Origin of the sequence: Acinetobacter sp. CIP 102529 (assembly GCF_000368325.1) — a bacterium.
GTDB lineage: Bacteria > Pseudomonadota > Gammaproteobacteria > Pseudomonadales > Moraxellaceae > Acinetobacter > Acinetobacter parvus.
Window position 1 is genome coordinate 602251 of record NZ_KB849355.1, and the last position, 115343, is coordinate 717593.

Consider the following 115343-nt stretch of genomic DNA (forward strand, 5'->3'; position numbering starts at 1 on the left):
GATCTTTGAAAATGTATATCGTTGGCAGAAGAAATTATTTAGACCAATGATCAAAAACTTCATTGATGACTTTATTCTCGATAAAAATCATCTGCTACCACAAAAAGTCTATAAATAACAGTGCCTAAGTCGTATATATACAATTGTCTTTAATTGATTAGCCAATTGTCTTACTTGTTTTGCTAAATTGATAAATTTAGACCTGATTAGATATGTACATATCCAAACCCAACATTTTTATTATTTAAACGTTTTATTATCATGATAAACAAGCTGTTTTTATTGATAACCGAATAAGAAATGCAGCATTTGAGCAAGCCAGACACTGCATTTTCCGATTAACTTATTGATCTACAACCTGTAAATCTAGCCCTGCCGCATTGGCAAGTTCGGTAAAGGTGGGGAAACTGGTTGCCACTGTTTCCGTACCGTGAATGATGATTTCGCCCGAAGTACGTAACCCTGCAATACTAAAACTCATGGCAATACGGTGATCGTGGTGCGATTCAATTTCTCCACCTGTGAAAATTGCCGACCAGTCACCAGACTTACCCTTACCCTCAATGATAATGCCGTCCTCAGTTGGTGTGCAGTCAATACCCATGACTTTCAAGCCATCGGCCATCACCTGAATACGGTCAGATTCTTTCACGCGAAGTTCCGCAGCACCAGTCAGAACAGTTTGACCTTCCGCACAGGCAGCCGCAATAAACAAGGCAGGAAATTCATCAATCGCCAAAGGTACCTGATCTTCAGGCATGTGAATACCTTTGAGTGTACGAGATCCCTTGATATGAATATCGGCAATCGGCTCACCGCCAGCGATGCGTTCATTTTCAACACTGATGTCCGAACCCATTTGCTTGAGGATTTCAATCACACCTGTACGGGTTGGGTTGATGCCCACTGCTTCAAGGATCACATCAGCACCCTCGGTAATCGCAGCACCGACCATAAAGAATGCAGCAGATGAAATGTCTGATGGGACCTGAATATCTGTACCAACCAGTTTACCACCACCAACCAGCGAGATTTTATTGCCCTCGGTTTTTACCTCATAACCAAAGGCACGCAACATACGCTCAGTATGGTCACGGGTCGGCTCTGGTTCAGTCACAGAAGTCTCACCCTCAGCCCATAAACCTGCCAGTAAAATCCCTGATTTCACCTGAGCCGAAGCCATTGGCAAATCGTATTGAATACCTTTTAAAGCTTGACTGCCTGTAATGCTGACTGGCGGCGTACCTTTCTCACCTGTGGTTTGAATTTGCGCACCCATTAAACGTAATGGTTTTGCAATACGCTCCATTGGACGTTTAGACAATGACGCATCACCTGTCATCACCGAATCAAACTTTTGTGCTGACAACATACCAGATAGCAGACGCATACTTGTGCCTGAGTTACCCATATATAAGGCACTGGCAGGTGCTTTTAAACCTTGCATGCCCACGCCATGAATGGTCACCTCACCATTTTTTGGGCCTTCGATACTGACCCCCATATCACGGAATGCCTGTAAAGTTGCTAACGCATCTTCACCCTCAAGGAAGCCAGTCACATGGGTTGTACCCTCAGCAATCGCCCCAAACATGATGGAGCGATGTGACACTGACTTATCACCTGGCACGGTGAATTTACCTGTAAATGTTTTCTTGCCTGGTAAAATGGTAAATTGCTGTGTCACCTTGTTTTTCTCCATCAAAGGTTTTTTGGCTAACATATGGTTAAAGTGTTGGCGTGCCGCTTGCGCATGTCCAAGCAGCCCCATCAACGCCTGAGAATCTTCATTTTCAATCAGTTGCTTTAAAACAGAAAGTTGCTGCTCAAAGCCAGCAACGGCATTGAGAATTGCGTTTTTATTGGCAAAGAAAATGTCATGCCACATCTGTGGATCACTAGCCGCAATCCGAGAGAAATCCCGAAAACCACCCGCTGCATAGCGGAAAATATCCAGATTATCTTCACGGTTGGCCAGTTGCTCAACCAAGTTGAACGCCATCAAATGCGGTAAATGACTGGTATGCGCCAACACTTCATCATGTTTCGACACATCCATACAAATCACTTCCGCTTTGGCGACTGACCAAAGCTGAATCAGTTTCTGCACCGCCCAATCTGCACTACTTGGCAAAGGCGTTAGAATCACTTTATGGTTAGCAAATAAATCGACTTTACCTGCATGTACACCTGTATGTTCCGCACCTGCAATTGGATGCCCAGGTACAAAACCAACAGGCAGATGTTCACCAAACACTGCCTTCGCTGCATCCACCACATTGCCTTTGGTACTACCCACATCGGTAATGATGACATTCTCTGCAAGATAAGGTTTGATCTGTTCCAACACTTTTTGTGTGGCACGAACAGGCAATGCCAAAACAATTAAATCCGCACCCTGAACCGCTTCCTCAGGATTTGTATAACCATGTTGAATTAGACCGAGTGCTTTGGCATCTTCCAATGTTTTTTTTGAGCGTGTTGAAGCCACAATTTCAGACGCAAGTTGTTCCGCCACAATCACACGCGCAAGACTTGACCCAATCAGCCCAAGTCCAATAAATGCAACTTTTTTAAACAATACTTTAGAAACAGATGCTTGAGACATAAAAGATGTTTGCCTAATGAGAAGACTTTGATATGGATAGATGATTCATCCACCTATCCATACGATAAAACAGTTTTATAAAACAGCGATTGGATAAGAACCCAGTACACGCAACTCTTTGACCATTGGACGGATTTCATCTAGTGCAGCCGCCACATTGTCCTGATCAATATGCCCCTCCAGATCAATGAAGAACACATAGGCCCATTTTTCTGGTAGAGCTGGACGAGTTTCAATACTGGTCAAGCTGATTTGATGCTTGGCAAATGGTGCAAGAATTTCCAGCAATGCCCCAGCACGATCATGTGCTGAGATCAACAATGAGGTCTTATCATTGCCACTTTGTGGAATTTTCTCACGACCAATCACCAGGAAGCGTGTGGTATTTTCAGGATTATCTTCGATATTGCTATATAAAATCTCAAGGTTGTACATGCTGGCTGCGATATCAGAGGCGATTGCAGCAGAATGCCATTCGTTACGAATACGGCGAGCCGCTTCCGCATTTGAGTTTAGTGCAACACGCTCTACCCCAGGATAATGCGCATCTAACCACTTACGGCATTGAGCCAAGGTTTGTTGATGTGCATAAATCTGCTTAATGCTGTCTTTACGGGTATTTTCAGAAACAAGGAATTGATGATGAATACGCAATTCAACTTCACCAATCACATTCAGGCTAGAAGCCTTAAAACAGTCCAGTGTATGGTTAACAATTCCTTCTGAGGAGTTTTCAACAGGAACCACGCCATAATGCGCACTACCCGCCTCCACTTCACGGAACACTTCATCAATGGTTGGCAATGGACGAACCACTGCATCATTACCAAAATGTTTCAGTACCGCGGAGTGGGTATAGGTTCCTTCTGGCCCTAAAAATGCGATACTTTGTGGGGCTTCAAGTGCCAGACATGCTGACATGATTTCACGGAACAAGCGTGCCATGGTCGCATCGGACAATGGCCCCTGATTGCGCTCCATCACTTTACGCAGCACCTGTGCCTCACGTTCAGGGCGATAAAACAGTGGGTTGTCTTCGGCTGCAAACTTCGCCTTGGCTACGGCTTCCGCCAATGTGGCACGGCGATTGAGTAATTCCTGGATTTGTTGATCAACACTATCAATATCGTTACGAATTTGTTCTAAATTAAGTGAAGTCGATGTGTTTTGTCCATCGTTTACCATTGAATGCAGCCTCAGCAAAATCATCTATAAGAATGGATTACAATTCATCTGTGAATTGGTTATCTGGGCTAGTATAACAAGACTTTAAGCTATTAAACACGCTGAGTTTTAACTCTTTTCATGACTCAACGTTATTGATAATGATTTTCATTATATATTTAATGCTAAATTTCAGTTCTCGTGGGCTTTGTTGCACAAATAGCTAACACTATGATTTTATTATATTTATTTTTATTAAAATTCTAGGAAAAACCTTGGAAATCAGTATTTTGCAAAATATTTATGCAACAAAGCCTATGCCAATAGAAAAATAGTATCTATCAAAAAACAGCCTGCTCGAAAGCAGGCTGTTTTATCAAGATTAATTAAGCTTTACCAATCAATCCACGTGCCACGATTTCTTTCATGATTTCATTGGTACCACCGTAAATACGCTGGATACGTGCATCAACAAAGAAGCGTGAAATTGGATATTCAGTCATATAACCATAGCCACCAAATAACTGAAGCAAGTTGTCAGCAACTTTCATTTGCATGTCAGTACTGAAGCTCTTGAGTGCAGCCGCAGTTTCAACATCCAGTTTGCCCTCATTATATAAGGCCACGTTTTGATTATAGAAAGCAGCAGTTGCCAATTCATCAATCTTCGCCTGAGCTAAGACAAAACGTGTGTTCTGGAAGTTAGCAATCGCCTGACCAAATGCCTGACGCTCTTTCACATATTGGGTCGCAAGATCAATTGAGCCACGAATTGCGCCCAAAGAGGTCGCTGCGATTGCAGTACGCTCACGAGGTAATTCCTGCATCAAATAAGCAAAACCTGAACCTGCGTTACCCAACAACTGGTCTTTAGGTACTTTGACATTATCAAAGAAAAGTTCAGAGGTATCCTGTGAATGCAGACCAATTTTGTCTAAGTTCGTGCCCTTTTTAAAGCCTTCCAAATGGGTATCAACCAATAATAAAGACACACCTTTGGCACGAGCTTGCGGATCAGTTTTCACTGCCAGAACCACAACATCAGCATGCTGACCATTTGAGATAAAGGTTTTAGAACCATTTAACACATAGTGATCACCTTGCAAAATTGCACTGGTACGCATGGCCTGCAAGTCTGAACCAGCACCAGGCTCAGTCATACCAATTGCACCCACCACTTCACCAGACACCATTTTTGGCAACCAATACTGTTTCTGTTCTTCTGACCCAATATGTTGGATATATGGTGCAGCAATTTCAGAGTGACACGAAATACCAGTTGATAAGGCACAATAACCAGCACGCGCAGATTCTTCAACCAACATCAATGAATAATGGGTTGGTACGCCATAACCACCATATTCTTCTGGCACGTCTACGCACAGGAAGCCATTTTCACCCAATAATGTCCAGACAGAACGCGGCATAATGCCCTCACGTTCCCATTTTTCATAATGAGGTGCAATGTGTTCACTCATAAAACGTTTAAAGTTGTCACGGAAGAGTTCCAAATCTGCATCATAAGCTAACATCTTTATTTCCTTTCGCTTTCATTTTTCTTGAAAATTTGCTTCGCAGCCATGCTAATGATTTTTAGGTAGGATGTCATGTCCCTTTTGCATCAAATCACCCGACTGATGCGGTCAATAATTTTGTTTGCAGGGGTTATTTTCGAGACCCAATTGCTTATTGAATAAACAGAAGCTCTGATTTTTTACGCTAAATGCATCACTTTTATGTCATATTAATTTTAATTCTTCACCATGACTGCAAATACGATCATGAATACCAAACGCAATATTTATAAAGATGCTGAACATCCTTTCGCCCAATACATACGAATCATTGGTAAGGGTAAGACGGGTGCGCGTTCACTGACTTATGATGAAGCCTATCAGGCTTTTAGCATGATCTTAAAAAATGAAGTGCTTGATGTTCAATTGGGTGCTTTTTTAATGTTGTTACGGGTTAAGGAAGAATCTGTTGATGAATTGGCTGGTTTTGTTCAGGCAACGCGTGATCAACTGAATTTTCAAGCATTGAATATTGATCTCGACTGGTCATCATACGCAGGCAAACGTAAACATTATCCGTGGTTCTTATTGGCAGCCTTAACACTGGCCCATCATGGCTATAGAATCGTGATGCATGGTGCATCGGGTCATACCATTAATCGTGTGTATACGGAACAGGTTTTACAATACTTAGGCTATTCGATTTGTCAAAATGAACAAGATGTCAAACAACAAATCGAAAAACATAACTTTGCTTTCCTGCCGCTGGAAGTGATCTCACCAATTTTAAGTGATTTGATTTCACTAAGAAATGTGATGGGCTTACGTTCGCCTATTCATACCCTTGCCCGCCTGATTAATCCCTTTAATGCCAAAGCCACTTTACAGGCCATTTTCCACCCTGCTTATCGAACCTCACATCAACACACCGCTTTCCGCTTAGGTTATCAAAATAGTGCGGTGATTAAGGGTGAAGGTGGTGAGTTTGAGCGTAACCCTGATGCCAAGACCCTTATTTGTGGGATTAAAAATGGTGAGTTATATGAGTATGAATTACCCAAACTGACACCTGAGCGTAGCCCTATTGAAGAAGAACTTGATCTTGAAGTATTTAAAGCGGTTTGGCTCGGTCAACAACATCATGAATATGGTGAAATGGCGGTCACTGAAACTATGGGAATCGCTTTATATACGATGGGTGTGGTCAGTAGTTTTGATGGGGCAATGACAAAGGCAAAAGAACTTTGGGACAATCGTTTTTAAGTATTATTCAAATCTTACTGTTTGACGTTCCACCGTATATAATCTTCACTCACCCTTTCATTTATACTAAATGTGTCCAACTTTCGGGGTGTAGATCAATAGCGGTGGCGTGAGTTATAGTATATTCCAACCACTAAAAACGCATATAAACCATGAATTTATCTAATTTTATTGAAGCCTCTGGGGTATCTGTTCTACTAATAATTTCTTTGTTAGTATCTTACGCAGCCATAAAATATGCTGTAAATACATACAAAGACTATGGGGCTTTATATCTATCCCTATTTGCTATAGTGAATTTTATGTTCATACTTGCTCCAATTCTTATATTCTCAATAGCTTTAAGTAAAGGTATAGTCTTTGCTATTAGTACAGCATGCATAACTTTAGCAATCACATTCTATTTAAAACTATTCATTAAATGATTATTCAGGGAATTTATTACGACAGGCATCATATGCAGCATTAGCGGCTATAACAGTTGGAGCTTTTGATACATATTTCAAAACACAATCATCAAAAGTTTTAGGCTCATTAGAGCAAGAAATTATAAACAATAGAGTAGGAATGAGTATAAATAATTTCATTAGGATAATGACCAACTTTTTATAAATAATATCATTTAACTATTACTTTGTGTCACCATCGCGTATCGAAATACTCGAATATTAAATTGATATAAAAATCACTTAACTACAGAATCAAATATAACTCTGAAAGCAAAAAAGCGATGACTTTATTAAAATCATCGCTACTGGTACTACTTAGGAATTCATCAAACAAACCGAATCGGTTTAAATTCAGGTTCATGTTTGTGATGATCATCATCACATTCCTCACCCTCTTCTTTTGTACCACGATCAATATAGCCACTACGCTGTTCTTCTGGTAAATGTTTCATTTCCCATGCATAAACAGCCTGCATACAGGTTTCACGTTGTTCTTTGGTCAATGCAATACCATTTGGCCATTTGCCAATTTCAACGGCTGTTTTTAAGCGCTCAACAATTTCAGGATTTAAAACAGCGAGCATTTGTTCAATATTCATGAGTCATCCTGTTGAAAAGATTCGAAATCTTGATTCCAGCCCAGTTTAGTACGGCAAGCCATATAAAAATCGTACCCAGGCGGATGTAATAAGCTTAGTTTAAATGGATGTTTGCGAATATGCACAGTGTCACCCACATTTAATGCAACACTATGTTGTCCATCGGCGCTGACCATGGGTAAAACCCGATTTTCACGAATGGTAATTTTAATCTCACTTTGTCCACCAACCACAATCGGACGAGAGGACAAGGTATGCGGATGCATGGGCACCAATGCAATCGCATCCATACTTGGATGCAAAATAGGCCCGCCGCCAGACAATGCGTATGCTGTCGAACCCGTTGGTGTGGAAACAATTAAACCATCGCTGTGCTGGCGATAGACATATTGCCCATCAATACTGAGTTCGAAATCAATCATATGGACTGATCGTCCAGAATGTAGCACTACATCATTTAATGCAATTGCATCATAAATGGTTTCACCATTGGATCGAATTTCCATTTCCAGCAGGAAACGGCGATCCAGTTGAAAATGTCCCTGCAACACCTGATCCAGCTTAAAGATTGCCTCAGCAGGTTTAATGTCGGTTAAAAAGCCCAGTCGCCCACGGTTAATCCCAATCACAGGGGTATTGTATCGCACCAGGGCACGTGCTGCATGGAGTAGTGAACCATCACCGCCCACCACAATCACTAAATCCACCACTTCGCCCAATAAATTACGGCTGACAGTCTGTCCATGGCTATAAGGTACGAGTTTCGCTGTTTCCTGATCAAAGACGGGATTCAAACCCAGAGTGATCAAATGATCATGAATCAAACATAAGGTTTCTACTACAGAATCTTTATCTGGTCGCCCAATCAAACCAATATTTCGAAAGGATTTATGTGAAATTTGCACGAATAATTCAGCTCCGCTGCGCTTCCTGACTATCATATCATTAACTATCAGGATTTCATTGACGATTGATTAAAAAGTATAAAAATGTCTATTCGTTGTTTTTTTACTCAGTTAATGTCAACACATTCTTAAAGTTTTTATTGCATGTTGCTATTTATTCACAGTTTTACGATTGCAAATTGCGCATAAGCTATCGCATCATTAACCCCATTGTTTTGATTTTAACGCAAATCTATGAAGTGTGAACGTGGTATCGGTTTTCTTGCGCTAATTTTTTCCATTTTAGTGATTGGTGTTTTTATTGCCTTTAGTATCTATCTGATCCGTCTGGATAATATTATTCGCAATAAGTTTGAAGGTCAGCGCTGGGATATTCCAGCCAAGGTATTTGCCCGTCCATTGGAAATCTATGCAAATGCGCCAATCACTCAGGAAAACTTCATTCAGGAACTGAAATTACTGGGTTATAAAAATACGGCAAACTATGAAAAATCAGGTAGCTATGTCACCCAAGGCAACCAGATGTATGTCCATACACGTGGTTTTGACTATGGTGACAGCAATGAACCTGAACAGGTGCTTGAAATTGGTTTCCTGAATGGGCAGGTCGGTGAAATCCGTTCCACCAAACCATCAAGCACAGGCATTGCACGGCTGGAACCTTTATTGATTGGTGGTATTTACCCTCAGCATAATGAAGACCGCGTACTCATTAAACTAGATAAAGTACCAAAAACACTGATTGAGGCTTTGATCTCAACTGAGGACCGCAACTTCTATCACCATCACGGTGTTTCAGTTCGTGGCACTGCACGTGCTCTAGTCAGCAATATTACGGGTGGTAAACGTCAAGGTGGATCAACACTCACACAACAGTTGGTGAAAAACTTTTATCTTTCCCCTGAAAAAACCCTGAAGCGTAAAGTCAATGAAGCGCTGATGGCGTTATTGATTGAACTGCATTACAGCAAGGATGAAATTCTTGAAACCTATCTGAATGAAGTGAATTTAGGTCAAAATGGCAGTTATTCCATCAATGGTTATGGTCTGGCTTCACAGTTCTATTTTGGTTTACCTTTACGTGAATTGAATATTTCCCAACAAGCCTATTTGGTTGGTTTAGTACAGGGTCCTTCTTTATATAATCCTTGGCGTAATCCTGAAGCGGCAAAAAAACGCCGTGATGTTGTACTGAACAACATGAAAGTTATGGGCTATCTCAGTGAGGCGGAATATCAGGATGAAATTGCACGTCCTTTAAATGTAGTGAGCAAACCGACTCTAGGACCTGCGAAATTCCCTGATTTCCTTGATATTGTCCGTCGTCAGCTACGCACCGAATATCAGGAAAGTGACATTACCAATCAGGGTTTAAGAATTTTTACCACACTAGATCCAATCACACAGATTCAGGTGCAAAATGCGTTTAAAAATTCAGTTGATCGTCTGGCGAATGCCAATCCTGCCCGTTTAAAGAACTTACAGGGTGCCATTGTTGTCGCTCATCCAGACAATGGTGAACTGGTTGCCGCTGTGGGATCGACTCAAGACTTTACAGGTTTTAACCGTACACTGGATGCTAAACGTCAAGTGGGTTCATTACTGAAACCTGTCATCTATTTAAGTGCACTTGAGTCAGGCCGTTATACATGGGCTAGCCCAATTGAAGATACAGCCATCAGTATTCCAATTGATGGTTATAAAAACTGGACACCCAAAAATTATAGTGGTGGTGAGCATGGTGTGGTTCCAATGCAGCAGGCTTTGGCAAATTCATACAACCTTTCTACTGTACGTTTGGCGAACGAGTTTGGCCTATCTACATTCACAAATAAGCTCAGACAGTTTGGGGTAAGTTCAGATATTCCAGCCTATCCATCCATTTATCTGGGGGCGGTGAATATGTCACCAATGGAAGTGCTGAGCGTTTATGGAAACTTTGCCACAGGTGGCTTTAAATACCCTACCCGTTCTATCCGCACTGTTGTGGATGCAAAAGGGCATTTATTGGAGCGTTATGGTTTGAATGTACAGCAAACCATTGACCCCGCCACCGCCTATATCCTGAATTATGGTTTACAGCAAGTCATGCGTTCAGGTACAGGCCGCTCTGCCTATGGGAGTTTGCCTGAATCACTGAATCTTGCAGGAAAATCAGGGACAACCAACGATACACGGGATTCATGGTTCGCGGGTTATTCAGGCAATCATCTCGCTGTGGTCTGGCTAGGGCTGGATGACAACAAGGTGACTGGTCTGACAGGTTCCTCTGGTGCATTGCCAGTCTGGACCAATGTCATGAAACAGCTTCGTCAGGAACCTGTAAATCTTCGTCAAACCGACAACGTTCAGTGGCAGTGGATTGATAGCGCCAGCGGTGATCTTTCTGCCGAGGGCTGTGATGGCGCATTGTATATTCCATTGCTTCGTCAAACTGTACCTCGCCGTGCAACGGTTTGCGGTCAATCTCATTATGAAGTTGAACCAACCTATATGCCTCAGGGCGGTACATCAGAAAATGATCATGATGATGGCATAAACAACTATATTCGGGAAAGCGAAAACCAGATGGACAATGATTTATCAAATCATACGCCAACACGCATCATTTCCAGTGGTAGCTACAGCGTTGAAAATTAATTTCTACTGGGATTTGGACATGATCAAGAAAATAACTTTCGCAATTGGTGTACTTGTACTGGCTGGCTGTACTGCCACTCCAGAAAAAGTCACGACCACTAAACCTGTTAATCCACCAGCAGGCACGAATACGCAGAAGAAAAAAGTGACTCCGCCTGCTTCTGGTGTAAAAGTCATTCCGTATGACCAAAAAGAGATTAAACGGCAAACCGTGACACCACAGGTGGTGGTACCTGAACAAAAGGTGAAGCAGAAGTTTAGTAATGATGGTGCTCAACTCCCCGCCTTTAGAACCCTGATGCAAAAAACCCAGACCGCTTATAAAAGTCAGCAACTCGCGGAAGCAGAACGTTATGCGCTTCAAGCCCAACGGATTGCACCACAGGCTTCTGAAACCTATTTATATCTGGGTCTAATCGCCAACCAGCGAAAAGAGTATGCCAATGCCGAGGCTTTAGCGCGCCGTGGTTTAAGCTATGCACAGAGCAATGCCATGAAAAAGCAGCTTTGGACAATTGTGCTTCGTGCCAGCGAAGCACGTAATCATCCAGTCAAGGCACAGGAAGCGAAAAAAGCAATTCAGTCACTTTAGAGCCTTGTTACTGGATTGATTCAAACTGGCGAATCCCCGCAAGCCCATAAGCATGATGTTTTTGGGCTTGTTCCAGATCAGTAGGCGCAACACCACCCAAAGCAAAAACAGGAATATCACTTTTTCCAGCGAGTTCAGCAAAACCGTCCCATCCCAACACTTTTGTTTCTGGATGAGTCTCAGTTATATTCACAGGACTTAAAAACACCGCATCACAGCCAATCTGATGTGCATGCTGCAATGAAACTGCATCATGGCACGCTGCAATAAAACGTTTCCCTACAATTAATTCTCCTTTCTTTAATCCCATCAGCTGTGATTGTTTTAGATGAACCGTGTTAATTTTTTCCTGACATGCTGAATCCAGCTGATTGCAGATTTCAAAATTCACAATGAGTTTTTGATATTGCTCATCAGTGAGTGTTTCTAACTGCTGCTCAATCGCATCAATATTTTCATCCTGTGTCCGCCAATAAAATAAACTTTCCTGCTGCGGGAGTTTGGCCAACTGTTCATTCACCTTAATCAGATGTGGCCACACCAAACGTTGCAGAATCACATCATTGGCTTTGGGAAAATTTAATTCCTTCAGTTGATCACGACTGTACCAAGCCCAAGGCTGGTGAATCAATTCCAGTAACGCATCTGGTACATAGGCATGAAAGATATGCAAGTTCACGATCACATCATCATATTCATGGCGAATCAGATCAAAACGATGCCAGTCCTTTAAACCAATGCCAACCTCTTCATAAATTTCCCTGCGGCAGGCCTGCTCAGGCGTTTCTCCCTGCTCAACCTTTCCCCCAGGAAATTCATGCTTATTGCCCTGATGTTGATTGGCCTGACGCCACCCCACCAATACCTTGGATTTATGCAATAAAATTGCAATCGCAACATCAATGACATTCTTTACTATCACAGTCCACACCCCTCATCTCTACACAGTAAATCCCTGTCATTCATCAATTTGCACATCGTTCTGAAAAAAACTTATAAATGATTTTGTAAATTATTCAAATTTACGTTGACAGGTATATTTGATAATGATTATCATTTAAAACGTTAGATAATACACCACGGAGCATAACAAATGAACGCACCATTTAACCTATTTACTCGTAGCACTGATGCAACTCAATCCTTACCAATGCTGCATTCAAACAACCTATTTGCCTTAGGCCGCGAAATTCGCATTATGCACGCTGGTGAAGAGTATCGCCTACGCCTCACCCGTAACAACCGTCTGATTTTAACCAAGTAAAATAATAGTAATCGGATAATAATAAACGTGGAAATAGCAGTATGTCAGCGCGTACTGCTTTTTAATTCATCTAGAAACCAAAATAAAGGCTTTAGACAAGCAATCTGATCACGACTTTTAATCCGCCATATGAAGATGGCAACAATTCCATTTGCCCATGATGTAATTCGATAATTTTCCTACAAATGTATAAGCCTAAGCCTGATCCCTGGGTTTTGGTTCCCAACGCACGATAAAAACGTTCTCCCAAATGCTGCAATACTTCTGGGTCGATACCTTGTCCCTCATTTTCAAGAATAAGCTGTAAATACTGTCCCTGCTTATCTAAAGTGATATAGACACAGCCTTTTTCTGGCGTATAGCGTACGGCATTGTCCAGCACATTACGAATACAGGTAAAAATCAGTTGTTGATTGGCAAAAATCATATCTTCGTGCTCTGCCACTACCATCCGCTGCTGAATCTGGATTGCCTTTTGCTTGATAAAGGGTGTTAGAGCCTGAATCGCCTCGTCAATCACCGTACGCAAGGCAAAATGTGTCTTGAGCAGGTTCTCAGCATGTTCAGGGTCTAAACGTGCCAGCAACAGCAAATTTTCCAGCGTTTGGATCCCTCGACTAATATCCTGTTGCATTGCATCAAAATCACTGGCGCGTTCTGGATATTTACGTTGTAAAAGCTGTAAACGCATTTGAATCGCGGATAAGGGCGAGCGCAATTCATGCGAGGCATCCGCAGTAAAACGCTGTTCGGCTTTTAGCGATTGATCCAGACGTTGCAACAAGTGATTTAACTGCCCCAGCATCGGCTGCAATTCTTTAAATTCAATGCTGGAGGACTGGATTGGCGTTAGATCATCTGCGTTTTTCTGCGAGATTTGATCGGATAATTGATGAATCGCCCTAAACTGCCGTTTGACCAGAAAATGCAGCATGAGCCATTGCATCAGCCACAACATCATCAGAATGACAGAATAGCCAGCAAAGCTATGCATCAATTCTTTAAAGCGATCACCCAAAGGTTGTAATAGCAATACCTGCATGTGGGATTGGTGATCTTCTGCCCGATAACTACGCCAAAGCTGCCGACCCTGCCAGATAAATCCATAATGCTCATCACCTGTGAACAACTTGTAATATTGTTGTTCAAGCTGAAAATCCTCGGACTGGGTCAGAATCTGTTGTTGGTAGCTCAGGCGATACTGGATATCAAACTGGTCACTCAGTTCATCAATCTGCTGCCCCGATGTTGAGGTCAGATCAGCAATCAGTAACATATCTGAGATTTCATCCATGATTTCATCTTGAACCTGCATGGTTTGATAGATTGAAATCACCACAAATAGAAGCAATGCCACAGAAGCCGCAATCACTGAACTAATCAGTGAGGTTTTAATCAGCCTGTTTTGTAGCGACACCACTTTCATAAACTTAATCCTGATGCATCCGATAGCCTAAACCACGAATAGTTTTGATATATTGCCCGCCAATTTTTTTGCGAATCTGGTAGATATACACCTCGATGGCATTACTCTCAATTTCCTCGCCCCAGGCATACAGTGATTCTTCCAGTTGCTCACGGGTCAGGATATGTTCTGGCTTTTGCATTAATTTATGCAAAATCTGAAATTCTTTTGCGGTCAGGTTGATGACTTGACCCGCTTGCGTCAGGGTTTTGGCTTGCGGATCAAGCTGTAGATTGCCAAAAGTCAAATATTGCCCTGCCTGAGTCTGGTGTTGACGTAACTGGGAACGCACCCGTGCTGACAGTTCTTCCAAATTAAATGGCTTAACCAGATAATCATTGGCTCCCAAATCCAGCCCCTCAATCCGATCATGAATGGCATCTTTGGCGGTAATAAAAATGACGGGCGTATTGGAATTTCGATGGCGAATAGTTTTTAGAATGTCATCACCCGAAGCTTTAGGCAAACCACGATCCAGCAGGATACAATCATATTGATGCTGCTCAACCGCCAGTATCGCATGATCACCCCGTTCTACCCAATCGACACTATAGCCATCCAGTTCCAGCCAATCCTTGATACTTTCCGCCTGAGAGGCATCATCCTCAGCCAGTAAAATTCGCATAAAGCCGCACCCTTGTCTGATCCATTAATATTCATCATGCCTTTTAAATAAGCAACAGGCAAAAAACCACATGCTAAACATGTGGTTTTTGATGATATTTCAATGATTAGAATTTAACCTGATCCACATCGACTTCTACACGTTTGGTCGGTTTATAATCAATGTCGATTTCACCAATAATGGTCACAGGAGTTTTGGCTGAAACAGGTTGCCCTTGCCATAAATCATCATCAATATCGACGGTGATGCTGCCTGTCTGGTCGCTAAACTGATATTTTTCATCACCTGTTGCTTTGACTACATAACCCTTAAGCTTAACAGGCGTATCATTTTTTAAGGTCAATGCCTGTTTCACCGTAGTAATTTGTGTAGGCGCCAATGCCTGCTGATTGACTGCTGTCGTATTCGCAACCGCAAATGTTGTCGCACCAACCAGACCTGCAATTACAGCAACTTTAGAAAATACGTTCATTTTAATTTCCTCATCTTTGTTGATCATCTCGATGTAGTCATTAAAACAAAACAAGATGAGGTGAATCTGAAGAACTAAAAACTGCTTAATTTAATGGCACAACCCGAAGCACTTCTTCCAGTGTGGTCATACCCTCAATCACCTTGCGTGCCCCTGCAATACGCAACGGTTCAATACCCTCTTTCTTGGCTTGCGCACGTAAATGATCCAGTGTGCCATTCGCACTAATGATGGACTTTAATTCCAGACTGACTGGCATAAACTCATAAATCCCGACACGTCCCTTATAACCCGTTTGGCGACACACTTCACAGCCCACAGCCTTATACATGGTGGTGGGCATATCCATCATATAGTCAAAAGTCAGGTGTTCCCATTCCTGCTCATTGATCGCTGTTTCCTGTTTGCAATGCGGGCAAAGGCGACGCACCAGACGCTGTGCCAATACACCCAAAATCGTGGCTGCGGTCAAAAATGGCTGCACCCCCAAATCATGCAAACGGGTCAAACTGGATGGCGCATCATTGGTATGCAGGGTTGAGAGTACCAAATGTCCTGTTAAAGCTGCCTGAATCGCCATATTGGCAGTATCATGGTCACGAATTTCCCCAACCATAATAATGTCAGGGTCTTGACGCATGAGGGCACGCACCCCATCGGCAAAGCCTAGCTCAATGTTTGGATTGACCTGCATCTGGTTAAAACTTGGTTCCAGCATTTCAATCGGATCTTCAATGGTACAGACATTGACCTGTTCCGTTGCCAGTTGTTTAAGCGATGAATAAAGTGTGGTGGTTTTACCCGAACCTGTTGGCCCTGTCACCAGAATAATCCCGTGGCTATGCTGCGTTAGTTGCTGCCAGCTTTGTAAGAGATGTCCCTCAAAACCCAACTGCTGAAAACTGCGTACCAATACTTCTGGATCAAAAATACGCATCACCAGCTTTTCACCAAAGGCAGTTGGTAATGTGGAGAGACGCAATTCGGTTTCCTGACCTTTTGGTGTTCGTGTCTTTAGACGTCCATCCTGTGGTTTACGCTTTTCTGCCACATTCATCCGACCCAGAATTTTAATACGGGAAATCACCGCAGTTAGTGTATTGGCAGGCATGTTATAAATGGTATGTAACACGCCATCAATACGGAAACGCACCTTACCCTTGTCTTTTCGGGGTTCAAGGTGAATATCGCTGGCCCCTTGTTCAAAGGCAAATTGCAGCACCCAGTCCACCAATTTGACAATATGCTGGTCATTGGCATCGGGATTCTGGGTATCGCCCAACTGTAACAAGGCCTCAACGCCTTTATTATCACGGTCAAAGGCACTGGTGTTTTGTGATGAACTGACCGCACGACTAACCTGATAATATTCCACCAGATAGCGCTGTAATTGCTCAGGATTGAGTAACACTCGTTCAATCTTTCTGGGCGCTAAACTACGCTCCAGATTATTCTGCCATTCCGTTAAAAACGGCTGATCTGTCCCAATCAAAATCCGATCTGAATGTACTTCAATGGCCAGAATATGATTCCGTACCGCAAATTCCTGTGACATAACGCTGGTTAATGCCGCCACATCAGCTTTTAGTGGATCAATCACAAATAAGGGAACTTCGGCTTTTTCAGCTAACCACTGACATAAACGATTCAGGGTTAAGGTTGTGGCAGGATTAAGTTGATCCTTTAAATTAAAATTGGCAACCCACTGTAAGGGATGCCATTTCAACTGGTCTTTTTGCCGATGTGTAGTTTGAATAAAAAGTTTATCCCGTTCAGTAATCCGTCCATCTTTTTGTAATTGTTCCAGACACCACGTCACATCAATTGAAAAAGAAAAACTTGCAAATTTTGCCTGCGCTTGCATAACCGTCAAATCCCCAAATTTATGATTTTATATTTTTAAGTTGCCTATTCCACAGCAATGACTGTGACATTGCTTGCATCGACTTTAAAACGAACATTCAAGTCTGCAAAACACATTCCATAAACTCGTTCAGCATCTTCCTGATAGGCAGGACGAGGGTCTAAAGATAACACCTGTTCCAGTTCATCGAATACCTTTTTATTTAAAATAGCCTGCTTTAGTAATTGCTGTTGTTGTGTTTGTGCAGTTTCTGTCCATATCACTGATTTACGTACAGGCTCATCCTGGGCATAACCACTACTTGCATCTGGCACTGCATCCGAATACTGGATATAGGGCTTAATATCCAGAATCGGTGTGCCATGTAGTAAATCACTACCCATTACATAAAGTCGCACGCTTTTCCCTTGCTTTTCTACTCGCAAAAAATGCACCACAGACAAACCAATTGCAGACGGACGATACATACTTCGGGTAGCAAACACCCCCATTTTCTGGTTTCCACCCAAGCGTGGTGGACGTACCTGCGCGCGAAATCCAGCTATTTGGTTTGGTGCATTATCATTTTGTTTATTCTCATGAAACTGCCACAACAGCCATAAATGGCTAAATGCCTCAATTCCCTCGAATGCCAAAATATCGTTATAAGGTGCCACCATCTCCATATAAGACTCGACCTGCACCAGATTTGGCTGCCTCGGAATACCAAACTTTTCACGGTAGGGAGAGTGCATGTAACCGATAATCGGCATCTCAACTGAATTGCTCATCACTTTTTCTTATAAACACAATTAAATATATTCAGTTTATCGAGAATGAATTTAGATTAGAATAGCAACCTGTTTCTTTTAACTGTGATCGAGACCTTGAATGGCTGCTTTTAACGTTGAACGCATTACTCATGTTCACCACTGGAATGACACACTTTTTAGTTTTAAAACAACACGTGACACCAGTCTACGTTTCAAAAATGGTCAATTCGTCATGATCGGTCTTGAAGTGAATGGCAAGCCCTTAATGCGTGCTTATTCGATTGCAAGCGCGAATTATGAAGAAGAACTGGAGTTCTTCTCAATTAAGGTACAAGACGGTCCATTGACTTCCATTTTACAAAAAGTACAGGTTGGTGATGAAATCCTGATTTCTAAAAAACCAACAGGAACGCTCGTACACGACGATTTATTACCAGGTAAAAATTTATACCTTTTATCTTCTGGTACAGGCCTTGCTCCTTTCCTTTCCCTGCTTCGTGATCCTGAGACTTACGAAAAGTTTGAGAAAGTGATCATGGTTCATGGTACTCGCTATGTTTCAGAGCTTGCCTATCAGGATTTAATCCTGAATGAATTGCCAAACAATGAATTTTTTGAAGAGCTTGGCATCAAGGATAAATTGGTTTATTACCCAACCGTAACCCGCGAGCCATTCCATACACAAGGTCGTGTCACCACTGCCATTGAAACTGGTGAACTGTTTGAAAAAATCGGTTTACCACGTTTTAACCGTGAGACAGACCGTGCCATGCTCTGTGGTAGCCCAGCATTCCTGAAAGATGTGGCTGCCCTGCTTGATCAACATGGCCTGGTTGAATCACCACGTATGGGTGTTATGGGTGATTATGTGATTGAACGTGCTTTTGTAGAAAAATAACTTTTTCATGATGAACAAAAGAACCGAGGTAATACCTCGGTTTTTTATTTTAACTTTTATTTGAAATAGGCTTTGTTGCACAAAGATTTGAAAGGTAATCCCCCAAAAAAATAATTGAGTTTAAAAGTAGAAAATCGAATAAAGCTGAATAGACTGGATCCGTATGCCTATCTCAGTGATGTGCTGAAAAGGCTGCCGACCCATAAAGTGACCCAAATAGAAGAATTGCTACCACACCGCTGGAAACCTGAACCGAATTAAAAAAATAGGCATGGGGTTCAGCGGGGGCTTACGCCTAAACATACAGCCACTAAAACCTTGTAATTGTTTGTAGAACAATAACCATGTGGTTCTATAAAGATGAGTCAATAAAAAAGCAGACCTAAGTCTGCTTACCCAACGTGAATTTGGTTTAAGCAGATTTTAATTCAATCGGTTTTAAAATCTGCTGAATCCCAGACTTATATCCATTTACAAGCACCAAAGCATATAATGTTAAAGCAGCAAATATGAATCTTAAAACCATAAAACCAATCGACAGAAGTTTTCCCCCGAGTTGCACTATCGGCAAATATATGATTAATCTTGCCACAAGTGAGCATGTATTGCTCAACCCGCTCTGAAATATCAGTGCAGAAATCATCAATTAGGCAGAAAAGTGTTGTAAGCGGTGTGTCGATAGGCATTTTGAGATCATTGTTTTTTGTCATGATTAAATTTTGACTTAAATGCCTATCCTTTTACAACGTCCTTATCCCGAATTCACGTTACCCATCTTATAACTTACATTGCAGAATTTGCTCTGAAAACAGACTTTTCCATTGTTCACGTAAAGTCGGCAAATAGAATTTTTCCCCAATCATGACCAATTCCGCATCAATCAAGGCATGAATTTCATGCATGAGTATATAATCCAAAGCAATAATTGAGAGTTCAGGATGTTTCTGGGAAATTTGCTTGCGTCTAACTTGAGCTTTTTTTACCAATTCATTGGCAAAGTTTTTATCTTTATAGGTGGTAATTGCACTTAAACGAAGCTCAATAATGCCCCAGCCCTCTAGTAATTTTTTAAAAACTTCAAAATCTTTGGCCGTTGCTTCCCATGTCACATTTTCCAGATTATTGTCTTCTGGCAAGACAGGTAACAACAGGTCTGCCGTACTTGGAAAAATTTTCTTTAGATTCAACAAAAACTTGACAGGATTTTCATGAGACAGACCAGAATATTGAATATGAGTTTGAGTATCTGTCAAATAAATATTAAGCATAATAAAAGCAATGGTCTAGTCAATCAAACGGATATTGTACGCACTTGCAGGAGAGAAGTACACTTCGCAAGGGCAACCATCACACGCCTCTCAAAACAATAAGGGCGTATACCATACGCCCCTACCACTCATGATTATTTACTACTCGGTGCAATCATCTGCTCAGGACGAACCACTTCATCAAATTGTTCAGCAGTTACCAAGCCTAGTTCAACCGCAACCTGTTTTAAGGTCTTATTTTCCTTATACGCTGTTTTGGCGACTTTGGCAGCGTTTTCATAACCAATGACGGGATTGAGTGCAGTCACCAACATCAGCGAATTATGCAGGAAATAATCAATTTTCTCACGGTTTGGTTCAATTCCTACCGCACAGTGGTCATTGAAACTATTACATGCATCACCAAGCAACTGGATTGATTGCAACAAGTTATAAGCAATCACTGGCATAAACACGTTGAGCTCAAAATTACCAGACGCACCAGCAATATTGATAGTCGTATCATTGCCCAAGACTTGAGCCACCACCATGGTCATGGCTTCACTTTGTGTCGGGTTTACTTTCCCAGGCATAATACTTGAGCCTGGTTCATTTTCAGGAATACGGATTTCCCCTAAACCACAACGTGGACCACTTGCCAACCAGCGAATGTCATTGGCAATTTTATTTAAACTAGCAGCCAAAGTTTTTAATGCACCAGAAGCGAATACTGCCGCATCACGCCCTGCCAAGGCTTCAAATTTATTAGGTGCCGTTACAAATGGTAGGCCTGTCAGCCCAGCTAATTGTTCTGCGGCTTTTACGGCATAGTCAGGATGAGCATTGAGTCCTGTTCCCACCGCCGTTCCACCTAAAGGCAATTCATATAAACCTGCAAGCGCCTGATGTAGACGCTTTAAGCCATGATCCAGTTGTGACACATAGCCACTAAATTCCTGTCCTAGCGTTAATGGAGTCGCATCCTGTAAATGGGTACGTCCAATTTTGACAATATCATCAAATTGATCGGATTTACGTTGTAAAGTTTGTTTGAGTTTCTCAACCGCAGGAATTAGTAATTCATTGATTTGCAGACTTGCGGCAACATGAATCGCGGTTGGGAAAGAATCATTGGTGGATTGCGCACGGTTGACATGATCGTTTGGATGGACAGGTTTTTGTGCGCCCAAAGCTTGCCCTAATTTCTGGTTAGCAATATTGGCAATCACTTCATTACAGTTCATGTTGCTTTGCGTACCAGAACCTGTCTGCCATACCACCAATGGAAACTGAGCATCCCATTGCCCAGCAATGACTTCTTCAGCAGCACCCACAATATATTGACTTAACTCTTCAGGCAGTTGTTTAAGTTCTGCATTGGTGATGGCAGCAGCTTTTTTTACAAGTCCCATTGCACGAATCATCGCACGGGGTAAACGCTCCTGACCTATTTTAAAGTTTTGTAAACTTCTTTGCGTTTGCGCGCCCCACAAGGCTTCATTTGGAACCTCAATTTCACCCATGGTATCGTGTTCAATTCGTATGTGCATAACAACCTCTGCTCTATCTTGGTAAGAATTTTCACGGGCTGAAGCAAATAGATGCCTTGGCTAGCTCATATTGAATGTTTATCAAGGATATTCAACAAACCGCCGTATTATCCCCAAATGGCTTAAGAATGCAAATAATAATCATTATCTAAAACCTGTTGCCAGCTTTAATGGACTGTATTGGTAATCATAAAGCGATAGCAGACTTAGTTACCTTTTAACGTATTTAGGTAAAAACGCCATTCATCTCCAATCATTTGTGTTAAGGATCGTTTCGGTGTCCATGCAAGCATCTTTTCTGCTTTATCAATATTTGCCCCCAGTTGAGCCAATTCCTCATGTTGATAAACTGCGGGCTGAACCCGAATTTCGGATTGGGTTACTTTGGCAACTTCATCTAACAAACCTAGGATAGAGGTGGTTTTTGAGTGGGCGATATTAAATGCCTCCAAACAGCCAACCTGTGTTTCCAGCCACTTTAAGCCTGCCAGTACGGCATCACAAACATCCAGCACATGCAAGAAGCTTCGTTCAACCGTACCATCTTTAGTCTGTGCCTGATTTTGCAACTCAATGCAATCACGTTGCATTGCGGCTACCTGCAAGGCCAGAGGCACAATATTCTTCGGTAATTGAACAACATATTCACCCAATACCCCATGCTCAAAGGCACCGACAATATTGGATAACCGCAGGTTAATGATCTTCCATTCATGGTCAATCCTGTAGGTATCCGCAATAATATCCTCCACCATTTGCTGGGTACGAATATAGGGATTAGCATAGTGATAATTAAATTTAGTCTCCTCGGAAAGTTCCGAATCAGACTTTCCATAGACCGCCACGCTGGATAGGTTGATAAGCTGTCTCACTCCCATGCGTTGCATGGCACGTAATAAGCTCATGATACAACTGACATTATCATTATAATATTCAAGAGGTTTTAAAACCGATTCCTCCAGCGATTTAAAGCTCGCAGTATGAATCACCGCATCTATAGAATATTGTTCAAACACCTTATTTAAGGCAGGCGTGTTGCGTACATCAAGCTTTGCAAAAGGAATATACATGCCTGAAATATATTCCAGACGTTCCAGAGTCTGTAATGTGGAATTGGCCAGATTATCAACAATGACGATTTCGTGCCCACGAGCCAGCAAACTCAAAGCAATATGTGAACCGATAAAGCCTAAACCACCTGTCACCAAAATCATTGTATAATTACCTTCTTTTTAATATGTCCATCTTTATTTTTGCCTATGACCATAGTGAATGTTCCATGAGTACACTACTGTTAATTACCTCAGCACCTACTTCAATGATGGCCTGGCATGCATTTGGTTTAGCACAGGCATTACAAAATAAGCATGAGGAATTTCGTGTCTTCTTTTACCAGGACGGTGTTCAGGTTGCCAACGATTTACAGTGGTTTCCTGATGATCAGCGCAACCTGAAACTGGAATGGCAAAAGCTTGGCGTTCGACTCCCTGTCTGTGTCAGTGCCGCGCTTGCTCGGGGAATCACGGATGCCAGCAATGCACAACGTCATTCACTTCAGCAGCACAACCTGGCCCAAGGTTTTGAGCTGGTTGGGCTTGGAGAACTTGCTGATGCCGTACAAAGCTGTTCTCGTCTAATTCAATTCTAGATCAAGTTCTTTATATAGCGTGTTGCTTTTAAAAGGTAAATTGTGTGAAAACTGTACTCGTCATCCTAACGCAGCCTAATTTAACCAGTTTGCAGGTCAATGAAAGCTTGTCTGCAACTATGGTTTTAGCAACCTTTGGTATTTCTGTCAAAGTATTATTAAAGGATGCCGCACTGAGTTTATTGAACAATCAACTAGCGTTCGATCAGTTCACGCATGCCTTTAAAATTGCCGCCAATATGGTGGAAAGTTTTGAGTTTTACGATTTAACCCCAATTTTGGTTGAAAGCAAAAATCAACAATTAGCTATCGTCAAAAATACAGATCAGGATATTGAATTTATTGATATTCATCCTGAATTTATTCAGTCATTTGATCATGTACTGTATTGGTAAGGGATTCGCTCATGAAAAATTCAACCTTGTTTCTCGTCCAATCTCCTTATAACAATGTCAATAAAATTTTAGATGAGTTAGCACACATGGCAAAAGCGGATGACCATATTGTGATGATGGGGGATTCAGTCTTACAAGTCACAGATGCCGTTGTGGATACTTACCCGAATATCTATTGTCTAAGCAATGAACAAAGCCTATTGCAGTATGGTCTTAAAAAACGTGTAAACATTCTGGAATATGCTCAATTTGCAAATTTAGTATTAAAGTTTCAACGTTGTATTACGTTGAAATGAATATATCGTTAATTGAGTGATACCCATAAATTATTGGGCGTATACAATACGCCCCTACTTAGGCTATTTTATGCAGTTAGAGTTAGACCAAGACGGTCATTTAGTTGATTACACCATTTGGAATCCAGAAGTTGCACAGGAACTTGCTAAATCACTCGATTTAGAGCTGACAGATTGGCACTTTGATATTCTCAATGCTGTACGGCAGTTTTATCAGCAGTTTGGACATTCACCTGCAACACGTCCGTTGATCAAATTTCTCATGAAAACAGTAAGCCCTGAAATCAGTAATGCTGAGCTACAGCAAAAGTTTAATACAGGTCTAGTGGCTCGACATTTAAGTCGCTTGGCTGGCGTTCCCAAACCTGCCAATTGTTTATAGATCATTGAAAATGATCTATGAGGCACTATTTTGCTTTTGTTGCATAAACGCAAAATAACCTGGGCCAGCAGCGACCTTTACCTCTTTTACATCAATGGGTTCATTACATTCTGAACAAACAACCTTAGAACTAAATTTGTGTCCACAGGTTTTATGAGTAAATTCAATCGGTTTGCCCAAACCCATGTCCATCCATTTATCGGCCCATTGCACCATTGTCAGAATAATCGGGTACAAGTCCAACCCTTTATCGGTAAGTTGATATTCAAAACGTTCCTGACGCTCCACATAGGGAACTTTGGTTAAAATTCCATATTCAACCAGACGTTTTAACCGTTCTGAAAGGACATGACGCGTAACTCCCAAACTACGCTGGAACTCATCAAAACGGCGTATACCCATAAATGCGTTGCGCAAAATCAGCATGGTCCAACGGTCACCCAATACTGAAAGCGTCCGCGCCACTGAACATGGCTGATCGCCAATCTCATCCCATTTCATTATTATCACCCATCATTTTTCAAACTTATAAGGTATATAATCCACACCTTGAACCCTAACACTAAAAAGTGAATCAATATAAAATATACACTAATGTATCTTGGTCACCAGATACAAATTACCCTACTTTAATACAAAGGCGTCCAAAATTAGATGGATGTTCCAAATCACCAGCAACCTGAACCGTTGTTCCTTGTGCTTTATGATTTACCGTGACATCAACACCACATCCAACCCCACAATAGGGACATGTTGTTTTTGTAATGATTGTTTCTGCTTGATCGGAGCGACTGTGTTCTAAATTTTGAATACTGTTTATGACTGCCCCTTTTATCTATTTCATCTATGCCTGAATTTCACATTCTGTTTGGGTTTAGGCACCAAGGAACCTAAACCCCAAAGATGATTAACCTGCTTTTTTCATTGCAAAATCCTTACCAAATAACAATTTATTTCTAAATGTTGAAATTGGTGTTTGATCTGCAATCAATTCCGCATACCACATGCCATCTTCAGTATCACCGAACAGTACCGCACCGATGACTTTATCTTTCTGAATAATGATACGCTTGTAAATTTGTCGTTTTTCATCATTCAGGATAATGTCTTCGTAATCTTCTTTCGGTTCAAAATTTCCAGCCGAGAATACATCAACACCACTAACCTTAAGCTGAGTTGGAACGGTTGGCGACTTAAACGTTAAGCTACCGTGTTCTGCCAAGTGTGTCGCACAGATAAATGCTTGTCCCCACAATGGTTCGACGAGACCAAAGGTCTGATTACGATGCTCAATACATTCACCCACTGCATAAATACTTGGGTCAAAGGTTTGCATCGTATCATTAACCAAAATACCACGATTGCAACGTAAACCAGCGCTTTGCGCCAAAGCAATATTTGGACGAATACCGACTGCAAATACGACAAGGTCGGCATCCAACACTATTCCATTTTTCAGACGTACTTGGTTAACATGACCATCTTTACCAATCAATGCTTCAGTATTTGCCTCAGTGATAATATTAATCCCTTTTTCTTCGATGCTTTGACGCAACATACGACTTGCACGCCCATCAAGCTGACGCTCCATAATGCGATCCATCAAATGAAGAACAGTGACATTCATGCCACGTTGTTTCAGACCATACGCTGCTTCCAGGCCAAGTAAACCACCGCCAATCACGACTGCATTTTTTTTAGTTTCACAATATTTAATCATGGTATTCACATCATAAATATCACGGAAACTAATCACACCTTTCAAGTCAACACCTTGTACTGGTGGAATAAATGGCTTAGAACCTGTGGCAATGATCAAACGGTCATAATCAACACTTTCACCTTTTTCTGTATGGACTGTCTTGCGAGTACGATCTATTTTTACAGCTGGATCATCCGCTATAAACTTGATGCCCTTATCGCTATACCATGCATGTGGGTGCAACATGATGTCATCAATGGTTTTCTCACCAGAAAGCACGGGTGAAAGCATGATACGGTTATAGTTACCCCAAGGCTCTTCACCAATCACCGTCACATCATAACGATCAGGTGCCATGTCGAGTAAATCTTCTAGACAGCGCATTCCAGCCAAACCATTACCAATCAGAACAAGCTTTAACTTCTCTTGTGAAATTCCATTATTGGTAATATAAGTTTTTTGTGGTACGGCTCCGACCCAAACACGACCATTTTCAATTTTAGTCGGGAAAACCAATAGTTTTTGATCTTTATCTTCTAAGCAACGTCCAGTCGCCAAACTAAAATGTTGTTTGTAAATAGGTGATGCAATCACGCGCTCACCTTGCAAATCACCAATAATACCGCGCGCCATCACATTTGCTTGGCTGAATGGATCTTTATTGCTTAATGCATAAATACGTTTTTCGCTCCCTACGCGGAATAAAGCAACGGATTGACCCGCAATAAGTGCACCTACACCTGTATTTGGCGTGATGTCATCAAGGTTACATACATCGACCCATTGATTTTCTGGAAGCATACTCATGTCTTTTAAATTTGTCATTTTGATTCTCCTTATGCTTCTACCATCGGGATACGAACAACTGAACGTTCAGCTTCATTTAATGGACGGATTTGATCACGCACTTCAGTAAATTGAATATATGGATCAGCCTGCTCTTCAGCGCTTGCATTAATGTAAGTTTGGAAGCGTTTACGAATCTCAGGATTCTCTACCGCAGTACGCCATTCATCTTGATACGTTCCAATGACATGTGCCATGCGATTTTCAAGTTCCTCTGCAAGACCAAGCGAATCATCAACAATCACAGCTTTGAGATAATCTAAACCACCTTCCATGTTGTCACGCCATACACTGGTACGTTGTAAACGATCCGCAGTTTGGATATAGAACATAAAGAAGCGGTCGATATAACGAATCAAAGTTTCAGTATCTAGATCAGAAGCTAAAAGCTCTGCATGGCGTGGTTTCATTCCACCATTACCACACACATATAGGTTCCAGCCTTTTTCTGTCGCAATTACACCAACATCTTTGCCTTGTGCTTCAGCACACTCACGCGTACAACCCGACACAGCCATTTTTAGTTTGTGCGGTGAGCGTAAGCCTTTGTAGCGATTTTCTAATTCAATCGCTAAACCAACAGAATCATCTACGCCATAACGGCACCACGTGCTACCTACACATGATTTCACTGTACGTAATGATTTACCGTAAGCATGACCTGACTCGAAGCCTGCTGCATTCAACTCTTCCCAAATAAATGGTAGCTCGTGCAGTTGTGCACCAAATAAATCAACGCGTTGACCACCTGTAATTTTGGTATACAGGTTATATTTTTTAGCAATTTGACCTACAGCAATCAAACCATCTGGCGTGACTTCACCACCTGCCATACGCGGTACAACAGAGTATGAACCATCCTTTTGGATATTTCCTAAGTAGTAGTCATTACTGTCTTGTAGACCTGCGTGCGTTGGCTCCAATACAAAGTCATTCCAGCATGATGCCAAAATGTTCGCTGCCATCGGTTTACAAATATCACAACCTAAACCGTGACCATGTTGATGAATGAGGTCATCAAAGGTCTTGATTTGATTGACACGGACCAAGTGATAAATCTCTTGGCGTGAGTATGGGAAGTGTTCGCATACATGGTTATTAACCGTTACACCTTGACGTTGTAACTCAGACTTTAAAACTTGAGTAACTAATGGCGCACAACCACCACATGCAGTTGCTGCTTTAGTACATTTCTTTAAAGCACCTAAAGATGTGGAACCATCACAAATCGCTTGGCAAATATCTGCTTTCGATACGTTGTTACATGAACAAATCGTTGCGCTGTCTGGAAGTAAATCAACACCACTACCACCCGCTTTCGCACCAGAATCAGCAAATCCTGGCATGATTAAGCTTTCAGGTGTTTCTGGCAATGCGATACCATTCAGCATCATTTGCAGAAGATCGTTATATTCTTTTGCATCACCAACGAGTACAGCACCCAGTAATTTGGTTTTATCTGCATCTACAACGATTTTCTTATAAACCAATGCATCTTCATCAGCATAGAAATAGCTGAGGGAGTTTGGAGTCATGCCATGTGCATCACCAACCGATGCCACATCTACACCCATCAATTTCAACTTCGTGCTCATATCAGCACCAGCGAAACAATGTGTTTCTTCAGCTAAGATATGCTTGGCTGCAATACGCGCCATGTCATAACCCGGTGCAACGAGACCATAGATTTTATTGTCCCAAAGCGCACATTCACCAATTGCGTAAATATTTTCATCAGAGGTTTGGCAGTAATCATTGATCTTGATACCGCCACGCTCCCCAAGTGCTAAACCACTTGAACGAGCTAATTCATCACGTGGGCGAATACCTGCTGAGAATAGAATGATGTCTGTTTCAAGCTCGCTACCATCGGCAAACTTCATCACATGCGTTGCGCTTTCTCCCGCTTCAATAGATGAAGTGGCTTTTTGCGTATGAACTTTTACACCTAAGTTTTCGATTTTACGGCGTAATACTTTACCGCCTAAATCATCAATCTGAACCGCCATTAAACGAGGTGCAAACTCAACGACATGGGTTTCTAAATTTAAATCACGTAAGGCTTTCGCTGCTTCCAAACCAAGCAAGCCACCACCAATTACAACACCCGACTTGGCATTTAAGCTTGCAGCACGGATCGCGTCTAAATCTTCGATGGTACGATATACAAAGCAATTTTCACGATCATTACCTACAATTGGCGGAACGAAAGCATATGAACCAGTTGCCAGTACAAGTTTGTCGTAGTGAAGCACATCGCCCAAACTCGTAGTGACCGTTTGCGCAGCGGTATCAATGGCAATGGCTTTGGTGTTTAGTCTTAAATCGATACCATGAGCATCGGCAAAATCGAAACGAGCAAGTGATAAATCTTTCGCTGATTTACCTGAAAAATATTCAGTCAAATGTACACGGTCGTATGCAATACGTGGCTCTTCGGCAAGAATCGTAATTTCCAGTTTATCATCAGCTTTCTCCAGAATGGCTTCGATGAATTTGTGCCCCACCATACCGTGACCAATCATCACTAATTTCATTGTGTCTCTCCTCAATTCTTCTCTATTTATTCAGCTAGCGGTTGCTTGCGTTCCTGTTGTTGCTGATATATCTGGTATAAGGATTTGCAAAACCAAGGCAGAATTTATCCACACGCCATTGCTTGCATTTGCATGGCATGTAATTCGGATAAAGTACTGGAAATGTTTTGCGAAATTGAATAATGTGCAGCTGGCACCAGAACAGATAAAAAAACGAGCCGCCCTGTTGAGCGAGCTCGCGACGCTGGAACTAAAATTTTAAGTAGGCTTACGATTACTTTATTTGTAGATAAAAAAGACATTGCCATCTCCCATACTGAACGTATACTGCTTTGCTGACACAATTCACTTGTGTAAACAAACCGATCAGATCGGACATCGTTGGCCGTCTTACAATTTTAAAAAGTCATCTTCGACTTACAGAATAATTAGCAAATGCTGTGCCAACTTACACAACACATTTACATAATTACTATTAACCTTTGTTTTTTATAAACTTTATAGATATAAAATAAATATCGGTAGATAAACCAATGGATTCTCATACCGTCTTAGCAGGCACTGACCTGTTTTAAAGCACAATTCACCCTGCTTTAAAATAACTCTTTTTATGCACTAAAAACGAACACAAACTTATTTTCCATAGCTAAATGCAGATTTTCATTTCTTGAATAGAGAGGTAACGATACAATAAAGCGCATAAACCATATAAGTTAGAGAGCAATTGCACCGAATAAGACAATTAAAAACATACTTTATGGCATTAATTTTGCTTAAAAAATTATAGGATCTTTCATATTTCGCAGTTGAAATGCCCATAAGATCTACTCCTAGCACGACCTAAAATGTGCAACTATCTACTGTTGACCCTGTACACTTATGCCGAAACTTAAAATTGCACTCATTGACGATGATCAGGCTCGGGCTGAGTACATCAAAAAGTGTTTGATTGAACACGACTTCGATGTGATTGCCTGTTTTACACTTGATCACCTGAATATTTTTAAACTCGAACATCTACAGGCAGATGTGATTCTGCTGGATATGGACCATCCCCACCGTGATGTGATTGAGAGTTGTGTCAGTAATTTTGACCTGCCCACTGTCCTGTTTACCAAAAATACCGATAAAGAAACAATTAAACAGGCCATTGATGCAGGCATTACCGCTTATATCGTAGATGGACTTGACCCGAGTCGTTTGCATACCATTTTAGATATTTCCATTGAGCAATATAAAAGGCATAAAAAACTAGAATCCGATTTAAAGGATGCCAAAACTAAACTGGCTGATCGTAAAGACATTGAAAAGGCCAAAGCGTTACTGATGCAGTTGCATGGCTTAACGGAAGATACCGCCTTTCAATTACTGCGCAAAAACGCCATGAGCCATCGCATGACTATTGGAGAAATGGCACGCCGTTTACTCGATGCACAACAACTTTTGAGCAATCAATTAAATAGCCAGCTAAAGGATGAATAGATGAGTCATTTAGTCGAATTAGAAAAAGTGGAAAAAACCGAATTACAGCTTGGCTATATTCCTTTGCTTGATTGTATTGCACTACTTTGGGCAAAACATCGTGGTTTTTTTGATGACGCTGGGCTGGATGTAACACTGGTGAAAGAAGCATCCTGGGCAAGTTTACGTGATCGCCTTGCCTTTGGGCTGTTGGATGCAGCGCATTGTTTATCTGCCATGTTACCTGCTGCTGCGGTTGGCGCAGACCAAATTGGTATTGCCTTACAAACCCCTTTGATATTGAGTGAAAATCGTGCATTTATAAGTTTAAGCCAAAAACTCTGTTATAAGCTTGATATTCAAAAACACGATTCTGCCGAGACATCTGCAAAAAAACTACTCAGCCATATCAAACAAAATCTTACTGTTTCCTTAGCCCATGTGTTTAAACATTCCATTCATCATTATTGTTTAAGGGAATGGCTGGCACTGGCCGATCCAGAACTGGCCCAGTCAATTTCAATGAAAACACTCCCCCCACCGTATATGGTTGAAGCCTTGAGCAATCATCTGATTGATGGTTTCTGCGTGGGAGAACCGTGGAATACACAAGCTGAGCTGCAAGGACTGAGCCATATTGTCTGTTCAAGCCAAGATATTATTCCAAATGTGGCAGATAAGGTTTTAGCCGTGACCCAGGAATGGGCACAACAGCATCCAAATACTTTGGTTGCATTAACTGGTGCCATTCTAAAGGCACAGCAGGAACTTCGGGAATTAGAAGATTTTGCGCCTATATGGCAGTTGCTGATTGAGTTTGATGTGATTCAGTTTAACTGCTCTACAGAAGTGCATGTCGAAAAATACTATACCATTCAAAATATTGTTCGGAATTTTGTCCAAGACAGTGCTGAACCCAAGCTCAGTGACTTTGAATGGCTGTTTCAACAAATGCAGAAATGGAATGGTTCTGATCAGGACGTGACGTTTGTTACTCATCAGGCTCAAAACTGTTTGTTGCTTGATATACATCACATCGCATTACAGACCATCAAACAATAGGCAAAAAAAGCTGTCTTTAAAATTAAAGACAGCATTGAAAGACCCATAAGAGATTACGCCAATCAAAAGTAATCTCTTAAGTACTCACCATCTTAATTAACAAAGGTTATCTTTTTCGGACATTTTTATGTCATTAGCAGCCATCCCGAAATGAAAAAATCATCATTTTTGCCAACTCTAAATTTTTTAAAGCTATACAACCAACAATCACTTTTTTTTAAAACCTTTTGTGCCTGTTCCAAACCTAATACAGATGCTATCCATATAAATTAATCCAAAACAATATATTTCAACTAAAATAAATAAAAACAATAAATTAAGATAAAAATTAATCCTTATTGAATCAAAATCGTACATGCTGGTTGAAATTTATGATGAGTTTGCATGTAGTTTAAAAATCATCATTTGGCGATTTTGACCATTGAGTTACACAAATCCCATGAACGAAAAGTGGCAATTCAGTTTAAAATAATGAAAAAGCACAACACCCTAAAATTTGTCATATTTTAACATTGCCAATTCCTTGCAAAGTTTTCATTATATGCAGCATGCTTGGTATGCAACTTTCTTCATAGATTAAAATAAATTATAAAAAAATTGCAGAATTTTGTGCCATAATAAGCAAACTTTGCAGACATCTTGCAAAACATATTTGCAGTTTTAGAATTGGAGCAGGCTGAATGAGCTCAACCATTTTGGTGATTCATGGACCGAATTTAAACTTGCTAGGAAAGCGCGAACCAGAAGTCTATGGTTATCTCACCCTAGAGGATATTAACCAGCAACTCACTGCTCAGGCTAAAAATTCGTCATTGACACTGGATACCTTTCAAAGTAACTGGGAAGGCGCAATTGTGGATCGCATCCATCAGGCACAAAATGAAAATATAAAATTTATCATTATCAACCCTGCCGCCCTTACCCACACTTCTGTGGCCTTACGTGATGCCCTACTTGGTGTTGCCATCCCATTTATTGAGGTGCATTTGTCAAATGTTCACGCCCGTGAAGCATTTCGTCATCACTCATACCTGTCAGATAAAGCTATTGGCGTGATCTGTGGATTAGGTGCCAGGGGTTATTCCTTTGCACTCGATTATGCCATCGAAAAAATTCAATCTTCTAACTAATTTACACATTTAGGAATGCTCAGTCATGGATATCCGTAAAATCAAGAAACTTATCGACCTGATGATTGAATCTGACTTACAAGCGATAGAAGTTAAGGAAGGCGACCAATCCATTTCACTGACTCGTCCAACGCCTGTATACACAGCGGCTCCTGTTGCAGCACCAATCACTTCAGCGCCAGCAGCGCCAGCTGCAAAAACACCACGTGGTGCGGTTGAGACCTCTCCGATGGTTGGCGTTTTCTATTCAGCACCAAGTCCAGGTGAACCCCCATTTGTCAATGTAGGCCAAACAGTTTCTGCGGGTGAAACTCTGGGTATTATTGAAGCCATGAAAATCATGAATCCAATTGAGGCAACTCAAAGTGGTGTAATTGAAGAGATTTTGGTTAAGAATGGTGAAGTGATTCAATTCGGTCAAGCGCTTTTCCGCTACCGTGCCTAATGAGTCTGGGGATTCCTATGTTGCAAAAAGTACTCATTGCAAACCGTGGTGAAATTGCTTTACGAATTACGCGGGCTTGTAAAACTCTTGGCATTAAAACCGTTGGAATTTATTCCGATGCCGACAAGGATTTAATGCATCTACGCTTTGTTGATGAAGCGGTCTGCATTGGCCCAGGTGCAAGCAGTGAAAGCTACTTGAATATTCCTGCCATTATTACCGCCGCAGAAATTACAGGTGCGGATGCCATTCATCCTGGTTATGGCTTCCTGTCGGAAAATGCCGAGTTTGCTGAAATTGTTGAAAACTCTGGCTTCATTTTCATTGGCCCACGTCCTGAACATATCCGCCTGATGGGTAACAAGGTTTCAGCAATCATGGCAATGAAGAAATCTGGGGTGCCAACTGTGCCAGGTTCTGCCCATGCGGTAACACCCAACAACGCACTTGCAGAAGCCAAACAAATTGGCTTTCCATTGATTGTCAAGGCTGCGGCTGGCGGTGGTGGTCGTGGTATGCGTATTGTCGAGCGTGTCGATACCTTGCTTGAATCTGTGCAGGCTGCCCAGCGTGATGCAGAAATGTGGTTCGGCGATGATACCGTCTATATGGAACGTTTCCTGCAAAAACCCCGTCATGTTGAGGTTCAGATCCTTGGCGATGGCAATGGCCATGCAATCCATTTGTATGACCGTGACTGTTCGCTACAGCGCCGTCATCAAAAGGTTCTGGAAGAGGCACCTGCGCCAAATCTGCCAGAACAGGCACGTGCAGATATTCTGGAAGCCTGTGTCAATGCCTGTAAATTGATGCAGTATCGTGGTGCTGGTACTTTTGAGTTTTTATTTGAAGAAGGCGAATTTTTCTTCATTGAAATGAATACACGGGTACAGGTTGAACACCCTGTCACTGAAATGGTCACGGGTGTGGACATTATTGAACAACAGCTTCGTATTGCTGCGGGTTTAGGTCTAAACCTTGAACAGGATGAAATTGAGGTTAAAGGTCATGCCATTGAATGTCGTATCAATGCAGAAGACCCAACCACGTTCTTGCCATCCCCTGGAAAAATTGAAACTTTCTATGCACCAGGTGGCGCAGGTATCCGTCTAGACTCTCATATTTATCAAGGTTATAGCATTCCGCCTTACTATGATTCCATGATTGCCAAACTGATTGCACATGGCAAAGATCGCGAAACATCGTTGGCCCGTATGCGTCAGGCGCTGGATGAAATGATTTTGACAGGAATCAAAACCAATATTCCACTGCATAAAGACCTGATTTTGCAGGATGCCAATTTCTGTGAACAGGCAATGGATATCCATTATCTTGAGAAGCATTTATTAAAACAGTTGGCACAACAGGCCGAAACTGCTTAAATAAAAAACCTCTTATAAAATTATAAGAGGTTTTTTATTGATCTTGATTCTTTATGGTAAAACACGGCGTAAGGTTGCAAAGCACTTTTCGCCTTTTTCATTGGCACAAAAATCAATGGTATTGTCATTCGTCCATTTCACAAAATATTGTGAAACCTCACCTGTTTGATCCTGTTGCTGACCAGAACAGTCCATCTGATTATTGTCATACTTAATCTGTAAGATCAGTGCAGGCAAACGTTCCTTGTGATCTTCAGAGGGCTGGTAATCATACAGGCCATAAGACCATTCCTGACCACTTTTTATCACCACATCACTCATGCCACGGAAGTTATAATATTCGATACATTTCTTGTTATTGGTAATTTCCATTCCCCATAAACCCATAATTTCTGGGCGGCTGGTGACACGAATTGCATTTGCTTTTGCAATTTGCTGGGGTGTCACTGTTTTCGCATTCACAACCGTATCTGCCATAGTCCATGTTGAGCAAGCCCATAACAATCCAATAATATAAATATTTTTCATAGATTTAATTAAGTCGTAATCTAAACGTTGCAGTGGCTTAACTTAGCATATTTTTAAAGAAAATCCCGCAATCATAACAGCATATAAACACAATATTTTTAGTATGCAATTTATTTGATTGTTGTGCATTTTTTTCAGGTATTCTTATCCAGAATCACAGTTAAAATTTTCCATTTTATTAACGGTTTAGCTTTAGGGATAAAAGCCATGAAATTTTCTGAATACATTCAATATGACGGACTCGGTTTGGCCAAATTGGTCAAGGACAAGGAAGTTCACCCATCTGAACTGTTACAGGTGGCATTGGAACATACCCACAAAGCCAATCCAAAACTGAATGCCATCATTATCCCGATGTATGAACAGGCTAAACAGCGTGCCCAGCAACCCCTTACGGGCACATTTGCAGGTGTTCCCTTTTTGGTCAAGGACCTGTTTCAGGAATATCAAGGTGTACCCACATCCTATGGCAGCAATGCACTGAAAAGAATCAATTACACACCTGACTTTAATGCAGAAATTGTCAATCGCTGGGAAAAAGCAGGAATTGTGACTTTTGGCCGTACCAATACACCTGAGTTTGGCATCAAGGGCATTACTGAGCCTGATGCCTGGGGTGCATGTCATAACCCGTGGAACTTAAAGCATAATAGTGGTGGCTCTTCGGGTGGATCTGCCTCAGCAGTGGCTGGCGGTCTGGTTCCTGTTGCTGGAGCGGGTGATGGCGGCGGCTCAATCCGTATCCCTGCCTCCTATTGTGGGCTGTTTGGACTTAAACCGAGTCGAGGACGTACACCGTGGGGACCACAGTTTAGTGAAGCCATGCATGGTGCGGCCATGCAACATGTACTCTGTAAAACCGTTCGGGACAGTGCCGCCATGCTGGATGCGGTTTAAGGTCCAGAACAAGCCTCACTTTTTATCATTCAATCCCCAACCCAGAAATATCTGGACGTTATCCAGCAAATGCCGAAAAAATTAACAATCGCATTTAATACCCAGTCACCGATTGGCACCAAAGTTTCCAAAGATGCGATTCAAGCGGTTCAGCAAACAGCCAAACTTCTAGAGTCACTTGGACATATCGTGGTTGAAGACCGTCCGCAAATAAATGGCCTCGAACTGGCTAAAAACTTTATCACCACATGGTTTAGCCAGTTTTCCTACATGCAGGCACAAATTAAACACATGTCAGGTGCGACCGATGAGGATTTTGAGCTTGACTCCAATGCCCTGGCAGCCTTTGGCGCGAAAACCACAGCAACAGATTATATTCACACCCTGGAGAATTGGGGAATGTATAGTACCCAAATGAATATCTTCTTTGAAAAATATGATCTTTACCTAACCCCAACCACCGCATCAGTTGCACCCAAAAATGGTGAAGTTGCAATGCCTAGCTGGCAAAAGCCTATCCTAAAAGGCTTCTTAAAAGTTGGAAAAGCCCATTATCTTGCACAAGGTAAACTGGTCGAAAAAATGGTGCAAGAGAACTTAAGCTGGGTGCCTTTTACCCAATTGGCGAATGTCACAGGCTTACCAGCCATGTCTGTGCCTTTATACTGGAATAAAAATGGCTTGCCTTTGGGCAGTCAGTTTATTGCACCATTTGGGCGTGAAGATCGTTTACTTCAACTCGCTGCACAGCTTGAGCAGGCACAACCGTGGATGCCACAATATAAAAATATTCAGCTTTGATTTAACTTAGACGCTGTCGTTTCAATTTGATTCGGCAGCCAGACCACCAAAATCAAGCCTAGAAGAACGACCACACTGGCACATAAGAAAATGGTGGCACCTGATAGAATTTGCCAGTAATGCCCTGCCAATAAACTTCCCGATGCCACACCAAGCCCCCACATGGTACTGTAAAGTGCCTGCCCACGTCCTTGCTGTTCAGCAGAGAAATTCTGGAAGATGACTTTCATTGCAATGAGGTGAAAAAGCCCAAAACTAAATGCATGCAGGCATTGTGCTAAAAGCTGCCCAATAAAATGCGTATTTAACATACCCACCAACAACCAGCGTAAACTGGTCAGGATCAAACAGGCAGCAACCAATGTTCTCCAGGAAAAGCGGATAAAAAAGACTCTTTGCGCCACTGCAAACATCACAATCTCAGCAATCACACCTGTCGCCCATAAAGTTCCAATCTGCATGGTACTAAAACCGATTTCTTTCAGGAAATTGCTATAGAAGCTATAAAAAGGTGCCTGTGAAAACAGTAAAATAAACTCAATACCAAAAAAGGCAGCCACCATTGGTTTTTTTAAAATTGGTAATAAAGGTTCCAGCTTCTTTTGCGAGCTTGGCGCATGTTCAGGCTCTTTAATACTAAATGACCATAAAAAGGCCAAAAATGAGAATGATAACAATAGAATAGGTAACATTGAAATTGGAATGATTTCCAATAACGCGCCTACGGCAAATACCCCAACAATAAAGCCGACTGAACCCCATTTCCGAACCTTGCCATATAACTCAGCCCGCTTTTCACCCAGCCAGAATAAAGTCACCCCCTCAAACTGTGCCAGAATCGCATTCTGAAAAAAGCTGAAAACCAGCATCAATAAGGCAATCGATTGAAAGCTATTCGGAATAATAAAAATTGCAAACCAGATACAGGCTTCCATCCATGTTGCGATTCGTACCAGTAGCATCCGCTTGCCTGATTTATCTGCAATCCAGCCCCAGATCAACGGCGCGAAAAAACGGGTAATAATTGCAATCGAAGATAAAATTCCAATTTGCTTATAATTAAAACCCTGATCTTGCAGATAAAGGTTCCAATAAGGCATAAACGTTCCCACTATGGAATAGTAGAACAGGTAGAAACCACCCAAACGGGTCTGGATATTCAGGGAGTGCAACAAATTAAGGGCCTTATCAACAAATGTATATTGGAAAAAATCGGAAAATTTATCCAGATAGGTTGAACTGAATTTTAGCTGATTTAAGAGAATAATTCTCAAGTCTAACAATTCATTACTTGTGGTTAAAGACGGTTCTTGGCATGGTTTGTGGATTGCTGAATTATAGGAATCTCCTGCCTATGGCTAGCCCTGCACAAGCTATAAGACATAAACTACTCAATACTTTCTTTTCAAGACATTCGGTTTGGTTCGTTTGTATCTTGATCACGCTGACGATTAGCTGGTTCAAGGTCATTTATACACCATATAGCATTTATTATTTTATTTCCGACACTTTATTGAATGGGCTTTGGCTTGTGACAAGCCTGCTCAGTGTGCTTGGCTTGTATGACCTGCTCCAGAAAAAGCATGCAATTTTAAGAAATTATCCAATTCTGGGACATTTCCGTTTTATTTTTGAGGATGTGCGCCCCGAAATTCGCCAGTATTTTATTGAAGCCGATCAGGATGCATTGCCCTTTTCCAGAATGCAACGCAGCTTGGTTTATCAGCGTGCAAAAAATGAAAATGCAGACAAACCCTTTGGTTCAATCATTGATGTCTATCAAGCCAACTATCGTTTTATTGTGCATTCGATGACACCCTGCCCACCTGCCGATCCATCCACTTTTCGGGTTCTGATTGGCAATGCGCAATGTAGCCAGCCTTATAGCGCCTCAATCATGAATATCTCGGCCATGAGTTTTGGCAGCCTAAGCGCCAATGCGATTCGGGCTTTAAACAAGGGTGCCCAACTGGGCAACTTTTACCACGATACGGGTGAAGGTAGTTTAAGCCCTTACCATCTGGAAAATGGCGGCGGCATTGTCTGGCAAATTGCCAGTGGTTATTTTGGTTGTCGTACACCTGAGGGATTATTTGATCCTGAGAAATTTACCCTACAGGCGCAAAATCCAAAAATTAAAATGATCGAGCTTAAGCTTTCACAGGGTGCCAAACCAGGTCATGGTGGCATTTTACCCAAACATAAAATCTCTGAGGAGATTGCCCGTATCCGTGGCGTTTCCAGAGACCACGACTGTATTTCTCCCTCTCGTCACCCAAGCTTTAACACTCCCATTGAAATGATGCATTTCATTCAAAAACTGAGGGACCTGTCTGGTGGCAAACCTGTTGGCTTTAAACTGTGTATTGGGCAGCCCTGGCAATTTATGAGTATTGTCAAGGCTATGCTCGCAACTGGGATCATTCCTGACTTTGTGGTGGTGGATGGTTCTGAAGGTGGAACGGGCGCTGCACCAATTGAATTTAGTGACTACATTGGTACTCCTTTACGAGAGGGTTTACGTTTTGTCCATAACACTTTGGTGGGTGCAGGATTACGCGGTCAGGTCAAGATCGGCGCCAGTGGAAAGATTATCAGCGCGTTTGACATTGCCAGTACATTTGCACTTGGCGCGGATTGGGTCAATTCCGCACGGGGATTTATGTTCGCTGTAGGTTGTATTCAGGCACAAAGTTGCCATACCAATCAATGCCCTGTTGGAGTTGCCACACAGGATAAAGACCGACAAAAAGCCATTGATGTACCCAGCAAGGCGGAACGTGTTTTTAATTTTCATAAAAATACACTGCATGCGCTTTCTGAAATGATCGCCGCCGCGGGTTTACGTCATCCCTCAGATATTAAGGCGCATCATTTGGCGCAGCGTTTGAATGATCGTGAAATTAAAAATTATGCCCAGATTCATTTTTTCCTCAAGGAAAATGAATTACTGCAAAATAATTTGGATGATGATGAAAACTTTTATTATCGGATGTGGAAACTGGCAGATGCGGATCGGTTTTAACAGAAGAATTTAAATAACAAATCACCACTAATAATAGTGGTGATTTGGCTTCGCATGTAAAAAAGCAGGAATCAAACCTGTCAGTGCAGCACGTATATCAGCACGTTCATTGATCAATTGATGTGATCCTTCTTCCAGCATCAATAAAGTCTGCAACCTAAATTTACGGCGAATATATTCAATGTTATAGCGCCAATCGACTGTTTGATCGAGTGCGCCTTGCGCTAACCACACAGGAATACGACAGGCTGGACGCTGTTCCATTTCCAGCATCCATTTCGACATGGCCAGAATCCAGTCCATACCCATCATACGCGGTTGTAATGGGTCTTTTAAGCGTACAAAACGCAAAAATTCTGGGTTATGATTATTACGGCGAAAATGTCGTGGCACTTGGGTTTTAATTCGCCGAATAATACCCAAACCAACTGAGTTGTGCCACCAGGCGGTTTTAGCGGGACGAATCAGTGGTGACAGCAACAGAACCCGATCAACAATTGGATCTTCACGGCGTTCTGCAAACTCCAGTAAATGATGCATCCAGATTGCACCACCTGTACTTTGGCCAATGCCCAGCCACGGTCTAGGCAACTGTTTAGCTCCACGGACCGCGTCATATACTGCATGTAAAACCTGTTGGTAATGATCAAAGTTCTGGATACTGGCAGCTGAACCATTACTTAAACCGTGCCCAGGAAGATCATAGGTAATCACACTAAATCCCTGATCCAGGATTTCCTGGATAATCGGCTGATAGATTCCACTATGTTCCAAATAGCCATGCAGCAGGCAGACTGTCCCCTGAATTTTTTGTTGTCTTGGCTGAAATACCTGCACATGCAAACGGAACAATGGCATTTCTACATAACCCTGCCAATGCTCACAGTCAAGCAAGTGTAAGCCATAAAGCTTACGATAGGCCTGTAAAGGTTTAGAGGGTTCAGTTGTGGTTGATAAATCCAGTGGTTCCAAAACCTGTGGTGTGGTTTCACGATTCGGAACAGGTAAATCCAGTTGTTTGAGTATTGTCGGATTTAAAAAAGGAATATTGGACATTATGGTATCTCCCGACAATCACTAGAGCCAAATAACATATCACGAACCGTAGCCAGCATTTCATAATTGGCACGGCGACTATGGTCATAATTTTGTTGGCTAGGGCGCCAACGGGTCAAGCTGGTTGGCATGGGTGCAAACACAGGAACGGTTTCTATACCATTCAAGGCAAATAAACGGCGTGTCCGTGGCATATGATATTCATCAGTAATCAGGATCACGGTAGGCGCACCACCTTTCTTTTGCAACAGCAAAGAACTGAATCTGGAATTCTCACAGGTATTCATGCTTCTATTCTCAAGTAGCTTGGCCTCAATACCACGCTCTTTTAACCATGCCTGCATATACGGTGCTTCCACACCACTTAACACAATTGGCAAGTTATACTTTTTTTCCACACTCAAGGTCTTTTCCAGACGTAAGCGTGTGTAGTTGTTCACCACAATATCTTTACCATTTTCAGCAAGGGTCAACCCTCCACCGAGCACCACAATCGCATAAGGCTGTGAGGTATTTTTAGGCTCAATATCCCCATCCTTATTTTTTTTCAACTCGACCAGATCTTTATTGGTCTCATCCTTTTCATCTTCATTCACAGGCAATGCAACAGGATAGGTTTCTAAAAATGCCAGATACTTGCCCATGAGCGCCTGATTATCAGGTGTATTGCCTTGTAAGAAATCTGTTGGAGAACTGATCACAACTGCTGAACTGTCCTGATCCTGCTCTGCTTTTTGGTTTAGCAATGGAATGTTGTTTTTCTTCTCTTTTTGCTCTTCCTTTTCCTGTTCATCAATAATGGTTTGTTGCAGCAATTTATAGCGTGCCTGTATCAACCTTAAATCTTCAGGCTTTTCTGACTCAAAGGTTTTTTCCATCAACTTTAAATAGGCCTGACGCGCAATCCATAAGTTGGAACCAGGTTCCAGATTCTCATGCTCACTTAAAGCCGCTGCTTTCTGGCTTTCAGCGGCCACCTCATTGACATCAACAGGTACAAAATAATTTAACCCTTTCACCACAAGCTGTGAGTAAAATGGAGAATATAAAAAAAGCACAAAGCAGCCCAATAGCACAAATAGTATGGTGGCTATCCGCACTAAACTGACCATCCAGTGTACTTGTGCCATATCACTCCTTATACAGTATGGGGTTGAATCAAACCTTGCTCACTATATAACACAGGTTCAGGTTCAAGCTGAATACTAAACTTTTGTTTTACATCATTTTGTACAGCAGTATAGGTATTTTTCACATCTTCCAGCGTTGCATCGGCATAATTGACCAAAACCAGTGCCTGTTTATGAAACATGCCGACACAGCCTAATTGTTTACCTTTCCAGCCCGCCTGATCAATTAACCATCCAGCCGCCACCTTAACATTGTCGTTGGCTTGGGGATAATGCGGAATGTTGGGAAAGTGTTGAGAAAGTTTTTCAAATTCAGCCTGAGTTAGAACGGGATTTTTAAAGAAACTGCCCACATTCGGAAACGCTCTGGGATCAGGCAATTTACTTTGACGAATCTGTATCACCTGATTTTGCAGGTTCTCAGCCGTTTGTTCATCTCCAACCGCCTGCTTTAAATCACCATAACTCAGTTTTAAACTGGCATGTTTTAACAGCTTAAAGGTTACACTAATGATGATGTAACGATCAGGAAAGTCTTTAAAAATACTATGACGGTAAGCAAAATGACAATCCTGAGCTAAAATGGAGTCAAAGCATTTCAGTTCACGGTCATACACCTGTATCGACTCAATAAACTCGCACACCTCAACACCATAGGCACCAATATTCTGTACAGGTGATGCTCCAACCAAACCTGGGATTAGGGCCAGATTTTGCAGACCGAACCAGTTCTGCTGGGTGCTGTATAAAACAAAATCATGCCAGACCTGCCCCGCACCTACTTTAACTGTAATGGTTTGGTCATCCTGAGCAACAACTTCAATGCCCTGAATATTTAAATGAATTGCCAATGCCTGAATATGCTGTGGTAATAACAGGTTGCTTCCACCCGATAAAATCATGACATTAAGCTGCTGCTGTTCAGCAAATGCCAATGCCTTAACCACATCATCAGGATGATTGATCTGGGCATAATGCGAAACAGTGGCATTTAAATTGAGCGTGTTTAAACTTTTGAGTTGAACCTGCTGTTGTACATGCATGTTGAAAAATCCTATTGCCCTGCCTGCATTTGCTTTTTAAGAATGTTGATCCATGCCTGACTGCTTGATTCGCATTGATCCAGAACCCGATCAAAACCATCTGCCTCACCATAGTAAGGATCAGGAACCGCCTGCTGGTTAAAATGAGGATCATGCTCACTCATCAATGCAATTTTGGCACGAATCTGTTCAGCACCAAACTGGCGTAGCGCTTTCGACAGAAGTGACTGAATATCATCAAAATTCTCATAGTCCATTGCAAGAATCAGGTCAAATTCAATAAAATCTTCAAGACGAATTTGTCTGGCACGTAAGCCCGATAAATCATAACCACGCTGTAGCGCATGTTTTTGGCTTCGCGCATCAGGTGCCTTGTTTGGGTGATAATTGCTGGTCCCTGCCGAATCGACCCATACATTTAAACCATGCGCATCACAATAATGTCTGAGAATTGCTTCCGCTGTGGGTGAACGGCATATATTTCCTAAACAGACACATAACACCTTATAGGGCGTTGGGGATGGCATAATCACCTCAAAACTACACTTTTTAGAGCATCTTATGGTAATTTATTTGTGCACTGAAACCTATAGTTGCCTTATATAAAAATGTTGTATTTATTAGAATTTGTTGGCATTTTTTCTAGGATTGCGACATAGGTCAGGTATGGACAATGATTTATCAAAAGATAGAAATAAGGATGTATGTATGAACCAGTTTCAGTTCCAGACCGTTCCCAACATTATTGCGGGTTTAGGCTCAATACAAGAACTTAAAACCATCTTGTCACAACATGATTATAAAAAAGTGCTTCTGGTCACTGATGCAGGCATGATTCAACACCAGCTTCATTTACCCATTCTAGACATTCTGGATCAGCTCAGTCTTGAGACTATCATTTATTCTGATATTCAGGCTGACCCACCTGAACATATTGTTTTAGAAGCGATTGATTTCGCCAAACAGGAAAAAATTGATGTCATCATCGGTTTTGGCGGCGGTAGTTCCATGGATGTCGCCAAAATCATTGCCCTACTTGCTCATCCTGAACAAAAACAAAACCTCAGTGAGATTTATGGGGTTAATCAGGCCAAGGCTCCCCGCTTACCGCTTATTCTGATTCCAACAACGGCTGGAACGGGTTCAGAAGTCACGCCAATTTCGATTGTCACCACTGGTGCAACCACCAAGATGGGTGTGGTCTCTCCTATCCTTTATGCCGATGTTGCCATCCTAGATGCAACGTTCACCCAGGGTTTACCTGCATATATTACTGCCGCGACAGCTATTGATGCGATGGTACATGCGATTGAGGCCTATACCTCCAATATCAAGAAGAATTTTTATGCCGATATGCTGGCGAAAAATGCCTTGCAACTGCTTAACCATAACCTTGCCAAGGTGTTAAAAAATGGCGCTGATCTGGAAGCACGGCAAAATATGCTGGTCGGTTCAATGTTGGCAGGTCAGGCTTTTGCCAATGCGCCTGTGGGTGCGGTTCATGCCTTGGCCTATCCACTCGGTGGGCATTTCCATCTGTCACATGGGCATAGCAATGCACTGGTGTTGGTTGAAGTGCTAAAATTCAATGCACCAAAAGCAAAACAACACTATGCAGATTTAATGCAGCTATTAGACCCTCGCAGTACAGGCTGTACCGATGGCCTGTGTGATTTATTTATTGACCACATGCAAAACCATCTGGATCAAAGTGGTCTTACCCTGAAACTCAAGGAATTGGATATTGCCGAGGCAAAATTACCGCAATTGGCAAAGGATGCCATGCTGCAAACCCGACTGTTGCAGAACAATCCAAGAGAAATGACCGAACAAGATGCTTTACAAATTTATCAGGCGATTTATGCATGAGTAAACCCAATTTAAAAACACGCGAACATTTTAAATTCTTTTTTCCAATTCAGACCCGATGGGCGGATAATGACATTTACGGCCATGTCAATATGGCATAAATCAAACCCACTTTTCCAGATTATGACTCGGAAAAGTGGGTTGCTTAATTATTAAACGTACGGTAACACATGAGGAACAATTTCCTGAAAGGTACGTCCATTCACATTTTCACCAATAGCATGCATTTTCCATGCGCCATTATGGCGGTAAATTTTGGCAATAATCAGACCAGTATGTGCGCCTTGTGAAGATAGTTTATAACTTGCGATCACCTGATTACTGCTTTGATCAACCAAACGGCAGAATGCGTTTTCCACTTTTTCAAAAGTCTGCCCACGGAAGCTACTTACAGTAAATGCTAATGACTTGACATGACTTGGAACTTGATTCAAATTCACCCGAATCACTTCATCATCACCATCGCCTGCACCAGTCAGGTTATCACCTGAGTGTACAATACTGCCATCTTTACTGCGTAATTGCCCAAAATAAACCACATCTACAACCTGTTTATTTTCATCAAACAGAATGACGGACGCGTCTAAATCAATATCTCCACTGCTGCCACCAAAGCCAAATAAACCCTTGCTTTTGGCAACATCCCAGCCTACACCCAGAAAAATTTGTTGTAAGCTGCTTCCATCCGCTTTTTCAAGATTAATTTTCTGACCTTTTTCCAGATTAATCGCCATTGTTTTCTCCTCTTTGTGAAATAAACGTTTTCAATGATTTATCATTCATTATAAAAAATTACTGACCTGAACGTGATGGACCTAACTTACTTTGTAACCATGCCAGAAAGTTCTGACGATTACGTGAACAGATAATGACTTTACCCTTACCTGAAAAACGTAACACCATACCCTCGCCACTCATGACGCTATTCATCAGGTTTCCCAACAAACCACTACTTTGTGAGGTTGAAACAGATAAGTTATAGTTTAAGCGTGAGTCCCAGCACACCACATGACCATTATCAATCACAACCTCTTTATTTGGTTCCACTTCCAGTTCAAACAATGTACCGCAACCCGCAACTACCACCTGTCCCTGCCCACTGGTTTCCATGACCAGAAATCCGCCTGTATTTCCAAAAAAAGCACCGCCAATACTGCTGTTTAAACGTGCCTTGATTTCTACGGAATCATGTGCTGCTACAAATGCCCCATCACTTAAAATATATTGTGTTGCGCCAACATCAAGAATCTGCATATCACCATCCAGTGCAGCAGAAAGCAGACAATCACCATCACCACGCACTGCTTCAATATGCTGTTGAAATAATGATTCCTCATTGGCAAAACGGCGCAATAATGACTGCATTAAGCCACCTTGTAAACGTCCTTTCAGTTCTAAAGGAGCTTCCATCATGACCATCGCATTACTTTCACAGTAAATTTTATCACCACGACGCATTGCCACATGTAAAAATGGTTCAGGTGAACCAACCAGACTAAATTGTGCCATTTCTCTATTCCTTCAGTTCTGAACAATATTTTTTTGCTGAGCTACTTTAAGCCAATCGGGAAATTCTTCCAATAACAATTCATATAAACGCTCGTCAGAAACACTTTCAATTCGGTCAAGGCTGAAGAAATTGCAGTTATCGACAATACGCCCTGACATTTCGTCCAGTTTTTCCAATGCGCCATAATCTCGACCACCGATGCCAACAAATTGCCAAAAAATCGGCAGTTCGGCTGCTTTCGTTAATAATTTTTGCATTTGTCGGCGGCTGCCCACACCACCATCTGAAATAAAGAGCACATAGGTTGGGATCTGGTCTTTCATTTTTTGGAAATACGCAATGACGGCCTCAATCGCAGGAATTTCCTCATTGTAGCGCGCCCCAACGTGCCAATTTTTCCAGCCCCTTTGTGTGGTGTTGATAAAGTCATTGACATTGTTTAGGGTGACATTATCCAGTTGTGTGGTTTTTTGTGCAAATGCCCAACATTCAAAACAACCATCATCATCAAAATGAATTGCCAGTGGCATGAGACGATTCACCACTTTTTGCACGTCACCACGGCGGTATTGTCCGTCCATCGAACCCGAGGCATCGAGTACCAATGCCACTCGTGCTGTCAAACCCAATAAGTTTTTCTTTTCTAATTGAACCAGAGACTTTTTAGTCAGATCAATAATTGAGGCATTGCCTGTTTTTTCAGCTTTTTCCAGCGAAAGTTTTTTCTTTAAGTCCAACTGGGAAGTGACAGCCGTTGGTGCTACAGTTGGCTGTGGTGATGGTGCAGCAAGTGGCGTACTATTTTCTTCCGCCACTTGACCGCCAAAATGTTGAATCAATGCAGCCAAACCTGCATTGAATCCTTGCCCAATTGCAGCCAAACGCCAAATATTATCTTTACGGTAAATTTCAACCAACATCGTAGCCCGTTCCTGAGCAAAGAGCTGCCCGTCTAATTTCAATTCAGCAATCGGCTGTAATTGTAAATTTAAAATTTGAATCGTAGCATGTTGCAACTGTGACATTACTGCCTGCCCTTCAATTGCAGCAGTTAAGACAAGATATTGAATGGTGTTTGGCAACTGATCAAGATTGACCAAGAAACGACTCTGTTGTAGCTGATTATCGAGTAACTGTACCGCCTGACACGGTGTTTTAGGCTGGTTATAAAACGTCATATAACGCTCATCACTCAATTTATATTGAGCATCCAGACCAAAACTGGCAAGGTCAAGTATAAAGCTGGCTTGATATTGAATCTGAATATAAAAAGCGTTTTGGCCCTGCAATAAATCATTTAATTTTATTTTTTGTCCACGAATTAAATTCAGCATTTCTTTTAATAGCCTATTTTATCATTATTTTTTCAGGTAAGGAAAAATAGTGCCTAAACACTATTTTTCCCAAGCAGGTTTGCCGACTTAAACTGCTACGCCATAAGAGGCTGCTAAAGGCCCTAAACCACCTGCAAAACCCTGACCAATGGCACGGAATTTCCATTCGCTGCCATTTTTATAAAGCTCACCAAAGATCATTGCTGTCTCAGTGCTGCTATCTTCCGATAAGTCATAACGTGCAATTTCGCTACCGCCTGCGTCATTGATCACACGGATATAAGCATTACCAACCTGACCAAAGTTTTGGTTGCGTGTCTGACCATCATAAATCGTCACTGCAAAAATCACCTTGCTCACATCAGCAGGAACTTTGCTTAAATCAACGCTTAAAGTTTCATCATCGCCATCGCCTTCACCTGTGCGGTTGTCACCATTGTGTTTTACTGAACCGTCAGATGAAGTCAAATTATTGAAGAAAATAAAGTCAGTATCTGCACGTACCTTACCATTTTCTCCAACAAGGAATGCAATCGCATCAAGGTCAAAAGCCTGACCATCTGTCACGCGAGGGTTCCAGCCTAAACCGACTGTTGTTTTAGTGATTCCTGGCGCTTCTTTAGTCAAGCTAACATTGCCACCTTTAGTTAAGCTAATTGCCATGAGTTATTCTCCTTATCTCATTGCTAAATTATATTTTATGGATATAACAGTTTTGTTATATCCCAGGATTTTATCAAGATTGTGTCTGTCTTTTTTCATAGGCAATTGATGAGAGAACTGCCCATATAATGAACGCCACTCCAATCAGGCCTGTTACCACTTCTGGCACATGCCCACCTGTACCTGTGTATAGCATAATTGCTGCCAGCATTCCAATTGCATACATTGCACCATGCTCCAGATAAATAAAGGCTTCCAATGTGCCTTTTTCCACCAGATAAATGGTCATGGAACGTACAAACATTGCACCAATCGCAAGACCAAGCATAATCACAACAACATCAGTTGTAATTGCAAAAGCACCAATCACACCATCAAAACTGAATGAGGCATCCAGCACTTCCAGATAAAGGAAACCACCAATACCAGCCTTGACAACCGTACTTGATGCACCTTTAGTTACGCTTTCCTGTGGTTCCTCTGCCTCTTCTGACTGGCTGCTTTCAAGTAAATGCCCAAGTGCCTGAACACCTACATAAACCACAATACCCCAGATGCCTGCAATCGCCACCACCAATTTCGTCTCTGGCGCAACAAAACCCACCATAATGAGAAGGGCGATCATTGCAACGAAAACTGACATGGCGGGAACATTCGCTAAATTTGCTAAACGTGATTCCAGCCAATGAAACCAATACGTGTCCTTACCATCATCAAACAGGAAGTTGAGGAAAACCAAAAGCAGGAACATGCCCCCAAAGGCAGCAATTTCCGCATGGTGGGCCAATAACTTTTCAGAATACTGAACTGGATCGTTGAGTGCCATCTGGACAACTTCGACCATTCCCATATCTGCGGTTATGGCCACAATTACAATTGGGAAAATCAGGCGCATACCAAAAACGGCAATGAGAATCCCGACAGTTAAAAAGATTTTTTTCCAGAATTCATCCCAGTGACGCAATATTGATGCGTTGACCACAGCATTATCAAAAGATAGCGACACTTCCATCACAGCCAAAATCGTAGTGATCAGCAATACCCGAAGCATTGCCTGCACGCCTGCCTCTGGTCCATGACTGAAGCCCCACCATGCAGATAATGCCAGACAAATCACGGTAAAAATAATTGAGAAACGAAAATGTTTCATTGTTACCCTTTCAAAAAAATCTCAAAACATACATCTTGTCTGCTTTGAGATATCGGTTTTAGCCAACTTGAATACCATATTGTTGACACATTGCAGCAAGTCCGCCCGCATAGCCCTGACCGACTGCTCTAAATTTCCATTCGCCATTATGACGATAGACTTCACCAAATACCATGGCGGTTTCGGTTGAATAATCCTCGGCCAAATCAAAACGAACAATTTCTATGCCTGAATCCTGATTGACGACACGGATAAAAGCGTTGGCAATTTGTCCAAAATTCTGTCCACGACTTTGGGCATCATGAATGGTGACCGTAATGGCAATCTTTTCAATTTCAGGAGAAACTTTAGATAAATCCACCACTAAAGACTCATCATCACCATCCCCTTGACCTGAACGATTGTCACCCGTATGCTCAACCGAGCCATCCTGTGATTTTAACTGGTTGTAGAAAATAAAATCATGGTCGCCACGCACCTTGCCTGAGGCGGTTAATAAAAACGCACTGGCATCCAAATCAAAAGATGCGCCATCAGTTGCACGTTCGTCCCACCCCAAACCAATTAAAATACGAACTAAAGTTGGATCTGTTTTACTTAGGGAGAGATTTCCCCCTTTATTTAAGCTAATTGCCATATTTTTTCTCCCTCATTGCATCATGATAGAAATTTAATTGGAGTTAAAAGTCAATAGGTTTTTATTTACTACCTGCTACCCAGCGCAGGCCAAAACCAAAAGCCTGATCCAGTTCTTTATGACCAGGTACATAACGAACATGTCGCTGCACCTGAATATTGCCAGCCTGATTGGTCAGTTCGACAATGCCACACATACCCAAGGGCTGTCCCTCAGTTAAACGAATTTCAATGGGAGGCTGGTCTGGCACAAAAATAGTGACCACAGCATCTGTTGCAGCCCAATTGGGCACACCCTCGTAAATAAATGCGAATAACACGACACGGCGAATTTCTTGCCAGTATTTCCCATTGATCCTCAGCCACTCACCACCTTGTAATGCACCAGTACGGTCGTCCGCAGAAAGCTGAATAAATGGAAAACCGTTAAAATCCCCAAAACGATTGCCCAATGCCTGAATCACGGACTTGGTGCCATCCTGCATTTCAAATAGACAGCCTAAATCCAGATCAATTCCCTGATTCTGGTTGAGCAGTTTTTTAAAGAAGCCTGCCGATTGGGGCTGTATAGAACGCTGATTCCAGTTGAGATTAATCTTAATCTCACCAAAACCCTGTGTCTGTTTGGTTAAATTAATTCGACTGTTGCCTTTGTCCAGCGTAATTTTACTGAGGTTTATTTTAGACTGAGGCGGTGTAGCAACAGGTGCTGGCGGCGGCGTGTTGGGTTGATCGTTGATTTCAACACCAAAATATTCGGCAAGGGGTTTTAATCCACCATTAAAGCCCTGATTGACAAAGCGGAATTTCCATTGATCCTTATAACGATATACTTCTGCCAAAATGAGGGCTTTTTCAGTCTTTTCAGCACTATTGACAATCGCTGTGGCGCTTAACTGTCCATTTTGCCATAACTCAACCTCAATATTCTGAAGCGCATTGATTGCACTCTGTCCATCAATGTTGGCACACAAAGCGATCTTATTCAGTTCCAGATCCAGCAATTGGGTATTTAAATTAAATTGCGCCAAATAAGGCGTTTTACCATTTGCCTCAATTAACTCAACACTACGGTTTAGAGTGTGTTTCTGCCCATAAAAAATCATGTCCGCATCACCACGAACCTTGTTTTGGGCATTGAGTAAATATGCACTTACATCTAAATCAATATGTGCAGGTAATGCAGTTTTGATTTTAATCTGACACTGAGGTTGTGCCAGTACCAGATTTGCACCCGCAGTCAATTGTTGCATTATTCATTATCCTCTTTTTTTAGTGTTATTGCTTCATGCCAAATATTTGTGATCGCTCTAATATACGTTCTGCCCAGCGGCGATGTGTGGCAGGCTCCAACATACTTCCATGACAGGCGAATACAGCCTGACCAGAATCTCTTAAAATATCCTGAGCTTGTTTCAATTCAATATCATTGACTTGATAGGCCTGATGCACAATCGCAATCTGTGCAGGGTGAATAATGGTTTTTCCAGATAAACCATGTTGTAAATCCAGATATAACTCGTCCTGCAATAACTTCACCTGAGTAAAATGCTCACAGACAGGCGCACTCAGTGCAAAGCCATAAGGTAAAAACTGCCCCGCCAGATTTGCAATTAATGCCCCAATAGGCGTTTGATACAGGGTTAAGTCACTCGGACGGCGCACAGCCAGACAGTTGAGTAAATCATTGCCGCCTATTCGCAGCACCAGAACCTGACGAAAGTCCTGTTCCAATGCCTGACGTAATTCACGCATAGCGCCCATATCAAAGGTTTCTGCATCTTCAAGTGTTGGCATCACCTGAATAAAGTCAGGCAATATCTGCTGCCATTGTCGTAATTGATTTAAGCAGAATTTAGGCAATACCATGCCATCCGCCATGATCAGTTCTGGCCACTGTGCCAATTCTTCCGCCATTGCAATATGGCGAGGGCGTATGAAGATTTTAGGATGTTGTGCTTGACGTGGTTGATCCTGAACCTGTTGCAACAAATGCTTTAAATTGACTTTTGCAGCTTCCACCTCATGCTCGGAAACTGCATCTTCCAGACAGATGACCAGAGAACGTAACTCAGGGTACTTTTCCCCATTCACCACTTGCCATAAATCGGGTCTGGTCGCAGGCATATAAAGTGTTGCACCTAAAGATAATGCCGATAACATCAACCTGCTCCCAGTTTCTGAATAAGGGTAATTGCCCGATAAGGTGCGATTTGATCACCGACCACCTTGACTGGTGTCTGTGTCACTTCGGTTAAATGACGTAATAATGCCGTGTCAGCGTCATTCGCATCCCTTAACAGAACCAGATCAGGTACACGCCTTAAAATCGCCCGTGTTGCTTCAGCAATGCTTGGCTTAATCCGATTGATATTGGTAATTTGATAATGTTCTGCCAATTGTTTAACCACAGCCTGACTACGCTGTCTTTGTAATTGCTGTTGAGCGCTTGTCCAAACGGCATTTTTTTCTGATTGAAGTTCTCGGCGTATCTGATTGATTTGTTCAATAAATGACTGTGACATGTCAAATGTGCTTAGATGCTTATATTCAATACAGCCATGCCACTGACCAAGATTACTTTCCTCAATCTCGTTGAATTGCAAAGCCTCATTTTCGCAAATACTACGGGAAATTAATCCTGAAATGGTTGAGCCTAAAACACCTGATGGAATCAACCAATCCTCACCACTGGCTGCCAACCAAGCACATCCACCAATATCTGACAACACCACCAAGGGCAAAGGTCGATCAATGAAACGAGGGTCATCTGCGAGACTTCGTTGCAGTTCCTTCTGAATGGCGCCCTTTCCAGTCCAGCCATCCACAAAAACCAAAGATTGATGACCATGCTTGGCAATAATCGTTTCAAGTGCGGCAAAATCTATACCACGATCCCTGATAATGCTGATGCCATAGTGCACACAGTCACGTCCCATATCCTGCAATGCATGATAAAGTAGTACACCTAATGGCACACCAGCGCGTACAAAGCTGACCAGAATAATAGGTTCAGCCAATTCCGCCGACAGCGTTTGTGCCAATTGCTGCACTTCTTTTGCCAAACGTTGCTGCCCATACTGCATTGCCTGTTCAAATAACTGTAAATGACGTTCAGTAGGTGGATTCTCCTGACCAATCATCTGTGAATAATGTTTTTCACCTGATTGAATCAGGCGTTCCTTTTCCAATGTGTCTGTTGGTCGAATTTGGGTACGTTTTAATAAAAATGTGACTTGCTCAGGCTGATAACTTCCACTAAACCCTTGTGTTAAAATGAGTTCTGATGCTTTTTCCCTACTAATTTTTGGTTTACTGGTAATCGCCATAATACCCTTCTTGTTTATATTGCTGCGTTAGATTGTGTTTTACCCAACGATTCAACTGGCTATGGTTTGGCATTCCCCACCAGTGACATAAATTCAAAAACTCAACATCCGATAAACTGTCGCCATAGCCTAAAATTGGGCGTTGTTGTATGGTGAGTTGCTGCAAAAGGAACCTCGCTGCATTTGCTTTGCTCACAGGCTGCGGAATCAGTGCCAGATTATTACCATTTAAATGGAAGTAAAAACCTGACAACAAATTCGCATCAAGCTCATTCAGTAATTGAGGCAAAAAATTCGGTGCATAAGGATTGTCATTTTCTGTATTTTGCTTTGCCACAACATACAACCCCAATCCCTGATCCTCAACCACCCATGTCCGAATTGAACCAAAATGTCTGGAATGCTGCTGCACAGCTTCAATCAGGGCTTCCTGACGTGTCTGATAGGGTTGTAAAGCCTGTTGCATCTGTCCATGCCATTCAGCATTGACACTAAGGTCCGCATTCAGCACTGTTCCACCATGAGAACAGACCGCCCCATACTGAAAGGGTAAATGAACTCGGGATAAAGCCTCGGCACAGCGTGCAGTCACTGGAATCACATGGGTACTATGAAATAGCCACTGTACAAAATGCTGTTGTATCGGGTTCATATAGGCCAGAGCTTGTCCCTGTTTATCTGTGGTGACCATTTTAAAGTCAGCTTCAGGTGTAATGCGGCGATGGGTCTGGAACAACGTGTCATCCAGATCCACCAGCATTAAGGGTGTACGAATTTCACTGGAGTCAAATAAAAAATCAGTCATTTACAACACACAAGTTAAATTTTTGATGAGGATAGTCCACAGCACTGATCACTTCGGCATTTGGCAACGCTTCAAGCAGGCTTTTCGCGACTGAATGTGTTGCGGTTTCGACAGTAATCAACACTCGGTCATAATCCTGTGGATTGATGTTGTAGACAAAATTCTGAATACCTAAACCATAGTTATCCGAAAATGCCAGAGCAGACTGAATGGCATGTCCCACAGCAATCGGTGAACGGGTAATTGCACTAAATTTCACATCTGCGCCTTGCTGCTGCAAATACTCCGCCAACAGGAAAGAAGACCAGACATACTCGCCACTGCCCAGCACCAAAATACGTTCATCAGGTTGTACCGCCAACCGAATATGCGCGCCACTGTCCTGAATGGGTAAACGTCCCCAAGTCGGTTCTGCTAAAGTAGCAAATGCGCCAAAAGCAACTGTATCGACCTTTGGCATATTGATCTGGATTGGATGCTCAGCATCACGCCATTGCCATTTGCCTGTCATTAATGCCACAGACTGACAGTTTAGATCGGCAATATGAATGCCTGATGACCAATCTGCCAGCGTGGCAGTCACCACATGAGAAATTTGATTCAGCCCTGCCTGTTGTAAAGCATGGATTAAATTGACAAAGGTCTTGCCAGTTGATGCTTCATCGTCTACCAGTACAATGCTTTTGCTGTTTAGAATCTGTTGTTGAAGCTCTGCATCAGGTGAACCATATAACAATTGATCCTGTGCATGGCTATGTTCTTCTAAAAAACGTGCCAGTAATGGCGCACCATGTACTGGATGGCGTGTTGTTGTCACATAAATCGCTTCAGGATAACGTTGCTGCAACACCTGATGAACGCCTGCGCCCAGCCCAACCGCCGTTTCCGCCATGCCAATAACCAACACGGGTTCAGGTAAATCACCAGGAACCAGCTTAGCCAAATCAGTAAAGGCATGGCGCATAATGTGGGGACTGACGGGAATATGCCGCCCTAATACTTTTGATACAAATAAGAATGCACGCTTTGGATTAATGCGCTCGGCAAAACCCAATAAATCCTGCCATTTCCAGTGGCTATTGTCATTGGGTTGTAAGCTTAATACTCCCCTCTGTAATTCAATCTCAACCATATATATCTTAAATCTAGCTTAAAAATTATATTTATATCGTTCTTTATACCACACAAACACTTTGGCTAATATGTCGAACCATGACAGTATTTTCAATTTTTTCAGGCTGATAATCCAATCCGAATGTTTCTGCAATAGCAGCGTGTACCAGATTGACACCACTATAGAATGTGTGGCCTATTCCACCCGAAGGGCGAGGATTAACTTCCAAAATAAATAATTGCCCACGATCATTATAACGGGCCTGCATATTCACCAAACCATCACAGCCAAACAATTCAGCAACCTGTCTGGCCAGTTCAATGGCCTCATCTTCGAGTTTCAGTTGCTGATAGCCACCGCGCTGTTTACAACGGACAACCGCACATCGGACTTGCCCATGCACACAAAACATATCCACTGAACATTCCTGACCCGATAAAAATGGCATCACCAAATAGGCAGGCGGATTGGGTGATTGTCGATAACTTTCAATAAATGTTTGTGGATGCGCCCTAAAATTCTGACTATTGGCAAACATATCAAATGATGTCGCCTTTGTATCCAGATGCCAAAAACCTGATGCAAATACACCTGTCACGGGCTTTACACAGACTTCACCTTTCTTCGACCAGCTTTCATAGGCGGCTTGCAACTCTTCAGCATGATATACAGTGGTGGCAGGGACAACCGCAATCTGATGGTCTAAACAGGTTTGGGTAAATACTGATTTATCATGTAATTGGGCAATCTGCTCCATGTGATCGCAGCCAGCCATAATCCGAATGCCCAAAGCCTCAAAACGGTGTTTCTGTTCCAGATAAATTCGTCCAAAACGCCCTGCAATAATTAGCTTTACCTTTAGGCGCTGTGCCTGTTGTAGCACCCACTCCACGCGCTCAGCAACGGCAGGCTCCTGTAACGCAATATCTGCAACAGATGTGATTTCAGGCCGCCAATCGGGATGGGAGGCCACCACATGAATAGGCAGATTAAAAGGTGTATGTTTTGCTGCCAAAATTAAATCTCGCTGACAGGAATGGGCCTGGGTAAACCAGATTCCAATAGAGTTTTCAACGATATTCATTTCTGTATTTGTTCCCATCACTTGTAAAGTTGCATTCATTCACATTCCACCATTTGTACAACCACTAAGCGTCCGCCATCTTGGCGTGACAATAAAATCTGCTTGCCATCGGTCAATTCAATTTTTCCACCTATCGGAATAATCTCTTTGCTTGCCACGTCCATCAGTTCAGGTAAATTTTCATTAACCAGCCACCATTGCTGTTGATGGAAAATAAAATAACCCACCCGTTTGGTTTGTTCTGCACTTAAACGTTCATTTGGCGCAATCAAGTTATTGGCATGCCATTGATAAATTGATTGCCCTGTCCAGACCATCAAACGATGATTATCAGGCCTAAAGTTACCCTCTCTGCGTGCCGAATATAGGTTTAATACAGGCAATTTGCCGTGAAATGCCGTGCCACAAAATGGGCATACAGGTTTGGTGCTGTTGTCAAATACATACCATTTTTGACCACAATCTGAATTTAGGCACGGCTGCATTAAATCAACCGTTTTCACCAACGCCGTTTCCCAGTCATTGGCAGATGGACGCTGCTGCGGTTGATGTAAACCTGTAACAAAACTCTGTAGAAAGAGTTTCTTTAAATACGGCCCTGTCACCGTAAATGGAATTTTTTCGGGATCTGCCCATGGCAAGGCATTCGGACGAACCTGCGCCACTTTAACCCGATTACCTGCATCCGTTGGGTGTTCAATAAATAATGCTTTTTCACCCATTGCCAGATTTTCATCTCTTTGTGGGTCATTGACATCATGTACTTTGCCACCACGTAATGGATGGCGATAGAGCAAATACATATAAATCAGCACAGCCAAAGCATGACGATCCGTCATGATATTGGGCAAATGCCGTTGGGGATCATCTTTTTTAAGATGGTTGGTCATCACCACTTCAGGCGCAATAAAATCTGGTGTTCCCACCACATCAGGCGGATATTTGCCTGGCACAACCAAACCATCAACATCAATAACGCAAGCACGCCCCATGACAGGGTCAATCAAAATATTTTTATAGGACAAATCGGAGTGGGCCAAACCAGCCGCATGCATACGGCGCACTGCACGCGCAATTAAAATACAAATCTTGAGATAGTTCAGCCATGTGCCTTTTTCACGTTCATCCAGAAAACGGTTCTGGTTATTGGCACTGGCAAACCATTTTCCCTCTTTTTCTTTCCCTTTAATCCCCAAAAAATCATTATTTTTAGAACCAAACTCAAAGAAAAATGGTTTTTGATAGGTAGGTGCTGTAATCCCAAGCAAACCATTGTATTCCACCAAGCCATCAGGCCAGCAAAACACATTTTTCCAGTAATCACCACCCGCACCGTTAAAAATACCTTGCCATTTATTGCCCACAATTTCTTTTAACCGATCTTTCTGCCGTTCCAGTTCAGCCTGAGACTGATAAAAATGGTTTTTTTCCTTGCTAAAAAAACATACAACGTAAGATTTATCAGGCGAAAAATAGACATCTTTCATCGCACCCGAACCAATCACTTCATCTACAAAAGCGATTGGACGGCCATCGAGCGTTTGACATTGAATGACTTTACTCATCTACCACCCCTACTGAGTCATCTGGTACAGTCATATTACTTATTTGATCATCTTGTAGCATTTGCCATAAAATCGCCAATGTTCGATCATCATGATGTCCTGCACTAAAGAATTTTGACCATTCCAGTAAAGCCTGTTCAGGTTTTTCCTGTTGTAAGTGTGGTTCAATTTCTTGCCAAAGTGCCTGCCATTTTTGTTGATTTTCCAGCCCTGCATCCGTTTCAAAACGCGGATCAGAAATCCCATCAGTCATGAGAATTACTGCCTGAGCGTCATCAAAATAGCCAATATGGACTCGCTGTTTAAAATCTCGCAGCAAACAACCATAATCTAAAAAGCGGGTTTGTCCTGCAAATTCCCCCCCATCAGGTTTACCCATTAACCGCACGCGGTCCTTACCATAAACTGCAATCGCTCCATCACCGACCCAAAAACTACTTATAAAGGTTTTATTGTCTTGTTGCCGTACCACTGCAAACAATAATGTTGTAGCAAACAATTTAGAAGCAACACCTTGTCGAGTGGCTTCATGTTCAATTTGTTCAATGGCTTCTGTTACGGCTGAATAAAACGCATCACTAAATTGATTGCCTAACTGATGCGCTGCATTTTTGGTTTCAGGATCATCATTGGCTCCGATTTGCCACTGTGCCAGCAATCGGTCAGATTCACCTGATTGTTTTTGCATGAAAGCTTTTAAATACTCGCCAACAGTATTCACAGCAACCCTCGACCCCTCACGGGAAAATTCGGCACTTCCTGCACCATCTGCCACAACCAATACCGACCAATTACTATCCGCGACCTGTGCAATAAAAAAGTCATCATCACGGAACGTTCCTGCATGTTCATGTGAACGTCCTCGCTGACTACACGCAGCAATATTAAAATCTGCCGCCTTAATCAATTGACAATGATTATTTGCTTTCCAATACATCGCATTTGGATCAGGCTCATTCACCTGCCATAAACTACGTGGGTCAGCCGTGACAATAAACGTGACTTCCCCTGACAACCATCCTGCCTGCTCATTTGCCGTTTTATATTGAAAAATGAGTTTAAATTCACCTGCCTGTGTGGGTATGCCTGAAAGTTGCTGTGTCACCGCATCAAAACAAATACCCAGATTTTCAGGAATCCTAACACTTTCATGATGAATCTGCACATCCTGTTTCACGGGATATTGCATTTGAATGCTGGCTTGATAGTCCTGTCCCACTCTAGCGTTGGGAATCTGAAAGTGAGGCATCTTTTTCACCGTTTTTACCCCAGTTTGCAGGGGTGTTGAGGTATTGTCTGGAATAGGGCTGGATTGTTTTTCAATGATTGGAGTCGTTACAACCAACGGTAAATGTGTAGGCACAACCGAATTAGAGTCAGACAAATCTGTGATTTCGGATAATATGGATTGATTGTCATTATTTGGTGGTGTCAAAGGTTGTTTCTGTTCTGATTCAAGGTGCACAGATTCTGCTTGAACGGTATCAGGCTGTGGATAAAAGCCCAGATATTCTACAGCATTTTTTGACACCCCATGCTTTTCACATAGGCTATTTTGCACAGGAGCATAAATCGCCAAGCGCCCCTGTTGCAATATCTGTTGTAACAAACATCCCTGAAAGTCTGGCAATTGTTCCAGTTGGAACCCCAGCACATCATAAAGCTGTTCTGCCAAATCATGGTAGGCATTATAAAGACGCTTATTTTGCACACATTTCTGCCACCACTCCTGATCTTGCATCTGAGTCGATGGCTGGGTTGTATTGCTTAAAAGTTGTGCCAATGTATCAGCAAAAGCCTGTTGTAATTCTGGTGTTAATGGCTGAAGCATAAACAAAATTTCCTTTTACCTTTAAGACAGATGTCTTAGCCTCGACCACGCTGCACATCAAACCCATCCGAACCGCCATAGCCAAAACTCACCTGACGGCGGCACCACGGACAACTAACTTCTTCACTAAAACCGTCATAACACATTAATTGACCACAGCCACACATGGCAAATGCGGTTTCTGCCAAACAATGTGGGCACTCAGGCGTGCCTTCAAGCAAAGTGGTATTGATTTGCTGTTGGTGTTGGCTTTGATCTGACCAGGTAAAATAATCCTCATCAATTTTGCAGCACTCTTTCAGTTGGTAGTGATACAAATTGAGGTTAATATCTAAGTCTTTAGGGGCCTGATACTGAATTTCACGTTCAAATTTCATCAAATAAGGGCGATTTAACTTTCCACAACGCCCAACAAAAGTTGCACACTGCTCATCCAGCAAAGTTCGTGGCTGAACATCTTTAACCAGACGCATATAGCGCTCATCCAAAGGCGGTAGATGTTGCTGCTGTTCACCATCTCCCACACTTTTACTTTGCGCGACGACTGAGGCACTGATCCATTGGAAGAACTTTTGGAAATCTTTTTCATTCAACTCATCAAAGGCTATACAGTGTTCCGTCAGTTGCTTTAAAGTGTGATAATCGACATTTCTACCCATTCCCAGTGCAATCAGTGTACAACGGCGGGCATACTTTTTTTGCCAGCGATAAATTGCATCCTTGCATTCATCGGTTGGTCGCCCATCTGTAAATAAATATACGACTGGAGAGGTGGTCCCACTTGTTTGAACAACTAAAAGCGTATTTATAAGTGATATTCCGCTCTAGTTAAGCCACCTTGTTTTGTTGGGGTAGCTGATCATAGTAAAACTCATTTGGTGTCATTTTGTCTAGACTCGAATGAGGTCGTTTCAAATTATAAAACTCAAAATATGCACTTAATTGCTTTTTCGCATCTGTGACACTGCTATAAGCTTTGAGATACACCTCTTCATATTTAACGCTCCGCCATAATCGTTCAACCATCACATTATCTACCCATCGACCTTTACCATCCATACTGATTTGAATGCCATTTGATTTCAATACATCAATAAATGCATCACTGGTGAACTGACTGCCTTGGTCTGTATTCAATATTTCAGGTGATCCATATTTTTCAATCGCTTCATTTAAAACCGAAATACAAAAATCCACCTCCATACTAATCGATACCCTATGCGCAAGTACCTTGCGGCTATGCCAATCAATCACAGCACATAAATAAACAAAGCCTTTTGCCATAGGGATATACGTTATATCCGTAGACCACACTTGATTACTGCGCTGAATAGCCAACCCTTTGAGCAGATATGGATATTTACGGTGAGCTTGATTAGCCTGGCTTAAATTTGGTTTGCAATATAACGCCTGAATACCCATTTTCTTCATTAAAGTACGTGTATGACGTCGTCCTATATGATGCCCTTGACGATTCAACAAATCACGCATCATACGACTGCCTGCAAAAGGATATTGCATATGTAATTCATCAATACATCGCATCAGCTTCAGATCTGATGAGCTAACAGGTTTTGGGCGATAATAATAACAACCACGGGAGACTTTCAGCAGCTTAGCTTGCTTAGATACTGAAATCTGAAGTGAGTCGTCGATTAACTTTTGTGGTTGAAGCGGCCCAGTTTCTTCAACACACCTTCTAAAAAATCAATTTCTAATGCCTGCTCACCGATTTTTGCATGTAACTTTTTAAGATCAATGGGGGGTTCTGATGGAGCTTTTGATTGATCGAAAGCTTGCGAGGAAGCTGAGATCAATTGATTTTTCCAGTCAATAATTTGGTTTTGATGAACATCAAATTCAGCACTCAATTCAGCAAGTGTTTTTTCTGCTTTAATCGCAGCAAGTGCTACCTTAGCTTTAAAATCATTTGAATGATTTCTTCTTGGTCTACGTGCCATAAAATACTCCATATATTGATGTTTATAACATCATTTGAGGAGCAGAATATCACTTATAGGAGTTGTTCAAATTTACGGATCCATCTCTTGGCTTCCAGTCACCTTTGGTTTCTGTTGTGGTCTTAATCAAGTGACGATCAAACTCATTCATTAAATGTTCCAGCGCTTTACCTAAGTGTGTACCACCGCCCAAAGGTAATTTCACTGGATAATAAGCAAACACTTCCACCAAAGGCACCAAGGTACGCACAATTCCCGCAAAGGCAATCATTGACACATATACTGTTTCCAGGGCATAAGGGTCTTTGCGTAACTGCTGCATGATGAGTTGAATACCCTGCTGCATCTGCTCAATATTTTTCCCCACCATGGATTCAGAACAATCCAACACAAAAAAAACAGGTAAACGTCGCATCTAGCTGAATATCCTTAATAATTTATACCGTTATTTATAAAACCAGTTGCACTTCAGGCGGTGGTGGTGGCAATGAAATCGAGCTTGAAATGCCTGCACTGCTGCTGCCTGCCACCACACTTGCCGATACCCATTTGAAGAATCCTGAAAATGATGCAGCATCCATGGTATCCAATACCACAACTTTATCTGTCAGTTGCAATAAATGTTCAGTTTTGGCTTTGGGCCCTGCCGCACAGGCAACAATACTGGCAAAGTTTAATTGCTGAATCACAGGAACTGCTTGCTGATATGCATACACATCTGAGGGTGAGCCATCTGTCATGACAAATAATAAAGGTCTCCAGTCCCCTTTAATCTCATCGCTACTTTTTTGAATTTGCTGGCTCACTTGTTGTGCCAACAACTCCAGAGCAGCGCCCATAAAGGTTGCCCCTGCACTTGGCACATCAATATTGTTCAATTGAACCTGATCGAGTGGGGTCAGTGGCAAATAGACCTTTGCCTCTAAATCAAAAGTAATGATACTTAAATGCACACTTTCCAGTGCATAAGGGTCTTGCCGTAATGCACTAAGCATCGACTGCAATCCAACATTCACGGAATGAATTGGCTCTCCTCGCATTGACCCCGAAGTATCCAATAAAATATAAACAGGCAAACGGCGCATTATTATTTTTCCTTATTTTCAGTATATTATTCGCTTTCTTTTTTTAACATAATTTTTTTGGTTCTACTATGCACCAGCCCTTAATTACTTAAAATAAATAGACAATTCTGTATGTTTAATAAGTATTTGCAACAAGCAGTTAGATAGAAACCACAAGCCAAATATTAAATTTAAGGGGACTCAAGCATCAGGACTTGAGTTGAATATTCTGTAACTCACCATCAAAGGTTTCAATTAAACTTTTAATGGCAGGTTCCTGCTGTAATAACTCAACAGCCCGATGAAACGCCTTTTCCTTACGCATGACCTGCATGGTAAAAGGTGTTATCGAATCAATATCTTGATATTGCACATTAAACTGCGTATTCGGCCACTGTGACTTAAGTGCATCTTCCAACGCCTGCCTTAATTGTGACAACATGCCCTCGTATTTCTGCGGAATATGAAACACAGATGAGCCATTAATATGCCCCTGCATGATGCCATGCTGTGCCAACTCCTGGACGGCTGGCGAAAGTTCACTATTTCTAAACCAGTATTCCCATTTATCCAGATTCCACTCACCCTCCAAAACCTGTTCACGAAGTTTAAGAATATCTTGAGGCATGAGATTAGCTTGGTCTGCCAAATGCATCGTTTCAACCTGTTGAACTACATCAACCACAGGCATGGCAAATTGGTTGTCAATTTGCTGTTCCGTAGCAATAAATGTTTCTTCAAACAATTCAGGTTCAGCCTTAACGTTTGGCTCAGGTGCTTGATTGATGATTTGTGTAACTTCAGTTTGTTCCTCTACGGGAAAAATCAATACCTCATCTGATTCTTTGAATTCACTGGAATGAGCATTTTGCTGATGGATAGCTGAATGATCCAACCCAATCAGTTGCCCATCCGCTGCATCAAAAACCATAACATTTTCATTCTGAATAATGCGTTCAGGTTCAGGTTCAGGTTCAGGTTCAGGTTCAGGTTCAGGTTCAGGTTCAGGTTCAGGTTCAGGTTCAGGTTCAGGTTCAGGTTCAGGTTCAACACTAACCATTTCCTGCTGAACCACAAGCTGTTCTTCAACAATAGTAACTTGCTGCAATTGCTGAATTTCTGCTGGACTTGGCTCAGTTGAAACGACTTGCTGATGAGAAACTACAATATTTTGTGGGTTTGTGCCCCCAACAGTAATTTCACCAGCAGATAACGGTCTAAATGCGAGCAAACGCAAGACACACATTTCAAAACCTTGCTCTTGCGTGACTGCAAGTTGCAGATCAGATCGTCCCTTACATGCAATCTGATAGTAAAGCTGCAAATCCTGAGCAGAAATCAGTTTGGACAAATGTAGAATTTTTCGATTGATTTCTTCACTGTATTTCAAGGCAAGATCAGGCAGATACTGCAACAACGCCAACTCATGCAAGGTTGAAACCAACTGATCCAGAACCAGAGAAACATCTAAAGCCTGTTGCCTAAACTGCAACAACAACTGGCTGACATGCGCTTGTTGGTTGTGATGAATTGCTAAAATCAGGTCATAAATAATGGTTCGGTCAATCAGCCCCAGCATGTCTTTGACATCTTGATGATGTACAGCTCCCTGACCATAGGCAATGGCCTGATCCGTTAAGGATAATGCATCACGTAATGAACCCTGTGCCGATTCAGCAATTTGCCAGATCGCATCCTGATCAGCTTCAATATGCTCTTTATTTAAAATTGCGGTTAAATGCGTGGTAATCTCATCAACAGCCAAAGGACGCAGGGTAAACTGCAAACAACGAGAAATCACCGTAATGGGTAATTTCTGTGGATCGGTGGTTGCAAACAAGAACTTCACATGCTCTGGCGGTTCTTCCAGCGTTTTTAATAAAGCATTAAATGAATGCGTTGAAAGCATGTGCACTTCGTCAATCAGGTAGACTTTGAAGCGACCCTGAGTTGGTGCATAAGGAACATTGTCCAGTAACTCACGGGTATCTTCAACTTTGGTACGTGACGCAGCATCAATCTCGATTAAATCAATGAAACGCCCTTCATTCACGGCCTTACAGGTGGCACAAACTTCACACGGCGTTGAGGTCACACCCGTTTCACAGTTCAGGCACTTGGCTAAAATACGGGCAATTGTAGTTTTACCCACACCACGTGTCCCTGTAAATAAATAAGCATGATGCAATCGTCCACGTTCCAATGCGCTGGTCAACGCACGGGAGACATGATTCTGCCCCACTAACTCATTGAAATTACGTGGACGGTATTTTCTTGCCAATACTTGATACATGAATACTCCTTATAGCCGCTTTAGCATACTGTGTTTTTAAGAAGCTGTGAATGAATCCCGAACTGATTGATCAAAATTAGGGTTTGTTGGCTGTGATACAAGGCTTGCACCGCCTTTCAACTCAAGGGACAATACACGTTATTGATTTATTTTTGGCTTCATCATCATGTCACAACCTTTAACGGTATTGGGCGGTATTACCGCAGAACAATTTTTAACTGAATACTGGCAAAAAAAACCACTGCTGGTGCGTAACGCAATGCCCGAAATTATTGGACTCATCGAACCTGATGATGTCAGGGAGCTGGCATTGGAAGAGCAAGTCAGCGCACGTTTGATCCGTCAAAAAAACAAAAAACCAAATGAATGGCACGTTAAATCCTCACCTTTAACCAAAGGTGATTTTCAAAAATTGCCAAATTTATGGACAATTTTAGTACAAGCGATTGATCACTATTCCTTTGATATTTCAGAACTGTGGAAAAAATTTCCTTTTATTCCCCAATGGCGGCGTGATGACATTATGGTGTCCTACGCACCTAAAGGAGGATCAGTGGGCAAACACTTCGACTTTTATGATGTGTTTCTGGTGCAGGGACATGGTCATCGCCGTTGGCAGTTGGGTCAAATGTGTGACGAATCAACCGAGTTTGTGCCAGATCAACCCTTAAAATTATTGCCTGAAATGGATGTTCATTTTGATGAAGTTCTTGCGCCAGGCGACTTGCTCTATGTACCACCTGGACTTTCCCATTATGGTGTTGCGGAAGATGAATGCCTGACCTTTTCGTTTGGTTTCCGTATGCCTAACCTTGCACACATGATGGATCGGATCAGTGACCAGTTTGCAGAAAATAGCTTACTGAAAAATCCCTTGCTGGATATTCCCCGCCAGCAGGCCACAGCAATTGGCGAAATCAACCATACCGAATTTAGCTATTTAAAAAACCAGTTACTCGATTATCTCTGTCAGGCGCCTGAATTTGATGCTGCAATTATGGCATATATGAGCGAAGTCAAATATCCAGACAATATTCCTGAACCAGAAGAAATTGAGGCAAATGAGCTCATTGAAATCATAGGTACAGGCTATGAACTGATGCTGGAACCAGCGATGAAACTACTTTACAGACAGCACAATGGAGTATTGGAGTTTTGGGCAAATGGCGAACCTGTTTGTGTTTCCGAAGCATTTGAGAAACAATTGCAGCAACTAGCCAATGGTGAAAGCCTGATATTTGATGAACAGTTGAATCATATTGAAATACTGGAAGATATCGCCCAGTTGCTGAATGATGGCATTTTAATGCTGTTACCACCCAATTAAACTTGAAAAGTATAGCTATTAAATGAATCACTAAAAATGAGGGCCTGCAAAATATCAAAGGCCCTCATTAATCCAATACGACCCAAAAACCTGTTTTTGATAAGAGCTACATTTTATTCCCTGAATTAGAATAAGACTTACGCATTGACGGATTCAAAAAAGTATTAAACTAGTGGCTCTAGACTAGCAGAATACACGTAGACCACTTCAAAAGAAAAGTCATCTGAAAAGATGAACATAAAAAAGCCCTTGTAAATACAAGGGCTTTTTTAATATTTGGCAGAGGATCAAGGACTCGAACCTTGACGAACGGTTTTGGAGACCGTCATGCTACCATTACACCAATCCTCTATAACAGCATGATCAAATCATAACGACTTAACCATAAAAAAAGCAAGTTATCCTTGCTTTTTAAATTTGGTGGGGGCGAAGAGACTCGAACTCTTACACCTTGCGGCGCTGGAACCTAAATCCAGTGCGTCTACCAATTTCGCCACGCCCCCGATGGATGTGTATATTAGAGATAAACGTTTCTGATGACAAGCCCTTTTTATAAAAAACCATGCATCTGAAACTTAATGCTTTTTTAATATACAGATAAAAAATTACGGCAATAAAAAAGGGACTCCTAAAAAATCCCTTTTAAATTTGGCAGAGGATCAAGGACTCGAACCTTGACGAACGGTTTTGGAGACCGTCATGCTACCATTACACCAATCCTCTATAACAGCATGATCAAATCATAACGACTTAACCATAAAAAAAGCAAGTTATCCTTGCTTTTTAAATTTGGTGGGGGCGAAGAGACTCGAACTCTTACACCTTGCGGCGCTGGAACCTAAATCCAGTGCGTCTACCAATTTCGCCACGCCCCCGATGGGTATGCATATTAGTGAGAAACATCCTTGATGACAAGTGTTTCTGTTAAAAAAAACCAACCAAATGAACATATAATATTCAAATCAAGTATTTATGTTTATTTTTACAGCAAAATAGTCGAGTTTAGACAGTCTTTTGCATCTGAAACCAACTTAAAACGCTGTTCAACCTGCTTCTGCATCAACCCATTCAGCAATGGCAAAAAGCATTCAAGCTGTTTAGGAAGCTGAATTTGCATTTGCTGGCAATGCAATACCGCCCAATTATGGTAGGTCTTGGCCTGTAGCCTTGTTTCAGTGAGCCATTCATAGACAATAATACCAAAAGCATATAAATCACTCTGAACTGTTTTCCTTTCTGCATGAAAAAGCTCTGGCGCCATATAGTGCGGTGTGGCAGTTAAATTCTGGGTTGCATGAGGTGATTTAAAGCTCTGCTCAAAATCAATCAGCTTACAGCTATTTTCATAGCAACGGAAATGTTCAATTTTAAGGTCGCCATGCACCCACCCTAGTTGGTGCATATTTTCCAGTGTTTCCAATGCCCTTAATATTTGCTGTTGAATTATTTGCACATCGCTGGGCACACAGTTAAAAAAATTTTCTGTATCCACCAGAATCAGCCCTTTTCCAGTGGAGGCAAGTTCATGAAACGGCGTGTTTTCTTTAAACTGAATGATTTGATGAGGAACAATAAATTGCTTTCTGGAGATTGAATTCTGCTGATAAAAATCCAATTCATGCAGAAAAGCATGTTCCAAAACGTGATAACTATGGGCCTGATGAAATTTAAGCCAATATTTTTGCTGTTCGATCTGGAATGTATATAAACGCCGTCCAAAGGCATAACTTTGGGGTTTGGTTTTTAATACAAGATCATCCAACGGAAGTTGCGAATCAAAGGTCCACGTAATAAAACTCATTCTGCTGCTTTTCTGCCTGTTTGCGCAATGATGCCAAACAATGTTCAATGGTTTTACCAATACGCGCATGGGTTTCAATAGAAGCGATTTTAGGCCAGGTCGCCCGTTCACCCTCCTGCTGCAAAATCTTAAACAACTTGGGACGAGGGTTCTTGAGCATATAACCATAGTGGCGCAGTCCATATTTGGCAATAATATTGACATCCCCATAATAGCGCTGTCCTAAAATACCATAACCATGATCCAGGGCACGGCGAATCGGGAAAAATCTTCCCACATAATGGCGGGTTAAATCCATCACATCCAGTGCAATGGTTTTACCCTGATGACGGATAATCCGCTCAGGCCAGCTCAACACATCATTACGATAACGCTGTAAGTCACTCTGCATAAATGGAACAATATGCGGATTCACCTGACTAGCAATGGTGTAGTTGATATTATACAAACGAGCCATTTTTTCTTGTGGAAAATCACTACGCATACTCCCATCCACCCATTTGGTGTTTGACATATAGGGCGTATGCTGTCCATCGTAGCGCTTGCTGGTCAGATGAACGGGTGGAAACAGAACAGGAACCGCGCAGGAAGCCATCACCGCACTCCAGACCAAAGCATTCGGCGCAGTCAAGGCATTGAGGATAAGCGGGTTTTGTGATGCATTGTAAGGTGCAACCGCAATATTGATATGCAGACCAGAACGCTGATACGCCTCTGCAAAGGTCAGGTCTCCCATATTGTGAATCAGGAATTTTTTAAGGTACATCACATCGGCAATACCGCCATGCCCCTTAATGAGTTCCATCACCTTTCTAAAACGAAATGCTTCATGAAAGAAATGCTTTCCTGTCAATAATTCTGGAATTTGATCAGCGGATGAGGTACCCAACATCCCCGTCATGATTGCGCCCGCACTTGAACCTGACAGCACTTTCGGCAACAGGTCCTGTTCCAGCAATGCCTTACACACCCCAGTATGAAACAGTCCCAGAGTTGCGCCACCAGAAAGCATCAAGGCAGGCTGACCATAGGCTTTCTGACATTCCTCAAAAAACTGGATTTTCTCCTTGAGCTGAAACGTTATACATTCGCTGGATGCCAAATAACGCAAACAGTCACTCACCTCATCCACATAGTTTTCGATAATTTTTTTGGTGCCGATATACGTTTCAGCAAACAACATGGGATGGCCAATATTGGCAAAATCGTAGGTTAGTCCATCCCTCAATACATAGATCAGGTCAAGGGTACGGTGATGCAGCCGATATCTTTTTAGCAGGTTGTAACGCCTGGATAAAACTTCAGCATCAAAATAAGGCGATTCATTGTCATATTTCCATACTTCCCTGCCTGATTCCTCGTCCAATTTGAGTGCAATTTCCCTCCATTCTTCATAAGAGCTGGCATGTTGTAATTGCTCCTGTAACACATCTATCCTATATGTTTGATATGTATTCTTTTTTTCTTGGACATTATTTAACATTCGTTATCCTGATGTGCATCATGTTTTTCTAATCCTGCACCTATACAATGCAAAAACCTATTGTAACAATCAAGGGTAAAATCAGCTTATTTCCATATTCTTGATGATATTTTCTTTATTTTAACTATAGCAGTGATAGTATCCCTATTTATTGATCACTGAGTTTGGTTTGATTTATGGCTATCCTTGATTTACCCGAATCTATTCTCCAGTCATTATCCAGTGTTTTAACACAGCTCCAGCAAGTCCTCCCCGCTCCAAGACAACCTACTGATTTTTCAGCAATTGCTTTTCGCTGGGAAAATCAGCAACTGGTCGCAATTCAACAACCTAAAAAAATGTATCTGGAAGATTTAAAAGGAATTGAACGCCAAAAAGACAAGATTATCCAAAATACCTTGCAGTTTTTAAATGGTTTCCCCGCCAATGATATTTTGCTGACAGGTTCCCGTGGTACAGGCAAATCCTCCATTGTACGTGCCCTGCTCACGGCGTACTCAGCACAGGGTTTACGCCTGATTGAAATTGAACGTGATGATTTATCAGATTTACCAAAAATTCAAAAACTGATTGCCGAGCGCCCAGAAAAGTTTATTGTCTATTGTGATGACCTGGCCTTTAATGCGGAAGATGAAAATTACCGTAGTTTAAAGAGTGTTTTGGACGGTTCGCTGCAATCTGGTTCAACCAACTTCGTTATTTATGCAACCAGTAACCGCCGCCACCTATTGCCTGAATTTATGCACGAAAATACACCAGTGCGCAAGGTTGATGTTCCGCAATATACCGAGTTGCATCCACAGGAAGCGATTGAAGAAAAAATCTCACTTTCTGATCGTTTTGGACTATGGCTTTCATTCTATCCAATGGATCAACAGCTCTATCTGGACATTGTGGAACATTATATTCGAAAAGCTGATCTGGAATATAATGACACAGTACGGGCTGAGGCACTGAGATGGTGTCAGGCACGAGGACAGTGTTCAGGCCGTGCGGCATATCAGTTCTCAAAACACTGGATCGGTTCGCAGCAATTAAAAATGGTATAATTACTCAAATAAAAAGCCATCAATTGATGGCTTTTTCATCTCAAAAATTTATGGTATTGCTTTTAAATCCAATCCATCAATAATATATAAAGTATTACTATCAATTTTTTTCTTATCCTGATCTAAGTATTTCTGCTCCAGAACACCATTGGTTACCCATAGTGCAAAGTCATCATCATTGATTAAACCTAAACGCTTATCATCAATCAGCCACAACCCTTCCATTTTATCATGAGGGAATTTGACTTTCTCAATCATATCTAAAACCAGCGTTTTTGTTGGGGGTAAAATACCCTGTGTCTTTAACCCATCCCAACCTTTTGCTAAAACATATTGTTCTAAAGTCTGTCCATCAATGGTTAAACCCAGTTTAGCATCCTGTTTAATCTGAGCTGTTTCAGCAATATCTTCTAAATTGGTTGCATTACGCAAATCAATTTTATAAACACGTTTAAAAGCGCTTGGATTATCTCGATAAAAATCTCCATCTCGCTCTAAAACTAAAAAGCTGGTATTACTTAAAGCTGTAATTGCAGAGTTGGAATAAGCTTTTGCTCCACCTTCCTGTTTATATAAATATTGCTTCACCTTTTTAGTTTCTAGATCAATAGTTACAATACGGGTTAAGTCTGATTTATTGACTGCTGTTGTTGGATTATCCATCGTGGATTGCATAATCCCCACCAGGGTTTTCCCATCTGGTGTAATGGTTAAACCTTCCATGCCACGATTCGGGCGGCGATTGGCAAATTCCGCAGGCAGTAAATAACCACCAATACGGCGGGTATCTTTTTCAAAAGCATTAATACGGTCTATTTCTACACCATTGGCATCATAATGAACAATATGTGGGCCATATTCATCACTCACCCAAAAGCTACCATCTTTCATGGCAACCAAACCTTCCGCATCTAGACCATATTCATCTGTTTGACGGCTTAATAATTTGCCATAAATGTCGTAAGCTGCTTCTTTGGTTGCACCAAAATTGGCATTAGGTAGGCCCGAAATATTTTGCCCATTACGATCCTTAAGTAAAATTTCCTTAATCTTTTTCACTGTACCATTGGTTTGTACTTCAAATAGACCAATACGCGGCACATATGCTGGATCAGGGAACATCTTGCCATTGTCTTTATTTAAGTTGTAATCGGCATTGGGGCCTCGATCGGTAATGGCATAAAATTGGTTTTTATTGGTTGGGTGCGCCACCAGATCAGAACCGAAACCACCCTGTCTAAACTCAATGGTATTGCCCGCTTTTGCCCCATCTGCAATACCTTTCAGATGATCCATCACCTGATAAGTGAGCTGCACACCCCGAGCGAAAGCATTTTCTGTGATACAACTCGGCGTGGTTTGCTGAATTTCATCAGTCTCTAAAATTCCATTATTATTTTTATCTTGCCCTGTCAATTTAACTGTTCCACCTAACCAGCAATCTCGATCACCAAAGTTTAATGTCTGCTCGGTACTTAACATTTTTGCTGTATTTTGATTGTCATCATGGTCACTGCCACAGCCCATTAATGCCAAACTGGTAAGAATTGAAATCAATAATACTTTTTGCTTCATCATAATAGCTACCCCATAAAATTACTGCTGTAGCCTAATCTTCCGAAATGACAAAACCATGACCATTAAATGACAATTCATAAAATCATGTGATAACTGACCAAGCTTTTAATTACGGTCTATTGACATTTAAAACATGTACCTTGTTATCTCGCTCTTTTGGTGAGCCTACTGTTTAGGACAGCACCAATTTTTCAAATAGTGTATTTATTGAATTTTTTATATCAGTTTCCACTTGTTTATCATAACCTTCAACTAGAAATCGGCTAAATAAACCTTCAATCAGAGTATAGATCATAGTGGTTAATATCTCTTGATACTGATTTGCATTTATATGTTGATTAATCAGATTCCTCACCCATATTTTATGTTCTTTTGAAATTTGAATAATTTCATTATTTTCGGAATGTGATTCTGCAACAGCCCGTACAAATAGACAGCCTTTGAAATTATCTTCCTGAAACCACTTTAAATGCCAATCAATAATCTTATTGATGGCTTCCCGACCTGTAGCCTCAGCAACATAACTTTGGAGACTTTTTCTAAAACGAATATCTCTTAACTCCAAAACAGATTTAACCAACTGATTCTTATTTTTAAAATAAGTATACATTGTAGTTTTTGAGCATCCTGATTCATCCCGAATCAAATCTACGCCCACTCCAGCAAAACTACTTTCGTAAAAAAGCTTCTCTGCTGTATCTAAAATTTTGTTAGCTGATTTTGACATAAAAAATTTACCCAATAAAAATAGTACAGATCTGTACTATTTATAATTTTAGGATTATGATCAGCAAAAATCAAGATCAGAGGAAAAACAATGCGACCAATTCTCAATGGCAAAGAACATTTAGCACCTTTACCGCAATCGATTGATCTCATCAGAAGTTTTGTTGGGGGAAGTCTAAGTATTCTAGTGTTATTATTTTTAAGTCAATTTACCCATAATATCTTTATTATGGCACCTTTCGGAGCCACTTGTGTTCTATTATATGCCGCATCACATTCACCTTTGGCACAACCTCGAAATGTAATTTTAGGACATTTGGTCTCAGCATTTATTGGCTTATTATTTCTTAAATTTTTTGGTACACCCACCTTGAGCATCGCTCTTTCTGTCGGTTGTGCAATCGCAGCAATGCAACTTTTACGTTGTGTTCATCCACCCGCAGGTGCTAATCCATTGGTGATATTGCTAACTGCAAATACCATTCAATATCACTGGGGTTTCTTATTTTTCCCTGTGCTATCAGGTTCAATTGCATTGGTGTGTATTGCTTACTTAGTCAATAATCTTAAGTCAGAGAAGAAATGGCCTGTATATGGATTAGCTTTTATCCATAGTAAAAACAATCTTGAATAAATTGCTATCATTCTTCTTATTATTCAGATATTAATTTAAATCTCGATGCAGAAAAATAAATTTTCTCTGCATCAATCTTTTATTTTATAGATTATCAATATTCTTTTGCCAACTTTTCCAATGTGATGAGCATTTTTTTCACGACAGCTCTTTTATGTTGCAACATATTCTTGATATTCGCTGGATTGAAACCTGTCAGTTTTGCAATACCTCGACTAGTCATGTATTCACCAGTTTTTTCAAAGTGCTTTTCACTTAACTCTGTTTTGGCATTAGAGAAACGAACTGCCAGCTTATAATCGTTAAATTCAGACCAGGCACCTGTTTTATATTCCTGAAAATCAAATTCATTCTGATGGGCAGGTTTGTCCCGAAGAATATTATTCAAGCGATTGACCACAATTTTTTCCTCACTGTCTTCTATCAATTGATAAAGTTCAGTTTCCTCAAAAGTTCGCCCTAAAGAAATATCCTTTCTAAACTGCTCAATCACTTTATCATTTTTTTCTTTATTTTCATTAGATTGAATAAGATTTAGAATCTTAAACAAAGACTCTAGTCGACCACAGGTAAAAACATAAGAAATTTTCAACTTCTGAACTCCGCAAATGAGTTTTGGCTCATCAAAATAAATAATTTATCCAATACTTTAACACAATAGCGTTGACTCCAAGCCATTGCCATGTATATAAATAATGGTTTGATTTTTAAATAAAATAAGAACGTAAACCGACCTAAAGCCTATCAACCAACAAGAATCATCAATTCAATTTTCAGGTTGGTTGCAACTCAGTCATCGGCCATCTTGGCGTTGTGGTGACAGCCAGACCATCATGCTGCCCAGCCTTTAAACGTTGATAACCTGCGAATGCAATCATTGCGCCATTATCGGTACATAAGGCAGGTTCAGCATAATAAACCTGCGCCTTAATTTTTTTCAGTGAGGTTTCCAATTGCTCACGTAAACGCAAATTTGCACTCACCCCACCTGCAATCACCAAACGCTTTAAACCTGTTTGCTTTAAGGCTTTAACCGATTTTTTAACCAATGTATCGACAATTGCTTCCTGAAAAGAGGCAGCAACGTCAGCATCACGGTTTTCTTCACCCAGTTTTTTCAACTGCACAGAAACCGCTGTTTTTAAACCACTAAATGAAAAATCCAAACCTTGATGCAACATTGGACGAGGAAACTCAAATGCCAGGGCATCCCCTTGCAATGCAAGTTTTGCGATGTTTGGCCCACCTGGATAAGGTAGCTTCATCATTTTTGCGACTTTATCAAAGGCTTCACCTGCTGCATCGTCAATTGACTCACCCAGTAATTCATATTGACCAATACCGTAGGCTGCCATCAACTGTGTGTGCCCACCAGACACCAATAATGCAACAAATGGAAATTCTGGTGGAGTCTCTGAAAGTAATGGTGCAAGCATATGCCCTTCCATGTGATGTACACCAATTGCAGGCTTATTAAAGGCAAATGCTAAAGTACGACCAAACAATGCACCTGTCATCAAGGCACCCATGAGTCCTGGACCACGCGTATAGGCAACCGCATCAATCTGGTTTTTCTGAACACCACTTTGTTCAAGCAGTTGATTGATCAGGGGAATCATTTTACGGACATGGTCACGTGAAGCAAGTTCTGGTACGACACCACCATATTCAGCATGCAGTTTGATCTGGCTATATAAAACCTGTCCACGCAAGCCGAGTTCACTATCATAGAGTGCCAACCCAGTTTCATCACACGAAGTTTCCAAGCCCAAAACAATCATTTAACTGCCTTTACATCGTTTAAAAATAATGTCGGGGCTATTATAGACTTGTGATCTGAGTTGTAAATGAGTAAAATAGTGCACTTCACTTGTGATCTGGCGTAATGGTACGTTAGGTCTATCCCATCATCTTAGAGGATTTTACATGCCACAAGTTAAATTGAAAGAAGGCGAACCAGTAGACGTAGCTATCCGTCGTTTCAAGCGTTCATGCGAAAAAGCGGGTGTTTTAGCTGACGTTCGTAAGCGTGAGTTCTATGAAAAACCAACTCAGGAACGTAAGCGTAAAAAAGCTGCTGCAGTTAAGCGTTATCAAAAGAAATTGACTCGCGAATCTGTACGTACTACTCGCCTTTACTAATTAATTTGTGACTGACTGCTGATATGACCACTTTAAAAGACCAGATTACCGACGTATTAAAATCATCTATGCGTGCCAAAGACATGGCAACGGTAACGGTTATTCGTGGTGTACAGGCAGCGATTAAGCAAATCGAAGTCGATGAACGCATTGAGCTTGACGATGCTCAGGTTCTTGCGGTCATTGAAAAGCAAATTAAACAACGTAAAGAATCGATCAAGGCCTTTTCTGGCGCTGGTCGAGATGATTTAGCTAGTAAAGAACAAGCCGAAGTTGAGGTTATTTCTCAATTTCTACCAGCCGCTATGACTGAGGAAGAACTTGATTCTATCATTGAGCAAACGATTGCTGCTCAAGAAGCTACTAGCATGAAAGATATGGGTAAGGTGATGAATTCTCTACGTCCGATCATAGCCGGACGTGCCGATCCTGCACAAGTTTCTGCCAAAATTAAAGCAAAATTAAGCTAATTAGCTTAAATCCTCTTTATTTATATCCGCTATTTATTTCTAAATTGGATTCATTTTTAACAATGAACCCAAAGTTTTTCGACTATTTAAAATCACACTGAACATTATATTTAGCAAGCATCTGCATCTCTTTAGACTCAACCACTTGTTTAATTAAATCCTGCTTGGTCATACCTGCATATTGTGGTGGTAATGATGAACGGTTTTGTTCAATTGCACCTGACATATCCTGAATATAACGCTGGTTAATGCCACAATATTTAGCTTGTTGCTCAGGACTAAATTGAGTGAGCTGAGGGTCTAGGCTACGCAAGAATCCACGCAAGTCCTGTGCATAGCTTTCCCTGATTTTATGTACAGCATTGACATATTGCTCAATGGATGCAGCAAAACTGTTCCCCATACAACCAGTCATCAAAATAATAAAAACAAACTTCTTCATAAATCTTTTAACTTCATCAATGAATATGACTTATCACTAGCATTTTATCTTAATTCAATAAAATCTGGCTTATGTTCAGTAAAAAATTCTTCTTTCGGTGCTGGAAGATGCCCCTCCGTCACCGCTCCCAAACGCAAGCGGATGATATTAGGTAAATCGGTACGATAAGAATAGATTGGACTGGCACAATGTTGTGCAATAACACAAAATACTATTTTCGATTTCCCCACATAGACACTGCCCTTTAATCATTTCTATTTTTCCTAATTTTTAAATTTTCATACGGCGATCATCTTGCATCTGTTTCAAGCGCGATTCAATTTTTGCTGACATTGCCAAGTTACCTTTTGCCAAGCGTTGGGCATGTAGCATGGATTTAATCGCATTTTCTTCATAGCCAGACCAATATTCAGCTTCCGCACGATAGCACAGCACATTTACTGCTTGCAGTGGTGAACTTTTATCAAGATTGGTCGCCTGCTGTAAAAGCTGCCATCCCTGTATATCACGCTGATTTTTTCTTATAAAGCGCTGTACCAGAGTTTGCGCCTGATCAATCTTGCCTTGGCGGATTAAGACCTCAGCCAATTTATAGGATAAAGCTCGATTTTCAGGCATGGTTTTTTGTAGTGAACTGATGCTGTCATATGCCTGATCGAACTTGTTTTGTCCCAGATAAATATCGGTTTGAATCAGGGGAACAAGGATATGCGATTTTAATTTTATCTTGACCAGATCAAGGTTGGACTGTGCCTGAGTATAGTCTCCCTGCATCAGATAAAACTTGCTAAGCGCCAATAAGCCCGCGATATTCTTCCGATTGGCAAGCGCCTGTAACTGGATTTCTGTCGCCTGATTTGAGACAACCTGTGTGTACCATTTTAATATGTCAAAATCGAGATCATAGATTTTAGACTTGACTTGAGGCAACTGATTGGCACGTAACCGCGCCTCACTCATACGTTCTGTAGTAAGTGGATGGGTAAGCCAGAAATCAGGCAAAAAACTAACTCGACTGGTTGCCCGATGCATGGTTTCAAAATAATCAGCCATGCTTTGTGGATTATAGCCTGCCGCGTACATAAACTGCATGCCGATACGGTCAGCCTCACGTTCCTGATTCCGACTATAACTGAGTTGCTTGTCCATTAAGGCAGCCTGCGTTCCAAGCATGACGGCGGAACCCACCTCACTATCTGCCTGTGAGGCAATCGCAGCCCCGACAATAATACCAGCCAAGGCCAATAGCCCCTGTCCCTTAAATGCCTCTTGCGAACGGCTATAATGTCGTTGTGCAACGTGTGCTATTTCGTGCGCCATTACCCCTGCAATCTCATCAAGATTTTTTGCTGAGGTAATGAGTCCCGTATTGAGTGCAAATAAGCCACCTGGTACGGCAAATGCATTGATCTGGGGGTCTTTAATAATCACCAGTCCAATCGGTTGCCCTAGTCGGGTTTGGCTTAAAATACCTGAGAATACCTGTAGAAATTGATCTTCTAGCCATGCATCCTGAATGGTGGGCATCTGGCGATGCACTTCACGATATACCTTTTCACCAATGAGCTTTTCTTTTTGTTGATCAAGCAAACCAATACCGCTTCCAATGTCAGGCACTTCTGTTTGACCCATATTTTGCGTAGGCAAAAAAATCTGGGTATGGCTGAGTTGGGTGGTGGCAAAAAGGCCACATGCGAGCAATAAAGATCTCAAGTGGTTTCTCTAAGGTATGAATAAAAAATGACTATAGCATTGAAAATAGGAGAAATTTGCAACGAAGTGTTATAAAAGGCAGGAAAATCCCGCCTTAGTTTATATTTTTGAAATCAACCAAACTATTTGTTATTCGCATAGCGTTGGTCAACGCTAAATTTTTCAGGATGCTTTGCATTGATTTCGGCATAAAATGCCATGATCTCCGCCATATCCTGTTCATAGTTTCCTGTTGGATAGATCATTTTTCCAACCCCTGTTTTTTTCTTGGCATAATCCATATAGGCTAAAGCAATCGGTACGCCTGCCGTCATGGCGACATGGTAAAAACCCGTTTTCCACTGTTCCTGTTTTGCCCGTGTCCCCTCTGGTGTCACCAGCATCACCAATTTAGGATGCGTTTTAAACAGGTCACTCATCAGTTGAACCATGCTTGGACGTTCCTGCCCCGCTTGCTTCACACGACGGTCGATCCCGATACCACCCATTGCACGGACAAAAGGCCCAAATGGCAGTTTCATGTAGCTGTCTTTAATGGTCAGACGTACATTGACACCCAATGCCTTCAATGCCAAACGCGCATATAAAGCATCCCAGTTACTGGTATGCGGCGCAGCAATCATGACACACTGGTCCACATTCAGGTCTCAGTGATTATCCAGTTCCCACCCCATTAGATTTAAACTTTTCTCAGCCAATTTCTCAAACACAAGCGGACACCCCAAAATAAATTACAAAGGGCGCAATTGTATCAATATTCACCAGTTTAAAAAGATGCTGTAGCTGAATAATTCAGCAATAAATTTGTAAGCATTTATTCAAATTTTGGATTGACAAGATAACGGGGTGTACGATCTTCTAAAGCATCAATTAGGTTCTGATAGGCCAGATCGACCATTTTTTTGCGTGTTTCGGCGGTGGCTGAACCAATATGTGGCGCAGTCACAACATTTGCCAGGTCAAATAATGCAGAGCTTTGTAATGGTTCTTTGGCATATACATCCAAACCCGCAGCAAAGATTTTATTTTGCTGCAACGCATCAATAAGCGCATTTTCATCAACCACCGAACCACGCGCAATATTGATAAATACAGCATGTTTCTGCATCAGGTCAAACTGCACCTCTCCAATCAGTGCCTGTGAATCATGATTTAAGTCAACCGCAACCACAATAAAGTCAGACTGCTGTAGAAGCTGGTCTAAATTACGATATTGCGCATTGAAAGCCTGGGCCACCTCAATTTTTTCACGGCGGTTATGGTACAGAATATTCATGTTAAAGCCATAAAAGCCACGTCTTGCAATGGCTGCGCCAATATGGCCCAGACCAATGATTCCCAGCGTTTTACCAAATACATCCACACCAAATTGTTCAGTCGAAACGGTACGCTTCCATTGCCCCTGTTTGGTCCATGCATCCAGTTGTGGAATCTTACGTGCTGCACTCAAAAGTAAGCTAAAGGCTAAATCGGCGGTGGTTTCGGTAAGCACATGCGGGGTATTTGCCAGCCAGATTTTTCGCTGATTTAGATAATTCACATCATAATTGTCATAACCAACGGAGACGGTCGAAATAATCTTGAGTTTTTGTGCAGGTGCCAGATTGCTTTCATTGAGTAAACGTCCTGCACCAATCATGGCATCGGCATCAACCACTTCAGTACGGATTTGCTCATTGATCTCACCGAGTTTTGGGTTGAGCACTACCACCTGATAATTTTGCTGTAACCGTGCTAGAACATCTTGATCTATTTGACTGAATACGACAACTTTCTTCATTGTTACAATTCCGATCTTTTATTGCATCAGTTGCCACAGTCGTCTTTTTAATAAAGGCTGGGCAATCATTTCTTCTAAACTTGCTAAATGTAGAATATTAGAGTGCTGGATAAAATCGAGATGACCTAGACATAGAATCTTTTTATTCATGGCAGTCGCATCCAGAAAGCCCTGAATATAGGAGGGCAAGCCGCGGCTTTCCTGAAAATCAGCCAATGGAAAAGGCCATTTTAACTCGGCATAATGCCCCAGTTTCGCTTTCTGAATATTGTGCCAGAGTTGTTGCTGTGTTTCATTGAATCGACTGCTTTCCACCAGGATTGCACAGCTTTCCAGAATATACATTTGCAACTCAAAGCTTTGGACCTGTGTTGTGACAATAACCTGCTCTTTGTCAGACATCATCTCAACAGCTTTGGGTTTCACAATGATTTCAGCATTATTCCGCGGTTCAACCATCGTGATCGGCTGAACTGGTTCATGCTTTATTTGCAGCTCAGGCTTGTTTTGTACTGGCGTTTCGAATTGTATTGGCAAGGACTGAATCTGTTCAGGCTCTTGATCTCGCCATAAGCTCGGCGCGATATTTTTTTCGCATACGACTTCTCGAGGAATCCAAACATCTATTCCCAAAGTTGCCAATATGTTTCGCTGCCGCCCGATCATCTTCGCTATTTATTCCTTTCATCTATCAGGATGTGTCATGTTAAAAGTATTTATAACATTACTTTCAATTCCTCATAGTCTAGCATAAACCACTCCACCCTAAATGGCTTGCTTTTGTGCAATCACATCATTGGCAAGGGCAACTTCTTACACGCTGTTGGATAAACAGCTCTAGATAATTTAAATATACCTATATCAAATCCATGAATAAATAAAAAACCGAGTTAATCGCTTAACTCGGTTGACTATCCATTCTTGAATAGGTGTTATTTTTTCTCGACCTTGAAACTATCCTTTAAATCAAGAATACGGTTAAATACAGGTTTTGCAGGAACATGATCATATTGGTCTGCCACAAAATAACCTTCACGTTCAAACTGGAACCGATCTTCTGGTTTTGCCTGTGCCAAAGCTGGTTCAATCACCGCTTGAACGACTTTTAATGATTCAGGATTTAGATTTGCCAGGAAATCATCATCGGCATCAGGTGCAGCTTTGCTAAATAAACGATCGTAAATACGAACTTCGGCTGGAATACCTTTTGTTGCCGATACCCAGTGAATCACGCCCTTAACCTTACGTCCTTCAGGATTTTTGCCTAAAGTTTCAGGGTCAATTGAGCACTTCAATTCAACCACTTCACCGTTGGCATCCTTAATGACTTCATCACATTTAATCACATAGGCATGGCGTAAACGCACTTCACCCTCTGGAATTAAACGTTTGAAACCTTTTGGTGGCACTTCTTCAAAGTCTTTACGGTCAATATAGATTTCACGTGTCAAGGGAATCACACGCTCACCCATATCCACATTCGGATGACGAGCATGGGTTAAATCGAGTTCTTCTGGCAAATTGGTGAGCGTCACTTTTAAAGGATTCAACACTGCCATACCACGGGCTGCGGTGTTTTCCAGAGACTGGCGAATACAGAACTCCAGCATTGCCACATCCACAATACCATCGGTTTTTGACACACCCACACGCTTACAGAAATCACGCAAGCCCTCTGGGGTAAAACCACGACGACGCATCCCCACCACAGTTGGCATACGCGGATCATCCCAACCATTGACATAACTCCCCTCAACCAGCTTACGCAGCTTGCGTTTAGATGTGATGGTATAGTCAATGTTTAAACGCGATGATTCGTATTGGCGTGGCACAGCCTGAGAGTGCACTTTCTCAATCACCCAGTCATAGAACGGACGATGGTCCTGAAACTCCAGGGTACAGAGTGAATGGGTAATACCCTCAATTGCATCAGACAATGGATGAGCATAGTCATACATTGGATACATTTTCCACTTGTCACCTGTCTGGTGGTGTTCTGAGTGCAACACACGATAAAGGATTGGATCACGCATGTGTACATTCGGGCTTGCCATATCAATTTTGGCACGTAAAACCGCTTTACCCTCGCCCAATTCACCATTACGCATCTGCTCAAAACGAGACAGGTTTTCTTCCACCGTCGCATCACGGTATGGCGAATTTTTACCTGGCTCCACAAAGCTACCGCGGTTCAACTTGATTTCTTCAGGTGTCTGCAAATCCACATAAGCATCGCCCTGTTCAATCAATTGAATAGCCCATGCATAAAGCTGGTCAAAGTAGCTTGAAGCATAGCGAGGTTCACCATTCCAGTGAAAACCCAGCCATTTCACATCGTTGGCAATGCCATCCACATATTCCTGCTCTTCAGCATCAGGGTTGGTATCGTCAAAACGCAGGTTACATACGCCGTCAAACTCTTCGGCAATACCAAAGTTCAAACAAATTGCTTTGACATGACCAATATGCAGATAACCATTTGGTTCAGGTGGAAAACGTGTCACCACTTTCTGGGTGCGGCCATCTTTTAAATCATCGGTAATCACCTGACGTACAAAGTCCAAGCCTGCCTGTTGTTCTTGCTGCGCAGCATCGACAGAGGCATGAGTATTCGGTGTCGGGGTCTTTGGCAGTTCTGAAACAACATCATTTGGCTTCATAGGGTGTAAATCACTTCTTACGGTAAAAAAATAGAACATAAAAACGCAATCTTTGCTTTTTATCAAAGATTTTAACGTTTTTTACTTGCCTTGTAGTTTACAGTTTGCTTATGCTTCTCTCAACCAAAAACCCATGGTCACAAGCCCATGTTTAGGAGATTAATGTAATGAGTTTTCCTCAAGTCGAATTAAATACCAATAAAGGTCGTATTGTTCTTGAGCTTAACGCTGAAAAAGCGCCAAAAACGGTTGAAAATTTCTTAGAATATGTACGTGACGGTTTCTATGACGGTGTGATTTTCCACCGTGTGATTGATGGTTTTATGATCCAGGGCGGTGGCATGGACGAAAACTTCAAAGAAAAGGCAACCCGTGACTCAATCGAAAATGAAGCAGACAACGGCTTAAGCAACGATGAAGGCACCATTGCAATGGCACGCACCCAGGCGCCTCACTCTGCATCTGCCCAATTCTTCATCAACGTTAAAAACAACTCTTTCCTGAACCATACAGCACCAACTGCACAAGGCTGGGGTTATGCGGTATTTGGTAAGGTTGTTGAAGGCATGGACGTTGTAAATGCAATTAAAGGCGTACGTACAGGTAACCGTGGTTATCACGCAGATGTTCCTTTAGAGAACGTCGTGATTGAATCTGCTAAAATTATCTCTGAATAATTTGATCCAACAGGATTCTTTGTGACCCATCTGTTTATATCAGATTTGCATTTGTCACCTGATCACCCTCGACTGGTTCGAGGGTTTTTAGACTTACTAAAACAATATCAAGATAAAAACACCCAGCTCTATATTTTAGGTGACTGGTTTAACGCATGGATTGGGGACGACTACACCGCCCCTTGGCTAGATGAAATCGTTCAGGCTTTAAAAGAGTTCAATCAGGCAGGCAATCAGGTTTATTTTCAGGTCGGTAATCGTGATTTTGTTTTAGGAAAAAATTTCCTCAACCAATTTAATGGAATCCTACTCCCTGATGTCTATACGCTGGAAATTAACCATCAAAAATTCCGTCTGGAGCATGGCGATGCCCTATGTACTAATGACATTGCCTATCAACGCTTTAGAAGCGTAATCCGCAATCCAGTTCTGCTGAGTTTATTGAAACGGACCCCATTAAGCTTTAGACAGAAACTTGCCAATGGTTTCCGTAAAAAGAGCAGTGAAACCAAACAGCTCAAAAACTATGACATCATGGATGTGAATGCCCAGGCTGTAGATTCAGTGATAGAACAGGTGGATTTTTTAATTCACGGTCATACCCATCGTCCAGAAATTCATTTGTTGGGCAATAAACAGCGTATTGTTTTGGGTGACTGGCGAGCAGACTCTGCATGGATTCTAGAAATTAACGAACAAGAAAATAGTAGCCTGGATTTTAAAAAGTGGCTCTATTGACCTTTGCTCCATTCGACTTTATCTATATTTAAATCACATTTAGACACTTTTCATACCTGCTAGATCCAGTAAAATAAACTGATTTTTTTATTTTGGTTAATCATAAATGGATTCCCTACACACCGCAAAAACACGTTACACCACCAAGGCATACGATGCGAGTAAAAAGATTCCAAAAGAACAGTTTGAAAAATTATTAGAAATTTTACGTTTCAGCCCCTCTTCGGTAAATATTCAACCCTGGCATTTTCTGATCGCAGAAACAGATGAGGCAAAACAACGTATTGCAGCAGGTTTAACAGGTGGCTATGCTTATAATGCCGCAAAAGTGCTCAATTGTTCACATACCCTTGTTTTCTGTACACGTACCGATATTTCCAATGAATATCTTGAGCAGTTACTTGAACAAGATGATGTCAGTGGCCGCTTTAAGGATGAGGCAGCAAAACAGGGACAAAAAGATACCCGTTCGGGTTATGTTGAGTTTTACCGAAATGAATTGAAGAACCTTTCAGCATGGATGGAAAACCAGACTTATATCGCCCTTGGACAACTGTTATTCGCCGCAGCCCTTGAACACATTGATGCCACACCAATGGAAGGCTTTGACAGAAATATTATTAATCAGGAATTTGGTTTGGCTGAAAAAGGCTTGAAAGCCTCCGTAATTGTGGCTTTGGGCTATCGTAGCGAAAATGATTTTAATGCGAAGCTACCCAAATCACGCCTTGCGAATGATGTGATTTTTACCCGTTTATAATCATCATAATGATTGTGGTTGTTTGTAAGGGCAGATAACCATCTGCCCAAATTAAACTGTGTTCTGCTGGAATGAGAACATTAACCGCTACAACATCATCGCTTTTGCCAAACACAATACAGCCAGTACTCCACATACTAGACCAATCCATGTATAGGCTTTAAGCCGTTCCCGAAACAGCACCACCCCACTAATTACCCCAAAAATCACCACAAGAATGTTCATGCCTGCAAACACAATCGCTGGTGTGTCTTTCAACATCATATGTGCTTTCACATACAGGGCAATATTGGCAAAATTGATTGCACCAAGGACTAGACCTGCAAAAATATTCTTGGGCTGCCAATTCGGCTGGGTGATGGCGAGATACGCAATTGATAAAACAAACGCCACAATGAAGATGAGATTTAATGTGACTGCAAACTGTAGACCCAGGCTACTGCTATATTTAAGTAAGATATCAACCGCAGCATAACCTGCCCAGACACAAAACAGAAATAGGGCAGATTTTAGATTTAGGCCTTGTGTGGCTTTCTCCGCCGCCTGCCCAAGAATAATGAAAAAAATTGCCACCACACCTAAAGCAACGCCAATCAGCTTTAACAGGCTAAACTGCTCACCAAATATAAAATAGGCAGCCAATAAAGAAAGAATCACTGCCAAACGCTGGGCAATCTCCGTTTTCACAATACCCGCAAACTGCAATGACTTGGCTAAACATAGAAAGATGCTAGGTAACAACACCGCCAAAATTAAAATCAGCCACCACGGCGTATGTTGCCATGAAACATGGGTGATATCCGTTTTAAACCAATAGGCGCATAACACACTGGCACTTAAATAGTTCCACGCAATCATTTGCCAAACATCAAAACCTTTTTCTTTCAGATATTTCAGCAAAATTGACACGATAACGCTGCAACAGGCAGCCGCAACAATAATTTCCATGAGATCTATTCTAGCTTTTTAGACATAAAAAAATGCCAGTCTGAAAACAGACTGGCATTTTTTAAAGATCATCAATCAATTAACGATTATTTTCGTCTTCTTGACCATCTTCAAATTTAGTTTCGCCGTCGAAACCGCCCTGACCACCGAAGCCGCCCTGATGACCGAAGCCACCCTGACCACCGAAGCCACCCTGACCAACGAAGCCGCCCTGACCACCGAAGCCGCCATGACCACCGAAGCCGCCTTGACCACCGAAGCCGCCCTGACCACCGAAGCCGCCACCTGTAGCCTGACCACCACCAAAGCCGCCAGCAGCACCCTGTGCAGGGAAGCCACCAGTGCCCTGAGCACCAGCTGGACGTGGATTGCGTGCAGGAACGACAGTCGAAATCGCATGCTTATAAACCATTTGGCTTACTGTATTTTTAAGTAAAACCACATATTGGTCAAAAGATTCAATATGCCCCTGTAGTTTAATACCGTTAACAAGGAAAATAGAAACTGGAATACGTTCTTTACGGAGAGAATTTAAGAACGGATCTTGTAAAGTTTGACCTTTAGACATTTTTAACTCCAAAAAATTTTAAATCAGCGCAAAAAAACTATCTTTATTTTTTAACTAAAAATTATAAAAAGACAGCCTGCGAATTTTGCGTTATCAAAAGAAGTTTCGCAAGTCTTCTTTCGCCTGCTTTATCGTCACATAAGTTTTAAAATCGTGTAATTCTTGCAAAGAACGTAACCAAGTGTATTGACGTTTGGCAAGTTGTCGTGTCGCAAATAGTGCTCTAGTCTCCATTTCAACCCTATTTTTGAGACTCAAGTCACTTTTCAATAAAAAATCTAAAGCTTGACGATAACCTACAGACCGCATAGCGGGTAAATTATCATTTAAATCGTATTTTTTAATTAATTCCTCTACTTCATTTAAAAAACCAATATTCCACATCTTGCTCAATCTTTGCTCAATGCGTTGATGTAATTCTAACCGATCTGGCATAAGGGCGTAGTTATAAAAATTGTAACGATATGGTTGATTTTTAGGTTGTTCTGCCTGTAGTTTTGTTATTGGTTCACCCGTAATTCGGTACACTTCCAATGCCCGAATAATACGTTGCCGATCTGAAACCTTAAACTTTTGACCTGCGATGGGATCAACAGCAACCAGTTCATCATAAACCGCCTGCCAGCTTTCCTGTTCAGCCTTGGCAATAATGGTATCACGAATCGCCTGATCCGCATTGGGCAGGTTATCGGCAAGTCCCTCAAGCAGCGACTTGAAATACAGCATGGTTCCGCCGACCAGAATTGGTGTCTTGCCCCGTGCGTGCATATCGTCAATCAAGGGGCAAACATCTTCAACAAACTGGGCCGCCGAGTACACTTCCAATGGTGTAATAATATCAATCAAATGATGTGGATATTGTTGCTGCTCTTCTTTAGTCGGTTTCGCCGTTCCAATGTCCATGTCTTTATAAACTAAAGCTGAATCCACAGAAATCAGTTCAAAATTTCCACGCTCATACAGTTCACATGCCAAAGCGGTTTTACCACTTGCGGTAGGCCCCATTAAATTAATCACGGGCAATTGATTTGACATGAAACCCTACTCTCCTCGAGCAAATAATTTATCTAGTTGATGTAGTGGAAATGCCCGCCAGGTGGGGCGACCGTGGTTACACTGGCTGGCAAACTCGGTTTGCTCCATTTGGCGCAACAATGCATTCATTTCAGACAGACTGAGTTGTCGGTGTGCTCTTACAGCCCCATGACAGGCCATTCCAGCCAACAGTTCATCACGTTTTTGCAATAACCCTCTCGCCTCATCATTCGGGTCAAGGTCATTTAACAGTTCTGGAATTAAATTGCCAAAATCTGCCTTATGCAAAATGGCTGGCACACCACGCACGATCACTTGTTCATCACCATATTGGTCAATTTCCAGCCCCAGCCGTTGCAATTGAGGTTGCAAGTCCTCAATACGTGTGGCTTGCATACGAGTAATGGAAACAACTTTAGGAATCAGCAGTTGTTGCGAAGTCCAAAATTCAGGTTTATCCCATGCCGACTTCATCTGCTGCAACAAGATACGTTCATGTGCCGCATGCATATCAACAATGATTAGACCTTCAGTATTTTGCGCCAAAATATAAATGCCATGAAGTTGTGCAATCGCAATACCTAGTGGAAATTCATCTACCTTTGCTACTGTCTGGTCCTGATCAGAATCAACCTCTTCACGCAAGGGAGCCAGATAACTTTTTAAGGCATTGTTGAGTTGTACGGAACCACTGTAACGCGGCTGTTGTGGTTGCGATGCATTATATTGAACTGCTTGCGGACGGCTTTGATTAAACTCAGTCAGCAAATCTGTTGATATTTCTACTTGCTGATTGAGCTGTGGTTCAGGTTCAACTTCAGCACGATGTAAATTAAATTGTTCCTGATATTTTGGTTGTGGCTGATAATTAAAATTCTCTGTCGCGGCATCATCCATTTTCATCGCTTGTGCTAAATCAGCAGTTGCGGTTTGAAATTGAGACAAGGTTGCTTTGGCATAATGCCGTACAAATTCATGTACTTCACGCTGGTTCAGAAAACGAATTTCATGCTTGGTCGGATGTACATTGACATCAATATTTTCAGGATCAACCTCTAAAAACAGCAAATAAGAGGAATATTGGTGTCCATGCAAAATCCCCTCATAGGCCATACGCAAAGCATGCGAAATGGTTTTATCTTTCACAATACGACCATTCACATAGACATACTGCAAATCAGCCTGTGCCCGTGCATCAGACGGATGCCCCAACCAGCCTGATAACCGCATATTGATACTTTCAGCATCCATCCAATATGCATTTTGGATAAATGCTTGACCCAATAATTGTTGCACTCGTTGATAACGTAATTCACCACTATCTGCGATGGGTAAATTCAAACGAATATTATCATTATGTTCGAGTACAAAACGAATTTCAAAATGAGTCAAAGCCAAACGGCGAACTATTTCTTCAATATGACCAAATTCTGTGCTTGGTTTTTTTAAAAATTTACGGCGAGCAGGCACATTAAAAAATAAGTCCTGCACACGGATATGTGTACCTTTTTGTGCTGCAACGGCCTGTATTTGCTGATGATCAAAAGCCGTTCCATTGACTTCAACTTGATAGCCGATACCCTGCTCATCTTGACTACTGGTTAAAGTTAAACGAGACACTGCTGCAATCGAAGCCAACGCTTCCCCACGAAATCCTAAACTGACAATCGCATGTAGATCTTCAGCAGTTTGAATTTTACTCGTCGCATGACGCATCACGGCTAATGGTAAGTCTTCAGCATGAATACCATGACCATTATCAATGATTTCAATCAGTGTTGAACCACCTTGTGCCACCCGAATAATCAGTTCGGTTGCTCCAGCATCAATCGCGTTTTCCAATAACTCTTTAACCACTGAAGACGGACGTTCAATGACCTCGCCCGCTGCAATCTGATTGGCTAAGGCTGCATCAAGTGTATGAATACGACGAGTTGAATCATGCACCATTCAATTGTTCCTGCAAAATTTGAGCTAAAGGCTCAGATGTTGTGGTCAATGTCACAAATCGAGTTAACTCATCATCTGATTTTTGAATATCAATGATTACATCGGCTTGAGGAATTTCATTTCCACCTTTCGATGGCCATTCAAATAGGAATAAAGCATCAGGTGTTTCTAAATAGTCACGGATTCCCATCAACTCTAATTCATAGGGATCATCTAAACGATATAAATCGAAATGGAAAATTTCTTTGCCTTGAATGGTATAGGGTTCAACCAAGGTATAAGTTGGACTTTTTACTGAACCTTGATGCCCAAGATTCTGGATAAAGTAACGCGTAAATGTCGTTTTTCCAGCCCCTAAATCACCAATCAAATATATAACGCCTGAATGCACTTGTTGTGAGAGCACTTGCGCAAATTTTTGAGTGTCTTGTTCATGATTTAAAGTAAATTTCACTGAATATGACATGGCAAATAGAATAAAATTGGGATAACCGCTATGATAACATTGCCCTGAGGTAAAGCCTAATCCATAGCAATACGTTGGTTCTTTTTTACAACATTGAAGAGAAGACATGACTCTACAAAATCGGGTTGATCCTTGGGGGAAATTGAATACGCATCCCTCAAAAAGTGCGACTTTAATGGGGAATCGTGGTGGTAAGCTGCATAATGCAGACAAGCAAATCATTAAGCAATTTTCCACTCAATCCTGGATCAACTGCTTAACCACATTCGGTAATGTCAAAAGAGAGGTTTTTGGACAGTCTTATTCTGAACTGTTCTTTCTAGATGAAGCAACTGCCTTGGCGGCAGGTCACCGTCCTTGTGGAGAATGTCAGAACCAACGCTATAAACAGTTTAAAAATGCATGGATTTATGCAAACAACATTGGTATTTCACTACCTGTAAAAGAGATGGATAAAAAAATTCATCAAGACCGCCTAACAGCGGATAAAGACAAGAAAACATTTCAAGCTAAAATTTCTGATTTACCAATTGGCACTTTCTTTGAGCATGACTCAAAAGCAATCGTGGTTTTTACAGACAATCATTATTTGGTTTGGTCTTTTGATGGCTATCAACAGGAAGTTGAATTACCAAATGACCTGATTGTGAACGTACTCACGCCAGAATCTTTTGTCAAAGCATTTGATGAGGGATTTATACCTCGTTTTCACCATTCAGCCTCATTCAAATAATATGAATATCATTGAAAATTTTACTCCACCACTGATCAACGGTGTCAGTGCCAGTAAAGTCTTTTTACCCGATGACATTTCTGCACCTACCATTTTTGCTTATCTTTGCCAACACTTTCCACATATTCAATCAAGCGAATGGCAACAACGTTTTAGCGATGAATTAATCTATGCTGCGAACGGTGAAAAATTAAAAATAGACAGTATCTATACGCCCAATAGCCATATTTTTTATTATCGTTTTCTGGCCCATGAAATTCATGTGCCTTTTCAACATGAAATTTTATTTGAAAATGAAAATTTACTGGTGGTGGATAAACCTCACTTCCTGAGCATGACACCAACTGGACAATACGTTCAGGAAACCTTACTGGTTCGCCTGAAAAGACAAACAACTAATCAAGACCTAACCCCGATTCATCGACTGGATCGGGAAACGGCAGGCGTGGTTTTATTCAGCAAAAAAACTGAATCGCGGGGAATCTACCAACAACTTTTTGCCGAACGCAAAGTTCAGAAAGTCTATCATGCGATTGCTGCCTATCATCCCAAACTCAAATTTCCACAGACTGTTCAACTGCATCTAGAAAAGGGTAATCCTTTTTACACCATGCAAATTAATCCAGAAAAACCAAGCAATACAGAAACACACATAGAACTGTTGGAACATACACAGCACAAAGCCAAATATCTGCTTAAACCCAAAACGGGCAAACAACACCAACTCCGTGTACACCTCAATTACCTGGGTATCCCAATCCTCCACGACCCTTTTTACCCAACTGTCCAGCATAAGGCAGATGATGACTTTAGCTGCCCATTGCAATTACTGGCCAAGCAGATTCAGTTTGTTGATCCCATTTCCCAACAGAAAATGCATTTTATTTCCAATTTTGAACTCACACTGTAAACACAACGTAATGACAAAAAATTACTATTTTCACTTCAAAAATATTGAAATTAGCCTGTGATCGTTTAAAATACATGGCGATAACTAAAAATATTTGGTCATATCTTTCATGCGAAAAACAGAAGTTTATCAGGTTCGTCTTGATTCTCAGGAAAAGAAACAGGCATTTGCCGTTTTTAAGCAGCTCGGTATCTCCCCTGCTCAGGCTGTGCGACTTTTCTTTAAACAGGTGGTACTGACCAAATCCATTCCCTTTGCGATTGAAAACCAGAATATCAATATGGAACAGTTGCTTAAACTGCGTAAATCCAAAGCAAACCAAACAACCGAAGATTCAGCTTCCAATCACCTTGAAGATGACCACGAAGACCTGTTTAAAGAACTCAACGCACTTTTAGGTGAAAGTGACAAAACTTAACAATGTTGCATTTATACACAAGTTTTTATTTTTTAAGCTGATTTTTTTTCGCTATCCTGTAATTCCAACTAAAACAATAAGGTTAAGGGTAGGTCAGGATGATTGTTAAGCGAGCCAACAAAGAAGATCTTCATCAACTTGCTGTCTTGTTTGACGAATACCGTCAGTTCTATGGCGCATCATCAAATATTGAACAATCCTATCAATTTCTCAAACATCGTTTCGACAATAAAGACAGTGTCATTTTTATCCATGTTAAGGATGATGTGTTTACAGGCTTTGTTATGCTTTATCTCGCTTTTTCCTCTGTGGCCTGTGAAACCTACTATATTCTGGATGATGTTTATGTGACTCCCACTTATCGCAAACAAGGTTCAGCGAAACAATTGATTGATACAGCCATTCTCTTCGCACGCCATGAAAATGCCCAGCGTATCAGCCTCGAGACACAAAAGAACAATTACCAGTCCCACCGTCTTTATGAACAGATGGGCTTTATTCGGGACGATGAGTTCAAGATTTTCCACTGTTTTTTAAAATAATCAGTAGACTGCTTGCGAAACCCCTTTGTTTTCCCCCTTGACAAGGGGGAATTATAGGGGGTTTTGCAAGCAGTCTAGTAATCCAGCACAATATTTTGACTTAACTGTTTTTGCCAAGCCGTTAAATATATCCATTCACCCTCCGCTAAATCAGGTAGTTCAAGCTGCCCAATTTGATGGCGATGCAACGCGTCAACCTTGTTGCCTACAGCTGCAAGCATACGCTTAACTTGATGATATACCCCCTGATGAACGGTCATGCAAAGCTGGTTCGCAGAAATCAACTGTACATCTGTTGCAGCGAAAATCCCTTTTTCATTACGAAGTTCGACACCCTGCTCCAGAGCCTGAATTTGTTTAGGAGTCACTGGATCGGCTGTGGTGACATGATAAATCTTGGGTACATGCTTTCTGGGATGCGTCAGTGACTGTAGATACTGACCATCATCCGTTAATAATAATAATCCTGTCGTATCCTGATCTAAGCGCCCCACACATTGCACGCCGCGATGAATCAGGATTTCAGGTAGTAAACTAAATACGCTTTGGTGATGTGTCGCCTGATGCGAACATTCATAATCCTGTGGCTTATTCAAGGCAATATAGACATTTTCCCTATATTGGTATGGTTCACCAAAAACAGTGAAATTAAGATCATCCGTATTCAAGTTTTGTTTGGGATTGTCATAAACCTGATTTTCAATAAGGACAGAGCCATTCTTAATCAACTGCTGGCAATATTTACGTGAACCAAAGCCTTGAGATTGCAAAATTTTTTCCAGCAGCATAAAAGCACCCTAAGCGAAATCACTTTATTGTACTCGATTAAACTGTTCGCCGCTGTTCGCTGGACATTCATTCTTTATTTTTATAATTTGTTCATATTTCCTCCATCTGCAATATAACAGATACAAAACCCTCATTAAAACATCGTACACAGGACGAGCTGCTCCACATTTTCACTCAAATGTCCTGCTAAATTGGTCTCAAGTAAAAAAATGCTGTCCCAAAACAAAGGACAAGGAGTTTCCCCATGAAATCGAATATCTGGTTATGTAGCGTTATCCTGGCAACCACGTCAATAGTGTCTGTTGCACATGCAGACAACGCAACACGTGTTGCAGCAACCTCTGCCCTTGGTAGTGTGGTCGGTACCGCGATTGGTCAACGCTTGGCGGACAAACAGGTGCCATGATTGGTTCTGCGCTTGGTGGCGCAGGTGGGGCCGCAGCATCCAGCAATAAGCGTGGCCGTACTGAAGCCGCAATTGGTGGTGGTCTAGGTGGTGCTGGTGGTTATACCGTAGGCCGTAACATGGGTGGAACCAATGGGGGTTACATCGGTGCGGCACTGGGTGCGGCTGGTGGTGCCGCATTGGGTCAAAAAGTGGGTCAGGATCGTGCCGAAGAGGAACGCTATGACCGTCGTTATGACAACCGCCGTTCGTACAATGACCGCCGCTACTACAACTCACGCTATAACTATCGTCATGACAATGGCAAGCACCATGGCTGGTACAAACATCGTTAATAGATTTTATCCTTACCCCTTTGGCACTTTCGAGTGCCTTTTTTTATTTATACATTTTCATGTACAAATATAGAAACATTAAATCGAATAAAAACGATATACAAAACCAAACTTATATCGTATTATTTCGATATATAGTTCCGAGAATCAGCGATGAAAATATTAAAAGATATAAAGTTCTCCATTCTAGAGTTGGCACCTGTTAGAGAGGATAAAAATATTGAGTTTTCTCTACGCCACGCACTTGAATTGGCTCAACATGCTGAAAAGCTGGGATATGAACGTTTTTGGTTAGCTGAGCATCACAACATGGATGGCATCGCCAGTTCGGCAACTGCCGTTCTATTAGGATTTATTGCCGCCCACACCCAAAAGATTCGCCTAGGTTCAGGTGGTGTCATGCTTCCAAACCATGCACCTTTGGTAGTGGCTGAGCAATTTGGTACACTGGCGACACTTTACCCAAACCGTTTTGAGCTTGGCTTAGGCCGTGCCCCTGGAACTGATCCACTGACCATGCGGGCCTTACGCCGTGGCCGTCAGGAAACTGAAGATCAGTTCCCGCAGGATGTACTGGAAATTCTGCAATATTTTAAAGACCCGCAACCCAACCAAAAAATCATTGCCACCCCAGGCCAGGGCACCCATGTACCCATCTGGTTGTTAGGTTCAAGCCTGTTTAGTGCGCAGCTTGCCGCAAAGTTGGGACTTCCCTACTCCTTTGCCTCACATTTTGCGCCAAGAATGTTGGGACAGGCCATCCAGATTTATCGGGATAATTTCCAGCCATCTGAATATTTGGATCAACCTTATGTTTCAATGGGCATACCCACCGTTGTTGCTGCTACAGATGAAGATGCACAATATTTAGCCACCAGTTCTTATCAGCGGATTTTAAACCTGATTCGGGGACATAGCCTAAAACTCAAACCGCCAATTGAATCAACACAAGGTCTGGCAAGCAGCGCCGAGCAACTCGCTATTCAGAATTTCCATGCAATGGCTCAAATTGGCTCGCAGGAAACTGTCAAAGCGGGGTTGGAAAAAATTGCCGCACAATATGATGTGGATGAGTTTATCTTCACCTGTGATATTTACGACACACATAAACGTCTGGAAAACTTTAGCTTACTCATGGAGCTGAAAAACCAGTAGACAATCCTATTTTCAAATAAGCATTGCCCTGTTCCGCAATGCTTATTTCACCACCCCCATCCCCACGCTTCTCATTTGAATATCATATTTAGCCAATACGGCGTTTTAAACCTGTCATTTGTAAAATACGGGTTGAGATTTCCTCAATCGACATTTCAGTGACATTTAAATACTTAATGCCTTCTGAAATATAAATCCCCTCAATCGCCCGCAGTTCCATCTGACACTGGCTAAAACTTGCATAGCGACTATTGGCCTTACGTTCATTACGAATCGCAACCAGACGCTCCGCATCAATCATCAGACCAAACAGCTTGTTTTTATGTTCTTTTAGAACTTTTGGTAAACGGTTGTCATCCAGGTCTTCTTCAGTAAGTGGATAGTTTGCTACGCGGATACCAAACTGTAATGACAGATAGATCGAGGTTGGCGTTTTACCCGAACGTGACACACCAATCAGGATAATATCGGCTTTATCGTAGTGACGTGTTCGGGCACCATCGTCATTGTCCAGCGCGAAATGAACCGCATCAATACGTGCCTTATAATATTCAGAGTCAGTCACCGCATGGGTCTGCCCAACCAATGTGGTTGGCAACGTTCCCAACTCTTCTGAAAGTTTACTGATCAAACCCTCAAACACATCCAGATTAACGGCTTTGGCAGTATTGATAATATCGCGTACCAATGGATCAACTAAAGTGTCAAAAACCAGTGGTAGGGAACCATCACGGGACTGGCATGCATTGATCTCTGCAACCGCGACCATAGCAGCCTCTTCAGTGGCAATATAAGGCATGATATGAATGTCAAAATCCACGTTTGGAAATTGCGCAAGTAGTGAATGTCCAAGGGTTTCTGCGGTAATTGCCGTACCATCTGATATAAAAAATACGCTCCGTTTAATTTGTTTACTTTCGGGCATCAAAATTCTCCTTAAACATTTGTCTTAGTGCACTATAATCTTTATAGTAAACTCATCTAACATGACTGTCGCTTAGTAAACACTATATCTAGGCACTTTCGTATAATTTCATACCAATGATAGTCATTCATACTGCAAAAAAAGTGGAGTAAATACTTTGGAAGCGCGCGTAATCGGTCTGGAAAAATTAGGGAAACACGATGTCGAACTCGTAGGTGGGAAAAACTCATCTCTGGGTGAAATGATCAGTCATTTATCCAATGCTGGTGTTTCGGTACCTGGTGGTTTTGCAACAACTGCAGCTGCCTATCGTGAATTCCTAGATCAAAGCGGCTTAAATGCTCGAATTCAGGCTGAACTAACTCAACTGAATGTTGATGATGTGCTTGCACTTGCTGAAACAGGTGCAAAAATCCGTAAATGGATTGTTGATACTCCACTGACTGCCGCATTAGAACAAGAAATTCGTGAAGCATTTGCAGCACTTTCAAACGGTAATCCAGACATCGCTGTTGCTGTACGTTCTTCTGCAACTGCAGAAGATTTACCAGATGCTTCTTTTGCAGGACAACAAGAAACTTTCTTAAATATTCGCGGAATTGATAACGTTCTTATCGCGATTAAAGAAGTTTTTGCTTCGCTTTATAATGACCGTGCCATCGCTTACCGTGTACACCAAGGTTTTGAACACAGTGTTGTTGCCCTATCTGCGGGTGTACAACGAATGGTTCGCTCTGAAACGGGTGCTGCGGGTGTGATGTTTACCCTTGATACAGAATCGGGTTTCCGTGATGTGGTGTTTATTACCGCATCCTATGGCTTGGGTGAAATGGTGGTGCAAGGTGCCGTCAACCCTGACGAATTCTATCTGTCAAAACCACTTTTAAAAGGTGGTAAACACGCTGTCCTACGCCGCAACCTGGGTTCCAAGCACCAGAAAATGATTTATGGTGAAGAAGGTGCTGCGGGTAAATCTGTTGTTGTAGTTGATGTTGAAAAACCTGAGCGCCAACAATTCGCGTTAAACGACCATGAGCTTCATGAACTTGCAAAACAAGCATTAATCATTGAACAACACTACGGTTCACCGATGGATATCGAGTGGGCAAAAGATGGTGATGATGGTCAAATCTATATCGTTCAGGCACGCCCTGAAACTGTGAAAAGCCGTCAAAATGTCGGCACAATGGAACGTTACCTATTAAAACAACGTGGCACAGTCATCTGTGAAGGTCGTTCAATTGGTCAACGTATCGGTTCGGGCAAAGTTCGTGTCGTCACCTCAATTAAAGAAATGGATAAAGTACAAGACGGTGATGTTCTTGTATCCGACATGACTGACCCAGACTGGGAACCAGTAATGAAACGTGCCGCTGCGATTATCACCAATCGTGGTGGACGTACCTGTCACGCGGCAATCATTGCACGTGAACTGGGTGTTCCTGCAATTGTGGGCTGCGGCAATGCCACTGAACTGTTAACGGATGGTCAGGAAGTGACAGTTTCCTGTGCCGAAGGTGATACGGGCTTCATCTATGAGGGTGCACTGGACTTTGAGGTTCAACGTAACTCGATCAACTCGATGCCGAAGCTTCCGTTCAAGATCATGATGAACGTGGGTAACCCTGACCGTGCGTTTGACTTTGCCCAGATTCCAAATGAAGGGATTGGCCTTGCACGTCTTGAGTTCATCATCAACCGTATGATTGGTGTGCATCCAAAAGCATTGTTGAATATTGAGAGCCTGCCACGTGAAACGCGTGCCGCTGTAATGACACGTACTGCGGGTTATTCTTCCCCAATCGAATTCTATGTTGAAAAACTGGTGGAAGGCATTTCAACGCTGGCAGCCGCATTTGCTGAAAAACCAGTGATTGTGCGTATGTCTGACTTTAAGTCAAATGAATACGCAAACCTGATTGGTGGTAAGTTATACGAACCGGAAGAAGAAAACCCAATGTTGGGCTTCCGTGGTGCCAGCCGTTACGTTTCTGACAATTTCCGCGACTGTTTCGAGCTTGAATGCCGTGCCTTGAAAAAAGCACGTGATGAAATGGGTCTCACCAACATTCAAATCATGATCCCGTTCGTTCGGACTGTAAATGAAGCGAAACGTGTGATTGAGCTACTTGCTCAAAATGGCTTGAAACGTGGTGAGAACGGCTTGAAAATCATCATGATGTGTGAATTGCCAACCAATGCATTATTGGCTGAGCAATTCCTTGAGCACTTTGATGGCTTCTCTATCGGTTCAAATGACTTAACACAACTTACACTGGGTCTGGACCGTGACTCTGGTATCGTATCTCACTTGTTTGATGAGCGTGATCCAGCGGTTAAAGCCCTTCTTTCCATGGCAATTCATGCCTGCCGCAAAGCTGGCAAATATGTGGGTATTTGTGGTCAAGGCCCATCTGACCACCCTGACTTGGCGAAATGGCTCATGGAACAGGGTATTGAATCTGTGTCACTGAATCCTGATTCAGTGCTTGATACCTGGTTCTTCCTTGCTGAAGAACAAATCAAGAAAGCCTAGTCTTTTTTTAGAAAAAGACCCTCTTTCGCAGGGTCTTTTTTATCTTTAGTCATTGAGATTTTAAAATTATGCAAATTTACTTGGCTCGTAACAACCAACAAGCTGGACCTTATAGTTTAGAACAAGTGAACCAAATGCTTGCCAGTCAACAAGTTCTACTCACAGATTTGGCCTGGCATGAGGGTATGGCAGAATGGAAAACGCTTGGTGAACTTACACAAGGGAAACTGGTATACGAACCTGTCGGTTACGCTCCCTTTAGTGCCCAGATTAAAACTGAGACTCATCCCAACTCAGCATTTAATATCAAAGTCGAACAAAAGACATCTCAGTTAGCCTCAATCCATTCACGTTTTTTTGCAAAACTGATTGATGTATTTTTATGGTTTCCCGCAACATTCCTACTCACCGCTTTTTTTACACCCGAACAGGCACAAAAGTTTACCCAGTTGAATGAACAACTGTTTCGACTAATGGCAGACCGCTCATCAGACATTGCCCTAGCCCAGAAAGTCCAGACTGAAATTCTTGCGATTATCCCCCCCCAAGCCTGGATGGCCATGTGTGTCTATATCATTGCCATGCTTATGGTACAGGCTTTCCTGATTGGAAAATCAGGTCAAAGCATTGGCAAAAAATTGCTAAAAATCAAGATTGTGGATGCTGAAACCTCTGCTCCTGTCAGCTCAGTAAGGGCATTCTGGCTCAGAAGTATGGTTTTTGTTATTTTAAACATGATCATTTTGCCGTTGATTTCCGTGATTGAATCGCTGTTTGCATTAGGGAAAAATCGTCAGGCATTACATGATAAATTGGCAAAGACCAAAGTGGTTCAGAAATAAGCCTCATCAATTATTTGCACAAAGCTGTATATAAAATACATTTTATACAGCCTTTCAATATAGCGTGTTGATATATAAAAAAAAGATCAGGCTTTAATCCAATCCCTGCTAAATAAATCGGGTTTTAAAACAAGTATTTCAGACCACTTTATCAGTAGCTTAGTTTTTCAATATGAGGCATAATGCCCTACAACGTAGCGGTGTCGCATGATTACTAAGCAATTCACAATTATTTCTTATCAATCGTGCGACACTTTAATCGCTATCCCATAATTTATTTAGGGAATGGGACTCTTCACCGAGGTTGTAAAATGAGACAAACGATTTTAGCTGTATTGTCTTTATCAACGATGGCTGCGCTCTTGACAGGGTGTGGCGGTGATATGGTACTTCTAAACAATAAAGGTCCAGTAGGTCAAGGTCAAAGTAGCCTGATGATGACTGCGATCTATTTAATGCTGTTGGTGGTGATTCCATCAATCGTGATGGCATTATGGTTTAGTTGGAAATATCGCGCATCGAATAAAGATGCAGACTATAAACCTACCTGGGCACACTCTACGACAATTGAAATCGTTGTTTGGGGTGTACCTGTCATTATTATTGGTATTTTAGCTTGGTTAACTTGGTGGGGTTCCCACAAGTACGACCCTTACCGTCCGTTAGAGTCAGATAAAGCGCCTTTAACTATTCAAGCCGTCGCTGAACAGTTTAAATGGATTTTTATTTATCCTGAGCAAAACATTGCAACGGTAAACGAAGTACGCTTCCCAGAAAAAACACCTATTAGCTTCAAGATCACCTCTAACTTCACAATGAACTCATTCTTCATTCCACAGTTAGGCGGCCAAATCTATGCTATGGCGGGTATGCAGACTCACCTTCACTTATTGGCAGATGAACCTGGTGTATTCCGTGGTTTCTCAGCAAACTATTCAGGTTATGGTTTCTCACAAATGCGCTTCAAGGCGCATAGCGTAACTGAACCAGAGTTTGCACAATGGGTAGAAGCTATTAAAGCGGGTAATGGTACAAGTATCAATGCTGAAGCAATTCAAAAAGGTACACTTGACCAAGCTGAGTTAGCAACGCTTAAAGATGGCGATCGTTCTAAACATCAGATCGAAATTCTTGTAAACCGTGCTAAGGCTGCTGGTGATGAAGAAGCACTTGCTAAAGCTGAAGCTATGAAACCGTTCCCGAACAAGCCACACCCTGTGACTTATTACTCTTCAGTTGAGCCAAAATTGTTTGAAACAATTATCAACCACTATATGAGTAATTATCACGGTGCTGACCACTCTGCTGCTGGACATGCAACAGCAGAAACTCATGCTGCAGCTGAACATGCTGCTCAAGGGGAATAAGACATGGATATGATTTTTGGCAAATTAGGCTGGGATTCTATTCCAACAGAGCCGATTGTACTCGTTACCATGGTCATGATGGCTCTTGGTGGCATTGCAGTTCTAGGCGGTATTACCTATTTTAAAAAATGGGGATACTTATGGAACGAATGGTTCACATCTGTAGACCATAAGAAAATTGGTATCATGTATATCATCGTATCAGTAGTCATGCTTCTGCGTGGTTTCGCCGATGCAATTATGATGCGTTTACAACTTTTCCTCGCGAAAGGCGGTGGCGAAGGTTACTTACATCCAGACCATTACGATCAGATCTTTACAGCACACGGTGTAATCATGATCTTCTTCGTAGCGATGGGTCTCGTTGTAGGTATGATGAACATTGCTGTTCCATTGCAAATCGGTGCTCGTGACGTAGCATTCCCATTATTAAACTCTTTAAGTTTCTGGTTATTCGCAGGCGCTGCTGGTTTGATGATGGTTTCACTTGTATTGGGTGAATTTGCTGCGACTGGCTGGATGGCTTACCCTCCTCTATCTGGCATTCAATATTCTCCTGGTGTAGGTGTTGACTACTACATTTGGGCACTGCAAGTTTCAGGTTTAGGTACGCTATTAACAGGTGTTAACTTCTTCGTTACCATTATTAAAATGCGTGCACCTGGCATGAAATTAATGGACATGCCAATCTTTACCTGGACTTCACTTTGTACGGCAGTACTGATCATTGCATCATTCCCTGTATTAACAGGTACAATTGCAATGTTGACGCTAGATCGTTACTTCGGCTTCCATTTCTTCACCAATGAGCTTGGCGGTAGCCCAATGCTTTACGTGAACCTGATCTGGACATGGGGTCACCCTGAAGTATACATCCTGGTATTACCAGCATTTGGTCTATACTCTGAAATCGTGGCGACGTTCTCTCGTAAAGCGTTGTTCGGTTACAAGTCTATGGTGTATGCAACTATTGCGATTACTGTACTTGCATTTGTTGTATGGCTTCACCACTTCTTCACCATGGGTGCTGGCGCGAACGTGAATGCGTTCTTCGGTATCATGACCATGATTATTGCGATTCCTACAGGTGTGAAAATCTTCTCTTGGTTATTCACCATGTATAAAGGTCGCATCACCTTTACTACTCCAATGTTATGGACGCTTGGCTTCCTAGTAACATTCGGTATTGGTGGTTTAACTGGTGTACTTATGGCTGTTCCACCTGCAGACTTCCTTGTACACAACTCACTGTTCCTGATTGCTCACTTCCATAACGTGATTATCGGTGGTGTGGTGTTCGGTATGTTTGCTGGCATCATCTTCTACTGGCCGAAGATGTTTGGCTGGAAGCTCAATGAAGCTTGGGGTAAAGCTGCGTTCTGGTTCTGGTTTATTGGTTTCTACTTTGCATTCATGCCACTTTATATCCTTGGCTTCATGGGTATGACACGTCGTTTGAATACATATGACAACCCTGAATGGGACCCATATTTGGCAATTGCATTGTTCGGTGCAGTATTGATTGCTATCGGTATTGCATGTTTCCTTATGCAAATCATCGTTGGCTTCCTACAACGCAAAGACAACATGGACTATACAGGTGATCCTTGGGATAGCCGTACATTTGAATGGGCAACGTCTTCCCCTGCTCCATTCTATAACTTTGCGCATCTTCCAGCAGCTGACGGTGTTGACCGTTTCTGGACTGACAAAGAAAATGGTGTAGCATACGCACGCGATACTAAATATGAAGATATCCATATGCCGACTAATCGTGCAGCTGGTTTCATCATTGCAATGTTCATTACTGTTCTTGGTTTTGCATTGATCTGGCATATTTGGTGGCTAGTCGTTGTTTCATTCGTTGCTGCAGTTGTTAGCTTGATCGTAAGCTCATTCACCAAGAATGTTGATTATTATGTTCCTGCTGCTGAAGTAGAGCGTATTGAAAACGAACGCTATGCGTTACTTGAAAAACACTTGAAGAAGGACTAAGGAAATGGCTGAAGTACTTCATCACGACAACCACGGTCATGGCGGTCATCACGAACACGATGACACAGACTTAACGGTCTTTGGTTTCTGGACATATTTGATGAGTGACTTGATTCTTTTCGGATCACTCTTCATTGCGTTCGCTGTATTAAGCAGTCATATTCCGCCTGGTACTCCAAGTGCGAAAGATCTTTTTGGTGATTCTTTAGGTTTTGTTTTAACCGAAACTTTTGCCCTTTTGATCTCTTCTGTGACTTTTGGTTTTGCAGTGCTTGCATCATATAAAAAGAACGTTAATCAAGTGATTGCTTGGTTGTTTGTTACTTTCTTATTTGGTGCATCGTTCATTGGGATGGAAATCTATGAATTCAATCATTTAGCTTTCCATTATGAATATGTAAACTCATTGGGTGAAACTATTCATGGAGCTGGACCAACTACAAGTGCATTCTTATCTGCATTCTTTACTTTGGTTGGTACACACGGTATCCACGTAACCTCTGGTTTAGTTTGGATGCTCGTGCTTATGTATCAAATCAAGAAGAATGGTTTGACACTTCCGAATACACGTCGTCTTGCTTGCTTAAGCTTGTTCTGGCACTTCCTTGACATCGTTTGGATCTGTGTATTCAGCGTCGTTTACTTACTGGGAGTTCTCTAATGAGTAGTCATGACCATAATGCTGCTGGTGCATCACACGGTAACTTTAAGCAATACACGGTTGGTTTTATCCTATCTGTCATCCTTACCATCATCCCATTCGGGATGGTGATGGCAGGTGGTTTCGGTCGTGGCGTTTTAGTGACTGTGATTGCAATCACTGCTGTTGCTCAGGTTATTGTACAGCTTGTGTATTTCCTACACATGAATACCTCATCTGAACAACGCTGGAACCTGATTGCATTTATCTATACGATTCTTTGTATTGCGGTACTTTTAGTCGGTTCTGTGTGGGTAATGAACTACCTACACTACAACATGATGATCTAAACTGGTCGTCATGTTTAAAAAGTATTTATTCCTGACTAAGCCAGGAATTCTCTTCGGTAATTTTATTACCACCTTGGGCGGCTTCTTCTTAGCCGCCCAAGGCTCCATAGACTGCCTCTTATTATTACTTACGCTGATTGGAACAACTTTTGTGGTTGCGTCTGGTTGTGTCGTAAATAATGTGATTGATCAAGACATCGATCAAAAAATGCAACGCACCATGAACCGTGCACTTGTTAAAAAGACCATCTCCCCCACCATTGCACTGCTTTATGCATTTGTGTTGGGTATGATTGGCTTTGGCATGCTTTGGTTTTATGTCAATGCGTATGCGTTTTTATTCGCAGTCATTGGTTTTGTCGTCTATGTCGGTTTCTATAGCTTGTGGACCAAACGTACCACAATCCATCAAACCGTCATTGGTAGTATTTCTGGAGCGAGTCCACCTGTCATTGGTTATACGGCTGTAAGTCACCATTTCGATATGGCGGCCCTACTGATTTTTGTAGCCTATGCCTTATGGCAAATGCCGCATTCATGGGCAATTGCAATCTATCGTTTTGATGATTATAAAAATGCAGGAGTGCCAATCTTACCTGTAGCTCGCTCTATCTATAGAACGAAAATAGAATCACTGATCTATGTGGTTTTATTCACTGTCGCGATGAATGCTCTATATGTTTATGGATACACCAATGTTGTTTTTCTGGTGATCTGTAACCTGCTTTGTGCCTACTGGTTCTACATTGGTATTTTAGGATTTAAAGCTGAAGATGACCAGCTTTGGGCAAAACGCTTTTTCTTATTCTCCGTGATCCTCATCACTGTGATTAGTCTAAGCTTTAGCTTTACCTTTAAAAGTCCTGCACCTTTCCTCCCTATTTTTTAAAAAGATAGAGAACACTCTATCTTTTTATTCTCCCCTCGTTGTAATCATTTCGGGCAATAAAAACATTCTATAGTCCATAGCCAGAATCAAACCCAATGAAACCTCCTTGAGATATCCTTATTGACTACGTATCTCAATTCCAAATATCAATATAATAACTTGCGATTTAAGCCAAACATGACTAGAATTGTCGCTTCGCAATTTGCGACATAACTAAATTAGTTATGACTCCTTGCTTCTGGCTTTATCAAGTCAGGGGCTGCTTAAACCGTAAGGAGCTGACAATGCGTCACTACGAAATCGTACTATTGGTACACCCAGACCAAAGCGATCAAGTTGTAGGTATGGTTGAACGCTATATCTCTCAGATCAAAGAAGCTGAAGGTCAAATTCACCGTTTAGAAGATTGGGGCCGTCGCCAATTGGCTTACCCAATTAACAAGATTCATAAAGCACACTACATTCTTATGAATGTTGAATGTGGTCAAACGACTCTTGATGAACTAGAAGAATTGTTCCGTTATAACGACGCGATCATTCGCAACATCATCATCCGTCGTGAACACGCAATCACTGAAGAATCTCTACTTGCGAAAAGTGCTGAAGAAAAACGTGCCCGTAAGGCGCAACGTGAAGAAGCACAACACGCAGTTCAAGAAGCTGAATAAGGAGAACATCAATGGCACGTTTTTACCGTCGTCGCAAGTTCTGCCGCTTTACAGCTGAGAAAGTTGCGTACATCGACTACAAAGATATCGACACTTTAAAACAGTACATCACTGAAAACGGCAAGATTGTTCCTAGCCGTATTACAGGTACTAAAGCTCGTTATCAACGTCAATTAGCGTTAGCGATTAAACAAGCGCGCTATTTAGCGTTGATTCCTTACACTGACAATCATAAGTGAGGTTGAGCCGTGGATATTATCTTATTACAACGCATTAAGAACCTTGGTAAATTGGGCGACAAAGTATCAGTTAAAGCTGGTTACGGTCGTAACTTCCTGATCCCTCAAGGTAAAGCTGTAGCTGCAACTGAAGCAAACACTGCTGCTTTTGAAGCTCGTCGTGCTGAACTTGAAAAACAGGAAGCTGCTATTTTGGCTGCTGCAAATGCACGTGCTGAACAATTAAACGAAGTGAATATCGTCATCACAGCTAAAGCTGGTGATGAAGGTAAACTTTTCGGTTCGATCGGTACTCGTGACATCGCTGATGCCTTGACCAATGCTGGTCTTGCTGTAGACCGTGCAGAAGTTCGTTTACCAAACGGTGCGCTTCGTCACACTGGTGAATTCAACATCGCAATCCAATTGCACCATGATGTTGTTGCTGAAGTTCTCGTTACAATCGTATCTGAGTAATTTTTGCAAAGAAAAGGGCATGTTTTTACATGCCCTTTTTTACGTCTCAATTTTGCCAAAACCATCAAGCTGTATTTTCACCACTTACACAATTTTCTTCCAATTAAACCCTCCTGTCTGCATCCATTTGGATTAAGATAGTCACTCTTTTACGGTTTCATCTTTTTATTAGGTCTTGTTATGTCACAGGCAAATGCCAGTTTTGCAAAAAATACTCCAAAGACAGAGAGTAACGTGAATGACTCAGGTCAATTGAAAGAATTTAGAACGCCACCGCATAATCTGGCGATTGAACAGGCAGTACTGGCGGCTTTAATGACGGTTGCTGAATCATTTGAACAAGTCGGTGACTTGCTGAAAGAGAATGATTTTTATGCCACACGCCATAAATATATTTACCGTGCCATTGAAAAACTGGCACAGGAAAACTCGCCTTATGACGCGGTTCTGGTCAATGACTGGTTACTCAAGCAAAACCTGCTGGATGCGATTGGTGGTGAAGAGTATTTAATGCAATTGATGGCAGATTCTCCATCAAGCTTCTATAACCTTGAAATCTATGCCAGTAAGATTAAGGAATTTTCAACCTTACGCAGCATGATCAAGGTCAGCACAGATATTTTACAAAATGCCTATGACACCAAGGGCCGTCCTGTCAGCGAAATTCTGGACTTGGCTGAAACCAATATTTTCTCTTTGGCAGAACAGCATAACAACAATAAAAAGGATTCAGGCCCAAAATCAATCAGTTCAGTCACTGCGGATGTAATTAGCAAACTAGATGAGCTGTCCAAAATGGATGGCAATATCACAGGCCTTTCCACAGGTTTCCTTGAACTGGACAATAAAACCTATGGGATGCAGGCAGGTGATTTAATTATTGTGGCGGCTCGTCCCTCTATGGGTAAAACCACATTTGCCATGAATCTGGTTGAGAGCGTTTTATTTAACAGCAATCTCCCTGCCCTTGTTTACTCAATGGAGATGCCTGCGGATTCCATCGCCATGCGTTTGATTTCCTCCTATGGCAAAGTGCATCAAGGCCATCTGCGTTCAGGTAAGCTGGATGGAGATGAATGGTCAAAGGTTACAGGCACGATTTTGCAGTTACAGGAAAAACATCTTTATATTGATGATTCCTCTGCTCTGCCACCAACGGAGGTTCGGGCACGTGCCAGACGTATTGCTAAAATGCATGATGGAAAAATTGGCTGCATCATGGTCGATTACTTGCAGTTAATGAAAGTGCCAGGTATGGGTGATAACCGTGTTGGTGAGATTTCGGAAATTTCCCGAAGCCTGAAAGCATTGGCAAAAGAAATGCAATGTCCAGTAATTGCTCTCTCACAGCTGAACCGTTCCTTAGAGAACCGACCTAATAAACGCCCTGTGATGTCAGACTTGCGTGAATCTGGTGCAATTGAACAGGATGCGGACTTAATCATGTTTATTTACCGTGACGAAGTCTACAATAAAGAATCTAAAGAAGCAGGCACAGCCGAAATTATTATTGGTAAACAGCGTAACGGCCCAATTGGTACGGTGCGTCTTGCTTTTGAAGGACAATATACGCGTTTTAGTAACTTATCTCCTGAGTATTATGCTCAGTATGATGATGAAGAGTAATGATTGCATTGCTCTTTTTTATTAAAACCATGATTTAATCTGACTTATTAACTTTGCCCACCATAGTTTCCAGCTTGAGACTAAATTCGAATTTTGGCTATTTTCTTCCATTTCAAGTGATGGAAATGCTTTATTGAGTTGTTCACATGTTGGATATTTTTGTTGAAGTTTTGCTAAGTAATGCGATTGATCATATTGTATAAACCCATCCAAGATACCAATTGTTTTGATACCAATTGTTTTCCGCCCCCCGATTGTACACTTTGCCATCTGTCGATTCCAAGCTAAAAACGGCTGCACTGGTCTAGAAACACTGAGCTGATTATGAGCACAACTCAAAGTTGCAAATGAAGTAATTTGATATTGTTCAGGTTTAGCACCGTCAGGAGTATAAGCTAAACCTATGATCAAACTGCCCTTTTCAATATTTTGACTAGAAAATGTACTTTTCCATTGTGTAGGTTTTTTATATTTAACTTCATCTAGTTTTGAGCGAAAAATAAATTGACCTGAACTCAGTTGAAAGATGAAGTCTGAACTCCCCTGTACTGGCAGTGAGTCGTGGTAACGGGCGATAAATACGTCATTGAGTGAAAGTGGCATACAAGCCCTAACTGACTGACAAAAAAATAATATAGTCCATCCCAGATAACAAAATATTTTCATCATTTATTCAGCATATCCTTGTTTAAAATGCATTGTTTAATCTCTCTTTGAGTTCATTTAAATTACAAACCCACGCTCCACCATCATCTGATTCTTGCCCTAACTCGTAAAGTTCAGAATTTCCCTAAGTGGGAGCATCTAACACCATGATAGCTTTTAGAATGTATAGTTTTATATGGAAAATAAAGCCTGAAACTTTTACAAATTATTTGCAATCAATAACCTAATAGATTTTTCGATCTTAAGTTAATTTATGATCAAAAACCTAGATGTTCATGTCTATTTGAGCTTGATAAGTCTACAATAGTGAATATTTTTAAATAGAACTATTTTTTGTATTTATTTATCACTCAACAGTGTATCTAACACAAATTACCAATTGTCATTCCCAAGGAGTAACGAGGGTGCGCCAAGCAACAGTTTATATTGACAGTCAGGCACTGCAATATAATTTAAACCGTGTCAAACAACTTGCCCCAACAGCGAAAATTGTCAGCATGGTCAAGGCCAATGCTTACGGACATGGTGTAAAAGAATGCTTAGCAGCCTTAAAGGATAGCGATGCTTTCGGTGTCGCTTGCGTTGAAGAAGCCTTAGAAATCCGAGAGTTGGGATATGCACAGCCCATCACCCTGATTGAAGGTGTTTTTTCTGAAAATGAAATGATTCAAGTGATTGGGCAAAAACTGGAATGTGTTGTTCATCAGACCCTGCAGGTTGAATGGTTAATTGCCCATAAAGATCATTATAACGCTTTGAATCTAAAGGTCTGGGTAAAGCTGAATAGCGGTATGAATCGCTTGGGTTTTAAAGCGACAGAAATTATTGAAGTGATTCAACGCTTAAAATCACATGGTTTTACCTGTGTACTCACCATGCACTTTGCCAACGCTGATTCAGATCATCCATTAAATGAACAACAAAAAAACCAGTTTCTACAAGTAAAACAAGCATGTGAACCGATTCTGGCATCGTGTTGCAATTCTGCGGCAATCTATAAATATCCTGAACTACATTTCGACTTTGTTCGTCCAGGGATCATGTTGTATGGTGCAACGCCTTTTGCCGATCAAAACGTCCATACGCTTGATCTCAAACCTGTGATGACATTTAGTGCTAGAATTATTGCGCTTAATTCTATTCAACAAGGCGAATCTGTAGGTTACGGTTCAACCTTTACAGCAGCACAGCCTATGAAGATTGCCATTGTCTCAATTGGCTATGGTGATGGTTATCCAAGAGCTTATATCAAACCAAATTTTGTGGCGATTAATCACCAATTAGTTCCCTTGATCGGGCGTGTAAGCATGGATATGATTGCCATTGATGTCACTGGTTTGCACGTTGAATTAGGCACGCAAGTTGAATTATGGGGCAAACACCGTTTGGTAGATGATGTCGCTACCGCAAATGGCACCATTGGCTATGAACTGCTATGTCGCCTGAGCCAACGTCCAAAACGTCAACTCTTGTATTAAGCAGATTAAAAGATAGGTCAGGAATTTATGATCACTGACCTATTCGATGTATTATAAAAATTAGCTTAAACCAAAAACAAGCACAAACCAATATCTTGGATTTTTAAGCCACTTCATCCATTTGTATATCCGCAAGCAATGGAATCAATGCTGCAATCAAACCCTCATTTAACAAATAGGGATTAAACTCGGCCTGTTGTAGATGCTGCTGGAAAAACTCTGAAACTTGACTATTTTTCCGCACAAATTTCATTGACCAATCGTTGAAATGACCTTGTGAGATGCGTTGAGGATTAAAAATATAAATCTGATGATGGCGAGGGTCTTGCCTGATTTTATCAAGCAGTTCCAAAATAACTGCTTGTTCTCCCTCCAGACACTGGAAAAAATAACCATCTGCAAAGTACAGCACACCATATATATTATTCACATAATTAAAATGGTGTGCCTCATTTAAAACTTCTCTTAAATCAAGTGGCAAATATGATTTTTCAGAAGTACTGGTACTGGCATAACAAAGTTGAAATATCATTTTTTTCTTACACTTATAAAGCATTTTAGTTCATTATGCCTGTCTTTGCTGACTAGCCCCAATAATCTACTGTTGGTTTTGGTAGTTCCTGCAAACCACGGCGCAAGGTATCAGACCACTGCTTACTAATTTGGCTAAAGTAAGGGTCTTCCTCACTGATGCGCTTGCCCTCTGGAATCATAAAACTGTCTTTATGATAGACCAACGCGTCTAAAGGTAATCCAACAGAAACATTAGACCTTAATGTTGAATCAAAAGAGATCAAACTGCAACGTAATGCATCATCTAATGGCATCGTATAGTGCAGTGCACGATCTAAAATTGGCTTTCCATATTTACTTTCACCAATCTGAAAATATGGTGTATCAGTTGTGGCACAAATAAAATTGCCTTGAGGATAGACATTATAAAGTTGCATCTCATCACCCTGTATCTGTCCACCTACCAAAATACTACAGGAATAATTCATCTGTTCCTGAGTATCAGTCGTAACATCCTCAAGCACCTTACGCAAAGTCTTTCCAATTAATTCAGCAACTTCAAACATGGTATTTGCGCTATATAAATTTGGCTCTTGATGTAATGTTAAAGCATTTTGTAAATGACCAATAACAGCTTGAGTTGTTGCTAAATTACCTGCTGTTTGCAATGCAATAAAACGCTCACCCTCAATACCAAAGGTATGTAATTTACGAAATACAGAAATATGATCGACCCCTGCATTAGTTCGAGTATCACTAATCAATACCAAACCTTGCTCTAATCTTAATGCACAACAATAGGTCATCTCTTTTTCTCTTTACCTTCAACAAGCCAAAACTTGAACACTGGATGTCATACTTTCAATGCCACCCTGTTCACGCACACCCCGTACGGGCGCAACATCCAGATAATCACGGCCAATTGCCACATAGATATGACTTTTGGGCGTGAATATCTGGTTACTGATATCGAAACAATACCATTCATTTTCCACAAAAACTTCTGCCCATGCGTGACTGGCAAGGTGTGGCTGGTTTTGATCGTATAAATAACCCGACACATAACGGGCGGGTAATTGTAACGCACGGCACATGGCAATAAACACATGTGCATGATCCTGACATACACCTTGCCCAGCATAAAATGAATCTATTGCAGAAGTCGTTACAGATGTGCTTTCAGGCTGATAAGGGATGTGCTGTAAAATCTGCTCTGCCAATAAAATAAGGTGGTGGCGGTCTTTCACTTTTACAATAGTCTGGGCAAAATCCCGCATCATCGAGTCACAACAGGTCATTTGTGTGCCCTGTAAAAACAATATTGGTGAAACACCAGTGTCCACATAACCCAGTTCAGTATCATACAAATCAACAACCCCCTGCGCCATAATGGTCAGGTAATGGTAGTCATGTCGCTGGCTTGCCGTAATCCAGAGGTTGTTAAAGGCATCAAGTTTACTGGTGTATTGCCCTGGAACGCTAATATGCCAGGACTCAACCAACTGGTGCCGTGAACTCTGCGGTATCATTTTAATCGACTGCACACTATTCCGTGCAGCCTGCGTATAATGATAATGCGTTTGATGATTCACCATCAATTTCATGCGAACACCTCAAATTGATTTTCCAGTTTATAGGTAAATGCATAAAACTGGTTCAAGTCAGGTTGATTTTTCAATATTTTCCAACTTGGTTGCAAATCATCCCAACCTAAATGAAATAATCGTTCAATCACTGAATCAATCGTATTCAGCACATCATGAATATTATGCTGCAACCGAAAACAGGTATCAATTTGCTCCATACCCTGTCCAATATGAAAAAATAAAGCAATATCCTCTTGTTCTGTTTTCAGGATTGCACAACATTCCTTTACGATATTCTGGATAGTTGGCACATCAGGTATAACATTTTTTATTAGCTGGTTCAGCTCGGCATAAGTTTCAGAACTCAATAGTCCCCTCAGTTCCTGAATATTATCCCGGGCAATCTCAAGCTGGCTCATCAAGGAATATGGCTGTTGCCGATCCAGCATAAATTGGTTCAAACTTTCAGCATCATCAATATGCAGACACAATGCCTGTGCAAATCTTGCTGCCTGTTGGTCATCTGTAAAGGGCAAATGACTCGCCATATACTCAATACGAAATAAATAACGACCTAACCAATAAATATGTTGAGCACTTGAGCTAAGTAAAAGCATAAATCTCCTCCCTTATTAATCATAAATTCCTGTGAAATATCGCACTGCACACAAAGGATATGTGCAATGTTATTGCTGCATAGGAAAGATGTTAGGAGTGCAGCGATTCCACCACCCAGGTATCCTTAATGCCGCCACCCTGAGAAGAGTTGACCACCAGCGAACCTGCCTGCATAGCCACCCGCGTTAATCCTCCTGGCACAATTTCCGTACGGTAAGGTGAACTCAATACAAATGGGCGTAAATCAATATGTCGCTCAGCAACGCCATCTGTGGTCAATGTCGGTGCAACTGACAGTGCCAAGGTTGGCTGTGCAATATATAAATGCGGGGTCTGCATAATTTTCTGTCTAAATTGCTCAATTTGCTGTTGATCCGCTTGAGGCCCAATCAACATGCCATATCCACCTGAACCCTGTGCTTCCTTAACCACCAACTTTTCCAGATTGTTGAGCACATAATCCAGTTGTTCACTGTCTCGGCATTGATAAGTAGGCACATTACTTAAAATCGGGGTTTCTCCCAGATAATACTGAATCATTTGGTCAACATAAGGATAGATTGACTTGTCATCAGCAACCCCTGTTCCTGGTGCATTAGCAATCACCACATTGTTCTGTAGATAGGCCGACATCAAACCCGCCACACCAAGCGTACTGTCAGCACGGAATACCAGTGGGTCTAGAAACTCATCATCAACACGGCGATAAATCACATCCACCTGCTGACGGCCACGAATGGTTTTTGCAAAGACCTTGTCATTCTCAACAAAAAGATCACGACTTGTCACCAGCGGCACATCCATTTCACGCGCCAAAAAGGCGTGTTCATAGTAGGCACTGTTAAAACGGCCTGGAGTCAGCACCACAATAAAGGGCTTATCAACATAGGCATTCTCTTCCAGAATAGCCCTTAATAAAGTTGGGTATTGTTCAATCCCCTGTAAATTATTGCTACTGCACAAATCAGGCATCAATTTTTGGCTGATTTTTCGGCTTTCCAGCATATAAGACACCCCTGATGGCGTTCTTAAATTGTCCTCAAGCACAAAGAAATCACCTCGCCCATCTCGAATAATGTCTATGCCGCTGATTTGTGAATAAACCTTGCCTTTAAGATGATGCCTGAGCATATGCGGCTGAAAGGCTTCATGTGCCATCACCTGATGTGCGGGAATCAGCCCATCCTTAAGAATGTTTTGTTCATGGTAAATGTCATCCAGAAATAGATTTAGCGCCTTAACACGTTGTGCACAGCCTGATGATATTTTCTCCCATTGTTTTTTCTCAATGACACGCGGGATTAAGTCATAAGGAATGGTCCGCTCTGTTCCCTCCTGATCCCCATACACATTAAAGGTGATACCCTGATACAAAAAATGCTGCTTTGCCTGCGCTCCCAGCACCTTTAACTCATCAAGGCTACGGATACTTAACCATTGTTCAATCTTTTTTGATGCCTCTCCATTAAAGCTCTTATCATCGAGCATTTCATTAAAAAATTGTGATTTGAGTTGTTCAAACAGGTTAGTGGTAATACTGCTCAGCTCTGGAATATCTGGAATATCTGGAATAAATGTGGACGAATATACCGAAACCGCTGCCGTTTGGTCTGGAGAATAATAATCTGTACTGATATTTAGATTGTGTTCTTGTTCTGGCATAGAAACCTCATCTCATCATTTATTTATCTCTTAAGTAAGCAATTTCAATGCCACCTATATAAAATGATCATTTTTGAAGCAGTTTTAAAAGTTTTAAGCAAATCTGCATTGGTTTCAGTCGTAAATACGTAATCTAAATGTGATGTACTTGCTAAATAATCGGAGTTTTTTTATTGTGTCAGCTCTAGCTCATTGAATTGCATATTA

General features: G+C 41.7%; 106 protein-coding genes, 4 tRNA genes and 10 pseudogenes. 46 read left to right on the forward strand and 74 right to left on the reverse strand.

Going from position 1 to position 115343, the window contains the following annotated elements; all coding sequences use genetic code 11:
- Positions 1 to 118, forward strand: a pseudogene (locus F972_RS16270) (IS701 family transposase); the annotation flags it as partial.
- 225 nt (positions 119 to 343) lie between these two features.
- On the opposite strand, the gene F972_RS08105 reads toward F972_RS16270, so the two are convergent.
- From F972_RS08105 to F972_RS08115, 3 genes are all read right to left on the reverse strand, one after another.
- Positions 344 to 2608: a bifunctional prephenate dehydrogenase/3-phosphoshikimate 1-carboxyvinyltransferase gene (locus F972_RS08105; RefSeq protein WP_004682340.1), complete on the reverse strand. Its 2265-nt coding sequence runs from the start codon at positions 2606 to 2608 to the stop codon at positions 344 to 346.
- 75 nt (positions 2609 to 2683) lie between these two features.
- Positions 2684 to 3793 carry a prephenate dehydratase gene (pheA, locus tag F972_RS08110; RefSeq protein WP_004679698.1) on the reverse strand — a complete coding sequence of 370 codons (1110 nt, stop codon included), beginning with the start codon at positions 3791 to 3793 and terminating at the stop codon, positions 2684 to 2686.
- A gap of 365 nt (positions 3794 to 4158) precedes the next feature.
- Positions 4159 to 5304 carry an acyl-CoA dehydrogenase family protein gene (locus tag F972_RS08115; protein ID WP_004679699.1) on the reverse strand — a complete coding sequence of 382 codons (1146 nt, stop codon included), beginning with the start codon at positions 5302 to 5304 and terminating at the stop codon, positions 4159 to 4161.
- Positions 5305 to 5553: 249 nt separating this feature from the next.
- Between F972_RS08115 and F972_RS08120 the strand changes: the two genes are divergently transcribed.
- Positions 5554 to 6549, forward strand: a complete 996-nt coding sequence (locus tag F972_RS08120) for a glycosyl transferase family protein (protein WP_171062624.1) — start codon at positions 5554 to 5556, stop codon at positions 6547 to 6549.
- Positions 6550 to 7324: 775 nt separating this feature from the next.
- Here the strand turns inward: F972_RS08120 and F972_RS08130 are convergent.
- Together F972_RS08130 and F972_RS08135 are read right to left on the reverse strand one after the other, a co-directional pair.
- A complete protein-coding gene (locus F972_RS08130) occupies positions 7325 to 7597 on the reverse strand; it encodes a YeaC family protein (protein ID WP_004679703.1) in 273 nt (90 codons plus the stop codon).
- Positions 7594 to 8502, reverse strand: a complete 909-nt coding sequence (locus F972_RS08135; RefSeq protein WP_004679704.1) for an NAD(+) kinase — start codon at positions 8500 to 8502, stop codon at positions 7594 to 7596. The genes F972_RS08130 and F972_RS08135 overlap by 4 nt, the downstream gene beginning before the upstream one ends.
- A gap of 234 nt (positions 8503 to 8736) precedes the next feature.
- On the opposite strand from F972_RS08135, the gene mrcB reads away from it, so the two are divergent.
- Together mrcB and F972_RS08145 are read left to right on the forward strand one after the other, a co-directional pair.
- Positions 8737 to 11142: a penicillin-binding protein 1B gene (gene mrcB, locus F972_RS08140; protein WP_004757845.1), complete on the forward strand. Its 2406-nt coding sequence runs from the start codon at positions 8737 to 8739 to the stop codon at positions 11140 to 11142.
- A gap of 19 nt (positions 11143 to 11161) precedes the next feature.
- Positions 11162 to 11734: a tetratricopeptide repeat protein gene (locus F972_RS08145; protein ID WP_004679708.1), complete on the forward strand. Its 573-nt coding sequence runs from the start codon at positions 11162 to 11164 to the stop codon at positions 11732 to 11734.
- 7 nt (positions 11735 to 11741) lie between these two features.
- On the opposite strand, the gene F972_RS08150 is transcribed toward F972_RS08145, so the two are convergent.
- Positions 11742 to 12665: a thiamine phosphate synthase gene (locus F972_RS08150; RefSeq protein ID WP_081399041.1), complete on the reverse strand. Its 924-nt coding sequence runs from the start codon at positions 12663 to 12665 to the stop codon at positions 11742 to 11744.
- A gap of 162 nt (positions 12666 to 12827) precedes the next feature.
- Between F972_RS08150 and hemP the strand changes: the two genes are divergently transcribed.
- Positions 12828 to 12998, forward strand: a complete 171-nt coding sequence (gene hemP, locus F972_RS08155) for a hemin uptake protein HemP (protein WP_004679713.1) — start codon at positions 12828 to 12830, stop codon at positions 12996 to 12998.
- A 91-nt stretch (positions 12999 to 13089) separates the two neighbouring features.
- Here the strand turns inward: hemP and F972_RS08160 are convergent, their stop codons facing one another.
- From F972_RS08160 to tsaA, 5 genes are all read right to left on the reverse strand, one after another.
- Positions 13090 to 14424: a sensor histidine kinase gene (locus tag F972_RS08160; RefSeq protein WP_004682354.1), complete on the reverse strand. Its 1335-nt coding sequence runs from the start codon at positions 14422 to 14424 to the stop codon at positions 13090 to 13092.
- A 4-nt stretch (positions 14425 to 14428) separates the two neighbouring features.
- Positions 14429 to 15088: a response regulator transcription factor gene (locus F972_RS08165; protein ID WP_004682359.1), complete on the reverse strand. Its 660-nt coding sequence runs from the start codon at positions 15086 to 15088 to the stop codon at positions 14429 to 14431.
- Positions 15089 to 15194: 106 nt separating this feature from the next.
- Complete coding sequence (locus tag F972_RS08170; protein ID WP_004757842.1) at positions 15195 to 15560, reverse strand: NirD/YgiW/YdeI family stress tolerance protein; 366 nt, start codon at positions 15558 to 15560, stop codon at positions 15195 to 15197.
- A gap of 85 nt (positions 15561 to 15645) precedes the next feature.
- Entirely contained in the window at positions 15646 to 17424 is a 1779-nt protein-coding gene (locus F972_RS08175; protein ID WP_004682361.1) for a type IV pilus assembly ATPase TfpB, read from the reverse strand.
- 44 nt (positions 17425 to 17468) lie between these two features.
- A complete protein-coding gene (gene tsaA, locus F972_RS08180) occupies positions 17469 to 18194 on the reverse strand; it encodes a tRNA (N6-threonylcarbamoyladenosine(37)-N6)-methyltransferase TrmO (RefSeq protein WP_004757840.1) in 726 nt (241 codons plus the stop codon).
- Positions 18195 to 18294: 100 nt separating this feature from the next.
- Between tsaA and F972_RS08185 the strand changes: the two genes are divergently transcribed.
- Entirely contained in the window at positions 18295 to 19074 is a 780-nt protein-coding gene (locus F972_RS08185) for a ferredoxin--NADP reductase (protein WP_004679719.1), read from the forward strand.
- A 141-nt stretch (positions 19075 to 19215) separates the two neighbouring features.
- A pseudogene (locus F972_RS15345) lies at positions 19216 to 19335 on the forward strand (transposase domain-containing protein); the annotation flags it as partial.
- Between the two features lie 230 nt (positions 19336 to 19565).
- Here the strand turns inward: F972_RS15345 and F972_RS08190 are convergent.
- The 4 genes and pseudogenes from F972_RS08190 to galE all read right to left on the reverse strand — a co-directional run.
- A pseudogene (locus tag F972_RS08190) lies at positions 19566 to 19760 on the reverse strand (transposase); the annotation flags it as partial.
- 90 nt (positions 19761 to 19850) lie between these two features.
- The gene (locus F972_RS08195; protein ID WP_004682364.1) at positions 19851 to 20342 is read right to left on the reverse strand and encodes a hypothetical protein; all 492 of its coding nucleotides are present in this window, start codon (positions 20340 to 20342) and stop codon (positions 19851 to 19853) included.
- A 134-nt stretch (positions 20343 to 20476) separates the two neighbouring features.
- A complete protein-coding gene (fumC, locus tag F972_RS08200) occupies positions 20477 to 21871 on the reverse strand; it encodes a class II fumarate hydratase (RefSeq protein ID WP_004682365.1) in 1395 nt (464 codons plus the stop codon).
- Positions 21872 to 22077: 206 nt separating this feature from the next.
- Positions 22078 to 23085 (reverse strand): UDP-glucose 4-epimerase GalE, encoded by a 1008-nt coding sequence (galE, locus tag F972_RS08205; protein ID WP_004682367.1) that lies wholly within the window; start codon positions 23083 to 23085, stop codon positions 22078 to 22080.
- A gap of 65 nt (positions 23086 to 23150) precedes the next feature.
- Between galE and tusD the strand changes: the two genes are divergently transcribed.
- From tusD to F972_RS08225, 4 genes are all read left to right on the forward strand, one after another.
- A complete protein-coding gene (tusD, locus tag F972_RS08210) occupies positions 23151 to 23519 on the forward strand; it encodes a sulfurtransferase complex subunit TusD (protein WP_010589273.1) in 369 nt (122 codons plus the stop codon).
- Between the two features lie 44 nt (positions 23520 to 23563).
- Complete coding sequence (locus tag F972_RS08215; protein WP_004682370.1) at positions 23564 to 23914, forward strand: hypothetical protein; 351 nt, start codon at positions 23564 to 23566, stop codon at positions 23912 to 23914.
- 11 nt (positions 23915 to 23925) lie between these two features.
- Entirely contained in the window at positions 23926 to 24210 is a 285-nt protein-coding gene (locus F972_RS08220; protein WP_004682371.1) for a hypothetical protein, read from the forward strand.
- A gap of 70 nt (positions 24211 to 24280) precedes the next feature.
- The gene (locus F972_RS08225; protein WP_004682372.1) at positions 24281 to 24592 is read left to right on the forward strand and encodes a TusE/DsrC/DsvC family sulfur relay protein; all 312 of its coding nucleotides are present in this window, start codon (positions 24281 to 24283) and stop codon (positions 24590 to 24592) included.
- 15 nt (positions 24593 to 24607) lie between these two features.
- On the opposite strand, the gene F972_RS08230 is transcribed toward F972_RS08225, so the two are convergent.
- The 4 genes and pseudogenes from F972_RS08230 to nirB all read right to left on the reverse strand — a co-directional run bounded on the left by F972_RS08230 (position 24608) and on the right by nirB (position 29677).
- Complete coding sequence (locus F972_RS08230) at positions 24608 to 25093, reverse strand: winged helix-turn-helix transcriptional regulator (protein ID WP_004682373.1); 486 nt, start codon at positions 25091 to 25093, stop codon at positions 24608 to 24610.
- A 127-nt stretch (positions 25094 to 25220) separates the two neighbouring features.
- A pseudogene (locus F972_RS15350) lies at positions 25221 to 25412 on the reverse strand (hypothetical protein); the annotation flags it as partial.
- A gap of 87 nt (positions 25413 to 25499) precedes the next feature.
- Positions 25500 to 27119, reverse strand: a complete 1620-nt coding sequence (gene nirD / locus F972_RS08235) for a nitrite reductase small subunit NirD (RefSeq protein WP_004769520.1) — start codon at positions 27117 to 27119, stop codon at positions 25500 to 25502.
- An 11-nt stretch (positions 27120 to 27130) separates the two neighbouring features.
- A complete protein-coding gene (nirB, locus tag F972_RS08240; RefSeq protein ID WP_004769522.1) occupies positions 27131 to 29677 on the reverse strand; it encodes a nitrite reductase large subunit NirB in 2547 nt (848 codons plus the stop codon).
- An 879-nt stretch (positions 29678 to 30556) separates the two neighbouring features.
- On the opposite strand from nirB, the gene F972_RS08250 reads away from it, so the two are divergent.
- From F972_RS08250 to accC, 5 genes are all read left to right on the forward strand, one after another.
- A complete protein-coding gene (locus F972_RS08250; protein ID WP_004769525.1) occupies positions 30557 to 31159 on the forward strand; it encodes an ANTAR domain-containing response regulator in 603 nt (200 codons plus the stop codon).
- Positions 31160 to 32200 carry an ABC transporter substrate-binding protein gene (locus tag F972_RS08255; RefSeq protein ID WP_004769527.1) on the forward strand — a complete coding sequence of 347 codons (1041 nt, stop codon included), beginning with the start codon at positions 31160 to 31162 and terminating at the stop codon, positions 32198 to 32200.
- A 680-nt stretch (positions 32201 to 32880) separates the two neighbouring features.
- Positions 32881 to 33330 carry a type II 3-dehydroquinate dehydratase gene (gene aroQ, locus F972_RS08260; protein WP_004682383.1) on the forward strand — a complete coding sequence of 150 codons (450 nt, stop codon included), beginning with the start codon at positions 32881 to 32883 and terminating at the stop codon, positions 33328 to 33330.
- 25 nt (positions 33331 to 33355) lie between these two features.
- Positions 33356 to 33775 carry an acetyl-CoA carboxylase biotin carboxyl carrier protein gene (accB, locus tag F972_RS08265; protein ID WP_004679741.1) on the forward strand — a complete coding sequence of 140 codons (420 nt, stop codon included), beginning with the start codon at positions 33356 to 33358 and terminating at the stop codon, positions 33773 to 33775.
- 17 nt (positions 33776 to 33792) lie between these two features.
- Positions 33793 to 35157, forward strand: coding sequence for an acetyl-CoA carboxylase biotin carboxylase subunit (accC, locus tag F972_RS08270; RefSeq protein ID WP_010589275.1), 1365 nt, complete (start codon positions 33793 to 33795; stop codon positions 35155 to 35157).
- Positions 35158 to 35208: 51 nt separating this feature from the next.
- Here accC and F972_RS08275 read toward each other — a convergent pair whose 3' ends face one another.
- A complete protein-coding gene (locus tag F972_RS08275; RefSeq protein WP_004682385.1) occupies positions 35209 to 35685 on the reverse strand; it encodes a hypothetical protein in 477 nt (158 codons plus the stop codon).
- A gap of 207 nt (positions 35686 to 35892) precedes the next feature.
- On the opposite strand from F972_RS08275, the pseudogene F972_RS08280 reads away from it, so the two are divergent.
- Positions 35893 to 37383, forward strand: a pseudogene (locus F972_RS08280) (amidase).
- On the opposite strand, the gene F972_RS08285 reads toward F972_RS08280, so the two are convergent.
- On the reverse strand, positions 37374 to 38558 hold the full coding sequence (locus F972_RS08285; RefSeq protein ID WP_193759610.1) for an MFS transporter: 1185 nt from the start codon (positions 38556 to 38558) through the stop codon (positions 37374 to 37376). The pseudogene F972_RS08280 and the gene F972_RS08285 overlap by 10 nt on opposite strands.
- A 179-nt stretch (positions 38559 to 38737) precedes the next feature.
- On the opposite strand from F972_RS08285, the gene F972_RS08290 reads away from it, so the two are divergent.
- Positions 38738 to 40408: an FMN-binding glutamate synthase family protein gene (locus F972_RS08290; RefSeq protein WP_004682390.1), complete on the forward strand. Its 1671-nt coding sequence runs from the start codon at positions 38738 to 38740 to the stop codon at positions 40406 to 40408.
- A gap of 27 nt (positions 40409 to 40435) precedes the next feature.
- Here F972_RS08290 and F972_RS08295 read toward each other — a convergent pair whose 3' ends face one another.
- The 4 genes from F972_RS08295 to F972_RS08310 are packed head-to-tail and all read right to left on the reverse strand — an operon-like array spanning position 40436 to position 44164.
- Complete coding sequence (locus F972_RS08295) at positions 40436 to 41464, reverse strand: alpha/beta hydrolase (RefSeq protein ID WP_004682392.1); 1029 nt, start codon at positions 41462 to 41464, stop codon at positions 40436 to 40438.
- Positions 41464 to 42594, reverse strand: a complete 1131-nt coding sequence (locus tag F972_RS08300; RefSeq protein WP_004682394.1) for a YdcF family protein — start codon at positions 42592 to 42594, stop codon at positions 41464 to 41466. Before F972_RS08300 ends, F972_RS08295 begins: the two co-directional genes overlap by 1 nt.
- An 8-nt stretch (positions 42595 to 42602) precedes the next feature.
- Entirely contained in the window at positions 42603 to 43637 is a 1035-nt protein-coding gene (gene murB, locus F972_RS08305; RefSeq protein WP_004682395.1) for a UDP-N-acetylmuramate dehydrogenase, read from the reverse strand.
- Between the two features lie 11 nt (positions 43638 to 43648).
- A complete protein-coding gene (locus F972_RS08310; RefSeq protein ID WP_004769529.1) occupies positions 43649 to 44164 on the reverse strand; it encodes a low molecular weight protein-tyrosine-phosphatase in 516 nt (171 codons plus the stop codon).
- 181 nt (positions 44165 to 44345) lie between these two features.
- Between F972_RS08310 and F972_RS08315 the strand changes: the two genes are divergently transcribed.
- Positions 44346 to 45506 carry an iron-containing alcohol dehydrogenase gene (locus F972_RS08315; RefSeq protein WP_004777231.1) on the forward strand — a complete coding sequence of 387 codons (1161 nt, stop codon included), beginning with the start codon at positions 44346 to 44348 and terminating at the stop codon, positions 45504 to 45506.
- Positions 45503 to 45598: pseudogene (locus F972_RS15360) on the forward strand (acyl-CoA thioesterase); the annotation flags it as partial. The gene F972_RS08315 and the pseudogene F972_RS15360, both read left to right, overlap by 4 nt.
- Before the next feature lie 60 nt (positions 45599 to 45658).
- Here the strand turns inward: F972_RS15360 and F972_RS08320 are convergent.
- The 19 genes and pseudogenes from F972_RS08320 to dnaX all read right to left on the reverse strand — a co-directional run bounded on the left by F972_RS08320 (position 45659) and on the right by dnaX (position 65845).
- A complete protein-coding gene (locus tag F972_RS08320) occupies positions 45659 to 46240 on the reverse strand; it encodes a TerD family protein (RefSeq protein ID WP_004757817.1) in 582 nt (193 codons plus the stop codon).
- Positions 46241 to 46298: 58 nt separating this feature from the next.
- Positions 46299 to 47015, reverse strand: a complete 717-nt coding sequence (locus F972_RS08325) for a TIGR00266 family protein (protein ID WP_004757815.1) — start codon at positions 47013 to 47015, stop codon at positions 46299 to 46301.
- A gap of 12 nt (positions 47016 to 47027) precedes the next feature.
- Positions 47028 to 48350 (reverse strand): VWA domain-containing protein, encoded by a 1323-nt coding sequence (locus F972_RS08330; RefSeq protein WP_004757814.1) that lies wholly within the window; start codon positions 48348 to 48350, stop codon positions 47028 to 47030.
- Positions 48351 to 48437: 87 nt separating this feature from the next.
- Entirely contained in the window at positions 48438 to 49013 is a 576-nt protein-coding gene (locus F972_RS08335) for a TerD family protein (RefSeq protein WP_004757812.1), read from the reverse strand.
- A gap of 73 nt (positions 49014 to 49086) precedes the next feature.
- A complete protein-coding gene (locus F972_RS08340; RefSeq protein WP_004769530.1) occupies positions 49087 to 50163 on the reverse strand; it encodes a DUF475 domain-containing protein in 1077 nt (358 codons plus the stop codon).
- Positions 50164 to 50221: 58 nt separating this feature from the next.
- Positions 50222 to 50800: a TerD family protein gene (locus F972_RS08345; RefSeq protein ID WP_004757810.1), complete on the reverse strand. Its 579-nt coding sequence runs from the start codon at positions 50798 to 50800 to the stop codon at positions 50222 to 50224.
- A 61-nt stretch (positions 50801 to 50861) separates the two neighbouring features.
- Positions 50862 to 52052: a TerD family protein gene (locus F972_RS08350; RefSeq protein WP_004757809.1), complete on the reverse strand. Its 1191-nt coding sequence runs from the start codon at positions 52050 to 52052 to the stop codon at positions 50862 to 50864.
- Between the two features lie 25 nt (positions 52053 to 52077).
- On the reverse strand, positions 52078 to 52962 hold the full coding sequence (locus tag F972_RS08355; RefSeq protein ID WP_004757808.1) for an HpcH/HpaI aldolase/citrate lyase family protein: 885 nt from the start codon (positions 52960 to 52962) through the stop codon (positions 52078 to 52080).
- Complete coding sequence (gene stiP / locus F972_RS08360; protein ID WP_004757805.1) at positions 52962 to 54128, reverse strand: cysteine protease StiP; 1167 nt, start codon at positions 54126 to 54128, stop codon at positions 52962 to 52964. The genes F972_RS08355 and stiP overlap by 1 nt, the downstream gene beginning before the upstream one ends.
- Positions 54112 to 54933, reverse strand: a complete 822-nt coding sequence (locus F972_RS08365) for an HAD hydrolase family protein (protein ID WP_004757804.1) — start codon at positions 54931 to 54933, stop codon at positions 54112 to 54114. The genes stiP and F972_RS08365 overlap by 17 nt, the downstream gene beginning before the upstream one ends.
- Positions 54926 to 56065 (reverse strand): phosphoribosyltransferase domain-containing protein, encoded by a 1140-nt coding sequence (locus F972_RS08370; protein WP_004757802.1) that lies wholly within the window; start codon positions 56063 to 56065, stop codon positions 54926 to 54928. The genes F972_RS08365 and F972_RS08370 overlap by 8 nt, the downstream gene beginning before the upstream one ends.
- A 43-nt stretch (positions 56066 to 56108) precedes the next feature.
- Positions 56109 to 57170, reverse strand: a complete 1062-nt coding sequence (locus F972_RS08375; RefSeq protein ID WP_004757800.1) for an ATP-grasp domain-containing protein — start codon at positions 57168 to 57170, stop codon at positions 56109 to 56111.
- Positions 57167 to 58696 carry a helix-hairpin-helix domain-containing protein gene (locus F972_RS08380; protein ID WP_004757798.1) on the reverse strand — a complete coding sequence of 510 codons (1530 nt, stop codon included), beginning with the start codon at positions 58694 to 58696 and terminating at the stop codon, positions 57167 to 57169. Before F972_RS08380 ends, F972_RS08375 begins: the two co-directional genes overlap by 4 nt.
- Positions 58689 to 60527 (reverse strand): PP2C family serine/threonine-protein phosphatase, encoded by a 1839-nt coding sequence (locus tag F972_RS08385; protein ID WP_004757796.1) that lies wholly within the window; start codon positions 60525 to 60527, stop codon positions 58689 to 58691. The genes F972_RS08380 and F972_RS08385 overlap by 8 nt, the downstream gene beginning before the upstream one ends.
- 35 nt (positions 60528 to 60562) lie before the next feature.
- Positions 60563 to 61312, reverse strand: a pseudogene (locus F972_RS08390) (TerY-C metal binding domain-containing protein); the annotation flags it as partial.
- Between the two features lie 43 nt (positions 61313 to 61355).
- Positions 61356 to 62500, reverse strand: a protein-coding gene (locus F972_RS15365) for an IS3-like element ISAba14 family transposase (RefSeq protein WP_100834114.1) whose coding sequence is annotated in 2 segments (ribosomal slippage) — positions 61356 to 62236 and positions 62236 to 62500 — 1146 coding nt in all. Because the reading frame shifts where the segments join, the coding sequence is not laid out codon by codon here.
- A 76-nt stretch (positions 62501 to 62576) separates the two neighbouring features.
- Positions 62577 to 62903: pseudogene (locus F972_RS08405) on the reverse strand (vWA domain-containing protein); the annotation flags it as partial.
- Between the two features lie 34 nt (positions 62904 to 62937).
- Complete coding sequence (locus F972_RS08410) at positions 62938 to 63573, reverse strand: vWA domain-containing protein (protein ID WP_004757794.1); 636 nt, start codon at positions 63571 to 63573, stop codon at positions 62938 to 62940.
- Between the two features lie 187 nt (positions 63574 to 63760).
- Positions 63761 to 65845 (reverse strand): DNA polymerase III subunit gamma/tau, encoded by a 2085-nt coding sequence (dnaX, locus tag F972_RS08415; protein WP_004769535.1) that lies wholly within the window; start codon positions 65843 to 65845, stop codon positions 63761 to 63763.
- A 166-nt stretch (positions 65846 to 66011) separates the two neighbouring features.
- Here dnaX and F972_RS08420 point away from each other — a divergent pair, with 166 nt between their 5' ends.
- Positions 66012 to 67172 carry a ribosomal protein uL16 3-hydroxylase gene (locus F972_RS08420; protein ID WP_004682430.1) on the forward strand — a complete coding sequence of 387 codons (1161 nt, stop codon included), beginning with the start codon at positions 66012 to 66014 and terminating at the stop codon, positions 67170 to 67172.
- 277 nt (positions 67173 to 67449) lie between these two features.
- Here the strand turns inward: F972_RS08420 and F972_RS08425 are convergent.
- From F972_RS08425 to F972_RS08450, 6 genes are all read right to left on the reverse strand, one after another.
- Positions 67450 to 67523, reverse strand: a tRNA-Trp gene (locus F972_RS08425).
- 67 nt (positions 67524 to 67590) lie between these two features.
- A tRNA-Leu gene (locus F972_RS08430) sits at positions 67591 to 67675 on the reverse strand.
- 146 nt (positions 67676 to 67821) lie between these two features.
- Positions 67822 to 67895: transfer RNA gene (locus F972_RS08435), tRNA-Trp, on the reverse strand.
- Between the two features lie 67 nt (positions 67896 to 67962).
- A tRNA-Leu gene (locus tag F972_RS08440) sits at positions 67963 to 68047 on the reverse strand.
- Between the two features lie 107 nt (positions 68048 to 68154).
- The gene (locus F972_RS08445) at positions 68155 to 68973 is read right to left on the reverse strand and encodes a protein kinase domain-containing protein (protein ID WP_004682432.1); all 819 of its coding nucleotides are present in this window, start codon (positions 68971 to 68973) and stop codon (positions 68155 to 68157) included.
- A complete protein-coding gene (locus tag F972_RS08450) occupies positions 68948 to 70456 on the reverse strand; it encodes a DUF3336 domain-containing protein (protein WP_004682434.1) in 1509 nt (502 codons plus the stop codon). Before F972_RS08450 ends, F972_RS08445 begins: the two co-directional genes overlap by 26 nt.
- 176 nt (positions 70457 to 70632) lie before the next feature.
- Here F972_RS08450 and F972_RS08455 point away from each other — a divergent pair, with 176 nt between their 5' ends.
- Positions 70633 to 71505, forward strand: a complete 873-nt coding sequence (locus F972_RS08455; RefSeq protein WP_004769537.1) for an ATP-binding protein — start codon at positions 70633 to 70635, stop codon at positions 71503 to 71505.
- Positions 71506 to 71553: 48 nt separating this feature from the next.
- Here the strand turns inward: F972_RS08455 and F972_RS08460 are convergent, their stop codons facing one another.
- Together F972_RS08460 and F972_RS08465 are read right to left on the reverse strand one after the other, a co-directional pair.
- A complete protein-coding gene (locus tag F972_RS08460; protein ID WP_034423182.1) occupies positions 71554 to 73080 on the reverse strand; it encodes an esterase-like activity of phytase family protein in 1527 nt (508 codons plus the stop codon).
- Positions 73081 to 73255: 175 nt separating this feature from the next.
- The gene (locus F972_RS08465) at positions 73256 to 73810 is read right to left on the reverse strand and encodes a TetR/AcrR family transcriptional regulator (protein ID WP_004757788.1); all 555 of its coding nucleotides are present in this window, start codon (positions 73808 to 73810) and stop codon (positions 73256 to 73258) included.
- A gap of 90 nt (positions 73811 to 73900) precedes the next feature.
- Between F972_RS08465 and F972_RS08470 the strand changes: the two genes are divergently transcribed.
- Entirely contained in the window at positions 73901 to 74443 is a 543-nt protein-coding gene (locus F972_RS08470; RefSeq protein ID WP_004757786.1) for an HPP family protein, read from the forward strand.
- A gap of 94 nt (positions 74444 to 74537) precedes the next feature.
- Here the strand turns inward: F972_RS08470 and F972_RS08475 are convergent, their stop codons facing one another.
- Both F972_RS08475 and tsaD read right to left on the reverse strand, forming a co-directional pair.
- Positions 74538 to 75035, reverse strand: coding sequence for a hypothetical protein (locus F972_RS08475; protein WP_004682438.1), 498 nt, complete (start codon positions 75033 to 75035; stop codon positions 74538 to 74540).
- A gap of 181 nt (positions 75036 to 75216) precedes the next feature.
- On the reverse strand, positions 75217 to 76224 hold the full coding sequence (tsaD, locus tag F972_RS08480; protein WP_004682440.1) for a tRNA (adenosine(37)-N6)-threonylcarbamoyltransferase complex transferase subunit TsaD: 1008 nt from the start codon (positions 76222 to 76224) through the stop codon (positions 75217 to 75219).
- A gap of 145 nt (positions 76225 to 76369) precedes the next feature.
- On the opposite strand from tsaD, the gene rpsU reads away from it, so the two are divergent.
- Together rpsU and F972_RS08490 are read left to right on the forward strand one after the other, a co-directional pair.
- Positions 76370 to 76585 carry a 30S ribosomal protein S21 gene (gene rpsU / locus F972_RS08485; protein WP_004652785.1) on the forward strand — a complete coding sequence of 72 codons (216 nt, stop codon included), beginning with the start codon at positions 76370 to 76372 and terminating at the stop codon, positions 76583 to 76585.
- A 23-nt stretch (positions 76586 to 76608) separates the two neighbouring features.
- Positions 76609 to 77055 (forward strand): GatB/YqeY domain-containing protein, encoded by a 447-nt coding sequence (locus F972_RS08490; RefSeq protein ID WP_004677044.1) that lies wholly within the window; start codon positions 76609 to 76611, stop codon positions 77053 to 77055.
- Between the two features lie 82 nt (positions 77056 to 77137).
- Here the strand turns inward: F972_RS08490 and F972_RS08495 are convergent, their stop codons facing one another.
- From F972_RS08495 to F972_RS08520, 7 genes and pseudogenes are all read right to left on the reverse strand, one after another.
- Positions 77138 to 77497: a hypothetical protein gene (locus tag F972_RS08495; RefSeq protein WP_004757784.1), complete on the reverse strand. Its 360-nt coding sequence runs from the start codon at positions 77495 to 77497 to the stop codon at positions 77138 to 77140.
- 44 nt (positions 77498 to 77541) lie between these two features.
- A pseudogene (locus tag F972_RS15370) lies at positions 77542 to 77749 on the reverse strand (hypothetical protein).
- Between the two features lie 18 nt (positions 77750 to 77767).
- The gene (locus tag F972_RS08500) at positions 77768 to 79150 is read right to left on the reverse strand and encodes a M48 family metalloprotease (RefSeq protein ID WP_228127145.1); all 1383 of its coding nucleotides are present in this window, start codon (positions 79148 to 79150) and stop codon (positions 77768 to 77770) included.
- 182 nt (positions 79151 to 79332) lie between these two features.
- Complete coding sequence (locus tag F972_RS08505) at positions 79333 to 79833, reverse strand: 1-acyl-sn-glycerol-3-phosphate acyltransferase (RefSeq protein ID WP_004757780.1); 501 nt, start codon at positions 79831 to 79833, stop codon at positions 79333 to 79335.
- Between the two features lie 191 nt (positions 79834 to 80024).
- Entirely contained in the window at positions 80025 to 80990 is a 966-nt protein-coding gene (locus F972_RS08510; RefSeq protein ID WP_004682450.1) for a 2-hydroxyacid dehydrogenase, read from the reverse strand.
- An 18-nt stretch (positions 80991 to 81008) separates the two neighbouring features.
- Positions 81009 to 81656 (reverse strand): hypothetical protein, encoded by a 648-nt coding sequence (locus tag F972_RS08515; protein WP_004682451.1) that lies wholly within the window; start codon positions 81654 to 81656, stop codon positions 81009 to 81011.
- 266 nt (positions 81657 to 81922) lie between these two features.
- Positions 81923 to 83650: a glutamine--tRNA ligase/YqeY domain fusion protein gene (locus F972_RS08520; protein WP_004682452.1), complete on the reverse strand. Its 1728-nt coding sequence runs from the start codon at positions 83648 to 83650 to the stop codon at positions 81923 to 81925.
- A gap of 167 nt (positions 83651 to 83817) precedes the next feature.
- On the opposite strand from F972_RS08520, the gene F972_RS08525 reads away from it, so the two are divergent.
- From F972_RS08525 to nfsB, 3 genes are all read left to right on the forward strand, one after another.
- On the forward strand, positions 83818 to 84327 hold the full coding sequence (locus F972_RS08525) for a peptidylprolyl isomerase (RefSeq protein ID WP_004677029.1): 510 nt from the start codon (positions 83818 to 83820) through the stop codon (positions 84325 to 84327).
- A 21-nt stretch (positions 84328 to 84348) separates the two neighbouring features.
- Complete coding sequence (locus tag F972_RS08530) at positions 84349 to 85065, forward strand: UDP-2,3-diacylglucosamine diphosphatase (RefSeq protein WP_004682453.1); 717 nt, start codon at positions 84349 to 84351, stop codon at positions 85063 to 85065.
- Between the two features lie 106 nt (positions 85066 to 85171).
- Entirely contained in the window at positions 85172 to 85825 is a 654-nt protein-coding gene (nfsB, locus tag F972_RS08535) for an oxygen-insensitive NAD(P)H nitroreductase (RefSeq protein WP_004682454.1), read from the forward strand.
- Positions 85826 to 85912: 87 nt separating this feature from the next.
- Here nfsB and F972_RS08540 read toward each other — a convergent pair whose 3' ends face one another.
- The 5 genes from F972_RS08540 to tsaE all read right to left on the reverse strand — a co-directional run bounded on the left by F972_RS08540 (position 85913) and on the right by tsaE (position 90792).
- Complete coding sequence (locus tag F972_RS08540; protein WP_004682458.1) at positions 85913 to 86773, reverse strand: DMT family transporter; 861 nt, start codon at positions 86771 to 86773, stop codon at positions 85913 to 85915.
- Between the two features lie 79 nt (positions 86774 to 86852).
- A complete protein-coding gene (gene hfq / locus F972_RS08545) occupies positions 86853 to 87341 on the reverse strand; it encodes an RNA chaperone Hfq (RefSeq protein ID WP_004769543.1) in 489 nt (162 codons plus the stop codon).
- A gap of 93 nt (positions 87342 to 87434) precedes the next feature.
- Entirely contained in the window at positions 87435 to 88376 is a 942-nt protein-coding gene (miaA, locus tag F972_RS08550) for a tRNA (adenosine(37)-N6)-dimethylallyltransferase MiaA (RefSeq protein ID WP_004677019.1), read from the reverse strand.
- 6 nt (positions 88377 to 88382) lie between these two features.
- On the reverse strand, positions 88383 to 90326 hold the full coding sequence (gene mutL / locus F972_RS08555; RefSeq protein ID WP_004769545.1) for a DNA mismatch repair endonuclease MutL: 1944 nt from the start codon (positions 90324 to 90326) through the stop codon (positions 88383 to 88385).
- The gene (gene tsaE / locus F972_RS08560) at positions 90316 to 90792 is read right to left on the reverse strand and encodes a tRNA (adenosine(37)-N6)-threonylcarbamoyltransferase complex ATPase subunit type 1 TsaE (protein WP_004682463.1); all 477 of its coding nucleotides are present in this window, start codon (positions 90790 to 90792) and stop codon (positions 90316 to 90318) included. The genes mutL and tsaE overlap by 11 nt, the downstream gene beginning before the upstream one ends.
- A 106-nt stretch (positions 90793 to 90898) precedes the next feature.
- Between tsaE and F972_RS08565 the strand changes: the two genes are divergently transcribed.
- From F972_RS08565 to F972_RS08580, 4 genes are all read left to right on the forward strand, one after another.
- A complete protein-coding gene (locus F972_RS08565) occupies positions 90899 to 91525 on the forward strand; it encodes a hypothetical protein (protein ID WP_004682464.1) in 627 nt (208 codons plus the stop codon).
- A 1-nt stretch (position 91526) separates the two neighbouring features.
- Positions 91527 to 92435 carry a pseudouridine synthase gene (locus F972_RS08570; RefSeq protein ID WP_004682466.1) on the forward strand — a complete coding sequence of 303 codons (909 nt, stop codon included), beginning with the start codon at positions 91527 to 91529 and terminating at the stop codon, positions 92433 to 92435.
- A 109-nt stretch (positions 92436 to 92544) separates the two neighbouring features.
- Positions 92545 to 92853, forward strand: coding sequence for a type II toxin-antitoxin system RelB/DinJ family antitoxin (locus tag F972_RS08575; RefSeq protein WP_004682467.1), 309 nt, complete (start codon positions 92545 to 92547; stop codon positions 92851 to 92853).
- A gap of 98 nt (positions 92854 to 92951) precedes the next feature.
- Positions 92952 to 93395, forward strand: a complete 444-nt coding sequence (locus tag F972_RS08580; protein WP_004682468.1) for a GNAT family N-acetyltransferase — start codon at positions 92952 to 92954, stop codon at positions 93393 to 93395.
- A 74-nt stretch (positions 93396 to 93469) separates the two neighbouring features.
- Here F972_RS08580 and F972_RS08585 read toward each other — a convergent pair whose 3' ends face one another.
- A complete protein-coding gene (locus F972_RS08585; RefSeq protein WP_004682469.1) occupies positions 93470 to 94183 on the reverse strand; it encodes a pseudouridine synthase in 714 nt (237 codons plus the stop codon).
- A gap of 245 nt (positions 94184 to 94428) precedes the next feature.
- On the opposite strand from F972_RS08585, the pseudogene F972_RS08590 reads away from it, so the two are divergent.
- Together F972_RS08590 and F972_RS08595 are read left to right on the forward strand one after the other, a co-directional pair.
- Positions 94429 to 94925 (forward strand): annotated as a pseudogene (locus F972_RS08590) (glycine zipper 2TM domain-containing protein).
- A 153-nt stretch (positions 94926 to 95078) separates the two neighbouring features.
- Positions 95079 to 96080 carry an LLM class flavin-dependent oxidoreductase gene (locus tag F972_RS08595; protein WP_004682473.1) on the forward strand — a complete coding sequence of 334 codons (1002 nt, stop codon included), beginning with the start codon at positions 95079 to 95081 and terminating at the stop codon, positions 96078 to 96080.
- Positions 96081 to 96168: 88 nt separating this feature from the next.
- On the opposite strand, the gene F972_RS08600 is transcribed toward F972_RS08595, so the two are convergent.
- Entirely contained in the window at positions 96169 to 97005 is an 837-nt protein-coding gene (locus tag F972_RS08600) for a posphoenolpyruvate synthetase regulatory kinase/phosphorylase PpsR (RefSeq protein ID WP_004676999.1), read from the reverse strand.
- A 157-nt stretch (positions 97006 to 97162) separates the two neighbouring features.
- Here F972_RS08600 and ppsA point away from each other — a divergent pair, with 157 nt between their 5' ends.
- The 11 genes from ppsA (at position 97163) to dnaB (ending at position 108613) form a co-directional block, all read left to right on the forward strand.
- On the forward strand, positions 97163 to 99541 hold the full coding sequence (gene ppsA, locus F972_RS08605; RefSeq protein ID WP_004769552.1) for a phosphoenolpyruvate synthase: 2379 nt from the start codon (positions 97163 to 97165) through the stop codon (positions 99539 to 99541).
- A 68-nt stretch (positions 99542 to 99609) separates the two neighbouring features.
- Complete coding sequence (locus F972_RS08610) at positions 99610 to 100383, forward strand: RDD family protein (protein ID WP_004757763.1); 774 nt, start codon at positions 99610 to 99612, stop codon at positions 100381 to 100383.
- Positions 100384 to 100694: 311 nt separating this feature from the next.
- Positions 100695 to 101750 (forward strand): ubiquinol oxidase subunit II, encoded by a 1056-nt coding sequence (gene cyoA / locus F972_RS08615; protein ID WP_004757762.1) that lies wholly within the window; start codon positions 100695 to 100697, stop codon positions 101748 to 101750.
- Between the two features lie 3 nt (positions 101751 to 101753).
- Positions 101754 to 103745: a cytochrome o ubiquinol oxidase subunit I gene (cyoB, locus tag F972_RS08620; RefSeq protein WP_004682482.1), complete on the forward strand. Its 1992-nt coding sequence runs from the start codon at positions 101754 to 101756 to the stop codon at positions 103743 to 103745.
- A gap of 4 nt (positions 103746 to 103749) precedes the next feature.
- Complete coding sequence (gene cyoC / locus F972_RS08625; RefSeq protein ID WP_004682484.1) at positions 103750 to 104406, forward strand: cytochrome o ubiquinol oxidase subunit III; 657 nt, start codon at positions 103750 to 103752, stop codon at positions 104404 to 104406.
- The gene (locus F972_RS08630; protein ID WP_004676987.1) at positions 104406 to 104735 is read left to right on the forward strand and encodes a cytochrome o ubiquinol oxidase subunit IV; all 330 of its coding nucleotides are present in this window, start codon (positions 104406 to 104408) and stop codon (positions 104733 to 104735) included. Before cyoC ends, F972_RS08630 begins: the two co-directional genes overlap by 1 nt.
- Before the next feature lie 10 nt (positions 104736 to 104745).
- Positions 104746 to 105624, forward strand: a complete 879-nt coding sequence (cyoE, locus tag F972_RS08635) for a heme o synthase (RefSeq protein WP_004676986.1) — start codon at positions 104746 to 104748, stop codon at positions 105622 to 105624.
- A gap of 284 nt (positions 105625 to 105908) precedes the next feature.
- Entirely contained in the window at positions 105909 to 106292 is a 384-nt protein-coding gene (rpsF, locus tag F972_RS08640; protein WP_004676984.1) for a 30S ribosomal protein S6, read from the forward strand.
- A gap of 11 nt (positions 106293 to 106303) precedes the next feature.
- Positions 106304 to 106531, forward strand: a complete 228-nt coding sequence (gene rpsR / locus F972_RS08645) for a 30S ribosomal protein S18 (protein ID WP_004676982.1) — start codon at positions 106304 to 106306, stop codon at positions 106529 to 106531.
- A 9-nt stretch (positions 106532 to 106540) separates the two neighbouring features.
- A complete protein-coding gene (gene rplI, locus F972_RS08650; RefSeq protein WP_004676981.1) occupies positions 106541 to 106987 on the forward strand; it encodes a 50S ribosomal protein L9 in 447 nt (148 codons plus the stop codon).
- Between the two features lie 180 nt (positions 106988 to 107167).
- Positions 107168 to 108613, forward strand: a complete 1446-nt coding sequence (dnaB, locus tag F972_RS08655) for a replicative DNA helicase (RefSeq protein WP_004682499.1) — start codon at positions 107168 to 107170, stop codon at positions 108611 to 108613.
- Between the two features lie 21 nt (positions 108614 to 108634).
- Here the strand turns inward: dnaB and F972_RS08660 are convergent, their stop codons facing one another.
- Complete coding sequence (locus tag F972_RS08660; RefSeq protein WP_004769554.1) at positions 108635 to 109216, reverse strand: hypothetical protein; 582 nt, start codon at positions 109214 to 109216, stop codon at positions 108635 to 108637.
- A gap of 467 nt (positions 109217 to 109683) precedes the next feature.
- On the opposite strand from F972_RS08660, the gene alr reads away from it, so the two are divergent.
- On the forward strand, positions 109684 to 110757 hold the full coding sequence (gene alr, locus F972_RS08665) for an alanine racemase (RefSeq protein WP_004769556.1): 1074 nt from the start codon (positions 109684 to 109686) through the stop codon (positions 110755 to 110757).
- 103 nt (positions 110758 to 110860) lie between these two features.
- Here the strand turns inward: alr and F972_RS08670 are convergent, their stop codons facing one another.
- From F972_RS08670 to F972_RS08690, 5 genes are all read right to left on the reverse strand, one after another.
- Complete coding sequence (locus F972_RS08670; RefSeq protein ID WP_004757740.1) at positions 110861 to 111289, reverse strand: BLUF domain-containing protein; 429 nt, start codon at positions 111287 to 111289, stop codon at positions 110861 to 110863.
- A 52-nt stretch (positions 111290 to 111341) separates the two neighbouring features.
- Positions 111342 to 112076, reverse strand: a complete 735-nt coding sequence (locus tag F972_RS08675; protein WP_004757739.1) for a proteasome-type protease — start codon at positions 112074 to 112076, stop codon at positions 111342 to 111344.
- An 18-nt stretch (positions 112077 to 112094) separates the two neighbouring features.
- A complete protein-coding gene (locus F972_RS08680; protein ID WP_004769557.1) occupies positions 112095 to 112874 on the reverse strand; it encodes a transglutaminase family protein in 780 nt (259 codons plus the stop codon).
- On the reverse strand, positions 112871 to 113473 hold the full coding sequence (locus F972_RS08685; RefSeq protein ID WP_004682508.1) for an alpha-E domain-containing protein: 603 nt from the start codon (positions 113471 to 113473) through the stop codon (positions 112871 to 112873). The genes F972_RS08680 and F972_RS08685 overlap by 4 nt, the downstream gene beginning before the upstream one ends.
- Before the next feature lie 91 nt (positions 113474 to 113564).
- A complete protein-coding gene (locus F972_RS08690) occupies positions 113565 to 115136 on the reverse strand; it encodes a circularly permuted type 2 ATP-grasp protein (protein ID WP_004682509.1) in 1572 nt (523 codons plus the stop codon).
- Positions 115137 to 115343: the final 207 nt, after the last annotated feature.

Excerpts from the sequence above, each read along its gene's own strand:
- F972_RS08490 (WP_004677044.1), top strand. The coding sequence starts at position 76,609 with ATGACCACTTTAAAAGACCAGATTACCGACGTATTAAAATCATCTATG.
- F972_RS08685 (WP_004682508.1), bottom strand. The coding sequence starts at position 113,473 with ATGCTTTTACTTAGCTCAAGTGCTCAACATATTTATTGGTTAGGTCGT.
- F972_RS08170 (WP_004757842.1), bottom strand. The coding sequence starts at position 15,560 with ATGAACGTATTTTCTAAAGTTGCTGTAATTGCAGGTCTGGTTGGTGCG.
- F972_RS08195 (WP_004682364.1), bottom strand. The coding sequence starts at position 20,342 with ATGCTTAATATTTATTTGACAGATACTCAAACTCATATTCAATATTCT.
- F972_RS08510 (WP_004682450.1), bottom strand. The coding sequence starts at position 80,990 with ATGAAGAAAGTTGTCGTATTCAGTCAAATAGATCAAGATGTTCTAGCA.
- F972_RS08225 (WP_004682372.1), top strand. The coding sequence starts at position 24,281 with ATGCAGTTAGAGTTAGACCAAGACGGTCATTTAGTTGATTACACCATT.
- nirB (WP_004769522.1), bottom strand. The coding sequence starts at position 29,677 with ATGAAATTAGTGATGATTGGTCACGGTATGGTGGGGCACAAATTCATC.
- F972_RS08600 (WP_004676999.1), bottom strand. The coding sequence starts at position 97,005 with ATGCCCGAAAGTAAACAAATTAAACGGAGCGTATTTTTTATATCAGAT.
- dnaB (WP_004682499.1), top strand. The coding sequence starts at position 107,168 with ATGTCACAGGCAAATGCCAGTTTTGCAAAAAATACTCCAAAGACAGAG.
- rpsU (WP_004652785.1), top strand. The coding sequence starts at position 76,370 with ATGCCACAAGTTAAATTGAAAGAAGGCGAACCAGTAGACGTAGCTATC.
- F972_RS08445 (WP_004682432.1), bottom strand. The coding sequence starts at position 68,973 with ATGAGTTTTATTACGTGGACCTTTGATTCGCAACTTCCGTTGGATGAT.
- F972_RS08505 (WP_004757780.1), bottom strand. The coding sequence starts at position 79,833 with ATGATTGCTGCGCCGCATACCAGTAACTGGGATGCTTTATATGCGCGT.
- F972_RS08675 (WP_004757739.1), bottom strand. The coding sequence starts at position 112,076 with ATGACCTATTGTTGTGCATTAAGATTAGAGCAAGGTTTGGTATTGATT.
- rpsR (WP_004676982.1), top strand. The coding sequence starts at position 106,304 with ATGGCACGTTTTTACCGTCGTCGCAAGTTCTGCCGCTTTACAGCTGAG.
- hemP (WP_004679713.1), top strand. The coding sequence starts at position 12,828 with ATGAACGCACCATTTAACCTATTTACTCGTAGCACTGATGCAACTCAA.
- nfsB (WP_004682454.1), top strand. The coding sequence starts at position 85,172 with ATGGATTCCCTACACACCGCAAAAACACGTTACACCACCAAGGCATAC.
- F972_RS08295 (WP_004682392.1), bottom strand. The coding sequence starts at position 41,464 with ATGTCCAATATTCCTTTTTTAAATCCGACAATACTCAAACAACTGGAT.
- F972_RS08340 (WP_004769530.1), bottom strand. The coding sequence starts at position 50,163 with ATGAAACATTTTCGTTTCTCAATTATTTTTACCGTGATTTGTCTGGCA.
- F972_RS08325 (WP_004757815.1), bottom strand. The coding sequence starts at position 47,015 with ATGGCACAATTTAGTCTGGTTGGTTCACCTGAACCATTTTTACATGTG.
- F972_RS08145 (WP_004679708.1), top strand. The coding sequence starts at position 11,162 with ATGATCAAGAAAATAACTTTCGCAATTGGTGTACTTGTACTGGCTGGC.
- F972_RS08255 (WP_004769527.1), top strand. The coding sequence starts at position 31,160 with ATGAGTCATTTAGTCGAATTAGAAAAAGTGGAAAAAACCGAATTACAG.
- F972_RS08160 (WP_004682354.1), bottom strand. The coding sequence starts at position 14,424 with ATGAAAGTGGTGTCGCTACAAAACAGGCTGATTAAAACCTCACTGATT.
- F972_RS08520 (WP_004682452.1), bottom strand. The coding sequence starts at position 83,650 with ATGAAGCCAAATGATGTTGTTTCAGAACTGCCAAAGACCCCGACACCG.
- F972_RS08470 (WP_004757786.1), top strand. The coding sequence starts at position 73,901 with ATGCGACCAATTCTCAATGGCAAAGAACATTTAGCACCTTTACCGCAA.
- tsaD (WP_004682440.1), bottom strand. The coding sequence starts at position 76,224 with ATGATTGTTTTGGGCTTGGAAACTTCGTGTGATGAAACTGGGTTGGCA.
- cyoE (WP_004676986.1), top strand. The coding sequence starts at position 104,746 with ATGTTTAAAAAGTATTTATTCCTGACTAAGCCAGGAATTCTCTTCGGT.
- accB (WP_004679741.1), top strand. The coding sequence starts at position 33,356 with ATGGATATCCGTAAAATCAAGAAACTTATCGACCTGATGATTGAATCT.
- tsaA (WP_004757840.1), bottom strand. The coding sequence starts at position 18,194 with ATGAGCAATTCAGTTGAGATGCCGATTATCGGTTACATGCACTCTCCC.
- F972_RS08230 (WP_004682373.1), bottom strand. The coding sequence starts at position 25,093 with ATGAAATGGGATGAGATTGGCGATCAGCCATGTTCAGTGGCGCGGACG.
- F972_RS08670 (WP_004757740.1), bottom strand. The coding sequence starts at position 111,289 with ATGATATTTCAACTTTGTTATGCCAGTACCAGTACTTCTGAAAAATCA.
- F972_RS08465 (WP_004757788.1), bottom strand. The coding sequence starts at position 73,810 with ATGTCAAAATCAGCTAACAAAATTTTAGATACAGCAGAGAAGCTTTTT.
- F972_RS08330 (WP_004757814.1), bottom strand. The coding sequence starts at position 48,350 with ATGCTGAATTTAATTCGTGGACAAAAAATAAAATTAAATGATTTATTG.
- F972_RS08690 (WP_004682509.1), bottom strand. The coding sequence starts at position 115,136 with ATGCCAGAACAAGAACACAATCTAAATATCAGTACAGATTATTATTCT.
- accC (WP_010589275.1), top strand. The coding sequence starts at position 33,793 with ATGTTGCAAAAAGTACTCATTGCAAACCGTGGTGAAATTGCTTTACGA.
- F972_RS08585 (WP_004682469.1), bottom strand. The coding sequence starts at position 94,183 with ATGCTGCTGGAAAAAATTTTGCAATCTCAAGGCTTTGGTTCACGTAAA.
- fumC (WP_004682365.1), bottom strand. The coding sequence starts at position 21,871 with ATGCACATACGAATTGAACACGATACCATGGGTGAAATTGAGGTTCCA.
- F972_RS08610 (WP_004757763.1), top strand. The coding sequence starts at position 99,610 with ATGCAAATTTACTTGGCTCGTAACAACCAACAAGCTGGACCTTATAGT.
- F972_RS08320 (WP_004757817.1), bottom strand. The coding sequence starts at position 46,240 with ATGGCGATTAATCTGGAAAAAGGTCAGAAAATTAATCTTGAAAAAGCG.
- F972_RS08570 (WP_004682466.1), top strand. The coding sequence starts at position 91,527 with ATGAATATCATTGAAAATTTTACTCCACCACTGATCAACGGTGTCAGT.
- F972_RS08460 (WP_034423182.1), bottom strand. The coding sequence starts at position 73,080 with ATGAAGCAAAAAGTATTATTGATTTCAATTCTTACCAGTTTGGCATTA.
- mutL (WP_004769545.1), bottom strand. The coding sequence starts at position 90,326 with ATGGTGCATGATTCAACTCGTCGTATTCATACACTTGATGCAGCCTTA.
- F972_RS08345 (WP_004757810.1), bottom strand. The coding sequence starts at position 50,800 with ATGGCAATTAGCTTAAATAAAGGGGGAAATCTCTCCCTAAGTAAAACA.
- galE (WP_004682367.1), bottom strand. The coding sequence starts at position 23,085 with ATGATTTTGGTGACAGGTGGTTTAGGCTTTATCGGTTCACATATTGCT.
- F972_RS08410 (WP_004757794.1), bottom strand. The coding sequence starts at position 63,573 with ATGCGCCGTTTGCCTGTTTATATTTTATTGGATACTTCGGGGTCAATG.
- F972_RS08115 (WP_004679699.1), bottom strand. The coding sequence starts at position 5,304 with ATGTTAGCTTATGATGCAGATTTGGAACTCTTCCGTGACAACTTTAAA.
- F972_RS08420 (WP_004682430.1), top strand. The coding sequence starts at position 66,012 with ATGTCACAACCTTTAACGGTATTGGGCGGTATTACCGCAGAACAATTT.
- F972_RS08310 (WP_004769529.1), bottom strand. The coding sequence starts at position 44,164 with ATGCCATCCCCAACGCCCTATAAGGTGTTATGTGTCTGTTTAGGAAAT.
- F972_RS08130 (WP_004679703.1), bottom strand. The coding sequence starts at position 7,597 with ATGAATATTGAACAAATGCTCGCTGTTTTAAATCCTGAAATTGTTGAG.
- rpsF (WP_004676984.1), top strand. The coding sequence starts at position 105,909 with ATGCGTCACTACGAAATCGTACTATTGGTACACCCAGACCAAAGCGAT.
- F972_RS08290 (WP_004682390.1), top strand. The coding sequence starts at position 38,738 with ATGGCTAGCCCTGCACAAGCTATAAGACATAAACTACTCAATACTTTC.
- F972_RS08220 (WP_004682371.1), top strand. The coding sequence starts at position 23,926 with ATGAAAAATTCAACCTTGTTTCTCGTCCAATCTCCTTATAACAATGTC.
- F972_RS08575 (WP_004682467.1), top strand. The coding sequence starts at position 92,545 with ATGCGAAAAACAGAAGTTTATCAGGTTCGTCTTGATTCTCAGGAAAAG.
- murB (WP_004682395.1), bottom strand. The coding sequence starts at position 43,637 with ATGCATGTACAACAGCAGGTTCAACTCAAAAGTTTAAACACGCTCAAT.
- F972_RS08515 (WP_004682451.1), bottom strand. The coding sequence starts at position 81,656 with ATGATCGGGCGGCAGCGAAACATATTGGCAACTTTGGGAATAGATGTT.
- stiP (WP_004757805.1), bottom strand. The coding sequence starts at position 54,128 with ATGGCGATTACCAGTAAACCAAAAATTAGTAGGGAAAAAGCATCAGAA.
- mrcB (WP_004757845.1), top strand. The coding sequence starts at position 8,737 with ATGAAGTGTGAACGTGGTATCGGTTTTCTTGCGCTAATTTTTTCCATT.
- F972_RS08630 (WP_004676987.1), top strand. The coding sequence starts at position 104,406 with ATGAGTAGTCATGACCATAATGCTGCTGGTGCATCACACGGTAACTTT.
- F972_RS08250 (WP_004769525.1), top strand. The coding sequence starts at position 30,557 with ATGCCGAAACTTAAAATTGCACTCATTGACGATGATCAGGCTCGGGCT.
- F972_RS08335 (WP_004757812.1), bottom strand. The coding sequence starts at position 49,013 with ATGGCAATTAGCTTAACTAAAGGTGGCAATGTTAGCTTGACTAAAGAA.
- F972_RS08175 (WP_004682361.1), bottom strand. The coding sequence starts at position 17,424 with ATGCAAGCGCAGGCAAAATTTGCAAGTTTTTCTTTTTCAATTGATGTG.
- F972_RS08350 (WP_004757809.1), bottom strand. The coding sequence starts at position 52,052 with ATGCAACAATTGACTGCGGGTGCAAATCTGGTACTGGCACAACCTCAG.
- F972_RS08495 (WP_004757784.1), bottom strand. The coding sequence starts at position 77,497 with ATGAAGAAGTTTGTTTTTATTATTTTGATGACTGGTTGTATGGGGAAC.
- F972_RS08165 (WP_004682359.1), bottom strand. The coding sequence starts at position 15,088 with ATGCGAATTTTACTGGCTGAGGATGATGCCTCTCAGGCGGAAAGTATC.
- F972_RS08380 (WP_004757798.1), bottom strand. The coding sequence starts at position 58,696 with ATGAGTAAAGTCATTCAATGTCAAACGCTCGATGGCCGTCCAATCGCT.
- miaA (WP_004677019.1), bottom strand. The coding sequence starts at position 88,376 with ATGTCAAATCAATTGCCCGTGATTAATTTAATGGGGCCTACCGCAAGT.
- F972_RS08540 (WP_004682458.1), bottom strand. The coding sequence starts at position 86,773 with ATGGAAATTATTGTTGCGGCTGCCTGTTGCAGCGTTATCGTGTCAATT.
- F972_RS08385 (WP_004757796.1), bottom strand. The coding sequence starts at position 60,527 with ATGCTTCAGCCATTAACACCAGAATTACAACAGGCTTTTGCTGATACA.
- F972_RS08120 (WP_171062624.1), top strand. The coding sequence starts at position 5,554 with ATGAATACCAAACGCAATATTTATAAAGATGCTGAACATCCTTTCGCC.
- dnaX (WP_004769535.1), bottom strand. The coding sequence starts at position 65,845 with ATGTATCAAGTATTGGCAAGAAAATACCGTCCACGTAATTTCAATGAG.
- F972_RS08185 (WP_004679719.1), top strand. The coding sequence starts at position 18,295 with ATGGCTGCTTTTAACGTTGAACGCATTACTCATGTTCACCACTGGAAT.
- F972_RS08300 (WP_004682394.1), bottom strand. The coding sequence starts at position 42,594 with ATGGCACAAGTACACTGGATGGTCAGTTTAGTGCGGATAGCCACCATA.
- F972_RS08525 (WP_004677029.1), top strand. The coding sequence starts at position 83,818 with ATGAGTTTTCCTCAAGTCGAATTAAATACCAATAAAGGTCGTATTGTT.
- F972_RS08370 (WP_004757802.1), bottom strand. The coding sequence starts at position 56,065 with ATGGTTGAGATTGAATTACAGAGGGGAGTATTAAGCTTACAACCCAAT.
- F972_RS08355 (WP_004757808.1), bottom strand. The coding sequence starts at position 52,962 with ATGTTATCGGCATTATCTTTAGGTGCAACACTTTATATGCCTGCGACC.
- F972_RS08365 (WP_004757804.1), bottom strand. The coding sequence starts at position 54,933 with ATGACTGATTTTTTATTTGACTCCAGTGAAATTCGTACACCCTTAATG.
- F972_RS08455 (WP_004769537.1), top strand. The coding sequence starts at position 70,633 with ATGGCTATCCTTGATTTACCCGAATCTATTCTCCAGTCATTATCCAGT.
- F972_RS08580 (WP_004682468.1), top strand. The coding sequence starts at position 92,952 with ATGATTGTTAAGCGAGCCAACAAAGAAGATCTTCATCAACTTGCTGTC.
- cyoB (WP_004682482.1), top strand. The coding sequence starts at position 101,754 with ATGGATATGATTTTTGGCAAATTAGGCTGGGATTCTATTCCAACAGAG.
- hfq (WP_004769543.1), bottom strand. The coding sequence starts at position 87,341 with ATGTCTAAAGGTCAAACTTTACAAGATCCGTTCTTAAATTCTCTCCGT.
- F972_RS08375 (WP_004757800.1), bottom strand. The coding sequence starts at position 57,170 with ATGAATGCAACTTTACAAGTGATGGGAACAAATACAGAAATGAATATC.
- tsaE (WP_004682463.1), bottom strand. The coding sequence starts at position 90,792 with ATGTCATATTCAGTGAAATTTACTTTAAATCATGAACAAGACACTCAA.
- F972_RS08680 (WP_004769557.1), bottom strand. The coding sequence starts at position 112,874 with ATGAAATTGATGGTGAATCATCAAACGCATTATCATTATACGCAGGCT.
- cyoA (WP_004757762.1), top strand. The coding sequence starts at position 100,695 with ATGAGACAAACGATTTTAGCTGTATTGTCTTTATCAACGATGGCTGCG.
- cyoC (WP_004682484.1), top strand. The coding sequence starts at position 103,750 with ATGGCTGAAGTACTTCATCACGACAACCACGGTCATGGCGGTCATCAC.
- F972_RS08275 (WP_004682385.1), bottom strand. The coding sequence starts at position 35,685 with ATGAAAAATATTTATATTATTGGATTGTTATGGGCTTGCTCAACATGG.
- nirD (WP_004769520.1), bottom strand. The coding sequence starts at position 27,119 with ATGACAAATTTAAAAGACATGAGTATGCTTCCAGAAAATCAATGGGTC.
- aroQ (WP_004682383.1), top strand. The coding sequence starts at position 32,881 with ATGAGCTCAACCATTTTGGTGATTCATGGACCGAATTTAAACTTGCTA.
- F972_RS08660 (WP_004769554.1), bottom strand. The coding sequence starts at position 109,216 with ATGCCACTTTCACTCAATGACGTATTTATCGCCCGTTACCACGACTCA.
- F972_RS08315 (WP_004777231.1), top strand. The coding sequence starts at position 44,346 with ATGAACCAGTTTCAGTTCCAGACCGTTCCCAACATTATTGCGGGTTTA.
- F972_RS08565 (WP_004682464.1), top strand. The coding sequence starts at position 90,899 with ATGACTCTACAAAATCGGGTTGATCCTTGGGGGAAATTGAATACGCAT.
- tusD (WP_010589273.1), top strand. The coding sequence starts at position 23,151 with ATGAGTACACTACTGTTAATTACCTCAGCACCTACTTCAATGATGGCC.
- F972_RS08450 (WP_004682434.1), bottom strand. The coding sequence starts at position 70,456 with ATGTTAAATAATGTCCAAGAAAAAAAGAATACATATCAAACATATAGG.
- F972_RS08105 (WP_004682340.1), bottom strand. The coding sequence starts at position 2,608 with ATGTCTCAAGCATCTGTTTCTAAAGTATTGTTTAAAAAAGTTGCATTT.
- pheA (WP_004679698.1), bottom strand. The coding sequence starts at position 3,793 with ATGGTAAACGATGGACAAAACACATCGACTTCACTTAATTTAGAACAA.
- F972_RS08595 (WP_004682473.1), top strand. The coding sequence starts at position 95,079 with ATGAAAATATTAAAAGATATAAAGTTCTCCATTCTAGAGTTGGCACCT.